At 65.7% G+C, this 115,343-nt stretch carries 97 protein-coding genes (1 of these 97 running past the window's edge); 50 read left to right on the top strand and 47 right to left on the bottom strand.

All coding sequences use genetic code 11. The annotated features are described in order from the left end of the window. Window positions 1-159 precede the first annotated feature (159 nt). The 3 genes from XH93_RS41215 (at window position 160) to XH93_RS41205 (ending at window position 3,316) form a co-directional block, all read left to right on the top strand. A complete protein-coding gene (locus tag XH93_RS41215; protein ID WP_194471830.1) occupies window positions 160-1,338 on the top strand; it encodes an acetyl-CoA C-acetyltransferase in 1,179 nt (392 codons plus the stop codon). Window positions 1,339-1,633: 295 nt separating this feature from the next. Further along, window positions 1,634-2,359, top strand: coding sequence for an acetoacetyl-CoA reductase (gene phbB, locus XH93_RS41210; RefSeq protein WP_194471829.1), 726 nt, complete (start codon window positions 1,634-1,636; stop codon window positions 2,357-2,359). 84 nt (window positions 2,360-2,443) lie between these two features. Further along, on the top strand, window positions 2,444-3,316 hold the full coding sequence (locus XH93_RS41205; protein ID WP_194471828.1) for a DMT family transporter: 873 nt from the start codon (window positions 2,444-2,446) through the stop codon (window positions 3,314-3,316). Window positions 3,317-3,342: 26 nt separating this feature from the next. Here XH93_RS41205 and XH93_RS41200 read toward each other — a convergent pair whose 3' ends face one another. After that, on the bottom strand, window positions 3,343-3,777 hold the full coding sequence (locus XH93_RS41200) for a cupin domain-containing protein (protein WP_194471827.1): 435 nt from the start codon (window positions 3,775-3,777) through the stop codon (window positions 3,343-3,345). Further along, window positions 3,777-4,544 (bottom strand): hydroxyacylglutathione hydrolase, encoded by a 768-nt coding sequence (gene gloB / locus XH93_RS41195; RefSeq protein WP_194471826.1) that lies wholly within the window; start codon window positions 4,542-4,544, stop codon window positions 3,777-3,779. Before gloB ends, XH93_RS41200 begins: the two co-directional genes overlap by 1 nt. A 130-nt stretch (window positions 4,545-4,674) precedes the next feature. On the opposite strand from gloB, the gene XH93_RS41190 reads away from it, so the two are divergent. Beyond that, a complete protein-coding gene (locus XH93_RS41190; RefSeq protein WP_139481710.1) occupies window positions 4,675-5,427 on the top strand; it encodes a class I SAM-dependent methyltransferase in 753 nt (250 codons plus the stop codon). A gap of 97 nt (window positions 5,428-5,524) precedes the next feature. Here XH93_RS41190 and XH93_RS41185 read toward each other — a convergent pair whose 3' ends face one another. Beyond that, window positions 5,525-6,271 (bottom strand): DUF4167 domain-containing protein, encoded by a 747-nt coding sequence (locus tag XH93_RS41185; protein WP_139481711.1) that lies wholly within the window; start codon window positions 6,269-6,271, stop codon window positions 5,525-5,527. A 457-nt stretch (window positions 6,272-6,728) separates the two neighbouring features. After that, window positions 6,729-7,613, bottom strand: a complete 885-nt coding sequence (gene prmC, locus XH93_RS41180; protein ID WP_194471825.1) for a peptide chain release factor N(5)-glutamine methyltransferase — start codon at window positions 7,611-7,613, stop codon at window positions 6,729-6,731. Between the two features lie 103 nt (window positions 7,614-7,716). Here prmC and XH93_RS41175 point away from each other — a divergent pair, with 103 nt between their 5' ends. Together XH93_RS41175 and XH93_RS41170 are read left to right on the top strand one after the other, a co-directional pair. Next, on the top strand, window positions 7,717-8,142 hold the full coding sequence (locus tag XH93_RS41175) for an HIT family protein (RefSeq protein ID WP_194471824.1): 426 nt from the start codon (window positions 7,717-7,719) through the stop codon (window positions 8,140-8,142). Window positions 8,143-8,400: 258 nt separating this feature from the next. Next, a complete protein-coding gene (locus tag XH93_RS41170) occupies window positions 8,401-8,871 on the top strand; it encodes a MarR family winged helix-turn-helix transcriptional regulator (RefSeq protein ID WP_194471823.1) in 471 nt (156 codons plus the stop codon). 3 nt (window positions 8,872-8,874) lie between these two features. Here the strand turns inward: XH93_RS41170 and prfA are convergent, their stop codons facing one another. From prfA to XH93_RS41155, 3 genes are all read right to left on the bottom strand, one after another. Then, window positions 8,875-9,960, bottom strand: coding sequence for a peptide chain release factor 1 (gene prfA / locus XH93_RS41165; protein ID WP_194475537.1), 1,086 nt, complete (start codon window positions 9,958-9,960; stop codon window positions 8,875-8,877). Between the two features lie 46 nt (window positions 9,961-10,006). Further along, window positions 10,007-12,274 carry a phosphoenolpyruvate--protein phosphotransferase gene (gene ptsP, locus XH93_RS41160; RefSeq protein ID WP_194471822.1) on the bottom strand — a complete coding sequence of 756 codons (2,268 nt, stop codon included), beginning with the start codon at window positions 12,272-12,274 and terminating at the stop codon, window positions 10,007-10,009. A 458-nt stretch (window positions 12,275-12,732) separates the two neighbouring features. Further along, window positions 12,733-13,989, bottom strand: coding sequence for an aspartate kinase (locus tag XH93_RS41155; RefSeq protein WP_194471821.1), 1,257 nt, complete (start codon window positions 13,987-13,989; stop codon window positions 12,733-12,735). A gap of 198 nt (window positions 13,990-14,187) precedes the next feature. Between XH93_RS41155 and XH93_RS41150 the strand changes: the two genes are divergently transcribed. From XH93_RS41150 to XH93_RS41140, 3 genes are all read left to right on the top strand, one after another. Further along, window positions 14,188-14,655 carry a PH domain-containing protein gene (locus XH93_RS41150; protein ID WP_194471820.1) on the top strand — a complete coding sequence of 156 codons (468 nt, stop codon included), beginning with the start codon at window positions 14,188-14,190 and terminating at the stop codon, window positions 14,653-14,655. 15 nt (window positions 14,656-14,670) lie between these two features. Next, on the top strand, window positions 14,671-15,429 hold the full coding sequence (ubiG, locus tag XH93_RS41145; protein WP_194471819.1) for a bifunctional 2-polyprenyl-6-hydroxyphenol methylase/3-demethylubiquinol 3-O-methyltransferase UbiG: 759 nt from the start codon (window positions 14,671-14,673) through the stop codon (window positions 15,427-15,429). 564 nt (window positions 15,430-15,993) lie between these two features. After that, the gene (locus tag XH93_RS41140; RefSeq protein ID WP_194471818.1) at window positions 15,994-16,893 is read left to right on the top strand and encodes a DMT family transporter; all 900 of its coding nucleotides are present in this window, start codon (window positions 15,994-15,996) and stop codon (window positions 16,891-16,893) included. Window positions 16,894-17,003: 110 nt separating this feature from the next. Here XH93_RS41140 and XH93_RS41135 read toward each other — a convergent pair whose 3' ends face one another. Genes XH93_RS41135 through XH93_RS41120 form a run of 4 tightly spaced genes read right to left on the bottom strand, consistent with a single transcriptional unit; the run spans window position 17,004 to window position 19,464 of the window. Continuing rightward, window positions 17,004-17,477, bottom strand: coding sequence for a DUF1178 family protein (locus tag XH93_RS41135; protein ID WP_194471817.1), 474 nt, complete (start codon window positions 17,475-17,477; stop codon window positions 17,004-17,006). Then, on the bottom strand, window positions 17,474-18,352 hold the full coding sequence (locus XH93_RS41130; RefSeq protein WP_139864892.1) for a carbon-nitrogen hydrolase family protein: 879 nt from the start codon (window positions 18,350-18,352) through the stop codon (window positions 17,474-17,476). The genes XH93_RS41135 and XH93_RS41130 overlap by 4 nt, the downstream gene beginning before the upstream one ends. Then, window positions 18,352-18,624, bottom strand: coding sequence for a glutaredoxin 3 (gene grxC, locus XH93_RS41125; RefSeq protein WP_139864893.1), 273 nt, complete (start codon window positions 18,622-18,624; stop codon window positions 18,352-18,354). Before grxC ends, XH93_RS41130 begins: the two co-directional genes overlap by 1 nt. 30 nt (window positions 18,625-18,654) lie before the next feature. Then, entirely contained in the window at window positions 18,655-19,464 is an 810-nt protein-coding gene (locus XH93_RS41120; protein ID WP_194471816.1) for a ComF family protein, read from the bottom strand. Between the two features lie 76 nt (window positions 19,465-19,540). Here XH93_RS41120 and XH93_RS41115 point away from each other — a divergent pair, with 76 nt between their 5' ends. Beyond that, complete coding sequence (locus XH93_RS41115; RefSeq protein WP_194471815.1) at window positions 19,541-20,383, top strand: methyltransferase domain-containing protein; 843 nt, start codon at window positions 19,541-19,543, stop codon at window positions 20,381-20,383. 562 nt (window positions 20,384-20,945) lie between these two features. On the opposite strand, the gene XH93_RS41110 is transcribed toward XH93_RS41115, so the two are convergent. After that, entirely contained in the window at window positions 20,946-21,356 is a 411-nt protein-coding gene (locus XH93_RS41110; RefSeq protein WP_139864895.1) for a (deoxy)nucleoside triphosphate pyrophosphohydrolase, read from the bottom strand. Window positions 21,357-21,523: 167 nt separating this feature from the next. On the opposite strand from XH93_RS41110, the gene XH93_RS41105 reads away from it, so the two are divergent. Next, entirely contained in the window at window positions 21,524-22,852 is a 1,329-nt protein-coding gene (locus XH93_RS41105; protein WP_194471814.1) for a TadE/TadG family type IV pilus assembly protein, read from the top strand. Window positions 22,853-22,918: 66 nt separating this feature from the next. On the opposite strand, the gene argJ is transcribed toward XH93_RS41105, so the two are convergent. After that, a complete protein-coding gene (gene argJ / locus XH93_RS41100) occupies window positions 22,919-24,160 on the bottom strand; it encodes a bifunctional glutamate N-acetyltransferase/amino-acid acetyltransferase ArgJ (protein ID WP_194471813.1) in 1,242 nt (413 codons plus the stop codon). A 349-nt stretch (window positions 24,161-24,509) separates the two neighbouring features. Beyond that, window positions 24,510-25,424: a peptidylprolyl isomerase gene (locus XH93_RS41095; protein WP_194471812.1), complete on the bottom strand. Its 915-nt coding sequence runs from the start codon at window positions 25,422-25,424 to the stop codon at window positions 24,510-24,512. A gap of 369 nt (window positions 25,425-25,793) precedes the next feature. Here XH93_RS41095 and secA point away from each other — a divergent pair, with 369 nt between their 5' ends. Beyond that, window positions 25,794-28,673, top strand: coding sequence for a preprotein translocase subunit SecA (gene secA, locus XH93_RS41090; protein ID WP_194471811.1), 2,880 nt, complete (start codon window positions 25,794-25,796; stop codon window positions 28,671-28,673). 104 nt (window positions 28,674-28,777) lie between these two features. Here the strand turns inward: secA and XH93_RS41085 are convergent, their stop codons facing one another. Next, window positions 28,778-29,215, bottom strand: a complete 438-nt coding sequence (locus XH93_RS41085) for a VOC family protein (protein ID WP_194471810.1) — start codon at window positions 29,213-29,215, stop codon at window positions 28,778-28,780. A 169-nt stretch (window positions 29,216-29,384) separates the two neighbouring features. Further along, a complete protein-coding gene (locus XH93_RS41080; protein WP_139481729.1) occupies window positions 29,385-29,828 on the bottom strand; it encodes a MarR family winged helix-turn-helix transcriptional regulator in 444 nt (147 codons plus the stop codon). Window positions 29,829-30,011: 183 nt separating this feature from the next. Between XH93_RS41080 and XH93_RS41075 the strand changes: the two genes are divergently transcribed. From XH93_RS41075 to XH93_RS41045, 7 genes are all read left to right on the top strand, one after another. Continuing rightward, window positions 30,012-31,196, top strand: coding sequence for a substrate-binding domain-containing protein (locus XH93_RS41075; RefSeq protein WP_139864901.1), 1,185 nt, complete (start codon window positions 30,012-30,014; stop codon window positions 31,194-31,196). Window positions 31,197-31,522: 326 nt separating this feature from the next. Beyond that, window positions 31,523-33,037 (top strand): amidase, encoded by a 1,515-nt coding sequence (locus tag XH93_RS41070; protein WP_139864902.1) that lies wholly within the window; start codon window positions 31,523-31,525, stop codon window positions 33,035-33,037. Window positions 33,038-33,079: 42 nt separating this feature from the next. Then, window positions 33,080-33,937, top strand: a complete 858-nt coding sequence (locus XH93_RS41065) for a branched-chain amino acid ABC transporter permease (protein ID WP_194471809.1) — start codon at window positions 33,080-33,082, stop codon at window positions 33,935-33,937. A gap of 4 nt (window positions 33,938-33,941) precedes the next feature. Beyond that, window positions 33,942-35,162 carry a substrate-binding protein gene (locus tag XH93_RS41060; RefSeq protein WP_194471808.1) on the top strand — a complete coding sequence of 407 codons (1,221 nt, stop codon included), beginning with the start codon at window positions 33,942-33,944 and terminating at the stop codon, window positions 35,160-35,162. Between the two features lie 32 nt (window positions 35,163-35,194). Next, window positions 35,195-36,274, top strand: coding sequence for a branched-chain amino acid ABC transporter permease (locus tag XH93_RS41055; protein ID WP_246799445.1), 1,080 nt, complete (start codon window positions 35,195-35,197; stop codon window positions 36,272-36,274). Next, window positions 36,274-37,008 carry an ABC transporter ATP-binding protein gene (locus XH93_RS41050; protein ID WP_194471806.1) on the top strand — a complete coding sequence of 245 codons (735 nt, stop codon included), beginning with the start codon at window positions 36,274-36,276 and terminating at the stop codon, window positions 37,006-37,008. The genes XH93_RS41055 and XH93_RS41050 overlap by 1 nt, the downstream gene beginning before the upstream one ends. Continuing rightward, the gene (locus tag XH93_RS41045; protein WP_194471805.1) at window positions 37,001-37,702 is read left to right on the top strand and encodes an ABC transporter ATP-binding protein; all 702 of its coding nucleotides are present in this window, start codon (window positions 37,001-37,003) and stop codon (window positions 37,700-37,702) included. The genes XH93_RS41050 and XH93_RS41045 overlap by 8 nt, the downstream gene beginning before the upstream one ends. 6 nt (window positions 37,703-37,708) lie before the next feature. Here the strand turns inward: XH93_RS41045 and XH93_RS41040 are convergent, their stop codons facing one another. From XH93_RS41040 to XH93_RS41030, 3 genes are read right to left on the bottom strand one after another with little or no spacing between them, the layout of a single operon-like run. After that, on the bottom strand, window positions 37,709-38,137 hold the full coding sequence (locus XH93_RS41040) for a hypothetical protein (protein ID WP_194471804.1): 429 nt from the start codon (window positions 38,135-38,137) through the stop codon (window positions 37,709-37,711). Then, complete coding sequence (locus XH93_RS41035; protein WP_139481738.1) at window positions 38,134-38,481, bottom strand: DUF3147 family protein; 348 nt, start codon at window positions 38,479-38,481, stop codon at window positions 38,134-38,136. The genes XH93_RS41040 and XH93_RS41035 overlap by 4 nt, the downstream gene beginning before the upstream one ends. After that, complete coding sequence (locus tag XH93_RS41030; protein ID WP_194475536.1) at window positions 38,478-39,098, bottom strand: phosphatase PAP2 family protein; 621 nt, start codon at window positions 39,096-39,098, stop codon at window positions 38,478-38,480. Before XH93_RS41030 ends, XH93_RS41035 begins: the two co-directional genes overlap by 4 nt. 191 nt (window positions 39,099-39,289) lie before the next feature. Between XH93_RS41030 and XH93_RS41025 the strand changes: the two genes are divergently transcribed. Further along, window positions 39,290-40,366: a flavodoxin family protein gene (locus XH93_RS41025; RefSeq protein ID WP_194471803.1), complete on the top strand. Its 1,077-nt coding sequence runs from the start codon at window positions 39,290-39,292 to the stop codon at window positions 40,364-40,366. 176 nt (window positions 40,367-40,542) lie between these two features. Here XH93_RS41025 and XH93_RS41020 read toward each other — a convergent pair whose 3' ends face one another. From XH93_RS41020 to XH93_RS41005, 4 genes are all read right to left on the bottom strand, one after another. Beyond that, window positions 40,543-42,012 carry a murein L,D-transpeptidase family protein gene (locus tag XH93_RS41020; protein WP_194471802.1) on the bottom strand — a complete coding sequence of 490 codons (1,470 nt, stop codon included), beginning with the start codon at window positions 42,010-42,012 and terminating at the stop codon, window positions 40,543-40,545. 230 nt (window positions 42,013-42,242) lie between these two features. Further along, a complete protein-coding gene (locus XH93_RS41015) occupies window positions 42,243-43,205 on the bottom strand; it encodes an acetyl-CoA carboxylase carboxyltransferase subunit alpha (RefSeq protein WP_139481741.1) in 963 nt (320 codons plus the stop codon). Between the two features lie 235 nt (window positions 43,206-43,440). Beyond that, window positions 43,441-44,439 carry a site-specific tyrosine recombinase XerD gene (xerD, locus tag XH93_RS41010; protein WP_194471801.1) on the bottom strand — a complete coding sequence of 333 codons (999 nt, stop codon included), beginning with the start codon at window positions 44,437-44,439 and terminating at the stop codon, window positions 43,441-43,443. Between the two features lie 16 nt (window positions 44,440-44,455). After that, on the bottom strand, window positions 44,456-44,602 hold the full coding sequence (locus tag XH93_RS41005) for a histidine kinase (RefSeq protein WP_139481818.1): 147 nt from the start codon (window positions 44,600-44,602) through the stop codon (window positions 44,456-44,458). Between the two features lie 144 nt (window positions 44,603-44,746). Between XH93_RS41005 and XH93_RS41000 the strand changes: the two genes are divergently transcribed. Genes XH93_RS41000 through XH93_RS40990 form a run of 3 tightly spaced genes read left to right on the top strand, consistent with a single transcriptional unit; the run spans window position 44,747 to window position 47,845 of the window. Continuing rightward, on the top strand, window positions 44,747-45,379 hold the full coding sequence (locus tag XH93_RS41000) for a shikimate kinase (protein WP_194471800.1): 633 nt from the start codon (window positions 44,747-44,749) through the stop codon (window positions 45,377-45,379). Beyond that, window positions 45,376-46,518: a 3-dehydroquinate synthase gene (aroB, locus tag XH93_RS40995; protein WP_194471799.1), complete on the top strand. Its 1,143-nt coding sequence runs from the start codon at window positions 45,376-45,378 to the stop codon at window positions 46,516-46,518. Before XH93_RS41000 ends, aroB begins: the two co-directional genes overlap by 4 nt. A gap of 16 nt (window positions 46,519-46,534) precedes the next feature. Next, window positions 46,535-47,845 (top strand): HlyC/CorC family transporter, encoded by a 1,311-nt coding sequence (locus XH93_RS40990; protein WP_139481745.1) that lies wholly within the window; start codon window positions 46,535-46,537, stop codon window positions 47,843-47,845. Between the two features lie 329 nt (window positions 47,846-48,174). Here XH93_RS40990 and XH93_RS40985 read toward each other — a convergent pair whose 3' ends face one another. Then, the gene (locus tag XH93_RS40985) at window positions 48,175-48,624 is read right to left on the bottom strand and encodes a hypothetical protein (RefSeq protein WP_139481746.1); all 450 of its coding nucleotides are present in this window, start codon (window positions 48,622-48,624) and stop codon (window positions 48,175-48,177) included. Between the two features lie 132 nt (window positions 48,625-48,756). Beyond that, window positions 48,757-49,032: a BolA family transcriptional regulator gene (locus tag XH93_RS40980; protein ID WP_139481819.1), complete on the bottom strand. Its 276-nt coding sequence runs from the start codon at window positions 49,030-49,032 to the stop codon at window positions 48,757-48,759. Between the two features lie 109 nt (window positions 49,033-49,141). On the opposite strand from XH93_RS40980, the gene XH93_RS40975 reads away from it, so the two are divergent. Then, window positions 49,142-49,783 carry a J domain-containing protein gene (locus XH93_RS40975; protein ID WP_194471798.1) on the top strand — a complete coding sequence of 214 codons (642 nt, stop codon included), beginning with the start codon at window positions 49,142-49,144 and terminating at the stop codon, window positions 49,781-49,783. A 269-nt stretch (window positions 49,784-50,052) separates the two neighbouring features. On the opposite strand, the gene XH93_RS40970 is transcribed toward XH93_RS40975, so the two are convergent. Further along, window positions 50,053-51,147 (bottom strand): citrate synthase/methylcitrate synthase, encoded by a 1,095-nt coding sequence (locus XH93_RS40970; RefSeq protein WP_194471797.1) that lies wholly within the window; start codon window positions 51,145-51,147, stop codon window positions 50,053-50,055. Window positions 51,148-51,223: 76 nt separating this feature from the next. Between XH93_RS40970 and XH93_RS40965 the strand changes: the two genes are divergently transcribed. After that, window positions 51,224-52,447, top strand: a complete 1,224-nt coding sequence (locus tag XH93_RS40965) for a citrate synthase family protein (protein ID WP_194471796.1) — start codon at window positions 51,224-51,226, stop codon at window positions 52,445-52,447. 8 nt (window positions 52,448-52,455) lie between these two features. Here XH93_RS40965 and XH93_RS40960 read toward each other — a convergent pair whose 3' ends face one another. Beyond that, complete coding sequence (locus XH93_RS40960) at window positions 52,456-53,118, bottom strand: DedA family protein (protein ID WP_194471795.1); 663 nt, start codon at window positions 53,116-53,118, stop codon at window positions 52,456-52,458. Window positions 53,119-53,407: 289 nt separating this feature from the next. Between XH93_RS40960 and cobS the strand changes: the two genes are divergently transcribed. The 6 genes from cobS (at window position 53,408) to XH93_RS40930 (ending at window position 60,743) form a co-directional block, all read left to right on the top strand. After that, window positions 53,408-54,406: a cobaltochelatase subunit CobS gene (gene cobS / locus XH93_RS40955; RefSeq protein WP_371814880.1), complete on the top strand. Its 999-nt coding sequence runs from the start codon at window positions 53,408-53,410 to the stop codon at window positions 54,404-54,406. Window positions 54,407-54,541: 135 nt separating this feature from the next. Continuing rightward, window positions 54,542-56,440 (top strand): cobaltochelatase subunit CobT, encoded by a 1,899-nt coding sequence (gene cobT, locus XH93_RS40950; RefSeq protein WP_139864915.1) that lies wholly within the window; start codon window positions 54,542-54,544, stop codon window positions 56,438-56,440. 3 nt (window positions 56,441-56,443) lie between these two features. Then, window positions 56,444-57,535 (top strand): esterase-like activity of phytase family protein, encoded by a 1,092-nt coding sequence (locus XH93_RS40945; RefSeq protein ID WP_194471794.1) that lies wholly within the window; start codon window positions 56,444-56,446, stop codon window positions 57,533-57,535. A 56-nt stretch (window positions 57,536-57,591) separates the two neighbouring features. Beyond that, window positions 57,592-58,290 (top strand): hypothetical protein, encoded by a 699-nt coding sequence (locus XH93_RS40940; protein ID WP_194471793.1) that lies wholly within the window; start codon window positions 57,592-57,594, stop codon window positions 58,288-58,290. A 59-nt stretch (window positions 58,291-58,349) separates the two neighbouring features. After that, the gene (locus tag XH93_RS40935) at window positions 58,350-59,459 is read left to right on the top strand and encodes an NADH:flavin oxidoreductase/NADH oxidase (protein WP_194471792.1); all 1,110 of its coding nucleotides are present in this window, start codon (window positions 58,350-58,352) and stop codon (window positions 59,457-59,459) included. A 183-nt stretch (window positions 59,460-59,642) separates the two neighbouring features. Further along, window positions 59,643-60,743: an LLM class flavin-dependent oxidoreductase gene (locus XH93_RS40930; RefSeq protein ID WP_194471791.1), complete on the top strand. Its 1,101-nt coding sequence runs from the start codon at window positions 59,643-59,645 to the stop codon at window positions 60,741-60,743. 50 nt (window positions 60,744-60,793) lie between these two features. On the opposite strand, the gene XH93_RS40925 is transcribed toward XH93_RS40930, so the two are convergent. Next, window positions 60,794-63,061, bottom strand: a complete 2,268-nt coding sequence (locus tag XH93_RS40925) for a DUF2235 domain-containing protein (protein ID WP_194471790.1) — start codon at window positions 63,059-63,061, stop codon at window positions 60,794-60,796. 214 nt (window positions 63,062-63,275) lie between these two features. Here XH93_RS40925 and XH93_RS40920 point away from each other — a divergent pair, with 214 nt between their 5' ends. Beyond that, a complete protein-coding gene (locus XH93_RS40920) occupies window positions 63,276-63,695 on the top strand; it encodes a hypothetical protein (protein ID WP_139481756.1) in 420 nt (139 codons plus the stop codon). 3 nt (window positions 63,696-63,698) lie between these two features. Here the strand turns inward: XH93_RS40920 and XH93_RS40915 are convergent, their stop codons facing one another. After that, complete coding sequence (locus tag XH93_RS40915) at window positions 63,699-64,316, bottom strand: TetR/AcrR family transcriptional regulator (RefSeq protein WP_194471789.1); 618 nt, start codon at window positions 64,314-64,316, stop codon at window positions 63,699-63,701. Window positions 64,317-64,367: 51 nt separating this feature from the next. Between XH93_RS40915 and XH93_RS40910 the strand changes: the two genes are divergently transcribed. The 3 genes from XH93_RS40910 to XH93_RS40900 all read left to right on the top strand — a co-directional run bounded on the left by XH93_RS40910 (window position 64,368) and on the right by XH93_RS40900 (window position 69,405). Continuing rightward, on the top strand, window positions 64,368-64,622 hold the full coding sequence (locus XH93_RS40910; protein WP_194471788.1) for a hypothetical protein: 255 nt from the start codon (window positions 64,368-64,370) through the stop codon (window positions 64,620-64,622). Window positions 64,623-64,902: 280 nt separating this feature from the next. Next, complete coding sequence (locus XH93_RS40905; RefSeq protein ID WP_194471787.1) at window positions 64,903-68,370, top strand: acyl-[ACP]--phospholipid O-acyltransferase; 3,468 nt, start codon at window positions 64,903-64,905, stop codon at window positions 68,368-68,370. Between the two features lie 72 nt (window positions 68,371-68,442). Further along, a complete protein-coding gene (locus XH93_RS40900) occupies window positions 68,443-69,405 on the top strand; it encodes an alpha/beta hydrolase (RefSeq protein WP_194471786.1) in 963 nt (320 codons plus the stop codon). A 205-nt stretch (window positions 69,406-69,610) separates the two neighbouring features. Here the strand turns inward: XH93_RS40900 and XH93_RS40895 are convergent, their stop codons facing one another. Together XH93_RS40895 and XH93_RS40890 are read right to left on the bottom strand one after the other, a co-directional pair. Next, entirely contained in the window at window positions 69,611-70,816 is a 1,206-nt protein-coding gene (locus tag XH93_RS40895) for an ABC transporter substrate-binding protein (protein ID WP_194471785.1), read from the bottom strand. Between the two features lie 380 nt (window positions 70,817-71,196). Next, window positions 71,197-71,421: a hypothetical protein gene (locus XH93_RS40890; RefSeq protein WP_194471784.1), complete on the bottom strand. Its 225-nt coding sequence runs from the start codon at window positions 71,419-71,421 to the stop codon at window positions 71,197-71,199. Between the two features lie 1,198 nt (window positions 71,422-72,619). Between XH93_RS40890 and XH93_RS40885 the strand changes: the two genes are divergently transcribed. After that, window positions 72,620-72,817, top strand: a complete 198-nt coding sequence (locus tag XH93_RS40885; RefSeq protein ID WP_194471783.1) for a hypothetical protein — start codon at window positions 72,620-72,622, stop codon at window positions 72,815-72,817. Window positions 72,818-72,819: 2 nt separating this feature from the next. On the opposite strand, the gene XH93_RS40880 is transcribed toward XH93_RS40885, so the two are convergent. Next, the gene (locus XH93_RS40880; RefSeq protein WP_194471782.1) at window positions 72,820-73,464 is read right to left on the bottom strand and encodes an SOS response-associated peptidase; all 645 of its coding nucleotides are present in this window, start codon (window positions 73,462-73,464) and stop codon (window positions 72,820-72,822) included. 301 nt (window positions 73,465-73,765) lie between these two features. On the opposite strand from XH93_RS40880, the gene XH93_RS40875 reads away from it, so the two are divergent. Beyond that, complete coding sequence (locus XH93_RS40875) at window positions 73,766-75,304, top strand: tetratricopeptide repeat protein (RefSeq protein ID WP_194471781.1); 1,539 nt, start codon at window positions 73,766-73,768, stop codon at window positions 75,302-75,304. 210 nt (window positions 75,305-75,514) lie between these two features. Here the strand turns inward: XH93_RS40875 and rpmB are convergent, their stop codons facing one another. After that, entirely contained in the window at window positions 75,515-75,823 is a 309-nt protein-coding gene (rpmB, locus tag XH93_RS40870; RefSeq protein WP_139481766.1) for a 50S ribosomal protein L28, read from the bottom strand. Window positions 75,824-76,202: 379 nt separating this feature from the next. On the opposite strand from rpmB, the gene XH93_RS40865 reads away from it, so the two are divergent. The 5 genes from XH93_RS40865 to XH93_RS40845 all read left to right on the top strand — a co-directional run bounded on the left by XH93_RS40865 (window position 76,203) and on the right by XH93_RS40845 (window position 83,327). Continuing rightward, a complete protein-coding gene (locus XH93_RS40865; protein ID WP_246799769.1) occupies window positions 76,203-77,003 on the top strand; it encodes a DUF3108 domain-containing protein in 801 nt (266 codons plus the stop codon). Between the two features lie 771 nt (window positions 77,004-77,774). Continuing rightward, window positions 77,775-81,281 carry a helicase-related protein gene (locus XH93_RS40860; RefSeq protein WP_194471780.1) on the top strand — a complete coding sequence of 1,169 codons (3,507 nt, stop codon included), beginning with the start codon at window positions 77,775-77,777 and terminating at the stop codon, window positions 81,279-81,281. 26 nt (window positions 81,282-81,307) lie between these two features. Beyond that, the gene (locus XH93_RS40855; protein WP_139858503.1) at window positions 81,308-81,577 is read left to right on the top strand and encodes an RNA-binding S4 domain-containing protein; all 270 of its coding nucleotides are present in this window, start codon (window positions 81,308-81,310) and stop codon (window positions 81,575-81,577) included. A gap of 175 nt (window positions 81,578-81,752) precedes the next feature. Then, the gene (gene fdxA, locus XH93_RS40850) at window positions 81,753-82,091 is read left to right on the top strand and encodes a ferredoxin FdxA (RefSeq protein WP_139481769.1); all 339 of its coding nucleotides are present in this window, start codon (window positions 81,753-81,755) and stop codon (window positions 82,089-82,091) included. Window positions 82,092-82,520: 429 nt separating this feature from the next. Next, window positions 82,521-83,327, top strand: a complete 807-nt coding sequence (locus XH93_RS40845) for a CarD family transcriptional regulator (RefSeq protein ID WP_172626779.1) — start codon at window positions 82,521-82,523, stop codon at window positions 83,325-83,327. A gap of 202 nt (window positions 83,328-83,529) precedes the next feature. Here XH93_RS40845 and XH93_RS40840 read toward each other — a convergent pair whose 3' ends face one another. Continuing rightward, window positions 83,530-83,772, bottom strand: coding sequence for a hypothetical protein (locus XH93_RS40840; protein WP_194471779.1), 243 nt, complete (start codon window positions 83,770-83,772; stop codon window positions 83,530-83,532). Between the two features lie 164 nt (window positions 83,773-83,936). Here XH93_RS40840 and XH93_RS40835 point away from each other — a divergent pair, with 164 nt between their 5' ends. Further along, complete coding sequence (locus XH93_RS40835) at window positions 83,937-84,293, top strand: response regulator (RefSeq protein WP_194471778.1); 357 nt, start codon at window positions 83,937-83,939, stop codon at window positions 84,291-84,293. Between the two features lie 444 nt (window positions 84,294-84,737). On the opposite strand, the gene XH93_RS40830 is transcribed toward XH93_RS40835, so the two are convergent. Genes XH93_RS40830 through cyoA form a run of 7 tightly spaced genes read right to left on the bottom strand, consistent with a single transcriptional unit; the run spans window position 84,738 to window position 91,654 of the window. Then, the gene (locus XH93_RS40830; protein WP_194471777.1) at window positions 84,738-85,271 is read right to left on the bottom strand and encodes a response regulator transcription factor; all 534 of its coding nucleotides are present in this window, start codon (window positions 85,269-85,271) and stop codon (window positions 84,738-84,740) included. After that, entirely contained in the window at window positions 85,264-86,592 is a 1,329-nt protein-coding gene (locus XH93_RS40825; RefSeq protein WP_246799768.1) for an ATP-binding protein, read from the bottom strand. The genes XH93_RS40830 and XH93_RS40825 overlap by 8 nt, the downstream gene beginning before the upstream one ends. 28 nt (window positions 86,593-86,620) lie before the next feature. Beyond that, on the bottom strand, window positions 86,621-87,439 hold the full coding sequence (locus XH93_RS40820) for an SURF1 family protein (protein WP_194475534.1): 819 nt from the start codon (window positions 87,437-87,439) through the stop codon (window positions 86,621-86,623). 2 nt (window positions 87,440-87,441) lie between these two features. Then, window positions 87,442-87,834, bottom strand: a complete 393-nt coding sequence (gene cyoD / locus XH93_RS40815) for a cytochrome o ubiquinol oxidase subunit IV (protein ID WP_194471775.1) — start codon at window positions 87,832-87,834, stop codon at window positions 87,442-87,444. Next, entirely contained in the window at window positions 87,831-88,460 is a 630-nt protein-coding gene (gene cyoC / locus XH93_RS40810; RefSeq protein WP_194471774.1) for a cytochrome o ubiquinol oxidase subunit III, read from the bottom strand. Before cyoC ends, cyoD begins: the two co-directional genes overlap by 4 nt. Continuing rightward, window positions 88,457-90,466 carry a cytochrome o ubiquinol oxidase subunit I gene (cyoB, locus tag XH93_RS40805; protein WP_194471773.1) on the bottom strand — a complete coding sequence of 670 codons (2,010 nt, stop codon included), beginning with the start codon at window positions 90,464-90,466 and terminating at the stop codon, window positions 88,457-88,459. Before cyoB ends, cyoC begins: the two co-directional genes overlap by 4 nt. A 9-nt stretch (window positions 90,467-90,475) precedes the next feature. Beyond that, window positions 90,476-91,654 (bottom strand): ubiquinol oxidase subunit II, encoded by a 1,179-nt coding sequence (gene cyoA, locus XH93_RS40800; protein ID WP_194471772.1) that lies wholly within the window; start codon window positions 91,652-91,654, stop codon window positions 90,476-90,478. A gap of 185 nt (window positions 91,655-91,839) precedes the next feature. Here cyoA and XH93_RS40795 point away from each other — a divergent pair, with 185 nt between their 5' ends. Next, window positions 91,840-93,147 carry an MFS transporter gene (locus XH93_RS40795; protein WP_371814879.1) on the top strand — a complete coding sequence of 436 codons (1,308 nt, stop codon included), beginning with the start codon at window positions 91,840-91,842 and terminating at the stop codon, window positions 93,145-93,147. A gap of 297 nt (window positions 93,148-93,444) precedes the next feature. Here the strand turns inward: XH93_RS40795 and XH93_RS40790 are convergent, their stop codons facing one another. Continuing rightward, the gene (locus XH93_RS40790; RefSeq protein ID WP_246799444.1) at window positions 93,445-94,911 is read right to left on the bottom strand and encodes a M48 family metalloprotease; all 1,467 of its coding nucleotides are present in this window, start codon (window positions 94,909-94,911) and stop codon (window positions 93,445-93,447) included. 87 nt (window positions 94,912-94,998) lie between these two features. Further along, window positions 94,999-95,742, bottom strand: coding sequence for a thermonuclease family protein (locus XH93_RS40785; RefSeq protein ID WP_194475532.1), 744 nt, complete (start codon window positions 95,740-95,742; stop codon window positions 94,999-95,001). Window positions 95,743-96,195: 453 nt separating this feature from the next. On the opposite strand from XH93_RS40785, the gene XH93_RS42855 reads away from it, so the two are divergent. The 5 genes from XH93_RS42855 to XH93_RS40760 all read left to right on the top strand — a co-directional run bounded on the left by XH93_RS42855 (window position 96,196) and on the right by XH93_RS40760 (window position 109,837). Then, entirely contained in the window at window positions 96,196-104,313 is an 8,118-nt protein-coding gene (locus XH93_RS42855; RefSeq protein WP_194471770.1) for an Ig-like domain-containing protein, read from the top strand. Window positions 104,314-104,456: 143 nt separating this feature from the next. Next, window positions 104,457-105,662 (top strand): ABC transporter substrate-binding protein, encoded by a 1,206-nt coding sequence (locus XH93_RS40775; protein ID WP_139481778.1) that lies wholly within the window; start codon window positions 104,457-104,459, stop codon window positions 105,660-105,662. A gap of 148 nt (window positions 105,663-105,810) precedes the next feature. After that, on the top strand, window positions 105,811-106,605 hold the full coding sequence (locus XH93_RS40770) for an enoyl-CoA hydratase (protein ID WP_194471769.1): 795 nt from the start codon (window positions 105,811-105,813) through the stop codon (window positions 106,603-106,605). Window positions 106,606-106,620: 15 nt separating this feature from the next. After that, window positions 106,621-107,376, top strand: a complete 756-nt coding sequence (locus XH93_RS40765; protein WP_194475531.1) for a hypothetical protein — start codon at window positions 106,621-106,623, stop codon at window positions 107,374-107,376. A 346-nt stretch (window positions 107,377-107,722) separates the two neighbouring features. Continuing rightward, the gene (locus XH93_RS40760) at window positions 107,723-109,837 is read left to right on the top strand and encodes an acetate--CoA ligase family protein (RefSeq protein WP_194471768.1); all 2,115 of its coding nucleotides are present in this window, start codon (window positions 107,723-107,725) and stop codon (window positions 109,835-109,837) included. Between the two features lie 338 nt (window positions 109,838-110,175). Here XH93_RS40760 and XH93_RS40755 read toward each other — a convergent pair whose 3' ends face one another. From XH93_RS40755 to XH93_RS40745, 3 genes are all read right to left on the bottom strand, one after another. Continuing rightward, complete coding sequence (locus tag XH93_RS40755) at window positions 110,176-110,976, bottom strand: enoyl-CoA hydratase/isomerase family protein (protein WP_194471767.1); 801 nt, start codon at window positions 110,974-110,976, stop codon at window positions 110,176-110,178. 196 nt (window positions 110,977-111,172) lie between these two features. Continuing rightward, window positions 111,173-112,333: an acyl-CoA dehydrogenase family protein gene (locus XH93_RS40750; RefSeq protein ID WP_194471766.1), complete on the bottom strand. Its 1,161-nt coding sequence runs from the start codon at window positions 112,331-112,333 to the stop codon at window positions 111,173-111,175. A gap of 30 nt (window positions 112,334-112,363) precedes the next feature. After that, window positions 112,364-113,431: an acyl-CoA dehydrogenase family protein gene (locus XH93_RS40745; protein WP_194471765.1), complete on the bottom strand. Its 1,068-nt coding sequence runs from the start codon at window positions 113,429-113,431 to the stop codon at window positions 112,364-112,366. Between the two features lie 268 nt (window positions 113,432-113,699). On the opposite strand from XH93_RS40745, the gene XH93_RS40740 reads away from it, so the two are divergent. Continuing rightward, on the top strand, window positions 113,700-114,482 hold the full coding sequence (locus XH93_RS40740; protein ID WP_194471764.1) for an SDR family NAD(P)-dependent oxidoreductase: 783 nt from the start codon (window positions 113,700-113,702) through the stop codon (window positions 114,480-114,482). Between the two features lie 691 nt (window positions 114,483-115,173). Here XH93_RS40740 and XH93_RS40735 read toward each other — a convergent pair. Continuing rightward, window positions 115,174-115,343 carry the 3' portion of a GlsB/YeaQ/YmgE family stress response membrane protein gene (locus tag XH93_RS40735; RefSeq protein WP_139858489.1) on the bottom strand. Its footprint extends 109 nt past the window's final position, so only the last 170 of its 279 coding nucleotides appear in the window; its start codon lies beyond the right edge, outside the window — the gene reads right to left on this strand; it ends in the stop codon at window positions 115,174-115,176.

The raw sequence follows: 115,343 nt of genomic DNA, 5'->3' as shown, positions 1-115,343 counted from the left end.
CTGCCAAGGGCGCTATTTCGCGTGCGGCGCGGCGCGAAATCGGCCACTGGCCAATTGACACACGCTGCCTAGGTTAACAGGATGGAATCAAGAGACAGGCCCGCCAACCGGCCGCCCGCCGTCGAGAAAACCTAAGCCCGATAACCAAAGGAGATGTCCATGTCAGACGATGTCGTCATCGTCAGCGCCGCCCGCACCCCGGTCGGCAGCTTCAACGGCGCGTTCGCCACCACCCCGGCCCATGACCTCGGCGCCATCGCCATCAAGGCGGCGCTGGAGCGCGCCGGCGTCGAACCCGGCCAGGTCTCCGAAGTCATCATGGGGCAGATCCTCACCGCGGCGCAGGGCCAGAATCCGGCCCGCCAGGCCTCGATCGGGGCCGGCATCCCGGTGGAAAGCCCGGCCTGGGGCGTCAACCAGCTCTGCGGCTCCGGCCTGCGCACGGTGGCGCTGGGCTACCAGGCGCTGCTCAACGGCGATTCCTCGATCGTGGTCGCCGGCGGCCAGGAATCGATGAGCATGGCCCCGCACGCGCAGTACCTGCGCGGCGGCGTCAAGATGGGCGGCCTCGAGCTGGTCGACACCATGATCAAGGACGGCCTGTGGGACGCCTTCAACGGCTACCACATGGGCAACACCGCGGAGAACGTCGCCAAGCAGTACCAGATCACGCGCTCGCAGCAGGACGAGTTCGCGGTCGCCTCGCAGAACAAGGCCGAGGCGGCGCAGAAGGCGGGCCGGTTCAAGGACGAGATCGTCCCGGTCACCATCAAGACCCGCAAGGGCGACATCGTGGTCGACGCCGACGAGTATCCGCGCCATGGCGCCACGCTCGATGCCATGGGCAAGCTGAAGCCCGCCTTCGAGAAGGACGGCACGGTCACCGCCGGCAACGCCTCGGGCATCAATGACGGCGCCGCCGCCGTGGTGCTGATGACCGCCAAGGAAGCCGCCCGGCAGGGCAAGACGCCGATCGCCCGCATCGTCTCGTGGGGCCAGGCCGGCGTCGACCCCAAGATCATGGGCACCGGTCCGATCCCCGCCTCGCGCACCGCGCTGAAGAAGGCCGGCTGGAACATCGGCGACCTCGATCTGATCGAGGCCAACGAGGCGTTCGCGGCGCAGGCCTGCGCGGTCAACAAGGACCTCGGCTGGGATCCGGCCAAGGTCAACGTCAATGGCGGCGCGATCGCGATCGGCCATCCGGTTGGTGCGTCGGGCGCGCGCGTGCTGGTGACGCTGCTGCACGAAATGCAGAAGCGCGATGCCAAGAAGGGCCTCGCGACGCTGTGCATCGGCGGCGGCATGGGCATCGCCATGTGCGTTGCACGCGACTGAACAAAAGGCAGCCAGGCGGGTTAGGCTGATGAAAAGATCATCTGTCAACCAAGGCGCGAGCTGATAAATAAGATGCCCGGCCTCGCGCCGGGCATTTTTGTTTCGAGCGAGCATGATCCGGACCCGAAGGGCCGCGCTAGCGCAAAGTGTGGAGCGGTTTTCCGAAAAAGATCATGCTCAAAAAAGGGAGCCAAAGCGCGATGACGCTTCAACCTAAATCATCGCGCTTTGAGTGAGTGAGTGCGACGGCCGGGGGCAATTCCGGTCATAAAAGACGGCCAAGGAGGAGACGGACATGGCACGTGTTGCATTGGTGACGGGCGGTACGCGGGGCATCGGAGCGGCGATCAGCAAGGAATTGAAGGCGGCCGGCTACAAGGTCGCGGCGAGCTACGCCGGCAATGATGCGGCTGCGGAGAAGTTCAAGGCGGACACCGGCATCCCCGTCTACAAATGGGATGTCGCCTCGTTCGACGCCTGCGCGGAGGGCGTCAAGAAGGTCGAGGCCGAGCTCGGCCCCGTCGACATTCTGGTCAACAACGCCGGCATCACCCGCGACACCGCCTTCCACAAGATGACGCTGCAGCAGTGGAACGAGGTGATCAACACCAACCTCGGCTCGCTGTTCAACATGACGCGCCAGGTGATCGAAGGCATGCGCGCCCGCAAGTTCGGCCGCATCATCTCGATCTCCTCGATCAACGGCCAGAAGGGGCAGTTCGGCCAGGTCAACTATTCGGCGGCGAAGGCCGGCGACATCGGCTTCACCAAGGCTCTGGCGCTGGAGAACGCCAAGGGCGGCATCACCGTCAACGTGATCGCGCCCGGCTACATCAACACCGAGATGGTGCAGGCGGTGCCGAAGGACGTGCTGGAGAAGAACGTGATCCCGCAGATTCCGGTCAACCGCCTTGGCGAGCCCGAGGAGATCGCGCGCGCGGTCGTGTTTCTCGCCGCCGATGATGCCGGCTTCATCACCGGCTCGACGCTGACCATCAACGGCGGCCAGTATCACGCCTGAGCGGCGTCGCGCCGCACGCGATATCGATCGAGACGAGATGCCCGGCCTTGTGCCGGGCATTTTCGTCTGTACAAGGGGGCCGTGATGACGACCCGTACTGCCACCCTTGTTGGATTGACCGCCATCCTGATGTGGTCGCTGCTGTCGGTGATGACGGTTGCGACCGGCAAGATTCCGGCCTTCCAGCTCGCCGCGATGACGTTTGCGATCGGCGCTGTGGTTGCGTTCATCACCTTCCTGTTTCGCCCCGCCGCGTTCGGCGCCTTGAAGCAGCCGCTGGTGGCCTGGGTGGTCGGCGTCGGCGGATTGTTCGGCTATCACGCGCTGTATTTCCTGGCGCTGCGCTTCGCGCCGCCGGCGGAAGCCGGCCTGCTCAATTATCTCTGGCCGCTGTTGATCGTGCTGTTCTCGTCGCTGCTGCCGGGCGAGCGGCTCGCCGTCCATCACGTCGTCGGCGCCGTGCTTGGTCTTGTTGGCACGGTGCTGCTGTTCGCCGGCAACACGGGCAATTTCTCGAAGGAGCAGATCCCGGGCTTCGCGGCCGCCTTCGTCGCGGCCTTTGTCTGGGCGTCCTACTCCGTGATGTCGCGCCGGCTCAAGGCGGTGCCGACCGATGCGGTGGCGGGCTTTTGCCTTGCCACCGCCGTGCTCGCCGCCCTCGTGCACGGCATGGTCGAGACCACGGTCTGGCCCGCGAGCCCGCTGCAATGGCTCGCCGTGATCGGGCTCGGTATCGGCCCGGTCGGCGCCGCGTTCTTCGCCTGGGACATCGGCATGAAGCGCGGCGACATCCGCGTGCTCGGCGCCGCCTCTTACGCCACGCCGCTGCTCTCGACTGCGTTCCTGATCCTCGCCGGCTTCGCGCAAGCCAGCGCCAACATCGCCATCGCCGCGATCCTGATCGCCGGCGGCGGGCTCATCGCGGCCAAGGACATGGTGCTGCGAAAGAGAGCCTAGGATGGGTTCGCTACGCTCTACCCATCCTACGAAGCCGGCTCCCAGCCCTTCGGCGCCAGCTCGAATTTTGCGAACTCGAATGCCGGCGCCACGGTGCAGCCGACCAGCGTCCAGTCGCCGGCACTTTCCGCGGCCTGCCAGGCATGTGCCGGCACGATCGCCTGCGGCTGTTCGCCGCCTGCGACATCCGGCCCGAGCGTCACCGTTTGCGGGCTTCCGCCCTCCTGCGCGATCTGCAAGCGCAGCGGCGCGCCGGCGTAGTAGTGCCACATCTCGACCGCGTCGATGCGGTGCCAGTGCGAACGCTCGCTGCGCGCCAGCAAAAAATAGATCGCGGTGGAGCGGCTGCGTCCGCTGGCGTCGCAGCTCGCGTCGCGAAACGTCTCGCGAAAATGCCCGCCTTCGGGATGTGGCTGCAGGTCGAGCCGGGCGATGATCTCGGCAGCTGACAGTGCGGACATCAGGACTTGTTCTTGCGCTCGCGCAGCTCGCCGAACACCTGGGCCGGATCGGCGCCCTTCATGTGCAGCTTGGCCGCGACCGCAGGCTCGTCGGCGCGCAGGAACACGTTGGCCTTCTTCTCGTCGCCGAGCAGCACCGGGATCGTCGGCTTGTTCTCGGCGCGGAGCTTTGTCACCTCCGCGGCGCGCGCCTGCAAGTCGGGATTGTCGGCCTCGATGGTGAGGGCGAATTTGACGTTGGCGGCGGTGTATTCGTGGCCGCAGTAGAGCCGAAAATCATCCGGCAGCGAGCGCAGCTTCAAAAGCGAGTCCCACATCATCGGATAATTGCCCTCGAACACCCGGCCGCATCCGATCGAGAACAGCGTGTCGGCGGCGAACACCGCCTTCTCGCTGTCGAACACGTAGGAGATATGGTCCAGCGTATGGCCGGGCGTCTCGACGACGCGCGCGAGCAGGCTGCCGACCTTGATGACGTCGGCATTGACGGCGCGCAGATCGACATTGGCGATCTTGGCCGACTTGTCGTGCGGGGCGACGACGCGGCAGCCGTATTTCTGCTTCAGCTCCGCGACGCCGCCGACATGGTCGCCGTGGTGATGCGTGATCAGGATGTCGGTCAGCGTCCAGCCTTCGCGCTCCAGCGCCTTGATGATCGGGGCGGCCTCCGGCGCATCGATCGACGCCGTCGCTTTGGTCGCGGGGTCGTGGATCAGGTAGCCGAAATTGTCGGTGAGGCAGGTGAAGGTGCGAATCTCGGCGGCCATGTTATCTCCACGAATTGCTGGTGCGAGGGCGCTAACACGCCAAATATAGGGGTGAAATATGGCGTTAACGCTCCGGCGGCAACGCAATTTTGCGCGCCCCCGGGCCGCGAGCGGCATGTTAGGCTGAACCATGGACGTCATTGATCTCCGGGATTTCTACTCGCAGCGCCTCGGCATCGTGGCGCGGCAGCTGATCAACCGCGGTATCCGTGAGCGATGGCCCAATGCGGAGGGCCAGCGGGTGCTCGGCCTCGGCTACCCGACGCCCTATCTCGGCCTGTTCCGCGAGAGCTGCGAGCGCTGCATCGCCTTCATGCCGGCGGCCCAGGGCGTGCTGAAATGGCCGACCGGGCGCCCGGCGCTGGCCACCCTGATCGACGAGTTCTCGATGCCGTTGCCGGACGCCGCGGTCGACCGCGTGCTGCTGGTGCATGCGCTGGAGATGTCGGACGATCCGGAGCGGTTGCTGCGCGAGGTCTGGCGCGTGCTGGCGCCCTCGGGGCGGCTGATCGCGGTGATCCCGAACCGCCGCGGCGTATGGACGCGCACCGACACCACGCCGTTCGGCCATGGCCGGCCCTATTCGCGCGCGCAAATCACGCAGCTGTTGCGGCAGACCTGGTTCACGCCGACCGCATGGGGCGAGGCGCTGTTCATGCCGCCGGTGCAGGGCTCCTGGTTCCTGCGCTCGGCGGTGGCGTGGGAGCGCGTCGGCGCCGCGCTGTCGATGCCGTTCGCCGGCGTGCATATCGTCGAGGCGAGCAAGCAGGTCTACCGCGCCATCCCCGCGAACCGCGAGCGCGCCCGGCTGATTCCATCGCTGCAGCCGGTGCTGGTGCCGTCGTCGACGGCAACGCGCAAGGCGGCGCATACCGAGCGCTGATGCTGTTTGCATGCCTCCAATACGCAAATGCCCGGGCTAGGCCCGGGCATTTCGAATTGCAGGATTTGCAGCGCTAACCGATCAATGATCGGCAGCCTTACTCGTTACCCGGATTGAAGTCCTCGCTCGGCGCGGGCTGCGCGGCGGCGTCGGGACGCGGGCCGTGCGGACGGCGGCGCCGGCGCGGAAAGCGCTCGCCGCGCTCGCTGCGTTCACCGCCGCCATTGCCCTCATAGCTGCCGTTGACCTGCGGCTGCGGGCCGCCGGTGATGAAGGAGGGCAGGCGATCCACGCCGCTATCGGCCAGCACGGGCTGCGGCTGGTTCGCCGGCTGCGGCTGCGGCTGATATTGCGGCTGCTGACGATGCTCGCGCTCACGCTCGCGGTGCTCGCGCGGCTGCTGCTGATCGCGCTGGTAGGGCTGCTGGCCGTTCTCGCGCACATAGGGCTGCTGCTGTGGCACGAAGCCGGGCTCCTGGCCGAAGCTCGAATAGCCGTCGTTGTCGTCGTCGTTGTCGTCGGACGACGGCATCGCCTCGGCATCGGGCCGTGGCTGCTGCTGGTTCTGCCGGAATTGCTCCTGCGCGGCCGCGATGATCCGGTAATAGTGCTCGGCGTGCTGGTAGTAGTTCTCGGCCGCGACCGGATCGCCGGAGGAGCGCGCATCGCGCGCCAGCTGCACGTATTTCTCGGCCACGTGGGACGCCGTGCCGCGGATCTTGATATCGGGTCCGTTCGATTCGTACACCCGCGTCAGAGGATTCTGGCCGCGCCGGTTATTGTTGTTATTATTATTGTTGTTATTCCGGTTGCGCATCCGCTTGTTGTTCTGACCGTTTCTCATTTGTCGCCTTTATTCCAGCCCTGAAGTTATTGCAGTTCATTGCCTCTCCGATTCGGCGCGCATTCAAGCGCGCGGAATCGCACTACCGTCGAAAGTGGCTTCGATGTTGCCGACCATCTCGTTTCAGCAAAGTCGCGTTCAGCAAAGACGCGTTCCCCAACCGCCAGCGGATCGCGCCGGCGACCAAATCATTCCGCCTGTCGAGACAGGCCCAGTTCTCTCGCGTAAGTCTTCAAGCGCAATAACAGGCTTTCGTTCGCTTGGCGGTCGAGAGCAGCACAGCTCCAGCTATTGCGCTCAATGTGACCTGCGTTCTTGGAACCTTTGGATCGGCGGGCTCTGCTGAACCCTGGTCATCACCCCGTATCGGCTACGGGGGCCAGTACCGACGTTGTGGCCGGAACGTAGTCGTTCCCGGGGGTAATTCCAAGAGGTTTTTTTGCGTTCCAATAGGACTTTATCGGGGCAGCCGGCGGGCGGAAACCGCCCTCGGGATGCCCCCCAGATCGGCCCTGGGCGGCCCGGTTGGGGATAAGCCCGCAGCCGTCATCAGGGCTTCAACGTCGGCCTCCTGACCGCGGCCGATTTCGACAACCAGAAATCCGCCTGGCGCCAGAAGACCCGCAGAATGCGAGATCAGCGCGCGGTAGGCGTCGAGCCCGTCGGCGCCGCCGTCGAGCGCAGCGCGCGGATCGTGGTCGCGCACCTCGGTGGCGAGATCGGGGATCTCGGTTGTCCGGATATAGGGCGGGTTCGACACGATCAGGTCGAACGGGCCCACGAGCCCGCTACCAAAATCACAGTTAATCATCGTCGCGCGATCCGCAAGCCCGAGCGCCGCTGCGTTCTGGCGCGCGGTCTCGAGCGCCTCCGCCGAGATGTCGGTGCCGAAGCCAAGCGCGTGGGGCAGTTCCGACAGCAGCGCCAGCAGGATCGCGCCGCTGCCGGTGCCGAGATCGGCGACCCGCAGCGGACGTTTGGGCGCGCCATCGGCGCGCAGCAGCTCGAGCGCGCGCTCGACCACCGTCTCGGTGTCGGGGCGCGGCACCAGCGTCGCGGCGGAAAGCTCTAGCTGCAGCCCCCAAAACTCCTTGCTGCCGAGGATGCGCGCGACCGGCTCGCCGGCAAGCCGGCGCTGCGCGAGCGCTTCGATGCGATCCGCTTCGGTTGCGGTAAGGGTTCGATTGGCCGCGGAGATCATGCCGGTCAGATCGAGCCCGAGCGCGGCGCCGGCCAAAAGCCGCGCATCCAGCTCGGCCGACTCGTTGCCGGCGGCCTTGAGGCGCGCGGCCAGCGCGCGCCTGACGGTCTCGACGGTCTGGTGGTCAGCTGCTGCGCTCATCGCGCGTTGTTAGCCGATGGTCGGTGCGGCGTCGATATGGCTTGCGCCGCGCGCGGCCGGCGCGCACGGTTCGGGCATGAGCGCCCCGACCGGAAACAGCAACATGACGGCCTATGACGACCAGAACGTCTTCGCAAAGATCCTGCGCGGCGAGATCCCGAGCTTCAAGGTCTACGAGACCGACCGGACCTTCGCCTTTCTCGACATCATGCCGCGATCGCCGGGACATACGCTGGTGATCCCGAAGGCGCCGGCGCGCGGCATCCTCGATATCGCCGAGGACGACCTTGCCGAGGTCGCGCGGTCGGCCAAGCGCATCGCCATCGCCGCGATGCAAGCGTTTGATGCCGACGGCATCATCATCCAGCAGTTCAGCGAGCCCGCCAGCGGGCAGGTGGTGCTTCACCTTCATATGCATGTGATGCCGGTCAAGGCCGGCGTCGCGCTGCTGCCGGCACAGACCCACAAGCAGGACATGGACGTGCTCGCGGAACACGCGAAGCGGATGATTGCGGCGTTGGGAAATTGAGCGGGCGGCCTGGTCCGACGCGGGAATGCCGTAATCCGTATCCCGAGAGGCCATGCGCAATATCGGCTTCGTCATTGCGAGGCGCGTAGCGACGAAGCAATCCATTGCTCCGCGTATGATCGCTGCCGGCCGGAGCTGCGACACTCAGGCCGTTGAAAACATCGCCGGCCGCGGTATCCGGAGATGGTTTGCGTCATGGTAGCTTGGTAGCGTCGTCCGGTCTCCGCCATCGCGCGGACCACCTCCAGGGACGAGCGAATGCCGCAACCCAAGCAGCGCCGGACGACGGCCGGAACCACGACGCGCGGCGGCGCGGCGGGCGCGGTCGATTACGAGGCGCTGGCCCGCTTTCGCTACCAGCTGCGGACGTTTCTGGCGTTCAGCGAGCAGGCGGCCAAGCAGGCCGGATTGACCCCGCAGCAGCACCAGGCGCTGCTCGGCATCAAGGGCTTCGTCCGCCCGGGCCCCGCCACGATCGGCGACATCGCGCGGTTTCTGCTGGTCCGGCATCACTCCGCCGTCGAGCTGGTGGATCGCATGGTGAAGCTCGGGCTGATCAGCCGGCTCGCCGATCCCGAGGACGGCCGCCGCGTTCTGCTCAAGCTGACACAGAAGGGCGAGCAGAAGCTGCAGTCGCTGTCGCGGAAGAACGTCGAGGAACTGCGGCGCGCCGCGAGCCCGGCGCTGCGCCGGCTGTTGAAGTCATCGTCGCAGCCCGGCGAATCCTGAGCCTTACGCCGCGGCGCCCTGCGCCGCGAGCTGCGCGGCCTGGTGCTCGGTCGTCAGCGCATCGATCAGTTCGCCGAGCGCTTCGCCGGCGATCACCTGCGGCAATTTATAGAGCGTCAGATTGATGCGGTGGTCGGTGACGCGCCCTTGCGGAAAGTTGTAGGTGCGGATGCGCTCGGAGCGATCGCCGGAGCCGACCTTCTCCTTGCGGTCGGCGGAGCGCGCGGCCTCGACGCGCTGGCGCTCGGCGTCGTAGATGCGCGAGCGCAGGATGTTCATCGCCGAGGCGCGGTTCTTGTGCTGCGAGCGGCTGTCCTGCATCATCACCACGATGCCGGTCGGGATGTGGGTGATGCGGATCGCCGATTCGGTCTTGTTGACGTGCTGGCCGCCGGCGCCGCCGGCGCGCATGGTCTCGATCCGCAGGTCAGTGTCCTTGATGTCGACGTCGACATCCTCGACCTCCGGCAGCACCGCAACCGTCGCGGCCGAGGTGTGGATGCGCCCCTGCGTTTCGGTGTCGGGCACGCGCTGCACGCGGTGCACGCCGGATTCGAATTTCAGTTTTGCAAAGGCGCCGCGGCCCTGCACCTCGGCGATGATCTCCTTGTAGCCGCCGACGGTGCCTTCGCTGGCCGAGATCACCTCGACCTTCCAGCCCTGCAGGCCGGCAAACCGCTCATACATCCGGAACAGATCGCCGGCGAACAGCGAGGCCTCGTCGCCGCCGGTGCCGGCGCGGATTTCCAGCACGACGTTGCGGTCGTCCATCGCGTCCTTCGGCAGCAGCGCGACGCGGATCTTCTGCTCGAGCTCGCCGATGCGCGCCTGCAGCGTCTCGAGCTCGGCCTCCGCCATGCTGCGCATCTCGGGATCTTCAGCCGCGTCGGCCAGCAGCGCCTCGGCGCCGGCAAGCTCAGTTCGCGCCGAACGATAGTCCTTCACCGCATCGATCAGCGGATTGAGCTCGGCGAGCTCGCGGGTGATCGCAACATAGCGGTCGGAATTGACCTGGCCGAGCAGCTCGGCCTCGAGCGAGGCGTGATGGGCGAGCAGGATGTCGAGTTTGGCTTCGGGTAGCATGGCGATGTCTCGAATTGCGAAAGCGGGACGGCGAACGGCGACGGCAGCGTCGCTACAAGGCCAGCCCCTCGGTTTCCGCAAACTTGGTCAGCGCCGCGCGGATCGACACGCTGCCGGACGGCTTGTCGAGCAGCGGATTGATCATGGCCTCGGCCTTCTTGGCGTCGAGGTCGAGAATCATCGCCTTCACCGGGCCGTGCGCGGTTGCAGACAATGAAAGAGAACGGTAGCCGAGCGCGATCAGCGCCAGTGCGCCGATCGGCTTCGAGGCCATCTCGCCGCACAGCGAGGCCGCCTTCTTCGCGGTCTTGGCCTTGCGCACGATGTCGCGCAGCGCGCGCAGGATCGGCGCCGACAGGATGTCGAACCGCTCGGACACCTTGGCGTTGCCGCGATCGACCGCGAACAGGAACTGGAACAGATCGTTGGAGCCGACCGAGACGAAGTCGACCCGCTTCAACAGCTCGTCGAGCTGGTAGAGCAGGGCCGGGACCTCGACCATGGTGCCGACATCGATGCGCTCGGGCAGCGAATGGCCGTGCTGGCGCAGATAGGTCAATTCGCGCTCGACGATCGCCTTGGCCTGGTCGAATTCGGCGACATCCGAGATCATCGGGAACATGATCTTCAGCGCGCGGCCGCCGCCGGCGCGCAGCAGCGCGCGGATCTGGCCGCGCAGCAGGCCGGGGCGGTCGAGGCCGAGCCGGATCGCGCGCCAGCCGAGCGCCGGGTTCTCCTCGACCACGGTCTCCATATAGGGCAGCGCCTTGTCGCCGCCGATGTCGAGCGTACGGAAGGTGACGGGCTTTGTGCCCGCGGCATCCAGCACGGTGCGATACAGCGCGAGCTGATCGGTCGAGCGCGGCAGGCTCGGGCTCACCATGAACTGCAGCTCGGTGCGGAACAGGCCGATGCCGGCGCTGCCGGTGTCGTCGATATGCGGCAGGTCGATGGTCAGGCCGGCATTGATCAGAAGCTCGATCGGCTGGCCGTCCTTGGTGACGCAGGGCTTGTCGCGCAGCGCCGAATATTGCGCCTGCCGCCGCGCGCGGAACCGGACCCGTTCGGCATAGGCGGATTCGATCTCGGTGGAGGGCCGGACATAGATCTCGCCGGAAATGCCGTCGACGATGATGGCATCGCCGGGATCGGCGATGCCGGGGGCGTTCGGCACCTCGCCGACCGCGGGAATGCCGAGCGCGCGCGCCACGATCGAGACGTGCGAATTCGCGGTGCCTTCCTCCAGCACCAGGCCGCGCAGCCGCTTGCGGTCGTAGTCGAGCAGCGCCGCCGGGCCCATCGCGCGGGCGATCAAAATGGCGTTGTCGGGCAGCTGCTCGCGCGAGGGCGCGTGATCCTGGCCGACCAGCTGCCGCATCAGGCGGTGGCCGAGATCCTCGAGATCGTGCAGGCGGTCGCGCAGATAAGGATCGGTCGAGCGCAGCATGCGGGCGCGGGTGTCGGACTGCACGCGTTCGACGGCGGCCTCCGCGGTCAGGCCGGTGGCGACCGCCTCATGCAGCTTGTGCGACCAGCCCTGGTCGTTGGCGAACATGCGGTAGGCTTCCAGCACCTCGCGGTGCTCGCCGCCTTCGGCGACGTCGCCGCGCTCCAGGAGGCGGTCGAGGTCGGCGCGCAGGCTGGCCAGCGCCGTGTCGAGCCGCTTGACCTCCTTCGGCAGGTCCTCGGCGATGTAATTGGTGATGACGACGCGCGGCTCGTGCAGCACGACATGGCCGAGCGCGATACCGTCGGACAGCACCGCGCCGGTCTTGTGCAGCGAGTGCCGTGCCGCCGGCTCGGCGCCGGGCTGCGCCAGCGCGGCGAGCTCGCCGGAGGCGATCATCTCCGCCAGCACCATGGCGGTGGTCTGCAGCGCCTCGACCTCTTCCTCGACATAGGTGCGCTTGGCGCGGTTCTGCACCACCAGCACGCCGAGCGTGTTGCCGGCGCGCAGGATCGGCACGCCGAGGAACGAGTGGTAGGCCTCTTCGCCGGTCTCCGGGCGGTAGGAGAAGGCCGGATGGCTCTGCGCGTCGGACAGGTTCAGCGGCGTCGCCTCGCTGGCGACAAGGCCGACCAGGCCCTCATGCGCGCTCAGCACGGTGTGGTGCACGGCGTCGCGGTTGAGGCCTTCGGTGGCGTAGAGCTCCAGCGTGTTGTCGACGCGCAGCACATAGGTCGAGCACACCTCGGCCACCATGTTGGCCGCGATCAGCACCACGATCTTGTCGAGGCGCTCCTGCGCGGAGACTTGCTCCGCCATGGTTTCGCGGAGCCGTCTCAACAGGATGCGCGGGCCTCCCGAGGCGCTCCGCATGTGCTTTCAGTCCCTCCCGCCAAACCAGCGCGCCGGGGGTGCCGGCCGCTGGCGCAAAACTCGTCAAATCCAGCAATTTTAGTGATTCGGCGTCGCCGCGAACACCGGTCCCCGCCGAATCGGGATCGCCAAAACTGTGGCACAGTTTGCGGCAGCCCACCTGACTGGCCGTATAGCCAATCGAGGCTTGCTTTGCCAAGCAAAACGCCTGCCAGTAGCAAATAACGTCTGCGTCAGCCCAATGCTGCGCCCGCTAAGAGAAATTCTAACTCCGGGCGACGGGGACGAACCGCTTCTCTTCCCTTCTCCCCTTGTGGGAGAAGGTGGCGCGGACGCGGTCCGCGACGGATGAGGGGTTCTCCCCCGCTTGCGAGACTGCCCGAGTGGAGAGAACCCCTCACCCCGGCTTTGCTTCGCGAAACCACCCTCTCCCACAAGGGGAGAGGGTTTACAGCGCCCTACGCCTGATCCAGCCCGTACAGCGTGTGCAGCGTGCGCACCGCGAGCTCGGTGTAGGCTGCGTCGATCAAGACCGAGAACTTGATCTCGGACGTGGTGATGGCGCGGATGTTGATGTTGCGCTCGGCCAGCGCGCGGAACGCCTTCGAGGCGACGCCGGCATGGCTGCGCATGCCGCTGCCGATCACCGAGACCTTGGCGACGTCGGTCGCGGTGTCCAGCCGAGCATAGCCGATCTTGGCCTTGGCGGCGGTAATGGTGTCCTTGGCGCGGTTATAGTCGGCGGCCGGAACGGTGAAGGTGAGGTCGGTGGTCTTGCCGTCCTCCGACACGTTCTGCACGATCATGTCGACATTGATGTTGGCATCCGCGAGCGGCCCGAAGATCGAGGCGGCAACGCCCGGCTTGTCTTCGATCTGGCGCACGGAAATCTGGGCCTCGTCCTTGGAGAAGGCGATGCCGGTGACGACGTGCATTTCCATGATTTCCTCCTCGCTGCAGATCAGCGTGCCCGGCGGCTGGTTGGCGTGCGGGTCGATATCCTCAGGCTTGTCGAAGCTGGAGCGCACGAAGATCGGCATGTTGTGCACCATGCCGAGTTCCACCGAGCGGACCTGCAGCACCTTGGCGCCCTGCGAGGCCAGCTCCAGCATGTCCTCGAAGGCGATCTTGTCGAGCCGGCGCGCCTTCGGCACCACGCGGGGATCGGTGGTGTAGACGCCGTCGACGTCGGTGTAGATGTCGCAGCGGTCGGCGCGCAGCGCGGCCGCGATCGCCACCGCCGAGGTGTCGGAGCCGCCGCGGCCGAGCGTCGTGATGCGGCCGGTCTGCGGGTTGATGCCCTGGAAGCCGGCGATCACGGCAACCTCCTTGCGCTCCTTGAAGCGGGTCATGATCTCGCTGCCGTCGATCTCGAGGATGCGCGCCGAGGCATGCGCATCCGAGGTCTTGATCGGGATCTGCCAGCCCTGCCAGGAGCGCGCCTGGATGCCGAGGCCCTGCAGCACGATCGCGAGCAGGCCGGAGGTGACCTGTTCGCCGGAGGCGACCACCGCGTCATATTCCCGTGCATCGTGCAGCGGCGACGCCTCGGTGCACCAGCCGACCAGCTCGTTGGTCTTGCCGGACATCGCGGAGACCACGACGGCGACCTCATGGCCCGCCTCGACCTCGCGCTTCACGTGCTGGGCGACGTTGCGGATGCGATCGATATTGGCGACGGACGTACCGCCGAATTTCATCACGAGGCGGCCCATGACGACGCGTCTATTCCTTTAAGAGGATAAGTAGGTTAACCCACGCCGAAAACCGCAAGCGCGGGCACCGAAAGGCGCGTATACATAGCGGCGCGCCCGGGGGCAAGGTGGTTCCTGCGGGACTTTTGGGGGTGTTTTGCGGTGTTTCACCCGTCGCGGGCGGGGCTGTGGCGCCGTGGTTACTCGAAGGCGGAGCGGATGGGCCGTTACATCGACGAAATCCTGCAGCCGGGCGAGAAGGTGCTGTATTCCACCAACGCGCACTGGATGTTCTATCTGCCGGCGATCGGGGCATGGACCGTGGTGGTGGTGCTGCTGATCCTGTCGCGGCTCGTGACCGTCGACGGCCTCGTCCTGGTCTGCCTTGCGGCCGCCGCGGTGGTGGCGGTCGCGGCGGTCTACTGGACCATCAGGGCCTGGTTCCACCGGCTCACCACCGAGACCGACGTCACCAACCTGCGCGTTGTCCACAAGACCGGCTTCATCACCCGCAAGACGTTCGAGATGAGTCTCGACAAGGTCGAGAGCGTCGATGTCTATCAGAGCATCATGGGACGCATTCTCAACTACGGCGATGTCACCATTCAAGGTGTCGGCGAGGGCAGGCAAAAGATCGAGACTATCGCCTCGCCGCTGGCGTTCCGCAGTGCGATCACCGCGCGATAGAGGCGCGCGCTAACCATGGCCATGCAAACAAGTCACTCCAATGCCTCCGCCAGCTCGGTCGATCCGGCCGAGATCGCGAAATTTTCAAAGCTGTCGGACGAATGGTGGGATCCGCACGGCAAGATGGCGCCGCTGCACAAGATCAATCCGCTGCGCCTGACCTACATCCGCGACGCCGCCTGCCGCAAGTTCGAGCGTAACGCCAAGAGTCTCGGCTGCCTGTCCGGCCTGCGCGTGCTCGACATCGGCTGCGGGGCCGGGCTGTTGTGCGAGCCGTTGACGCGGCTGGGCGCCCAGGTGATCGGCATCGATCCCTCCGCCACCAACATATCGGCCGCCAAGCTCCACGCCGACAAGGGCCATCTGTCGATCGACTACCGCTGCACCACGGTCGAGGACATGGACGTGCGCGAGCGCTTCGACATCGTGCTGGCGATGGAGGTGGTCGAACACGTCACCGACGTCGGTGCCTTCCTCAAGCGCTGCGCGGCGATGCTCAAGCCCGGCGGGCTAATGGTGGTCTCGACGTTGAACCGCAACTGGAAGAGCTTTGCGCTCGCCATCGTCGGCGCCGAATACGTGCTGCGCTGGCTGCCGCGCGGCACCCACGAGTGGAGTAAGTTCGTCACCCCCGCCGAGCTCGAACGCTACCTCGGCGACCTCAACCTCACCGTCACCGAACAGGCCGGCGTGGTCTACAACCCGCTCGCCGACAAATGGAGCGTCTCGTCCGACATGGACGTGAACTACATGGTGATCGCGGAGGAGGTGTGAGGCGACTGGCACGGCCATAGCCACACAACAGGTGCCGTCCCTGCGAAAGCGCTGATCTATCGTCACGAATGCGAAGCTGCGTCCCCACCCAATACTGTCATCGCCCGGCTTGACCGGGCGATCCAGTACGCCGCGGCCTGCCGGCTCAACCACTACGGCCTCTGGAATACTGGATCACCCGGTCGAGCCGGGTGATGACACCGGTTATTTGGCACGCGATGCGAGACTGCACTCACTGTCGTCCCTGCTTGCAGGGACGACAGGAATTTGCGTCTCCACCCACTACCGTCATCGCCCGGCTTGACCGGGCGATCCAGTACGCCGCGGCCTATCGGCTCAATCACCACGGCCTCTGGAATACTGGATCACCCGCCTTCGCGGGTGATGACACGGTCTGCTTGGCGCGCGATGCGAGACCGCACTCACTGTCGTCCCTGCTCGCAGGGACGACAGGAATTTGTGGCGCCATCGCAATCCTGTCATGCGCTGACTTGGTTTGACCGCATCGGCGGCAATCGGCACGGTGCTGATATACTCCCGCCCGGCACGCTTTCCGCAACGCATATGTTCACGCTCGCTTCGCTCTGGATTCCCTTCACCATCGTTGCCGCGTTCGGGCAGGTGGCGCGCAATGCGATGCAGCGGCATCTGACCGGGCCGCTCGGGACCTGGGGCGCGACCAATATCCGCTTTCTGTTCGGGCTGCCGTTCTCGGTGCTGTTCTTCGCGCTCGCGGTGATCGCGACCGGCGACCGCGTGCCGTGGCCGTCGAGCGCGTTCTGGCCGTGGCTCGTCACCGGCGCGCTGAGCCAGATCGTCGGCACCGGATTCATGCTGCTGGCGATGAACGACCGCTCCTTCGTGGTGACCACGGCCTACATGAAGACCGAGGCGATCCAGACCGCGATCTTCGGCTTCATCTTCCTCGGTGATCATCTCACGGCGGCCAAGGTGATCGCGATCGTGATCGCCACGGTCGGCGTCGTCATCACCGCGCTGCGGCCCGGCGGCTCGAGGAGCTTTGCCGATCTGCGCCCGACCGTGCTCGGCCTCGGCGCCGCCGCGGTGTTCGCGATCTCGGCGGTGAGCTTTCGCGGCGCCATCATCGCGGTGCCCGGCGTCTCGTTCGTGACGGCAGCCTCCTACACGCTGATATGGAGCCTGTTCGTGCAGACGCTGATCCTGTCGGTGTATCTCTTGCTGCGCGCGCCCGACGTGCTGCGGAAAATCCTCGGCCTCTGGCGCCCGTCGATGTTCGCCGGCTTCATGGGCGCGTTCTCCTCGCAGTTCTGGTTCCTGGCGTTCGCGCTGACGGCGGCGGCCAATGTGCGCACGCTGGCGCTGATCGAGGTGCTGTTCGCACAGGGCGTGGCGTATTTCTCGCTCAAGCAGCCGTTCTCGCTGCGCGAGCTGATCGGCATCGTCCTGATCGTGATCGGGGTGGCGTTGCTGGTGGCGAGCTGACGCTAAAGCGCGATGAGATTGGGTTGAATCGTCATCGCGCTTTCGCTCTTTATTTGAGCATGATCTTTTCGGAAAACCGCTTCACACTTTTCCGGATCATGCTCTAAGCGTCAGTTCCGGTCTTCCGGCAGCGTCGGCAGCGGCGAGACCTCGACGCCTTCGTCGATCAGCGAGCGCGCTTCTTCGGGGGACGCCTCGCCATAGATCGGGCGGTGCTCGATATCGCCGTAATGCATCTTGCGGGCTTCGTTGGGGAAGCGGTCGCCGACATTGTCGGCGTTCTTGACGATGTGGTCGCGCAGCTCCTTCAGCTTGGCGCGCAGCTCGCGCTCCTGTGCCATCATCAGCGAGGTCGGCTCGCTGGCGGCAGCTTCCGCGGGCGCGGCGCCAGGTGCGGGCTGTGCCGGCTCGCGGCCCTTCTTGCCGATCACCTGCGGCGCCATGATCGCGCGCTCGACCTCGCTCGAGCCGCAGGTCGGGCAATCGATCAGGTGCCGCCGCTCCTGCGATTCATAGGCCGAGGAACTCTGGAACCAGCTCTCGAACTGGTGACCGCGCGCGCACCGTAGGGTGTAGCGGATCATGCCGAGCCCCGGACGAGGTGCAGATGCTCCGGACCGGCCTTCGGGTCGGCGATGCCGAAGCGTCGGCCGTGCTGCAGCGAGGGAATGGTCTTGCGTGCGGTCTCGACCTTGGCGGTATCGATCTCGGCCAGGAACACGCCGGGCTCGACGCCGCCCTCGGCGATGATCTCGCCCCAGGGATCGACGATCAGCGAATGCCCAAAGGTTTCGCGCTTGTTCTCATGCAGGCCGGCCTGCGCTGCCGCGAACACGAAACAGCCGGTCTCGATGGCGCGGGCGCGCAGCAGCGTGTGCCAATGCGCTTCGCCGGTCTTGCGGGTGAAGGCGGACGGCACCGTGAGGAACCAGGCGCCGGCCTCCGCGAGCGCGCGATAGAGCGCCGGGAAGCGCACGTCGTAGCAGATCGTCAGCCCGATCCGGCCCCACGGCAGGTCCGAGATCACCGCGGTCTCGCCGGGCTGGTAATTGGCGGATTCGCGATAGCTCTCGCCGCCCGGCAGATCGATGTCGAACATGTGGATCTTGTCGTAGCTCGCGAGCAGGTTGCCCTCGGGCCCGATCAGGAACGAGCGGTTCACCGCCTTCTCGGGCGAATAGCGCAGCGCCAGCGAGCCGATATGCAGATGGATCTTCAATTCGGCGGCGAGCGCGCGATAGGCCTGCAGCGACTTGTCGTCCTCCTCGCTCGCCAGGTGCTCGAACAGCGCCTTGCGGTTCAGCTGCATCATGTTGCTGACTTCGGGCGTCTGCACATAGTTGGCGCCCTGCGCCGCCGCCTCGCGGATCAGCCGCATGCCCTGCTCGAGGCTCGGCTCCGGCAGCAGCGAGGTGCGCATCTGCACCATGGCGGCAGTGAAGGTGGTGTGCTCGGCCATCAGGCGCCGCCTCCGTTCGCGAGCAGGCCGTCGAGCTTGCCCTCGCGGTCGAGCGCGTAGAGCTCGTCGCAGCCGCCGACATGCATTTTGTCGATGAAGATCTGCGGAAAGGTCGAGCCGGCACCGGCGCGGTCGTACATCTCGTCGCGATAGGACGGGTTGCTGGCGACGCTGAGCTCGGTGAACGCGGCGTTCTTGCGCGTCAGCAGCGATTTGGCCGCGGTGCAATAACCGCAGCCCGGGCGGGTGTAGATTTCAATGGCAGCGGTCATGATGCGCTCGGTTGAACCAGAAGTCCCGGATTATATGGGAGCGCGGTGGGTATCGACAACCCGGGCAAACACCAGCACGTCGACCTGCGCCGCTTTGGCGCGCAGCAGCGCCCGCGCGCAGGCATCCGCCGTGGCGCCGGACGTCAGGACGTCGTCGACCAGGATGACGCGGCGGCCCTGGATCTCAGCCTTGCGCTCATCGGCGACCCCGAATGCGCCCTGGACATTGCTGGCGCGGTCCTTGCGCGACAGTCCGATCTGCTGCTCGGTGGCGCGGATGCGCCGCAGCGCCTCGGAGGCCATTTTGACGCCGCTCTGGCGCGAGATCACCTTGGCGAGCGCGCCGGACTGGTTGTAGCGCCGGCTCCAGCCGCGCCGCCAGTGCAGGGGAACCGGGATCAGCAGGTCGGCACCGTCGAGCAATTCCTTCCCCGCGCGTGCCATCCAGCGACCCATGGTCGGCGCCAGATCGGTACGATCCTGGTATTTTAATGCATGCACCAGCGTCCGCGCGACGTCGTCATAGCGCACCGCGGCGCGGGCGCGCTGGTAGGCCGGGGGACTGGCGATCGCCTCCATCGACAGCAGGTCCGGCCCGGGATCGTAGACAAAGGGAATGCCGAGCCGCGGGCAGAACGGCGGCGCGATGAACGACAATTTCGCCCAGCACGCCGCGCACACCCCCTCGCCATGCACCGGCTCCCGGCAGGACACGCACAGCGTCGGCAGCGCGATGTCGAGCGCCATTCGCGTCGCGCGCAGCCACACCCCGCTGACCGCAGCGGCGGCACGGTGCAGATGGCTTGCTATGCTGGGGCGCGGTGATGCTTCGGCGTCCATAGGGAGAGGCTAGCGCCTGAGCTGCGAAGGCTCAAGGCGCATTGCCTGTGGCTGCGGTCCGTCGTAACCAGCCGCCATGGCATCGAACTCGGCCACCGCTCCCGTCCTGTTCGACCGCGCGCTGCTCGGCGTGCGGCTTGCCCGCGCACAACACGAAGGCGCCGTGACTTTCCTGCTCGATCGCGCGGCCGAAGACATGGTCGATCGGCTGCAGGCGGTGTCACGCAGCTTTGCCGCGGCGGCCGATGTCTGGACGCCGGGCGACGGACTTGCCGAGGCGTTGCGTGGGCGCGCCGGGTCGGTCGATGCGATCGCGTTCAGCGCATCTGAAGCGCTTGGCCTGGTGCCTGAATCGCTCGATCTGGCGGTCTCCGCGCTGGCGTTTCAGTTCGTCAACGATCTGCCCGGCGTGCTGGCGCAGCTCCGTCGCGCGCTGAGGCCGGATGGGCTTCTGCTCGCGGCGATGCTCGGCGGCGACACGCTGACCGAGCTCAGGCAGAGCTTTGCCGCCGCCGAGGCGGAATGCGAGGGCGGCGTGTCGCCGCGCGTCGCGCCGTTCGCCGACCTGCGCGACATCGGCGCGCTGCTGCAGCGCGCCGGGTTTGCCTTGCCGGTCACCGACGTCGACCGCGTCGTGGTGCGCTACGCCAGCGCCTTCGCGCTGATGGCCGATCTCAGGCGGATGGGCGCCACCAACGTGCTGCGCGAGCGCCGCCACGCCCCGACCCGTCGCGCCACCATGCTGCGCATGGCGCAGCTCTACGCCGAGCGCTTCGCCGACGCAGACGGCCGCATCCGCGCCACCTTCGACATCGTCTGGCTCTCCGGCTGGGCCCCGCACGAAAGCCAGCCCAAGCCGCTGAAGCCGGGCTCGGCCAAGGCGAGCCTGGAGGCCGCAGTGAAGCAGGTGAAGCGCTGAAGCGTGAGGTGAGCACGCTCTTCAGGCTCCCTCCCCCCTTGCGGGGGAGGGTTGGGGAGAGGGGTGGCCCCGGGGCGAGATGCGTAAACAAGTCGATGCTAAATAAATCAAGCGTCGCGCTCACCGCTGAGTGTCCTTCGCACTCGACAAATAGCGGAGCAAGCGGCACCCCTCTCCCTAACCCTCTCCCGCAAGGGGAGAGGGAACCCTCCCAGCGGAGCGTCCCTCACATCGCTGATGACTGGCGCATCCCGATAATTGCTTCGACTTGCATTGAAGCCACAAAGACAGTGAGGTGAGCACGTTAGTCAGGCTCCCTCCCCCCTTGCGGGGGAGGGTCGGGGAGAGGGGTGGCCGCATCGGGACTGCCGACGTGGTCTTAGCCTCTCGCACAATTTCGGAATATTGGAAGAATAATGCTGACTTGCCCGACGTGTCAAGCGGCTTGTCGAACGCCGGGAACCGGCGGCTACTTTGCATGGGGTTGTTTTTCGGGTTTTGACGCGCGCCCCCCTGCGACGGCCCCACAAGGGGGGCAGAGCGTGCGCATCACCAGTTCAGCTCACAGCAGCAGATCGATCAGATGCGGCAGCAGCGGGATATCCGCCGGCGGCATCGGGTAGTCGCGCAGCTTGCTCGCGCGCACCCAGGCCAGCTGCTGGCCCTCACGGGCCACTACCATGCCCTCCCAGCGGCGGCAGATGTAGAGCGGCATCAGCAGATGAAAGGTCTCGTAGGCGTGGCTCGCAAAGGTCAGCGGCGCGAGGCATGGCTCGCTCACGGTGATGCCGATCTCCTCGTGCAGCTCGCGGATCAGCGTCTGTTCCGGCCGCTCGCCGGGTTCGATCTTGCCGCCGGGGAATTCCCACAGCCCCGCCAGCGCCTTGCCTTCGGGGCGCTGCGCCAGCAGCACGCGCTTGTCGGCGTCGACCAGCGCGCAGGCGGCGACCAGGGTCAGCTTGATGTCGGCCATGCAGCGTGGATGCCCCTATGCTTGAAATCCGCAAGCTTCCATTAACCAGCTACGCGCTCAGCGCCAAACGTTTTGTCGCAATGCGGCTTTCAGCGGCCGCAATAAGCTTGCCTTAATTCGCCGGAGGCAGGGTGAGGCTCCCGCGTCCTTTCCTGCCGACAGAACCCATGCGCACCTTGACCCGGACCATCAGCCGTTTCCGCCGCGATCGCTCGGGCAACATCGCGATCATCTTCGGCCTCGTCGCGCTGCCGGCCCTCGTCGCTGTCGGATGCGCGGTCGACTATACCCGCGCCAACCAGATCCGCACCAAGCTGATCTCCGCTGCCGACGCCGCCAGCGTCGGTTCGATCGCCAAGGCCTCGCCGGGCTTCATCGCCGCCGGCGCCATGACCTCGGACGGCCCGGTCGCGGCGGGCAACGACGACGCGACCAAGATCTTCAACGGCAACATCTTCAACCAGACCGGCTTCACGCTCAACAGCGTGACGCCGGCCGTGACCAAGAGCGGCGGCACCCTGACCGCCAAGGTGCAGTTCTCCGCCGACGTTCCCACCATGTTTCTCGGCGTGATCGGCAGCAGCAAGATCACCGTGACGGGCACCTCGACGTCGACGGCGACGATGCCGCTCTACATCGATTTCTATCTGCTGCTCGACAATTCGCCGTCGATGGGCGTCGCGGCGACGCCGGCCGACGTGACCACCATGGTCAACAACACGTCGGACAAATGCGCCTTCGCCTGTCACGACTACAACGATGCCAACAACTACTACAATCTGGCCAAGAAGCTCGGCGTCACGACGCGGATCGACGTGCTGCGCAGCGCGACCCAGCAGCTGATGGATACCGCCGCGAGCACCGCGACCTATTCCAACCAGTACCGGATGGCGATCTATGATTTCGGCGCCTCGTCGGCGACGATCGGCTTGCGCGCGCTGTTCACGCTGTCGACCAGCCTGTCGAGCGCCAAGACCGCGGCCGGCAACATCGACCTGATGGGCGTCTACGGCAACAACGATTCCTATACCGCCGACAAGGACACCCAGTTCTCGACGGTGCTGCCCGCGATCAGCAATGCGATCAGCGCGCCGGGCCCCGGCACCTCGTCGTCGCCGCAAAAATACCTGTTCTTCGTCTCCGACGGCGTGGCTGACGAACCCAATGCGGCCTGCCTGAAGCCGATCACCGGCAGCAATCGTTGCCAGTCGCCGATCGATCCTGCACTGTGCACGGCGATCAAGAACCGCGGCATCAAGATCGCGGTGCTCTACACCACCTACCTGCAGCTGCCGACCAACGCCTGGTACATGAGCTGGATCGACCCGTTCAATCAGGGTCCGTTCGGTCCGTCGCCGAACAGCCAGATCGCGCAGAACATGCAGGCCTGCGCCTCGCCAGGATTCTATTTCGAGGTCAGCCCGACCCAGGGCATCGCGGATGCGATGACCGCGCTGTTCAAGAAGGCCGTCGCCGACGCCCGGATCAGCAGTTAAAGGGCTGAAGCTCCCGCACCGTCACCTGAGGAGGCCGCTACGCGGCCCCCGCCATGACAGCAAATCCTACGACCGGTAGTCGCCGTTGATCGCGACGTATTCCTTGGTGAGGTCGCAGGTCAGCACGCGGTCGCGGCCCTTGCCGAGGCCGAGCGCGACCTTGATCTGGATCTTCGGCGCCTTCATCGCCTCCGACACTTCCTTCTCGTCGTAGGAGGGATCGCGCGCGCCGCTCTTGGCGACGCGGATGCCGTTGAAGGAGATCGACAGCTTGTCGCGGTTGGCGGGCTCGCCGGCCTTGCCGACCGCCATCACCACGCGGCCCCAATTGGCGTCCTCGCCGGCAATCGCGGTCTTCACCAGCGGCGAATTGGCGATCGACATCGCGATTCTGCGCGCCGACGGCTTTGTCGTGGCGCCCTCGACCACGACCTCGACCAGCTTGCGGGCGCCTTCGCCGTCGCGCGCCACCTGCTCGGAGAGGTCGGCGAGGATCTGCTGGAACGCTTTTGCAAATGCCTTCAGGCGCGGGTCGCTGGCGCGGCCGATCTTCGGCGCGCCCTGCGCGGCCGCAGCGCCGGTGGCGAACGCCAGCAGCGTGTCGGAGGTCGAGGTGTCGCCGTCGATGGTCAGCGCATTGAAGGTGTCCTCGACGCCGGCCTTGAGCAGCGCTTGCAGCACCGAGGCCGAGACCGGCGCGTCGGTGAAGATGAACGACAGCATGGTCGCCATGTCGGGCATGATCATGCCGGCGCCCTTGGCCATGCCGTTGATCGTCACCTTGGCCTTGCCGAGCTTCACGGTCGCGGTCGCGACCTTCGGGAAGGTGTCGGTGGTCATGATCGCCTTGGCCGCATCCATCCAGTGGTCGGGCGCGGCGGCATCGGTGAGCTGCGCCAGCACGCCGTCGAATTTGGTGGCGTCGAGCGGCTCGCCGATCACGCCGGTGGAGGCGAGGAACACCTCATTGGTCGAGCAGCCGGCCGCCTTCGAGGCGATCTGTGCAGTCAGCGCGGTCGACGCCTTGCCGGTCTTGCCGGTGAAGGCGTTGGCGTTGCCGGAATTGACCACCAGCGCACGGGCGTTGCCGCCCTTCAGCTTAGCGCGGCACCATTCGACTGGCGCCGACGGGCATTTCGACTTGGTGAACACGCCGGCCACCGCGGTGCCCTTGTCCATCAGCGCCAGCAGCACGTCGGTGCGGTTCTTGTAGCGGATGCCGGCGGCCGCGGTCGCAAGCCGCACACCCGCGATCGCGGGCATCTCGGGGACGTCGGTCGGGGCGAGGGGGGAGACGGCGGTGGACATCGGGAGGTTTCCGGCTACGAGGAGGGAAGCGCTCCATATCATCTCGCTTGGTTAAGTGGGAGAGGGTGCGCACGCGAATGCGGCGTCATGAATTGGTCAAGGAGCCCGCAGCCCTTCGCCTCTCCCCGCTTGCGGGGAGAGGCCGGATCGCATGCAGCGAAGCGAAATGCGATCCAGGTGAGGGGGAGTCTCCGCGAGTCCGTCTTTCACCGCTGCCGCGGAGATAGCCCCTCACCCCAACCCTCTCCCCGCAAGAGCGGGCGAGGGAGCTGCATCCGGGCTACGCATCCCCCAAAAAGCAAATGGCCGGGACATGCCCGGCCATCGCAACGTCTGATAACGGCGGCGCTTACTTCTTCGCCGGCGCCATCTTGCTGTCGGCCGGCTTCGGCGCGTCCTTGGCGGCGTCGGCCGCGGCGGGCTTGTCCATGCGCTCGACCTTGGCGGCCTCGCGCAGCTTGGCGACGTAGTCGGCCTGCGCCTTGCGGGTGACGTAGGTCTCGATCTGGGCCTTCACCTGCTCGAAGTCCGGCGCCTTGCGGCTGCGCTTCTCCTCGACCTTGATGATGTGCCAGCCGAACTGCGACTTGACCGGATCGGAGATCTTGCCCGGCTCGAGCGCGAAGGCGACCGCGGAGAATTCCGGCACCATCTGCTCCTTGGTGAAGAAGCCGAGGTCGCCGCCGTCGGCGGCACCGGGATCCTTCGACTTCTTCTTGGCGAGCTCGGCGAAGTCGGCGCCCTTGTCGAGCTCGGCCTTGACCGCCTTGGCCTCGTCCTCGGTCTCGACCAGGATGTGGCGGGCGCGCACCTCCTGCTCGCCGGTGATCTGCTTGGCGGCCTCGTCATAGACCTTCTTCATCGCCTCGTCGGTGGTCGCGGCCTTGCCCTCGCTGGCGAGCAGGCTGTCCATCAACAGGCGGTTGCGGGTGAAGGCGAGGCGCTTCTTGAACTCGTCGGAGTTCTCGACCTTCTTGTCCTCGGCGGCCTTGGAGACGATCTTCATGTCGATCAGGAACGACAGCACGTTGTCCTTCTTGGTCGAGGGGTCCATCTGCGCCAGACTCGGGCCCAGCTCTTCCTCGGCCAGCGCGACGTCGCTGGCGTGAATCTCGGAACCATTCACCTTCGCGAGCACCGGATCGGATTCCGCGGCGCGAACCGGCAGGCCGGCGGCCAGCACTGCGACAAGACAGCCCGTCGCGGCCAGGGTGGCGAGGCCGAGGCGCAGGCCGGTTTTGGTATCCGAAGGCGAGGTGGTCATGGAAAATCCTTAGGTCCAAGAGGGGGAAGCTTGAGCGGGGCGGACACTCGCCCAATCACGCGGCCATGACAACGCGAAAGTGTTGTCAAAATGATGAATTCCTTGACATCTTGGCCAAGTTGACAACCCCCCGACCGGGCCATATCTCTGCGCAATCGTGTCAACGGCGAGAGCGCTTATTTTGCTGCGTTTTTGGCCTTTGAACCCAGGATGGCCTGTCTCCCACTCAATTGGCGGAAGAGCCCCGGGCCGGGGGCTTGAAACGCAGTGCGTCACGGTGAGTTGATAGGCGACCCGGTGGACCATTCCAGGCTGTAACCGAACACTGAACCAAGACCGAAACTCGAGACCGAAGAACAGGAATTCCGCATGATCGGCGCGCTCGCCCGCAAGTTTTTCGGCTCCGCCAATGACCGCCGGGTCAAGGGGTATCAGTCCCGCGTCAACGCCATCAACGCGCTGGAGCCCGAACTGGTCAAACTGACCGACGAGCAGCTCAGGGCCCGCACCGCGGAATTCAGGGAGCAGCTCGCCAACGGCAAGACGCTGGACGACATCCTGGTCCCGGCCTTCGCCACGGTGCGCGAGGCCGCCAAGCGCACGCTCGGCCAGCGCCATTTCGACGTCCAGCTGATCGGCGGCATGGTGCTGCACGAGGGCGACATCGCCGAGATGAAGACCGGCGAAGGCAAGACGCTGGTCGCGACCCTTGCGGTCTATCTCAACGCGCTCGCCGGCCGCGGCGTCCACGTCGTCACCGTCAACGACTACCTCGCCCGCCGCGACTCCGGCTGGATGGGTCAGATCTACTCGTTCCTCGGCCTCTCCACCGGCGTCATCGTGCACGGCCTCGACGACGCCGAGCGCAAAGCGGCCTATGGCTGCGACATCACCTACGGCACCAACAACGAATACGGCTTCGACTATCTGCGCGACAACATGAAGTACCGCCTGGAGGACATGGTCCAGCGCGGGCACTACTACGCGATCGTCGACGAAGTGGACTCCATTCTCATCGATGAAGCGCGCACGCCGCTGATCATCTCCGGCCCGCTCGACGACCGCTCGGACTTCTACAACACCATCGACACCTTCATGCCGAAGCTGACCAAGAAGGACGACTTCGAGGTCGACGAGAAGCAGCGCACGGTGACGCTGACCGAAGGCGGCATGGAGAAGCTGGAGACGCTGCTGCGCGATGCCGGCCAGCTCAAGGGCGACTCGCTGTACGACGTCGAGAACGTCTCGGTGGTGCATCACGTCAACCAGGCGCTGCGCGCGCACACGCTGTTCACCCGCGACAAGGATTACATCGTCCGCGACGGCGAGGTTGTGATCATCGACGAGTTCACCGGCCGCATGATGCCCGGCCGCCGCTACTCGGAAGGCCTGCACCAGGCGCTGGAGGCCAAGGAGCACCAGCCGGTGCAGCCGGAGAACCAGACGCTGGCCTCGATCACCTTCCAGAACTATTTCCGGATGTACGAGAAGCTCGCGGGCATGACCGGCACCGCCGCGACCGAAGCCGACGAACTGTTCGACATCTACAAGCTCGAGGTGGTGGAGATCCCGACCAACCTGCCGGTGGCGCGCCTCGACGAGGATGACGAGGTCTACCGCACGCAAGGCGAGAAATACGCCGCGATCCTTGCCGAGATCGAGCGCGCCAACAAGCGGCTGCAGCCGGTCCTGGTCGGCACCGCCTCGATCGAGAAGTCGGAAGTGCTGGCCGAGTACCTGAAGAAGCACGGCTACAAGCAGATCGATTTCGGCTCAGAGTCCGGCATGGAGAAGCTCTATGCGGCAGCGCGCGCGGGCAAGCCGGCAAAGCTGTTCGCGGTGCTGAACGCGCGCTTCCACGAGCAGGAAGCCTATATCGTCGCGGAAGCCGGCGTGCCCGGCGCGATCACGATCGCGACCAACATGGCCGGCCGCGGTACCGACATCAAGCTCGGCGGCTCGCTCGACATGCGGATCCAGCAGGAGACCGCCGGCATTACTGACGAGGCCGAGAAGGCCAAGAAGATCGAGCAGATCAAGGCCGACATCGAGCGCTTCCGCGAGCTGGTGCTGAAGGCCGAGGAAGATCTCGAGGTCGAGCCCGCCAAGGGTTCGAAGCCGGCCAAGACCGTGAAGAAGCCCGGCGGCCTCTACATCATCGGCTCCGAGCGCCACGAATCCCGCCGCATCGACAACCAGCTGCGCGGCCGCTCCGGCCGTCAGGGCGACCCCGGCCGCTCAAAATTCTTCCTGTCGCTGGAAGACGACCTGATGCGCATCTTCGGCTCCGACCGGCTCGACAGCATGCTGCAGCGGCTCGGCCTGCAGGAAGGCGAGGCCATCATCCATCCCTGGATCAACAAGGCGCTCGAGAAGGCGCAGCAGAAGGTCGAGGCGCGCAACTTCGACATCCGCAAGAACCTGCTCAAGTTCGACAACGTCCAGAACGACCAGCGCAAGGTGATCTTCGACCAGCGCGTCGACCTGATGAAGGACGACAGCGTCGCCGAGACCGTCACCGACATGCGCCACGCCTTCGTCGAGGACGTGATCGCAAAATACATCCCCGAGCACGCCTATGCCGAGCAGTGGGACACCGCCGGGCTGAAGGACGAACTGAAGCGCGTGCTCGATGTCGAGCTGCCGGTCGACGAATGGGCCAAGGAAGAGGGCATCGCCGACGAGGAGCTGCTGGCGCGGGTCGAGAAGCATGTCGACGAGCGCATGGCGGCCAAGGTCGCGCAATGGGGCCCCGACGTGATGCGCTACGTCGAGAAGACCATTCTGCTGCAGACGCTGGACCATCTGTGGCGCGAGCATCTGATCATGCTCGACCACCTGCGCCAGGTGATCGGCCTGCGCGGCTACGGCCAGCGCGATCCGTTGCAGGAGTACAAGACCGAGGCCTTCAACCTGTTCCAGGAGATGAGCGCGCATCTGCGCGAGGCCGTCACCGCGCAGCTGATGCGGGTCGAGATCGTGCCGCCGGACGAGCCGCCGCAGCCGCTGCCGCCGATGGAGGTGCACAAGCTCGATCCCCACACCGGCGAGGACGAGATGGCGTTCGCCAGCGCGAATTTCGCCCAGGCCAATTACGCCGAGGCCTCGCTGGCGCCGAAATCCCCCGCGGCGGCCGCCGCCGACCGCGATCCGAACAACCCGGCAAGCTGGGGCAAGGTCGGCCGCAACGAGGACTGCCCGTGCGGCTCGGGCAAGAAGTACAAGCACTGCCACGGCAAGTATGCGTAAGCCGTAGCGATCGTAGGGTGGGTTAGCGAAGCGTAACCCACCAACTTGTTGTGCAAGACCTCGGCGGGTTACGCCTTTGGCTAACCCACCCGGCGGGCCGCATCTCACCCCGCATACGCCTTGTCGAGATCGGCGATGATGAGCTTCTGCATCTTCAGCATCGCCTGCATCACGCGGTCGGCTTTGGCGCGATCGGGGTCGCTCAGATAGCGGCCGAGCGCGGTCGGGATCACCTGCCAGGACAGGCCGAATTTGTCCTTGAGCCAGCCGCAGCGCGATTCCTGGCCGCCGTCGGCGGTCAGCTTATCCCAGAAGTAGTCCACCTGCTGCTGGGTCTCGACGCTGAGGAAGAACGACACCGCCTCGTTGAACTTGTATTGCGGGCCGCCATTGAGCGCGTGGAAGCGCTGGCCCGCGAGCTCGAAGGTCGCCATGAAGTCGCTGACGGTCTCGATCTCAGCGTCGGGAAACACCGACTTGTAGAAGGCAACGGCCTCGCGGACGTTGTTGTCGAGCCAGAGGAACGGGGTGATCGAAGTCATGGCGGGATGGCCTCCTCGGAGATGGGGCGGATGAACCTTCGCGCGGTGGAACACGAAGGCTGCGCCGCAGGCGCACCCTGAGGACGGATGGAACAGCCCTGGCCCGACATATCCCTGCCGCGGTTTTTTCCGCTGGTGCGATGCCGGGCGCGCCCGGGCAGGCCGGGCGTCAGTTGGCGCTGCCGATCAGGCTTTCCAAGAGGCGCTTCAGCTCATTGGTCGATTTGTCGCCATAGCTCTCGACGATGTGCTCCTCCTGGCTCACCGCCAGCGAGTTCAGCCGCCGCGACAGCGCCTTGCCGCGGTCGGAGACGTACATCAGGACCTTGCGGCGGTCCTTCGGGTCCTGCACGCGATAGACCAGCGTGTCCGAGACCATGCGGTCGATCATCTTGGTCAAGGTCGGATGGTTGAGCAGCACGGCATCGGCGAGCTCGCCCATCGAGTGGCCGTTGCCGTCGGACAGCACCTTTAGGATGCGCCACTGCTCGACCGGCACGCCCTCCTTGCTGAGGCGCATTTCCAACTGCCGGTTGATCTCCCGGTTGGCTTGCGCGAGCAGGTAGGCGAGGTGTTCGGTGATCGGGGAGTTTTCTTTCGGCGGTTTGGCCACGGTGTGCGCTTCGTATTGGTCCAAATGAGCGAATGACTGGCAATCTCTGCTGCATCTATATGCACGCCAATCCTTGAATATTCAATATTCTCAAAATAGGATCATTGCCCAACAAAAGGGCGGATGCCGCGGCCGCCCGCCGAATGTGCCTCTTTTGGGCCTGGTGCCAGACAGGGAGTTGGCGTGCGCTCGACGGTAAGTTTTCCGGCCCGCGGCGAGCCTGTGCTGCCGCCGTCACTGTTGCGCAATCTGTCGTGGCCGGCAGCCGACCGCACATGGTCACCCGACGATCACGCCTTCGCCAGGCGGCGTGGCGCCAATAGCAAGCTCCGGATCGGCGGCTTCATCTGCTGCAGCGGATCGCCGGGCGTCTGGGGCCCCTGCGCCACCAACAGCGCCGAGCTTGCGGTTGCTGAGATCAACCGGCGCGGCGGCATCCTCGGACGCGAGATCGAGCTGTCGATCTACGACGCCGGCGGGCCACCCGAGGAGGTGGTGCAGCGCGCCGAGCAGGCGATGGCCTGCGACGACCTCGACCTCGTCATCGGATTGCACACCAGCGCGGTCCGGCTGGCGCTGCGCAAGGTGATCACCCGCAATCGCATCCCCTACATCTATACCTCGGTCTATGAGGGCGGCGAGCAGACCCCGGGCGTGGTCGCGATCGGCGAGACGCCGCGCTGGCAGAGCCGGCCCTCGATCCACTGGCTGGCCGACGTCAGGAAGGCGTCGCGCTGGTACCTGATCGGCAGCGACTATGTCTGGCCGTGGCAGTCGCATCGCGCAGTGAAGCGCTACATCGCGGAGACCGGCGGGCAGGTGGTCGGTGAGGAATTCGTCCCGCTCGGCGAGGACGAGCACGAGCCGCATCTGGCGCGCATCCGTGCGGCCAAGCCCGATGTGGTGCTGATCTCGCTGATCGGTACCGACAGCATTACCTTCAACCGGGCGTTCGGCGAGTGCGGGCTCGCCGCGACCACGCTGCGGCTCGGCGGTGCGATGGACGAGACCGTGCTGCTCGGCATCGGCGCCGACAATTCCGAGAACCTGTTCTGTGCTTCCGGCTATTTCCCCGGCATCGGCTCGCAGGCCAACGACGATTTTCAGATCCGCTATCGCGCGATGTTCGGCCCGAACGCGCCACCGGTCGGCTCGCTCGGCCAGTCGAGCTACGAGGGGCTGCGGCTGCTCGAGGCCGCGGCCAACAAGGCCGGCACGCTGGCGATGGAGCCCTTGATCGCGGCCGCGCGCAACGTGGTCTACACCGGGGCGCGCGGCCCGGTCACCGTGCGCGACGGCCGCGCCCGGATGTCGATGTATCTCGCCGAAGCCGACGGTCTCGATTTCCGGCTGATCAAGCCGATCTGACGTTTCTTACCTCTCCCGCTTGCGGGGGAGGTCGCATTGCATCGAAGATGCAATGTGGCGGGGGCTCTCTCCACAGTGAGGTTCTCGCTTGCGGAGCCACCCCACCCCGACCCTCCCCCGCAAGCGGGAGAGGGAGCGCAGCTTCGGCTCGGTGAGACGGGCTGACCTGATCTCGCCGTGTCGAAGCCGCGCATACGCTGTCGTTCGAAATAATACTTGAAAAGGAAAATATTTCCGTTTTCAATACCGCATCACGCCGACGGCCCGCGATGCAAGAACGGGCGGCGGCGCTGCGCCCAGGGACAACAAAAATCCAGGAGAGCCCCGTGACCGTCTCCCTTCCCACCCCATCGCAATTGCGTGCCGTCGCCGAACAGTGCGGCCTGTCGCTGACCGAAGAGGATGTCGCCTCGTTCCGCGGCCTGATGCAGGGCTCGATCGAGGCCTACAACCTCGTCGCCCAGATGCCGGATGAACTGCCCGAGGTGAAATATCCGCGCACGCCGGGCACCCGGCCGGCGCCGGAGGAGAACAAGCACAACGCCTGGTACCGCAAGGCGACGGTGAAGGGCGCAAGTTCCGGCAAGCTCAAGGGCAAGACGGTGGCGCTGAAGGACAACATCATGCTGGCCGGCGTGCCCATGACCAACGGCTCCTCGACGCTGGAAGGCTACATTCCCGACTTCGACGCCACCATCGTCACCCGCATGCTCGACGCCGGCGCCGAAATCGTCGGCAAGACTCACTGCGAGCACTTCTGCCTGTCCGGCGGCAGCCACACCGGCTCCTACGGCCCGGTGCACAATCCGCACAAGATGGGCTATTCGGCCGGCGGCTCGTCGTCGGGCTCCGGCGTCGTGGTCGCGCTCGGTGAGGTCGATATGGCGATCGGCGGCGACCAGGGCGGCTCGATCCGCATGCCGTCCTCGTTCTGCGGCACCTACGGCATGAAGCCGACTTGGGGCCTCGTGCCCTACACCGGCATCATGCCGATCGAGATCTATGTCGATCACACCGGCCCGATGACGGCGACGGTGGAAGACAACGCGCTGCTCTTGGAAGTGCTCGCCGGCGATGACGGCTACGATCCGCGCATCAAGGCGCCCAAGGTCGAGGACTACACCAAGGCGCTGGGCGCCGGCGTCAAGGGCATGAAGATCGGCATCGTCAAGGAGGGCTTTGAGCAGCCGACCGCCGAGGCCGCGGTGAACGAGAGCGTGCGCGAGGCCGCAAAGCGCTTCAAGGATCTCGGCGCCTCGATCGATACGGTGTCGATCCCGATGCATCTGGCCGGCGGCGCGATCTGGACCCCGATCGGCACCGAAGGCCTGACCCAGACCATGATGTTCGGGGACGGCTACGGCCTCAGCCGCGGCGACCTCTACTCGACCTCGCTGATGGATTTCCATCGCGGCTGGCGCCGCCAGGCGGACTCGCTGTCCGAGACCACAAAACTGTTCATGATGCTCGGCACCTACATCAACAACAACTTTGGTCCGCGCTTCTACGGCAAGGCGCTCAACATCTCCCGCCGCCTGACCGCGGCCTATGACAAGGCCTTCAAGGATTACGATCTCTTGCTGATGCCGACCACGCCGATGAAGGCGACAAAGCTGCCGGAGCCCAATGCCAGCCGCGAAGAGTATGTCGCCCGGGCGCTGGAGATGATCGGCAACACCGCGCCGTTCGACATCACCCATCACCCGGCGATGTCGCTGCCCTGCGGCATGGTCGACGGCCTGCCGGTCGGGCTGATGCTGGTCGGCCGGATGTTCGAGGAAAAGACCATCTACCGCGCCGCGCATGCCTTCGAGCAGGCCGGCGACTGGAAGAAGATGTGAGGCGCTCCTTGCCGTTGTTGTCAGCCGCAGGAATCGAACGCCATGGCCACTAGCTTCGCCGCGGCGTTCGAGATCGTGAGCTTTGGCGCGATCATCGTCTTGGTCGTGCTCGGGCTCGGCATCATCGCCAGCATGATGGGCATCTTCAACTTCGCGCAGGGTGAGTTCGTCCTGCTCGGTGCCTACGTCACCTATCTGGCGTCCGCCCACGGCGCGCCGATCTGGGCCGGCATGGTCGCCGCGCCGTTCGTGGTCGGCGCGCTCGGCTTCGTGCTGGAGGCGCTGATCATCCGCCGCTTCTACGCCGCGCCGATCGTCGCCATGCTCGGCACCTATGCGCTCGGCCTGATCATCCGCGAGAGCGTGCGCGGGCTGATCGGCGGCTTCTATCTCACGGTGCCGGAGCCGATCGGCGGCTCGATCGACCTCGGCTCGATTCACATCTCGGCCTGGCGCTTCACCATCATCGTGATCACGCTATTGGTGATGGCCGCCTGCTATCTCCTGCTGTCGCGCACCAGCTTTGGCTTGCGCGTGCGCGCCACGCTGGAGAACCCGGCGCTGGCGCGCGCCTCCGGGATCTCGACGCCGTTGATCTACGGCGCCACCTTTGCGTTCGGCGCGGCGCTGGCCGGGCTTGCCGGCGCGCTGATCGTGCCGGTGTTCAGCCTGTTCGCCGATCTCGGCATCCGCTTCCTGATCCAGGGCTTTGTCGCCGTGATGGTCGGCGGGGTCGGCTCCTTCATCGGGCCGGTCGCCGGCGCCGCTGTGATCGGCACGCTCAGCGCCGCGCTGCCATGGATCATGTCGCCGGTCGTCGCCGACGTGCTGGTGTTCGTACTCGCCATTGCCTTCATCAAATTCCGGCCGCAGGGCCTCATCGCTGGAAAAGGGGTTTAGTCACATGTCATTTGAACGCAACAATCTCACCCGCCGCCGCTTCATGAGCAATTTTGCCTTCGCCACCGGTGCGCTCGCCACCGGCGTCGGCAGCTGGGTGGTCCGGCCCGATTGGGCCAACGCCGCCGAGGGCCCGATCAAGGTCGGCATCGCCACCGACCTGACGGGCCCGATCGCCTATGCCGGCAACGCCGACGCCAATGTCGCAAAAATGGTGATCAAGGAGATCAACGCCGGCGGCGGCCTGCTCGGCCGGCCGCTCGAGCTTTATGTCGAGGACACTGCGTCGAACGAATCGGTCGCGGTCGGCAACGTCCGCAAGCTGATCCAGCGCGACAAGGTCGACATGGTGCTGGGCGGCATCACCTCGTCGATGCGCAACGCGATCAAGGATCCGATCGTGGCGCGCGGCAAGACGCTCTACATCTATCCGCAGCTCTACGAGGGCAAGGAGTGCACGCCCTATCTGTTCTGCACTGGCCCGACGCCGGCGCAGCAATGCGACGAGTTCATTCCCTGGCTGATCAAGAACGGCGGCAAGAAGTTCGCGCTGCCGAGCGCCAACTATGTTTGGCCGCACACCCTCAACGTCTACGCCCGCAAGGTGATCGAATCCAACGGCGGCGAGGTGGTGTTCGAGGAATACTACCCCCTCGACCAGGTCGATTTCTCCGCCACCGTCAACCGCATCGTCTCCAACAAGGTCGACGTGGTCTTCAACACCGTGATCCCGCCCGGCGTCGGTCCGTTCTTCAAGCAGCTCTATGAAGCCGGGTTCCTGAAGAGCGGCGGGCGGCTCGCCTGCGTCTACTATGACGAGAACACCCTCAACATCAATCAGGCCAACGAGATCGAGGGCCTGGCAAGCTGCCTCGACTATTTCAAGGTGCTGACCAAGGACGATCCGGTCAGCGCCAAAATCCAGGCGGCCTATGAGAAGGATTTTCCCGGCAACTTCCTGTTCGCCGCCGGCAGTGCCGCGACCGGCACCTATCGTGGCCTCAAGCTGTGGGAAGCGGCGGTCAAGGAGGCCGGCAAGGTCGATCGCGATGCGGTGGCGGCCGCGCTCGATCATGCCAAGATCGCGGAAGGTCCGGGTGGACCGGCCGAGATGGTGCCGGGCAAGCGGCACTGCAAGATGAACATGTACACCGCCGTCGCCAAGGCCGGGACCTATGAGGTCGTGGCGCGCAGCAACGGCCTGGTCGATCCCAAGGAATGCTAAAACGGAAGGCTAACAGGAATGCTGAGCGCGTGATGGGTGGAGCAAGGGAGGCCCTCGCCGAGGTCAGCGAGGGACCGGATGTGGTGACTGGTGAAACGGCGCCAGCCGCGGTTCCTGCGCGACGGCCCGTGCCGGGATGGAACGTGCTGCCGATCGTGGAAGGGCTGGTGCTGTTGATCGCACTGGTCCTGCCATTCGTGCTGCAGGATTACCTTACCGTGTTCGCCACCCGCGTGGTGATCCTCGCGCTGTTCGCGATCTCGTTCGATCTGGTGTGGGGCTATGCCGGCATCATGAGCTTTGGCCAGGCGCTGTTCTTCGGCGCCGCCGGCTACGGCGTCGCGCTCCTGGCGCGCGACCTCAACGTCACCTCGATCTTCCTGATCCTCCCCGCCGGCACGCTGATCGGGCTCACCGCGGCGCTGCTGCTCGGCGGCTTCCTGCTGCTCGGGCGCTACCCGTCGAGCGTGATCTTCGTCTCGCTCGGCACACTCACCGGCTCCTATGCGGCCGATCGCCTGGCGCGCGGCTGGTACTATCTCGGCGGCCAGAACGGCATCCCGTCGATCCCGCCGCTGTCGCTCGGCTCGATCGATATCTCGGAGGGGCCGGTCTACTACTACATGGCGCTCGGCATCCTCGTTGTCGTCTATCTGCTGTGCCGCTTCCTGGTGCGCTCGCAATTCGGCCTCGCACTGGCGGGCTTGCGCGAGAACGAGCAGCGCATCGCCTTCTTCGGCTACAAGGCGCAACACCTGAAGGCGATCGTGTTCGCGATCGGCGGCACCATCGCCGGCCTTGCCGGCAGCCTCTACGCGTTCCACGAGGGCTTCGTCTGGCCCAACATGCTGGGCGTCGTGTTCTCGACCCAGGTCGTGCTCTATGTGTTGTTCGGCGGCTCCGGCACGCTGATCGGCGCCGTGATCGGCACCGTTATCATCGAGGGCGTCAGCTTCTGGCTGTCGGACAATTATCGCGATATCTGGCCGATCATCCTCGGCGTGCTGCTGTTGCTCGTCATCATGTTCCGCCCGCTCGGGCTGATCTCCTTCGTGCTCGGCGAGCGCGAGCGGGTCGGCACGTTCGGCAAAGCGCCGAAGGAGGGCCGCTAATGCCGCTCCTCGAGGCCACCGGTGTCAGCAAGGTGTTCGGCAAGCTCACCGCGCTCGACGGCGCCGCGCTCACCGTCGGCGAGAACGAGTTTCACGGCCTGATCGGCCCCAACGGCTCCGGCAAGAGCACGCTGATGAAATGCGTCGCCGGCGCCGAGGTGCCGACCACGGGCAAGGTCTCCTTCATCAACACCGACATCACCGCGTTCACGCCGACCGAGCGCGCCCGCGCCGGCATGAGCCTGAAATTCCAGATCACCTCGGTGCTGCCGACGCTGACGCTGTACGACAACATTTTGCTGGCGCTGCAGGCGCAGTGCTCGCTGATCGACCTGGTGTTCTCGCGCACCCGCCGTGCCCTGCACGAGCAGGTGATGACGATGCTGACCCAGTTCCGCCTCGCCGATCGCGCCCACGATGCCGCCGCGACCCTGTCGCACGGCCAGCAGCAATGGCTGGAGATCGCGATGGCGCTGGCCGGCAAGCCGCGGCTGCTGCTGCTGGACGAGCCGACCGGCGGCATGAGCCTGGAGGAGCGCCGCGTCACCGGCGAATTGCTGCAGCCGATCAAGCAGCATTGCTCGCTGGTCATCGTCGAGCACGATCTCGATTTCATCCGCGACATCTGCGACCGCCTCACCGTGCTCGACCAGGGCAAGGTGCTGGCGTCGGGCACGGTGGCGGAGATCCAGAGCAACAAGAGCGTCCAGGAGATCTATCTGCGCCGTGCCTGACCAGTCCTTCCTCGACATCAAACATCTCGCGGCCGGCTATGGCCGCAGCCAGGTGCTGTTCGACGTCAATATCGGCATTCCCTGGCGCGGCGGCGTCGCGGTGCTCGGCCGCAACGGCGCCGGCAAGACCACGCTGATGAAGACCATCGTCGGCGAGCTCGCCAGCACCGAGGGCGAATTGACCTTCGACGGCCGCGACATCACCCGTAGCCGCACCGAGCAGCGCGTCCGCTCCGGCATCGGCTATGTGCCCCAGGAGCATTCGGTGTTCGCCCGCCTCTCGGTGCGCGACAACCTCGCGGTCGGCTCGCTGTTCAACAGGGATGCCAGTGCCGTCGACCGCGTGCTGGCGATCTTCCCAAAGCTCGGCCAACGCCTCGATCAGCCGGCCGGCACGCTGTCCGGCGGCGAACGCAAGATGCTAGCGATCGGCCGCGCCATGCTCGGCAATCCGAAACTGTTGTTGCTGGATGAGCCGACCGAGGGCGTCTGGATCGGCGTCATCGAGGAGATCACCGAGCGCTTGATTGAGCTCGCGAAGCAAATCGCCGTCGTCATCGTCGAGCAGCACCTCGACCTCGCACTCCGCGTCGCCGACTACGCCTACGTCCTCGACCGCGGCCGCGTCGCGCTGCAGGGCGAGGCGGGCAAGGTGCGGAGCGATCCGGAGCTGCTGCGGTATCTCGCGCCGTAGGTGGCGCTAGGCCAAACGCATCCTGCGTCGCAGATACCAGGCGGTTACCGAGCAGGTGATCCAGGCCAGCGACGCGGCGACGAACGCCGCCGAGACGCTGCGGTCCACCGTCAGCGCGAAGGCAAGCGCAAAAGCCAGCATCCCGAACGCTCCGAGCGCTGCGCCTGCGGCATCGAGCGCGGCCGCTTGCTGCCCGCGCCGCTCGCCATCCATGCCTGCGTCGCGCTTGCGGCGGATTTCATGCTTCTCGATCAGGGTCGCGCTGGCGCAGAAGATGGCTGGAAGCGCGAGAAAGGCACCTCCGATATACGCGCCGCAGTAGCTGCTGATCACGCCGGTGAAGACTGTTGCACCGCCGCCAAGCGCGAAGCGGATCAGATACTCGTACCAGCGGCCTTTCCTGAGCGAGGAGGTCGAGAAGCGGATCGGCGTCATGCCTGCGCTCCAGTGATGGTCAACAGACCGAAGACGGTCACCAGCCAGACGACAAGCGACAGCAATGTTGCAGGGATCGCGCGCAACCGTGCGCGAATGAGCAGTTGGCAGACGACGAAGCTGTAGACGGCGAGTGCAAGCGCGCCCGCGATCATCGCGCGGCTTTGCAGGCCGGCATAGTCGGCTCCGTGCTGGTACACTGCGATGCCGAGCGTCGCGAGCGCAACGGAGGGCGCAGCCCCGAGAAGGCCGGCGAAGCTCTTGGGACGCAGAACGTCGCCCAGCACCGCGAACAATGATACGACGACCCCGCCGAGCAGGAAGCGGACGACGTATTCGGTCATGGAGCTTTGCTCCGTGGCGTATCCCTGGCCGGATAGCCGGTCCACACGCGCAGGAGCCGCTCGAGGACCACTCCAAGCGCGAATCCCGCCACGACGTCGCTTGCCCAATGCGCGAGGATCGCAACGCGCGTCAGCGAGAGGCCGACGGCAAGCGCCTGGATAGCGCGGCGGGCGTTCCCCGGCAGCGTCGCAGCCGCTGATGCCAGCGCCCCCATGTGCAGTGCATGGCCGGATGGGAACGCATCGTCACGCTTGCCCGAAATCGAGATTCCGTGGACGTGTCCCACGACGGTCAGGCGGTCTGGGCGGGTCTGGTTGAACAGTATTTTCAGGCCGTGTGGCAGGAGCGTCGCCGCGACCGTCACGAGCAGCGCGTGGTTGCCGGCGCACTGCAGCGAGGCGCTGCGTCCGCGTGAGGCGAGCCAGCCGGCTGCGGCGAGAACAAGCAGCACCTTCTCGTCGGCGCCCCATGTCACTCCGCGAGCAATTTCTTCCGGGACCGGCGCGGTGTGGCGGGCGATCGCGCGCGCGATCGTGGCATCCGTCGTGGTCGGGCGAACGGTGATTGGGAAGGTCGACGCGTGTCTGCGTGCTCGAATTCCGGCTGGATTGCGCATGATCTTCAGAACCAAGGTCCATTCCAACGCGCAGAAAGCGGCGTGGGTCCAATTGGCTGGCCACCGGTGGAACAAAATGCAGCTCGACCCTCTTTAATTTTTCGCCCAGGTCGATCCCACGCGCGTTGCGGATGCAGCGCGTCAATCCTGGCGCGCGCGGGCAATTGGTGGCATTTCAAGGAGAGTTCTCAATGACGGAGCCGGACGTTCGCAAAGGGATGCCGCCCGTCAAGCTTTCGCGCGACGAGTTTGAGAAGCGTTACCGCAACCGGTTTGCCGATCCGGTCTTTCAATCCATGCAGAAGGAACTTGCGACGATCATCGCTGGAGCGTGGGACGCCTATAGTCATTCGCGCAAGGCGCCGGTTACGCGCAAGGCCGGGCCGGGTTTTGCGGATCCCGACTACGACGTTGCGGTCGATTGGCTTTCCGCACGCGATGCCATCCACGAGGCGCAGCGCCGCCACGACGCCCGAAACGAACAGCGGCATATCCTGCTGATCAACGGCTCCTCGCGCAGCGAGCATACCTGTCCAGGCGAGATGTCGAAGAGCTGGCGCATGGTCGAGATCGCCGAGTCCCGCTTTCGCGAGATCGGCCTTGCGGTCGACATTCTCGATCTGTCGCGGCTGACGTCCGAGTTCGGCAAAGTGATCCATCCTTGCAAGTCATGCGTATCCACATCGATGGCGCTCTGCCACTGGCCCTGCAGCTGCTACCCAAACTATGCGCTCGGGCAAACCGATGACTGGATGAACGAGATCTATCCGCTCTGGGTGCGTGCGCACGGCGTCATGATCATCACGCCTGTCAACTGGTATCAAGCGCCGACCGGACTCAAGGCGATGATCGATCGGCTGGTCTGCGCGGATGGTGGAAATCCCGATCCAACTTCAACGCACGGCAAGTCTGCGACGCAGGCCAAGGAGCTCGAGCTCAAGGGCTGGCCGTATCCCAAGCATTTGGGAGGCCGGCATTTTGGGATCGTGGTCCACGGTGACAGCATTGGCGCAGAGACGTGCCGCCGCCTTCTTGCGGACTGGCTGACCGATATGGAGCTGATATCGGCCGGCGGCATGGCGGAGGCGGATGGCTACATCGGCTACATGAAGCCCTACGCGACATCGCATCGGGACTTCGACGCAGACGAAGCCTTCCGGCACCAGGTGTTGAATGTCGCTCAGGCCCTTGGTGCCGCCGTCAAGCTTGCGTGCGCGGGGTCTCTAGAAGACCCTGGAAAAGGGCTCAAGGACCCGCAGCCGAAGTAGTCGGGTCCCTCCCAAGGAACGAAGCGCAGCTTGAGCTCACGTTGCAGGAAAGTATTCGAAAGCCACGGAATGTAGCCGTCCCCCGTCCAACTTCCTCGCAGGGCGCTCGAGCAGATTGGACAACGGGTATATTGGCCCGCCGCCACGGTTGCGCGGAAAGGCGCGGCCGTCGCGCCCTACTTCATCGCCGAGAAGCGATTGTCGAACGAGTTCGACTGCACCACCGGGGCGGCGCCGGCGAGCTGGCTGTTCGCGGCGGCCGGGGCCGGCGCAGCTGAGGCGGTGTCGGTGAGGGAGGGCTTCAGCGCCGGCTTGGCGGCCTGCTTCGGCTCGACCTTCGGGGCGACGCGAACCACCGATTGCGGCTTGGCTTCGGCGACCTTGGGCTTGGCCGGTGCCGCGGCGGCGGCCTTCGGGGCGGGGGCAGCGGCCGGGGTTGCGTCGGCAGCGGCGCTGCCGCCGAGGCCGACCTTGCGGGCGAAGCTCGAGAAGAAGCCTTCGGACTTCTCGGCCGGCGCCGCCGAGGCGACGCGGGTCGAGGAGGTCGTCGCCACCGCCGGCGGCTCCTCAGGCTGCGGGACCGCCGCCAAGACCGGCTTCGGCGGATTGACCGTGCCGGGGATGGTGCCGGGGGCGCGGGCCAGCGCCAGCGACTGCAAGTTCTGGCTGTCGCCGCCCTCGGAGAGGCCGGTATTTCCTTCCGGAATCTTGGAGGCGAAGATCGCGTTCATGCCGCCGTCGACGCCGGTATTCATCCGCGCCATCGGCGTGCCCTTGGAGATCAGCTTGGCCACCTCGGCGGCGTCCTTCTGCTCCTTCTCGCGCACGGCGCTCGCGATCTCCTCGGGGACCACATAGGCCGGGCACTTCGCGGACGCCTCGAACACCGGATCGCGGGTCGCGTTCGGCGGCTTGGCCGCGTCGAACACGTACTTCTTCTCGCAGAAGTCGACCTTCGGCTCCTGCCTCGTCACCTCGAAATGATCATAGCCTTCCTTGATCATCTTCCAGAAAGGCATGTTCGGATTGTTGCGGTGCTTGGCCATGTTCACCGGGGTCATCCGGAACGGATAGGCCTGCAGCTGGAACGCCTTCTGGCCGCCGAAGAAGGACTCGCGGCCGAGCGAATAGATTTCCGCGATCTGCTCGTCGGTCATCGCGTAGCAGCCGCGGGACGAGCAGTCGCCATGCACCATCAGCTGCGAACCGGTGCGGCCGAGCGCCTTGTCGAAGGCGTTGGGATAGCCGGTGTTGAACGACAGGTAATAGGCCGACTGCGGGTTCATCTGGCTCGGGTTGATCGAATAGAACCCCTCGGGTGCCTGGCGGTCGCCTTCCCGGATCTTCGGGCCGAGATCGCCCGACCAGCGGCAGATCGGATAGGTCTTCAGCAGCGCCATGCGGCCGGAGCGGTCCTGCTTCCAGACCTCAAGCTCGGCCTCCTGCTTGAACAGCCGCACCAGCATCGGCGACTGCAGGTCCATGTCCTTTTCGGCCATGGCGGCGATCAGCTTCGGCGGCACCGGCTGGTTGGCCTTGGCGTTCTGTGCGAGCGAGATCTGGTCGCTGTCACAACCGGCGAGCAGCACGCTCGCGGCCAGAGCCGCGGAAGCGAGAAGCGCGCGTACGAGCGTGCGATGAATCAAGTCCGAGCTCCACACCCACCGGGCGATTGTTCGCGACCCCAACACGGCGAACATGCCCTGAAGCCATTGTCTAAAATATTAGCCTTCGACACCCCCGGCCCGCAACTCGAACAGGGCCGACGCGCCCTCACGGTAGCAGGCATGGTTCAAGGAACGTTAAAGACCGGTCTCGGGGCCCAATTGAGGCCAAATTGCCCGATTTGGACGAAAAATCGGGCGTTTTGGCCAGATCAGCCGAGCTTGCGGCCGATGTCGAGGAATTTCTGGCGGCGCTGTTTGCGAATCGCGTCCGGATCAAGATTTCGTAGGTCGTTGAAGGCCTGGGCGATCGCATCGCCGGTGGTCGCGATCATCGCCGCCGCGTCGCGGTGGGCGCCCCCGGCGGGCTCCTTGATGATCTGGTCGATGACGCCGAAGCGCAGCATGTCCTGGGCGGTGATCTTCATGCTGTTGGCGGCTTCCTGCGCCTTGGTGCCGTCGCGCCACAGGATCGAGGACGCCGCCTCCGGCGAGATCACGCTGTAGATTGCATGCTCCAGCATCAGCACCCGGTTGGCGGTGGTGATGGCGATGGCGCCGCCGGACATGCCCTCGCCGGTGACGATCGCGACATTGGGTACGCCGAGCGACAGGCAGGCGTCGGTCGAGCGCGCGATCGCCTCGGCCTGGCCGCGCTCCTCGGCGCCGATGCCGGGATAGGCGCCGGCCGAATCGACGATCGACAGCACCGGGATGCCGAAGCGGTCGGCCATTTCCATCAGCCGCACCGCCTTGCGGTACCCTTCCGGCCGCGCCATGCCAAAATTGTGCTTGATACGGCTGTCGGTGGTGGCGCCCTTCTCCTGGCCGACCACGCAGATGCTCTCGCCGCGGAAGCGGCCAAAGCCGCCGATCAGGGCCTCGTCGTCGGCGAATTTGCGGTCGCCGGCCATCGGGGTGAATTCGGTCATCAGCCCGGTGATGAAGTCAGTGAAATGCGGCCGCTGCGGATGTCGCGCCACCAGCGTCTTCTGCCACGGCGTCAGATTGGCATAGAGCTCGGTCAGCGCCTGCGCCGCCTTGTCCTCGATCCGCGCGACCTCGTCGCCGATGTCGCTGCCCGAAGCGGCAAGCGCCCGCAACTCGTCGATCTTGGATTCAAGCTCGGCGACGGGTTTTTCGAAGTCGAGATAGCTGCGCATCGGTTCGGGCATCACGTCAATATAGGGAGGAAGGGAGCGCGGGGCGAAGCGGTTTTGGCGTCGGGTAGAGAAGTTTTGATACTTCAATTGGTTAACGCGCGTTCGGCGCGAACGCACGCTTCATCGCGAGCAGGCCACGCTCTTTCTGCGGAGACGGCGCGGAAGTCAAGGCGGCTCGTCGCCGTAGCCGGCGGCCGTGTAGCCCGGATTGCACTGCGCTTCATCCGGGCTGCGAAACGTGGATACCCTACGCCTTCTCGGCCAGCGGATGCAGGTCGCGGACCAGGCTCTTCAGCCGCTCCTCGACCACATGGGTGTAGATCTGGGTGGTCGAGATGTCGGTATGGCCGAGCAGGGTCTGCACGATGCGCAGGTCGGCGCCGTTGTGCAGCAGGTGACTGGCGAAGGCGTGGCGCAGCACGTGCGGGGAGACGAGGCGCGGCGCGAGGCCGGAGGCGCTCGCAAGCTCCTTGAGGTCGCGGGCAAAGTGCTGCCGGGTCAGATGGCCGCTCTCGCCGAACGAGGGAAACAGCCATTTCGACGGCGCGGCTTTCTTCTTGGCATCCGACTGCATCACGGCCATCGCCGCGAGGTAATCCGCCATCGCCTGGCGCGAAGCGTCGTTGAGCGGCACCAGCCGCTCCTTGTTGCCCTTGCCGCGCACCACGATCATCCGCGCGTCGCGCCGTGCCGCTGAGAGCGGCAGCGACACCAGTTCGGAGACGCGCAGGCCGGTGGCGTAGAGCACCTCGAGCAGGCAGTACAGCCGCAGCGCGCGCAAGCGCTGCGCCGGCGAGGCGTCGGTCTGGGTCAGCTCCTTGGCCCGCGCCAGCATGCGGTCGACGTCGGCGATCGACAGCACTTTCGGCAGGCCGCGGCCGCGCTTCGGGCCGGACAGGATCGCGGCCGGATCGTCGTCGCGGATCCGCTCGTTGAGCAGGAAGCGGTAGAGATGGCGCATCGCCGACAGCCGCCGCGCCACGCTGGAGGACTTGAAACCGCGCGTGTCGAGGTCGGCGAGATAGCCGCGCAGCGCCTCGGTGTCGGCGCCGGTAAAACTGGCGCCGGACCGGGCGAGGTAGTCGGAGAAGTCGGTGAGGTCGCGCCGGTAGGCGTCGAGCGTGTTGGCGCCGGCGCCCTGTTCCGCGGCGAGCATGTCGAGGAACAGCGCGGTCAGTTTGGCGTCGGAGGTCTTCGCGGACGTCTTGGCGGAGGTCTTGGCGGAGGTTTTGGCGGCAGCGGGCATGCCGGAACCATAGCGGCTATTTCTTGAGGAACTTATCCGGTGGGATGGTCACCGACATTTCCCGCGGCTTTGGGGTCACGAAATTGGCCAGCGCGAACAGAATGCCGTAGCCGATCCCGAAAATCACGGCGACGACCGTCAGGAAGCGGAACAGGCTGGGCATGGACGCGGCTCGGAGGGCAAAATAACCAATGGAATCATCCAACATGTTCCCCGCGCCGTTGCAAGAGTCGCTGGTAACGGTATCGCCGGGGGTAGTATAGGTGGCTCGAATTCCGGCAAATCGTCCCGTAACCTGAGCTTTTTGATGTCCGACGCAGCCGTCCCGGCACCGACCCATCCGACCCTCGAGGCCGACATCGCGGCCGCGCTGGGGTCGCGGTCGATCGTGCTGGTCGGGATGATGGGCGCCGGCAAATCGACCATCGGCCGGAGGGTCGCGGCGCGCTTAAAACTGCCCTTCACCGATGCCGACACCGAGATCGAGGCGGCGGCGGGGATGTCGATCCCGGAGATTTTCGAGACCCATGGCGAGCCGTATTTTCGCGACGGCGAGGCGCGGGTGATCGCCCGCATCCTCGACAGCGGCCCGATCGTGCTGGCGACCGGCGGCGGCGCCTTCATGCGCGAGGAGACCCGCAACCGGATCCGGGCGCACGCGGTCTCGATCTGGCTCAAGGCCGATACCGATATCATCATGCGGCGGGTGCGCCGCCGCGCCGATCGCCCGCTGCTGCAGACCGCCGATCCCGAGGCGACCGTCAACCGCCTGCTCAGCGAGCGCGAACCGGTCTACCAGAATGCCGACCTGACGATTGCCTCGCGCGACGTGCCGCACGATCGCATCGTCGACGAGTGTCTCGAGGCCCTGCACGCGCATCTGTGCGGCGCGCAGACGGCCGCCGAGCCTCCAACTGATGGAATCAACACGACCTCATGACCGCGCCCCTGAAGCACTCCGCATCCGTGACCGTCGATGTCGCGCTCGGCGACCGCGCCTATGACATCGTCATCGGCCGCGATGTGCTGGCCTCGCTGGGCGAACGTGTCGCGGCGCTGCGGCCCGGCGTGCGCACCGCCATCATCACCGATCGCACCGTCGCAAAACACTGGCTGGAGCCGGCCGAGGCCTCGCTCGCCGCCGCCGGCGTTCCGACCGCGCGCATCGTCGTCGAGGAAGGCGAAGGCTCGAAGAGCTACGCGACGTTGACTGAGGTCAGCGAGGCGCTGATCGCGGCGAAGATCGAGCGCAACGATCTGGTGATCGCGCTCGGCGGCGGCGTGGTCGGCGATCTCGCCGGGTTTGCGGCCGCGATCCTGCGCCGCGGCGTCGATTTCGTGCAGGTGCCGACCTCGCTGCTGGCGCAGGTCGACTCCTCCGTCGGCGGCAAGACTGGTATCAACTCGCCGCAGGGCAAAAATTTGATCGGTGCGTTCCACCAGCCGGTGCTGGTCATCGCCGACACCTCGGTGCTCGACACGCTGTCGCAGCGCCAGTTCCGCGCCGGTTACGCCGAGGTCGCGAAATACGGCATCCTCGGCGATGAAGCATTCTTCGCCTGGCTGGAAAAAAATCACGCCGATATCTTCTCGGGCGGCAGTGGGCGCGAGCACGCGATCGCCACCTCCTGCCGCGCCAAGGCGGGCGTGGTCTCCCGCGACGAGCGCGAGACCGGCGAGCGGGCACTGCTCAATCTCGGCCACACCTTCGGCCACGCGCTGGAGGCCGCCACCGGCTTCTCCGACCGCCTGTTCCATGGTGAGGGCGTCTCGGTCGGCATGGTGCTCGCGGCGGAATTCTCCGCGCAGCTCGGCATGATCTCGCCTGACGATGCGGCGCGCATCGCGCGGCATCTATCCGCGGTCGGATTGCCGACGCGGCTGCAGGACATCGCGGGCTTCACCCAGGAGGGGCTTGCGGACGCCGATGCGCTGCTGGCGCTGATGGCGCAGGACAAGAAGGTCAAGCGCGGCAAGCTCACCTTCATCCTGCTCGAAGCCGTCGGCCGCGCCGTGATATCAAACAATGTCGAGCCACAGCTGGTGCGCGACTTTCTGCAAGCCAAGTTGAAGGCCTAAACCACGGATCAAGTCAGTGGGCTGGTTCACCTTCTCGATCGTGCTGGTCTGTTTGTTCATCTCGGCGTTTTTCGCGGCGAGCGAGACCGCGCTGACCGGCGCCTCGCGCGCCAGCATGCTGCGGCTGTCGAAGCAGGGTAACGGCGATGCCAGCGTCGTCTCGAAGCTGATCAACATGCGCGAGCGTATGATCGGCGCGCTGCTGCTCGGCAACAACATCGCCAACATCGGTGCCTCGGCGCTGGCGACCGGCGTGTTCACCGCCTGGTTCGGCGATGTCGGCGTGCTCTACGCCACCGCCGTGATGACCGTGATGGTCGTGGTGTTCGCGGAGGTGCTGCCCAAGACCATCGCGATCAACGCGCCCGACCGCATCTCGCTCCTGGTCGCGCGGCCGATGCGGCTGACGATCTTCGTGCTGGGGCCGCTGCTCGCCATCATCGAGACCATCGTGCTGGCGCTGATGAAGCTGCTCGGCATCAAGGTCGGCGCGCACCAGGCGGTGCTGTCGCCGACCGAGCGTCTGCGCGGCGCGGTCGATCTGTTGCATCACGAAGGCAAGGTCGAGAAGCAGGACCGCGACATGCTCGGCGGCTTGCTCGACCTGCGCGAGCTGCAGGTTTCCGACGTGATGGTCCACCGCACCGAGATGACCATGGTCAACGCCGACCTGCCGCCCGAGGAGCTGGTGCGCGAGGTGCTGGCGAGCGAGTACACCCGCATTCCGCTGTGGCGGGAGAAGCCGGAGAACATCGTCGGCGTGCTGCACGCCAAGGACCTGCTGCGCGCAATGCGCGCCAATGAAGGCGACATGTCGTCGATCGACGCCTCGGCGATCGCGCTGCCGCCGTGGTTCGTGCCGGAGATGCGCCCGGTGTCCGAGCAGCTCAAGGCGTTCCGCCGCCGCAAGACCCACTTCGCGCTCGTGGTCGACGAGTATGGCGAGGTCGAAGGCATGGTGACGCTGGAGGACATTCTGGAGGAGATCGTCGGCGACATTTCCGACGAGCACGACGTCGTCGTCGCCGGCGTGCGCGCGCAGCCTGATGGTTCGGTGGTGGTCGACGGCTCGGTGCCGATCCGCGATCTCAACCGCGCGATGGACTGGCACCTGCCGGACGAGGAAGCCACCACGGTCGCCGGCCTCGTGATCCACGAGGCGCGCTCGATCCCCGAGCGCGGCCAGAGCTTCACCTTCCACGGCTTCCGCTTCCGTGTGCTCCGCCGCGAGCGCAACCGCATCACCGCACTGCGCATCGTCGCCGTCCCGCGCGACGCCGCCGAGTCCGAAGAGAAGAAGCCGAGGCGGGCGGGGACGGCGTTCTAGTCGCCTTGGCCGGCGCCAACCCATCACCGTCACCCTGAGAGGGTGTGAAGCTTTGTCCTCACCCACCGCTGTCATCGCCCGGCTCGACCGGGCGATCCAGTACGCCGTGGCCTCTCGCTTCTATCACCGGCGTCTCTGGAATACTGGATCACCCGGTCAAGCCGGGTGATGACACCGAGCAAGCTGAGCAAACCAACACTGTCACCCTGAGGTGGCCGCTTCTTCAGCGGCCCTCGAAGGGTCGACGGCCCGGCTGGTGGCCGATTCATCCTTCGAGGCTCGCAAGAGCTCGCGCCTCAGGATGACGGGTCTGAGAGTCGTTGGAGGGACTACTCGATATCGATCGAGATGCCCGACAGCTTCCAGGCGCCGTCGGAGGGGAAGAAGCCGAGCTGATACTTCACCTGCTTGGGCGTGGTGTCGAAATGGCCCTTCAGCCGCAGCACGCCCTTGTCGTCGATCTTGGCATCCTCGTCGAGGATGATCGGCTTGGCGACGATGGCATCGAACACCGCGTGCTTGTCGACCAGGTCCTTGAAAATCGTCTTCAGCTTGTCCGGCGTAAACTGGTCGCGGAACGGCTTTGAGATCTTGGCGTGGAACACGGTGAAATTATTGGACGCCACCGCGTCGTTGAGCGAGACCAGAATGCTCTTGATCAAGACTTCCTGAACGAACGGGCTCGGCATGTCGAGCGCCGGGGCTGGCCGTGTCGCGCAGAGCAGGAGCAGGCCGGCGGCGGCTGCGATCGCCCGGAAGCGTGGCCAGCAAGGGATCATCAACGGCCCCTCATCAATCGGCGGCGATGCGATCGTCAAGCTTGCCTGCGCGCAGATCGGGCAGGGCCATCGCCCGGAAGTATCTATCCTCAATAGATGAAATCCGCCCCGGCGTCTTGGGGCAAGCCCGCGCTAGCGCGGCTTTTCCCCCGGGGCGTAGCTATGGATCGCCAGCGCGTGCACGGAGCCCGCGAGTTCCTGCGCCAGCGTCGCATTTATCATGCGATGGCGTTCGATCCGGCTCTTCCCTTCGAAGGCCGGAGACACAATATATACTCGAAAATGTGTCTCGCCGCCTGGCCTGTGGCCGGCGTGGCCCTCATGCAGATGCGATTCATCGACCACGTCGAGGCTTTCCGGCAAGAAAGCTTCACGCAACTTGTTTATGATAGCGTCTTTGGTGCTCATGGCGGCGGCATTACGTTCGCGGTAGCTTTTCGTCAATGGTACAAGCGGGAAACGAGGTCTGCGCAATGTCAAGACTTGAAGATTTGTGCATTGCGTAGTCAAAGACAGCATGCCGATCGATTCATCCAAATTCTTCGACTCCATTCGCATCAAGCCGACCAAGGTGAGTGCGAAGCGCCAGGCGCAGGCCGGCGAGCAGGCGTTTGCCTGTGAGTGGGCGGGTTGCCAGAACAAGGGCGCGCACCGCGCCCCGAAGGGCCGTGAGAATTCGCGCGAGTACTGGCACTTCTGCCTCGACCACGTGCGTGAGTACAACCAGTCCTACAATTTCTTCCAGGGCATGAATCCGGACGACGTCGCGCGCTACCAGAAGGACGCGCTGACCGGCCATCGCCCGACCTGGAAGATGGGCGCCAACAGCGGCAAGAAGGACGAGGCCGGTTTCGACGCCGCGCACGATCCGTTCCACATGTTCTCCGAGCTCAACGGCCGCGGGCGCTGGCGCCCCGGTCCGGGTGGCGCGGAGCAGGCCAAGCCGGAAGCGCGCAAGGTCATGAACGCCGAGCGCAAGGCGCTGCAGGTGATGGGGCTCGGCGCCGGCGCGACGCTGGAAGACGTCAAGTCGAAGTACAAGGCGCTGGTCAAGCAGCACCACCCCGACGCCAATGGCGGCGACCGCTCCACCGAGGATCGCCTGATCGAGATCATCAAGGCGTATAATTATCTCAAGACCGTGGTGCGCGAGGCCTAACTCGCCGTCGTCCCTGCACGAAGCTGTGTAGTTTCGCACCTTCCCTTGAAAAGGGGAGGTCGCTTTGCTCGCCAGAGCAAAGCGGGTGGGGATCTGGTCTCTCCACCGACGCTATCGCCTGTGGCTGACCCCCATCCCGACCTTCCCCCTTTCAGGGGGAAGGAGAAGAGCTCTTGTAGCCCGGATGGAGCGCAGCGTAATCCGGGGCCTCTGTATCCGCGGCAAGGCCGTTCCCGGATTTCGCTGCGCTTCATCCGGGCTACGGTTTTTCAGCCCTTCGGCATGGCCCCGACATAGGACGAGCTCGGTCGGATCAGCCGTCCGGTGCGCCGGTGCTCCAGGGCGTGCGCAGTCCAGCCGGCGGCGCGAGCGACGGCGAAGATCGGCGTGAACGCCTGGCGCGGGATTTCCAGCGCGTCGAGCAGGATCGCGGTGAAGAACTCGACATTGGTCTCGAGCGGCCGCTCCGGATTCTTCTTTCGCAGCGCTGCGCGGATATAGGCCTCGACTTCGCCGGCAAACGGCAGGTCGGCGCCGTCGGCCGCCAGCCGCTCGATCGCGGCCTTCAGCACGTCGGCGCGCGGGTCGCGCACGCGATAGACCCGGTGGCCGAAGCCCATCAGGCGCTCGCCGCGCGCCAGCGCGTCGTCGACCCAGGGCTTGATGCGCTCGCGGGTGCCGATCGCATCCAGCATCTCCAGCACCGGCTCCGGCGCGCCGCCATGCAGCGGGCCGGTCAGCGCGCAATAGCCGCCGGTGATGGCCGCGAACAGGTCGGCCTGCGTCGAGGCGATCACCCGCGTGGTGAAGGTCGAGGCATTCATGCCGTGATCGCAGACGGTGACGAGGTAGGTATCGAGCGCGGTGGCTTCGCGCGGCTCGATCTTGCGCCCCAGCAGCATGCGCAGCGCGTCGGTGGCGTGGCCGACGTTCGGGTCGGGCGCGATCGGATCGTTGCCCCTCGCGCGCTGCACCAGGGCGCCCGCGATCACAGGAAATGCGCCGACAATCACCGCCTCATGCTCCAGCCCGCTCTCGCCGCGCAGCCCCGCGATCGCGGCGCGAAAGCCGTCCACGATCGACATGCCGCGGGTGGCCGGCAGCAGGTCGGGCAGGCGGGCGAAGGCGCGTTCGCGGGCGGCGCCCAGGCTGGCGCGGACATTGGCCTCGGTCAGCGCCTTGCCGCTGGCGCTGTTCCACAACCGCGCGGTGACGCCCTCAAAGCTCGACTTGCCCGCGAGGTTGGCGACGTGCTCGCCGGCGATGATCAGTTCGCCGCGCTCGCCGTCGACATGGCTCAACACGGTCTCGGCGGCGGGGACGCCGTCCAGGCCGATCTGGCTTTTGGTGAGATGCATGGTCATGGCCGATCTCCTTGTTTCATGCCCGACAAGGTCAGGCCTCTCGACGTCTTGATCAATCTTGATTATATAAATCAATATGAAAAAATCCGCCGAGCTCTACCTCTCCGCCCGGGAAGCCGCCGCCGAGCTCGCGATCTCGCCGGCGACGCTCTATGCCTATGTCAGCCGCGGGCTGATCCGCTCCGAGCCGTCGCCGGACTCGCGCAGCCACCGCTACCGCGCCGAGGACATCAGGGGCCTGAAGGAGCGCCGCGTGCCGTCGCCCGAGCCGCGCGGCTTCCGCAATTTCGACGCCGACCTGCCGGTGATGGATTCGGCGATCGCGACCATCACCGAGCAGGGCCCGATCTACCGCGGCGTCAACTGCGTCGATCTCGCCGAGCGCGACACGCTGGAGCACACCGCGACGCTGCTGTGGGACGTCACCGACGTCGACCCGTTCGCGGCAGATAATTGTCCGCATGTCTCCGACGAGATGCGCGCGATCGCCGACGCGGCGCGACGCGCGCCGCCGATCGACCGGACGGTTGCGGTGCTGGCGCTGGCGTCAAGCGCCGATCCCGGCGCCTTTACCCGCGCGCCCGACGGCCGCGCGATGGTCGGCGGGCGGATCCTGCGCCTCCTGGTCGCGACGATGCTGAATGCATCGCCGTCGGCCGAGCCGCTGCACCAGCAGGTGGCGCGGATCTGGACCCCCGACAACAAGCATGCGCCCGACCTGATCCGCCGCGCGCTGGTGCTGCTCGCCGATCACGAACTGAATGCCTCGACCTGGACCGCGCGCTGCGCGGCATCGACCGGGCTTAATCTCTATGATGCGGTGATCGCAGGCCTCGTCGCGCTGAAGGGGCCGATGCATGGCGGCGCCGGCGTGCTGGCTTCGCGCCTGGTCAAAACCATGGTCGACAACGATGTCGCGCCGGTCATTCGCGAGCGCGTCGCGCTCGGCGAGCGTTTTGCGGGCTTTGGCCACGGCGTCTACAAGAAGGGCGATCCGCGCGCGATGTCGCTGCTGGAAGCGCTGACCCGCGCCGGCGCGCCGCGGAAATTCACGAAGGAGGTGCCGGAGCGGATCGCGGAAGCGACCGGCGAGTTCGTCAACATCGATTATGCGCTGGCGGTGCTGGTGCACGCGCTGCGGATGCCGCCCGGCAGCGAGCTTGCGCTGTTTGCGATGTCGCGCAGCGTCGGCTGGATCGCCCATGCCAGCGAACAGCTGCAATACGGCAAGCTGATCCGGCCGCGGGCGCGTTATGTCGGCCCGGCGCCCGGCCGCAGCGGCACCACGAATAGTCTTTAAGCTCTGCTCTACTTCCGGACCTTGGCCGGCTCGATCACGCCGCCACCGTGGCGGCGGCGGATGGTCCAGACCGCGAGCGCCAGGATCACGACGCCGCCGGCGACGGCAAACATCCACAGATGCTTGCCGACATGCTGGTGATGCGGCAGGCCGGCATAGTCGTGCAGCGCGGTGACGGCGAGCACGCCGGGCAGCACATGCGCCGGCGCCCAGAGCAGGATCGCGGGAATGTTGACGGCGTAGAACCGTGACGGCGGCATGTCGAGCGCGCCGGCCGTGATCGGCACGAAGGCGCGGATCGGCGGCACGAAGCGGGCGAAGAACACCGCGAGCACGCCCCACCGGTTGAAGAACGCCTCGCTCTGGGCGACGACCCCCGGATAGTTGGACAGCGGCCAGGAGGAGAGGATCTCGCGCTGGCTGCGGTAGCCGATCAGATAGGCGGTGCCGTCGCCGAGCAGCGCGCCGGCGGCGGCCGCCGCCAGCACCGGCCACAGCTTCAACTCGCCGCCGGGCACCAGCGCGCTGAGCGCCAGGATGATGGTCGAGCCGGGCACCAGCGAGCCGACCACCGGAACCGCCTCCAGCAAGGCGGCGAGAAACAGCGTCAGATAGGCAAGCCAGGCATGGGCCGAAACGAACGCGATGAATGGGTCAAGGAATGAAGTCACAAAATTTCCGCGGCTGCTTTGGCGTCGTTCCAGAGCTAACAACTCCCCGCCGGGGTGAAAAGTGCCCAGCCGGGCCACGCCTTGCACTGCGGTAAAAGTACGGCGTGATTCGCAGGGCAGCCTTCCAAAAACCGCTTCCCGCCACTATCTTTCTGATAGAACAACGGAACTTTGATTTCCCCGCGGGCTTCTGCCGGCCGTTGCTCTCTGCTAGGCTTGTGCGAAGCACCCCATCCGCAGCCAAACGATTTAATCTGGTTTCGGGAATGCCCGCGACCTCGGAGGATGAATGACGACCGCCGTCCAGACCAAAGAGCAAGAACCCGTCGGCATGCCCGACATGAAGGTGTCGGTTCGGCAGGTCTTCGGGATCGATAGCGACCTGGAAGTTCCGGCCTATTCCGAAGTCGATCCGCACGTGCCGGAGGTCGACAGCGACTACCGCTTCGACCGCGCCACCACGCTCGCGATCCTCGCCGGCTTCGCCAAGAACCGCCGCGTGATGGTCACCGGCTATCACGGCACCGGCAAGTCGACCCACATCGAGCAGGTTGCAGCCCGCCTCAACTGGCCCTGCGTGCGCGTCAACCTCGACAGCCACATCAGCCGTATCGATCTGGTCGGCAAGGATGCGATCGTGGTCAAGGAAGGCAAGCAGGTCACCGAATTCCGCGACGGCATCCTGCCCTGGGCGCTGCAGCACAACATCGCGCTGGTGTTCGACGAGTATGATGCCGGCCGCCCGGACGTGATGTTCGTGATCCAGCGCGTGCTGGAAGTCTCCGGCCGCCTGACGCTGCTCGACCAGAACAAGGTGATCAAGCCGCACCCGGCGTTCCGCCTGTTCTCGACCGCCAACACGGTCGGCCTCGGCGATACCTCGGGCCTCTATCACGGCACCCAGCAGATCAACCAGGGCCAGATGGACCGCTGGTCGATCGTCACCACGCTGAACTACCTCGCCCATGACGAGGAAGTCGAGATCGTGCTGGCCAAGGCGCGCCACTACCGCACCCAGGAAGGCCGCGACATCGTCAACAAGATGGTGCGGCTTGCGGACCTCACGCGCAACGCCTTCGCCAATGGCGACCTGTCGACGGTGATGAGCCCGCGCACGGTGATCACCTGGGCGGAGAATTCCGACATCTTCAACGACATCGGCTTCGCCTTCCGCGTCACCTTCCTCAACAAGTGTGACGAGCTGGAGCGGCCGCTGGTCGCCGAGTTCTATCAGCGCTGCTTCAACGTCGAGTTGCCGGAATCCTCGGTCAACGTGGCGCTGTCATAAATGCTGGTGGTCCCGGTGAAAGCCGGGGCTCGCATGCTGCGGCGTCGCTGGAATTGTTGGTGCATGAGTTCGGGAAAATAACGACCGCCGGTTATCGGTCCCTGCTTTCGCAGGGACGACGGCGGTGAGGGTGCGATGACAACCTCCAACATCAAATTCCGTCCCGGTTCCAAGGAAGCGCCGACCGAGCCGTTCAAGCGCTCGGTCTCGGCCTGCCTGAAGGCGATCGCCAAGAAGCCCGAGCTCGAGGTCAGCTTTGCGGCCGAGCGGCCCGGGCTTGCGCCCGGCAAGGCGCGGCTGCCGGAGCCGGCGCGCAAGATGACCAAGCGCGATGCCGCGATCGTGCGCGGCCACGCCGATTCGATTGCGCTGAAGATCGCCTGTCACGATCCCAAGGTGCATCGCAAGCTGATGCCGGGCAATCCGCAGGCGCGCGGCGTGTTCGAGGCGGTCGAGCAGGCGCGCGTCGAGGCGATCGGCTCGCGCCGCATGGCGGGTGTCGCGAAGAATCTCTCAGCGATGCTCGACGATCATTTCCACCGCGGCAAGTATGACGAGATCACCGACCGTGCCGATGCGCCGCTGTCGGATGCGCTGGCGATGCTGGTGCGCGAGCGCCTGACCGGTCTCGCGCCGCCTGCGGCCGCCAAGAAGATGGTCGATCTCTGGCGTCCGGCGCTGGAGGACAAGATCGGCTCGCGGCTCGACAAGCTGAGCCGCTTCGCCGAGGACCAGGCCAAGTTCGGCGACCTCGTCCATGATCTGTTGTCGGCGCTCGATCTCGGCGACGAGCGTGACATGGATTCCGACGACGACGAGGATCAGGACGAGAACCAGGACGGCGACAACGATCAGTCCGGCGCCGAGGGCTCGCCGGATTCCGACGCCGCGCAGGAGATGAGCGCCGACCAGGCGCAGCAGACCGCGGACGAGATGAGCGAAAGCGCGATGGAGAGCGCGCAGGCCTCCACCAGCGATACGTTCGACGACGGCGAGCTCGGCGACGACGAGACGCCGGGCGAGGCGACGCGGCCCAACGCGCGCGGCCAGAACGAGCCGCGCGGGCCGGAATACCACGCCTTCGCGCCGAAATTCGACGAGGTGATCGCGGCCGAAGATCTCTGCGACCATGACGAGCTGGAGCGGCTGCGCTCCTACCTCGACAAGCAACTTGCGCATCTGCAGGGCATCGTGGCGCGGCTCGCCAACCGCCTGCAGCGCCGCCTGATGGCGCAGCAGAACCGCGCTTGGGAGTTCGACCTCGAAGAGGGCATCCTCGATCCGGCGCGGCTGTCGCGCGTGGTCACCGATCCCTATCACCCGCTGTCCTTCATGCATGAGAAGGAAGCGACCTTCCGCGATACCGTGGTGACGCTGCTGCTGGACAATTCCGGCTCGATGCGCGGACGTCCGATCACGGTCGCCGCCACCTGCGCCGACATCCTGGCGCGCACGCTGGAGCGTTGCGGCGTCAAGGTCGAGATTCTGGGCTTCACCACCCGCGCCTGGAAGGGCGGACAGTCGCGCGAGGCGTGGCTTGCCGCCGGCAAGCCGGCCAACCCGGGCCGCCTCAACGATCTGCGCCACATCATCTACAAGTCCGCGGACGCCCCGTGGCGTCGTGCGCGAAAGAATCTCGGCCTGATGATGCGCGAGGGTCTGCTCAAGGAGAACATCGACGGCGAGGCGCTGGACTGGGCGCACAAGCGCCTGCTGGCGCGTCCCGAGCAGCGCCGCATCCTGATGATGATCTCCGACGGCGCGCCGGTCGACGACTCCACGCTGTCGGTCAATCCCGGCAATTATCTCGAGCGGCATTTGCGCCACATCATCGATGAGATCGAGACCCGCTCGCCGGTCGAGCTGATCGCGATCGGCATCGGCCATGACGTCACGCGCTACTATCGCCGCGCCGTCACCATCGTGGACGCCGAAGAACTCGGCGGCGCCATCACCGAAAAACTCGCCGAGCTGTTCAGCGAAACTCACGGCTCCGCGCCTGCACAGGGCACCCGGCGCCGCCTCCACTCGTGAGACATGCGCTCCGCCGCTAGCCGCCGCCGCTTCCTTCAAGGTGTGGCGGCGGGGCTTTCGGCCGCCGTGCTGCCGGATCTTGTGCGCGGCAGTCTCGCGCAGGCGCAGAGCGCCACCCACCCGCCGCCGAAACCGGCGGCCAGGCCCAACCCCCATGCCGTCGACGAGCCGGTCGCGATCGAGGTCAATGCGCGGCCGCTGCCGTCATTCGACATCCGCGATCGCGGGCATCGGCGGTTCGGCGCGCTGGAATATCGCAGCGGGCTGATCCTGACCTCGCCGTTCCCGGGGTTCGGCGGCCTCTCCGCGCTGCGGCTCGATCCCAAGGGCGAGCGCTTCATCGCGGTCAGCGACCAGGGCAACTGGTTCACCGGCCGCATCGCCTATCGTGGCCGCGAGATGGTCGGGCTCGAGGATGTCGAGGCGGCGCCGCTGCTCGCCGCCGACGGCAGGCCGATCACCGCCACCCGCCGCTGGTACGATTCGGAGTCGCTCGCGCTCGACGGCTCCTTCGTCTATGTCGGGCTCGAGCGCGTCAACCAGGTGCTGCGCTACGATTTTGCCGAGGGGTTCACCCGCTCGCGCGGCGAGGTGGTGCCGCTGCCGCCGGCGGCGCACAAGCTTCCGCTCAACAAAGGGCTCGAGGGGCTGGTCTTCGTGCCCAAGGGCCTGCCGCTCGCCGGCACGCTGATCGCGTTCTCGGAACGCGGGCTCGATGCCGGCGGCAACCTGATCGCCTTTCTGGTCGGCGGCAAGACGCCGGGCCAGTTCAGCGTCCGCCGCACCGAGAATTTCGACATCAGCGATGCCGTGCTGCTGCGGTCCGGCGACCTGTTGATCCTGGAGCGCAAGTTCTCGCTGTTCGGCGGCGTCGGCATCCGCATCCGCCGCATTCCGCTTGGCCAGGTCGCGCCGGGCGCGGTGATCGATGGCCCGGCAATCTTCCATGCCGATCTCGGCAACGAGATCGACAACATGGAGGGCATCGACGCCCACGTCTCCGCGGAGGGCGAGACCGTGGTGACCATGATCTCCGACGACAATTTTTCGCTGATCCAGCGCAACCTGCTGCTGCAGTTCACGCTGGTGGAGTGAGACGCCGGGCAACGCGTGCGTTCGAACCGATTGTTCGGCTGGCTCGACCAACGGCCATGCATCTTCGTCACGCCATCACCATTCTCGTTGCGGCCCTGGTCGCCTGCGCCGCCACCCCGGCCGGCGCGACGGCCGAATACGACTATGGCGCGGATGAATACGTCATCATCGACGGCGGGCTTTCGCGTGACACCAGGACGTCGCTCGCGGCGCATGCCGAACCCGGCGGCGGCAATTTCCATGTCTGGCTGATGGCGGAGCCCGCGCATCGCAGGATCGCGATGCTCGACGCGATTGGCGACGACAACAATCTCGATACCAAGGCCAACGCCTATCATGCGGAGTGGTCGGCGGATTCACGCCACGTCGCGGTCTCATGGCGCCGCGAGCGGCATGCGCTGCAGCTCAACCTCTACGGCGTCGAAGGCCGCCGCCCGCACCTGATCACCGGGCCGAGCCTGTTCCACGATGTGGCCGGCCGCGACATCGGCAAGGATGACGATATCCGCCGCGGCAGCCCCTCGATCGAATGGCGGACGGCGAACCGCTTCGTGCTGCGCGAGCGCATGATGCTGATGACGACGGATGCCGGCTTCGCCGGCCGGCTCGGCCGCTTTGCCCGCATCGCCGAGCGGCACGAAGGCGGCTGGTTCCTGGTCGAATTCTCGGCCGAGGCCGATTGCGTGCTGGCGGGGCGCCGCTACCGCATTGCTGCTCTGCGCCCGGGCCCGTTCGGCGACGCGGACGGTTGGTGATCGCGGGCGCCGGCTCTATCTTATGCGGGCCCCTTTCCTCCGATCCGGATACTCCCCGCATGAGCACACTTTTTTCCCCGATCGAACTGCGCGGCCTAAAACTCTCCAACCGCATCATGGTGTCGCCGATGTGCCAGTATTCGGCCGACGACGGCTCCGCCAACGACTGGCATTTCACCCACATCAACATGCTGGCGCTGTCGGGTGCCGCAATGTTCTGCATCGAGGCGACCCATGTCGAGGATATCGGGCGGATCACGCCGGGCTGCCTCGGCCTCTACAGCGATGCCAATGAGGCGGCGCTGAAGCCGATCCTGGCGTCGGTGCGCAAGCATTCCAAGGCGGCGGTCGCGATGCAGCTCGCCCATGCCGGCCGCAAAGCGTCGAGCCAGCGGCCCTGGGAGGGTGGTCAGTTGATCCCGATTTCGGCAGGCGGCTGGCAGCCGGTGGCGCCATCCGCCGTCCCGCACAAGGAGAGCGAGGCGGCGCCGACCGCGCTGGATGAGGCCGGCTTGACGCGGATTCGCAATGCCTTCGTCGCCGCGGCGAGGCGCGCCGACCGGCTCGGCATCGACGCGCTCGAGCTGCACGGTGCGCACGGTTATCTGCTGCACCAGTTCCTGTCGCCGATCGCCAACAAGCGCACCGACCAATATGGCGGCTCGCTCGAAAACCGCATGCGCTTTCCGCTGGAAGTGTTCGACGCGGTGCGCGCCGTATTTCCGGACCGCAAGCCGATCGGCATGCGAGTGTCGGCGACCGATTGGGTGGAGGGCGCCTGGGACCTCGCGCAGACCATCGAGTTTGCCAAGGAATTGAAGAAGCGCGGCATCGACTGGATCGACGTTTCCTCCGGCGGCGTTTCGCCACTGCAGAAGATCCCGCTCGGCCCAGGGTATCAGGTGCCGGCGGCAGAGGCGGTGAGGGCGACCGGCGTTACCACGATGGCGGTCGGGCTGATCACCGAAGCGAGGCAAGCGGAAGAGATCGTCTCGTCCGGCAAGGCCGACATGGTCGCGCTCGCCCGCGGCATGCTCTACGACCCGCGCTGGGGCTGGCACGCCGCCGCCGAGCTCGGCGGCGAGGTGAGCGCGCCGCCGCAATATTGGCGCTCGCAGCCCTCGACGCAGAAGACGCTGTTCGGCGCGACGACGTTCGGGACGAGGTAGTCACGACGACAATTCGTAGCCCGGATGGAGCGAAGCGAAATCCGGGACGGTTGTACCGGTTGCGAGATCCCCGGATTGCGCTTCGCTCCATCCGGGCTACGCGCCACTATTCCGCCGCTGAAGCGGCCGCTACTCTCCCATCGCGTGCGCAAGACACGCTTCAAACAAGATGAGAGGAGACCGATGGAACTCGGATACTTCGCGATGCCGTCGCATCCGCCGGAGTGCGGATTAAAGGAGGGCCACGATTGGGACCTGCAGGTGCTGCGCTGGCTCGATGAGCTCGGCTATCAGGAAGCCTGGATCGGTGAGCATCACACCGCGCCGTGGGAGCCGCATTCGTCGCCCGATCTGTTGATCGCGCAATCGTTGCTGCAGACGAAAAACATCCGCATCGGGCCCGGCGGTTTCCTCTTGCCCTATCACCATCCGGCTGAGCTCGCCAACCGCGTCGCGATGCTCGATCATCTCTCGAACGGTCGGCTGAATTTCGGCGTCGCGGCCTCGGGCCTGCCGAGTGATTGGGCGATGTTCAATGTCGACGGCATGTCCGGCCAGAACCGCGACATGACCCGTGAGGCGCTGGAGATCATCCTGAAGATGTGGACCGAGCCGGCGCCGTGGACCCACAAGGGCAAGTTCTGGACCGTCACAAAACCGGACACGATGTTCGACTTCCTCAAGCCGCACATCAAGCCGCAGCAAACGCCGCATCCGCCGATCGGCGTCGCGGGCCTGTCGAAGAACTCCGACACGCTGAAGCTGGCCGGCGAGCGCGGCTTCATCCCGATGAGCCTCAACCTCAATCCGGCCTATGTCGGCAGCCACTGGGATTCGGTGGAAGCCGGCGCCGCCAAGACCGGCCGCACGCCGAGCCGCAAGGATTGGCGGATGGTACGCGAGGTGTTCGTCGCGGATACCGATGAAGAGGCGTGGAAGCTCTCGACCGGCGACATGATGGGCCGGATGATGGGTGAATACTTCCTGCCGCTGCTCGGCCATTTCGGCTTCAAGGATTATCTTAAAGCCTCGCCTGACGTGCCCGACAGCGACGTCACCGTCGAATATTGCGCGCGCCACAACTGGATCGTCGGTTCGCCCGCGACCGTCACCGAGAAGATCGAGCAGATCTACCGGGAAGTCGGCGGCTTCGGCGTGCTCCTGGTGTTCGGCTTCGACTACAAGCACAAGCCCGAGGCCTGGCACCATTCGCTCCGGTTGTTGAAGCAGGAAGTGCTGCCGAAGCTGAAGCATCTCGACGCCTCGATCGGACGCGCGGCGTAAGCCTTGCGAGATGTGGAAGGTGGGGCGCGCAGTCATGCGGCCCCGCGCTTCTACAGCAAACGCACGGTTACCTTCGCCTTGCCTTTGTTGGCGGCATAGAACCAATCGGTGACCCACGGCAAGCCGACGACCGCCTCGTTGACATACAGGAAAATCTCGCCGCTGCGGTCGGCCGTGAACCTTGCTTTGTAAACCTGTGGGGCGCTGTTTGGCGCAGGCACCGGATCGAGAAAATACTCGTCGACCCCGGTCTCTCCGACGCGTGCGATCAGCCTGAACCACGGCCGGAACAGGACGCGGCGAAGCAGGATCGTCGCATATCCGCGCCAGCGCGTTGCGGGCTCGATGGTCGACGTCCTGTATCCGATCGGCGTGACCGCACGCCCGGAGTCCTCCCAGGGTTCGGTCATGGTGATTGCGATTTCATACTTGAAGCCAGTACGGACCTTCAGCCCGGTCGGAGCGCATATCGCGGTCGTGTCGAAATCGGTCGCATCCTGCGGGATACCCTTGTCGACGGCGACGAGCTTCTCGGCTGCCGTGCCCTTGCAGAAAGCGCCTGTCGAATCGAAGGCGTTGAACAGGAAATGGCTGAGCAGTGTCGCGCTGAACCATACCAGGAGGGCGGTAAAGAAGGCCGGAACGACATGCCGTTTCCCCGCATTGAGGATCGATTGATAGATGGTGCCGGTCCGGAAGTTATACAGCGTGTTGTGCAGAAAGCCTGACAGTGCAACCGGCTTGGCGCGGTCGCGCCAGATGATCCGCATCCTGTCGCTGATCGTGGCGCTGAGCGAACTACCGATGGTCATCAGCACGACAACGGCGGCGATCCCGCCGGCGAACCATTCCGGGTTGCCGGCGTACCAATCGGTCCACCAGTGAAACGACTTGGGCAGGAACGATTCGACGAAGCGCACAAGCTCCGAAACCATCCTGACATGGGAATCGAATTCGTGTTCCTTGTGCTGGTTGTGGAACAGCCAGAACGCCGCCAGATGCAGCGATGCCGCCAGCGTGGCAAAGTAAGCGATCCGCCGCATCCAGACGTAATTCCACAGCTTCTCCTGCGCGGCATAGCGCGCCGGCGCGCCGGCTGGCGTCTCGAATGTGTCAGGGCCCAGCGGGCTCACCCGACCGCTTCGCGAGACCACCACATAATTGGGCGGAAGTCCGATCGGCGCATAGGCGTTGCAGCCGCTGTCGATCCGCTCGAACACGCTTTCGTGGATCTTCGGCACCGGCACGCTGACGCCGGCGTAAGAATCGTTGCAGAGCTCGGCGACTTTGCGAGGACCGTAACGGTAATAGGCGCCCAGACCCGCCCGCGAATCGTAAAGACGGCCGTCCTTGTCCTCGGCCGACTTGATCGATTTGACCGCGTCGGGCTCGGCGGCGGGCGCGCTCTTGAAGACCAGACCGCGCTTGGCCGCTTGCTCGACCAGCCACGCCAGCGGCACGAATGCGACGGCATCGTCCGGATAGCCGCCGCCGACATTGGCGTGCATTCCGACGAACCACACCTGGACGACGCGCTCATCGTCGATGGTCGCCGGAACGACCGGCGGCGGCTGTCCGGGTTCCTGCTCGGTCCACAGCACCGGATGGAAGGTGGTGCGCTCGTCGTCGAGGGCCAGCGCATGTCGTGCGCAATTCACGCGTTGGCTGAGGACCCGGTTCGGCAGTTCGAGTGGCCACACCCAGTTGCTGATGCCGCGGGTCATCTCGTCGATCGGCAGGCCATAGGCGGCGACGGTGTCCCAGATGCCGATGAACTCGATCGTCGGGACCGCCTTCCGCTCGATCTTCGCATAGGACTTGTTGCTCTGAAGGTGATCCAGCACCGGCACGAGGATATGGTCGCGAATGGCGCGGAACAGCACTTCGATGCGCCATACGGAGTGGTAGCCGTCCGCGCGATACGCCCGGTAGGCCTTCACCGCGCCGTCATGCAACTCGGCTTCGGTATCCGCGACGACCAAGCCCTGATTGAGAATGAGCGCAGCAAGCACGCGCGCGGTGAATGCGCCGCGGCTGAATCCGAACAGGTAGATCTTCGAATGGTTCTGGTGGTCGTAGTTCCGGCAGATGAACTTGTAGGCATCAAGGATATTGCGCTTGAGACCGTAGCCGAAGGCGCCGCCGAGAAGCGCAAGCGGAACGAACGACGAGGTGCCGACGCCGTCATCATACTTGGCGGCCTGGCTATAGTTGTTCAGATCGAGCGCCTGAAATATCCGCCAGACATTGGTTCGCCAAATGCTGGAGGCTGCGTTGCCGGTGCCGTCCGACAGGATGATGATCTTGGGACTGGGCATCGCAAGGCGCTCGCTGAAGGATCAAACCAAGAGTGCAGCGTAGTAGGCGCAAATGCGCGCGCTACTTTGGATCGTTCTTAATCATTCGATACCGCGTTAGGTGTGAACTGGCGCACAAAGCGTCGCCCGGTCGCAGTCATGTGAGAGCGCGGCGACTATCGCGATGCAGCGAAAAGGCTTAACCTCGCTGCAAGGGGCAATTGAGGGCACAGCGATGCAAGCCCGCGTTCGAAAATTTGCCCATGTGCTGGAGCGCTTCGGCCTTGCCATGGCAGGGGCGGCGAGCGGCCTGTTCGTAGCCATCCATGTCGGTTCGAGCGTATCGGCACTGACCTCGCAGGCATTCCTGCTCATCATGATGCTCGGCGGCGCCATCGGTTTCTATCTCGGCATCGATACGCCGCCAAAGCTGTTCCACCCGAAGGGCTCGACCTCGATGCGCAAGATCGATGCGGCCGAGCTGCTCAGCGCGGTGGGCACCTTCCTTGCGACGCTTGTCGCATTCTTCTCGGTCGGCGTTGTCGTATTACGCAGCGAGCCGGACATCAGCTGGACCGCTGCGATCATGCTGGGCTGGGTCCTCGGCGTCGCCATGCAGGTCGTCGCCGGAACGATCGCGCGGATGCGTGCCTGATCGTCAGCGGCGCAGTATGCCGAGTCCTGCGAGATGCGTGTCGATGAACTGCGCCAGCCGCTCGCGCAGCCGCTCCGGCGGCACCGCGACCATGCGCTCTTCCAGGCCGAGCGAGATGATGCCGTGCACCGCGGAGAACATCATCCGCGACAGCAATGCGACGTCGCCCGGATCGCGATCGGGCAGCAGCCGCACCAGCGGTGCGTGCATCACCGCGAACGCATCCATCACCATCGCGAGGATATCTTCCGGGAACGGCCGGTCGTCCTCCATCCGGTGCTCGAACAGCGAGCGCAACAGATTGGCGTGCTCGGTCGCAAAGCCGAGATAGGCATCGGCGAGCCCGTGCAGCTGCCGCAGGGGATCGTCGGACGGAACCGCCGTCAGCCGGGCGGTCAGCGCTGAAACTGTCTCCCGGTTGACGGTCAGGATCAGGCCGTCGAAGTCGCCGAACTCGTTATAGACGCTTCCGATGGAGCACTCGGCAGCCTCGGCGACGTCGCGAACCTTCAATGATCTCAAGCTCTTAGCTGCGATTAAACGACGCGCGATCTCGATCAGCAAAAGCCGCCGCTGCAGTTTTTTTCGATCCCGTCGCGGTTCTTCTTGAACATTGTTCATTTTCAGGCTACTAACTTGAGCGTTGCTCAAAACGGCTTGGAGGCCACCCAGATGCAGACCCTAGCACTTCAACAGACCACCACCTTCGACTACGTGATCGACCTCGTGAAGGGCTTCGGCCGCTCGATCGTTGATCTGGCGACCGCGCCGATCGAGCGGATTGCCCGCGCCTGCGACGTCGCAGGCGTGCTGGAGCAGCGGCGCGCCGAGGCGCGCGCGCCGCGCCCGGCGGCCTCACGCGGCCGTCGCTGCAACCCGCGCAACTGCCCGCTGTCGCCGTTCGCCGGCCTGGGCGAGCTGACCTGAACCGATCGGGCAATTGTCCGCGAAACCGCAACAAAGCACTCACCATGTCCGCCGTCAGCCCGTTCCGCGATCGCTCGACCACAGGCCCGGCTAAGGTCTCGTACATCTCTGTCGGGCAGGGTCGCAGCGCCTCGCTGCCGGCACGCTGCGCCGGTTCGAACCGATCCGTTACGAAAAAGACTAAAGGCTGCGGCATCCCGTTCATTTCACACCGCCGGTCCCCTAACCCGCGACATTGCACCACATTCGGCGCTGCAGGCCCGAACTCAAGGAAACGGTCATGATCAAGGAATTGATGTCGTCCCGCCGCTTCGCGCCGTTGTTCTGGGCCCAGTTCTGCTCGGCATTGAACGACAACGTGCTGAAGAACGCGCTGGTCATCATGCTGCTGTACAGCGCCGCCACCGAGCAGGGCCCGATGCTGGTCACGGTCGCCGGCGCCGTCTTCATCTTCCCGTTCTTCGTGCTGTCGGCGCTCGGCGGCGAGCTCGCCGATAAATACGTCAAGTCGGTCGTCGCGCGGCGCCTGAAGTTCTTCGAGATCTTTGCCGCCGCCTTCGCCGCGGCCGGCTTCTTCCTGCATTCGATCCCGCTGCTGTTCATAGCATTGGCGCTGTTCGGCACGGTCGCCGCGCTGTTCGGCCCGGTGAAATACGCCGTGCTGCCCGACCAGCTCGCGGTATCCGAGCTCGCAACCGGCAACGCGCTGGTCGAGGGCGCGACCTTCATGGCGATCCTGATCGGCACCATCGCGGGCGGCCTGTTCGTTGCCGGCGCCAGCCACATGGGCTGGATCTGCACCGCCGTGGTCGGCCTGTCGGTGCTGTCCTGGGGCTTTGCGTCGCGGATTCCGGTGACGCAGCCGTCGGCGCCGGACCTGCCGATCACCAAGAACCCCTGGACCTCGACCGTGCGCCTGCTGAAGTCGCTCTATGCCGAGCCGCGGCTGTGGGACGGCATGGTGATCGTGTCCTGGTTCTGGATGGTCGGCGCCATCGTGCTGTCGTTGTTGCCGGCGCTGATCAAGGACGGCGTCGGCGGCACCGAAAGCGTCGTGACGCTGTGCCTCGCCATCTTTGCGATCGGCATCGCCGCCGGCTCGCTGTTCGCCGCCCAGCTCAGCCATGTCCGCCCCAATCTCGCTTTGGTGCCGATCGGCGCCATCGTGATGGGCGTGGTCGGGCTCGACCTCGCCTGGGCGATCGGCCACACCTCGCTCGGCAAGGACGTCAGCGCGGCCGCGTTCGCGGCCTCGTTCGGTGGCTTCCGCATGCTGGTTGATTTCTTCCTGTTCGCCTTCGGTGGTGGCCTGTTCGTGGTGCCGTCGTTCGCCGCGGTGCAGGCCTGGACCGCGCCGTCCGAGCGCGCCCGCATCATCGCCGCCGGCAACATCTTGCAGGCCGGCTTCATGGTCGGCGGCGCGCTGCTCGTCGCGGCGCTGCAGGCTGCGGGCCTTGCGATCGCCTGGATCTTCTTCGGCCTTGCGATTGCGAGCTTTGGCACGGTGTGGTTCGTGCTGAGCAAGTGGGGCAAGGAGGGCGTGCGCGACTTCGGCGCGCTGCTGTTCCGCGCCCTGTTCCGCGTCGAGGTCCGCGGCATGGAGAACCTGCCGGCTCCGGGCACGCGGATGCTGATCGCGCCGAACCATGTCAGCCTGGTCGACGGCCCGCTGCTGCACGCCACGCTGCCGATCGACGCCAGCTTTGCGGTCGATACCGGCATCTCCAAGGCGTGGTGGGCAAAGCCGTTCCTGAAGATGATCAAGCACTACACGATGGACCCGTCCAAGCCGCTGGCCGCGCGCGACCTGATCAAGCTGGTCGCCGCCGGCGAGCCGGTGGTGATCTTCCCCGAGGGTCGCATCACGCTGTCGGGCTCGCTGATGAAGGTCTATGACGGCACCGCGATGATCGCCGACAAGGCCGACGCCGTGGTCGTGCCGGTCCGCATCGAGGGCGCGCAGCGCTCGCATCTCAGCTATCTCACCAATGGCGAGATCAAGCGTTCCTGGTTCCCCAAGGTCACGATCACGATCCTGCCGCCGGTCAAACTGCCGGTCGACCAGTCGCTGCGCGGCAAGGCGCGCCGCAACGCCGCCGGCGCCGCGCTGCAGGACGTCATGATCGACGCCATGGTCAAGAACGGCATGCTCGACCAGACGCTGTTCGAGGGTCTCGGCCACGCCTATCGCGACCGCGACACCGGCAAGCCGATCATCGAGGACGCGCTTGGCACCAAGCTGACCTACCGCAAGCTGATCCTCGGCGCCCAGGTCCTGAGCCGCAAGCTCGAGCAGGGGACGTCGGTGGGCGAATATGTCGGCGTGCTGCTGCCGAACTCGGCCGGCGTCGCCGTGGTGTTCATGGCGCTGCAGACCATCGGCCGGGTGCCGGCGATGCTCAACTTCTCCGCCGGTCCGGTCAACGTGCTGGCGGCGATGAAGGCGGCGCAGGTGAAGACCGTGCTGACCTCGAAGGCGTTCATCGAGAAGGGCAAGCTCGACAAGCTGGTCGCCGCGATCTCCGGCCAGGCCCGCGTGGTCTATCTCGAGGACGTGCGCGCAAGCATCGGCCTCGCCGACAAGATCTTCGGCTTCCGTGCCGGCATCGCGCCGCGCGTCGCCCGCAAGGCCAACGATCCCGCGGTGGTGCTGTTCACCTCGGGCTCGGAAGGCACGCCGAAGGGTGTCGTGCTGTCCCACCGCAACATTCTCGCCAATGCCGCGCAGGCGCTGGCGCGGGTCGACGCCAACGCGCGCGACAAGGTGTTCAACGTGCTGCCGGTGTTCCACTCGTTTGGTCTGACCGGCGGCATGATGATGCCGATCCTCGGCGGCATCCCGATCTTCATGTATCCGTCGCCGCTGCACTACCGGATCGTGCCCGAGCTGATCTACCAGACCGGCGCCACCATCCTGTTCGGCACCGACACCTTCCTCACCGGCTACGCCCGCTCGGCGCACGCCTACGACTTCCGCACGCTGCGCCTCGTGATCGCCGGTGCGGAAGCGGTGAAGGAGCGCACCCGCCAGATCTACATGGAGCGCTACGGCATCCGCATCCTCGAAGGCTACGGCGTCACCGAGACCGCGCCGGTGCTGGCGATGAACACGCCGATGGCTAACCGCCAGGGCACCGTCGGCCGCATCTCGCCGCTGATGGAGTACCGCCTCGATCCGGTCCCCGGCATCGAGGAGGGCGGCCGGCTCTCGGTGAAGGGTCCGAACGTGATGCTCGGCTACCTCCGCGCGGAAAATCCCGGCGTGCTCGAGCCGCTTGCCGAGGGCTGGCACGACACCGGCGACATCGTCACGGTCGACGCCCAGGGCTTTATCGCCATCAAGGGCCGCGCCAAGCGGTTCGCCAAGATCGCCGGCGAGATGGTCTCGCTGTCGGCGGTCGAGGCGATTGCATCCGCGCTGTGGCCGCAGGCGATGTCGGTCGCGGTGACGCTGCCCGACCAGCGCAAGGGCGAGCGCATCGTGCTGCTCACCACCCAGAAGGACGCCGACCGCGCCGCCATGCAGCGCCAGGCCAAGAGCGCCGGCGCCTCCGAGCTCGCGGTGCCCGCCGACATTCGTGTGGTCGACAAGGTGCCGCTGCTCGGCACCGGCAAGACCGACTATGTCGGCGCCACCGCGCTGGCCAGGGAGATCGCCGAGCAGCTCGCCGCCGCGCCCGCGCCGCAGGCCGAGCCGGCCGACGAGGAGGGCGAGACCGAGCCGGCGCCGCAGCAGCACGTCGCATGACGGACGGGTTGTGCTTTCCGGGAGCATGTTGTCAGATGGTCGGCAACTGCTCCCGCAAGAAAGCACATCCTCATGCCGCTTCCGCTCGATCCCGTCGTTGAAAAAATCATCCCGCTGCTGCCGCTGCGCGATCCCACTGTGATGACGCCGCAGAGCGCGCGCGATTCGCTGCGCGCGCTGGCCGATGCCCGCGCCGCGGTGCCGCCGCCGCCGGTCGAGCATGTCAGCGACATCGAGGTTCAGGGCGGCGCCGGCAAACGCCCGGCGCGGCTCTATCGCAATGGCAGCGGCAGGGCGCCGACGGTGATCTTCTTCCACGGCGGCGGCTGGGTCGCCGGCGATCTCGAGACTCATGACCGCCAGGCCCGCAACCTCGTGATCGAGACCGGCGCGGTCGTGATCTCGGTCGATTACCGCCGCCCGCCGGAGACGCGCTTTCCCGGCGCGTTCGAGGATGCGTTCGCCGCCGTCCGCGATGTGGTCGCGCGCATCGGCGACTTCGGCGGCGATCTTGCCCGCGTCGGCGTCGCCGGCGATTCCGCGGGCGGCAATCTCGCGGCCACCACGGCGCTGGCCTGCCGCGACGCCGGCATCAAGCTCGCCGGGCAGCTGCTGGTCTATCCCGTCACCGATGTGGTCGGCAATTTTGCCGATCCGACCGAGAACGCAAGATTCCCGTCGCGCGCCGAGAATGCCGAGGGCTATTTCCTGACCCGCGCGACCATGGAGTGGTTCTGCGGCCATTACCTCGCCGAGATGGCCGACGGCGCCGACTGGCGCGTCTCGCCGCTGCGCGCGAAGAGCCTCGCCGGTGTCGCGCCGGCGGTCGTCACCACCGCCTGGTTCGATCCGCTGCGCGACGAGGGCCATGCCTATGCGAGGGCATTGAAGGCGGCAGGCGTGCCGGTGAGGTATCACGAAGGCGAGGGCCTGATTCACGGCTATTTCGGCCTCGGCGATGCTTCGGAGACCGCGCGGACCGAAGCGCAGCGTGCGCGGGCCGATTTCAAGGCGCTGCTGGTGAAGGGGGTGTGATCTCTCTTCACCTCTCCCCGCTCTTGTCCGCCGAAGCCCGCCTTCGCCCGAAGGCGGATGCGGGGAGAGGTCGCCGCGCACTTGCGCGGCGGGTGAGGGGGTACAGGTCTCACTGCGAGCACCACTCGCGGAGAGAGGCCCCTCACCCCAACCCTCTCCCCGTGAAGAACGGGGAGAGGGAGGAGATAAAGCGTACCACGCTCCCTCAATCATTCCCAATCGTGTCGCCGAACAGCTCCCATGTCTCCCCGTTGAACTTCTGCAGCCGCATCGCCTCGACCGGGAAGTAGTCGGTCGGCGACGTCTTCAGCTTGATGCCGGGCAGGAACATCGGCAGCGCGATGTCGAGGTTCGCCGCCTGCTTCATGATGTTCTCATGGGTAAGGTCGTCGCCGCACTGCTTGATCACCTGCACCGTCGCCTCCGCCACGACGTAGCCGTAGACGATCAGCTGGTCCTGCAGATTGCCGTCCGGAAAATATTTCTTCATGAAGTCCTGCCAGGCGATAACGTCCTTATCGTCCTTCCACTGCGGATCGTTGGGATCCTTCAGCGAGTAGGACGAGATGATGCCCTTGGAATGCTCGAAGCCGGCGGGCTTCAGCACCGAGGACACCGAGGTCGAGGTCGCGGCGAGGAAGAACAGGTCCGGCTTCCAGCCGATCTCGCCGATCTTCTTGATCGCCTGCGCCGCCTGTTTCGGGATCGCGTGCATGAACAGCACGTTGGCGCCACTTGATTTCAGCTTGACGATCTGGCTGTCGACCGTCGGATCGGTCGATTCATAGGTCGCCTCCGCCACCACCATCTTGGCGGTGTTCTCCGCACCCAGGCCCTTCTTGAAGCCGTTGCCGTAATCCTTGCCGGCGTCGTCGTTCTGGTAGAACAGCGCGATTTTCGCGTCCGGCTTCTGCGTCAGCACATACTTGGCGTAGACCGCGGTCTCGGCCTGGTAGGACGGCTGGAAGCCGATCGACCACGGATAATGCGCATAGTCGCCCCACAGCGTGGCGCCGGCGCCGACGAACAACTGCGGCACTTTCTTGTCGTTGAGATATTTGCGCACGGCAAGGCCGGTCGGCGTGCCCAGCGGATTGAGGATCGCGGCGACTTCCTCCTGCTCGACCAGCTTGCGGGTCTGCTCCACCGTCTTCGGCGGCGAGTAGCCGTCGTCGAGCGTGATCAGATTGATCTTGCGCCCGTTCACGCCGCCCTGGTCGTTGATCATCTTGAAGTAGGCGGCCTGCGTCTTCGCGATCACGCTGTAGGCCGACGCCGCGCCCGAGAATGGCGAGGTCTGGCCGAGCTTGATCTCGGTGTCGCTGGCACCCGCGCCGTATTTCTTCTCCGCCGCATGCGCCTGCGTCGCGATCGCGAGCACGGCGGCGAGCGTGATGGCCTTCCATGTCATCTGAGAGCCTCCCTGTGGCGTTCTTGTTGTTGGCCGGGAGAGCTTAACGACGCCGTAGGGGAGAGGCTTGCGGCGAGACGCCGGGGCAGGGATGCAGAAATGTGGCGAGGTTTGCCGCGATGTGGAATGTCGCGTTTTCTTCCTTCACCTCTCCCCGCCTACTTCACCTCTCCCCGCCTGCGGGGAGTCGAGACGAGCGAAGCTCGCTCTGAGGTCGGATCGCATGAGCGTAGCGACATGCGATCCAGGTGAGGGGGTACAGGTCTTTCCGCACATAGAACTCGCGGAGAGATGCCCCTCACCCCAACCTTCTCCGCATCCGCCTTCGCCCGAAGGCGGGCTTCGTCGGACAAGAGCGCGGGGCGAGGGAGCCAACGTTCTTACCGCACCGTCACGCTGCCGGTGGTGACCGGATCGGTCGGCAGCACGGTGGCGCCGGCGCGGCTCGCGGCGGCGTTGGTGATCATGCCGGTCTGGCCCACGGTGACATTGCGGGGCGGGTGGAATTCGAGGAGAAACAGCGCAGTCGTCGCCAGCACCGCAATCGCGGCTGCGGCAATCGCAGGCACCAGTCTTCCGCGCGGATCGATTGCGCGAACTTGCATTGACCAATTCCTTCGTTGAGGTCGTTCTTGAGACACGATCTATGTGCGGTGCGGCATCTTCCCAAGAGTGCGGCGCGTGCGCCTCACGATGAGTTGTGCTGACCGTGATCTTCCTGCAACGCTGGAACGGCTCCAAAACAATCGCGCCGAATCGCGAGCGTCGCGGGCGGCCTCGTTCGCACAGAACGCGTAGTGAGAGGTAGCGGTCTTTTGCATGCGCCTCATGTGCTCGCAATGTCGTGAGCAAGTCGCGCGCGTTAAGCATTCTTTCACCGCGCTCCGCATCGCGCGCGCCGTGTGATGGTGTGCGTGACATCTGCCGCCATCATCCCGCCGCCGTCATTGCGAGGCGCGAAGCGACGAAGCAATCCATCTCTCCGCGGATCACATTGTAGATTGCCTTTTCCCGCTCGTGTGAACGCAGAGAACAATCTCCCTCGCGCCATGCGCCGCCGCGCGCAGCGCACGACGCCGTCAACGCCACTCGATTCACCTGTCAGACAGCAGAGGGTGAGCGCACGCATCCTCGCGGCCGGATCGGCCCGAGCTTTGCGGCAGGTGACCCTCGCGTCGGAAAGCAGAGGGCGCAGGGAACGCCGGGTGCCGACACGCACCCATGGGCCCCGTGCAACAAAAAGCACGGGGGTAGGACCACAGGTACGGCCGGGTAACCCGGCGTTCCCCGCGCGGATGGTTTACGGCTTATACGTGCTCTCCCCGGCGAGACCTGGCTTGCTTGTCACCGCTGCCGCGGATTCGTCATCCACGGCGCAACGCCTGCCACTGGGGCGTCAGGACCACACGACTTCACCGTCCGCGATGAAAAGCCCGGATCGTCGGCCGAGCCTTCTCGCGTCCACCGCATCCCGCTTCCAACGTCCGTGACGACCGCGATACGCCCCTCCTGGAGGAGGCGGGACGCGCTGTTTCTAATGCTGAGTTGGGGTGCGCGGGAAGAGGAATATTTTCTTGTCCGGGACTGGACAGAGGTGTTCGCTTTGAAATTGCTGGTGAAATTAGATCTTTGGCGCACGCGCGGCACGGAGCCCAAATTTTTCGCCGCTGTGTTCACTAGTGGACGGTCTTGCCCCCGCGGCAGGCGTAGCGTTCTTCCATCATCGCACAGACATCCTGGCAGCTATCGGTGACCGAGAACGCCCGTTGCGCTCCCGCCTCACTCTTGGAATGGAGCCGCGTGATGCAGATCAAGCTTCCCGACACCCGCAGGTCCCCGCAGCAGCGCCTCGCGGAAGAATCGATCCGCCTGCGCAATGAAGCGAGCGCGATGCCTTCAGGCGTCGCCCGCGACCGCCTCATGCGCATGGCCCGCCAGGCCGAGACCGCCGCGAATATCGACGCATGGGTGGCCTCGCGCGGATTGAAGACGCCGACGTAGAATTAAGCGGCGGGCTTGTCTTCCTTGTCCTCGCCGCGCATCACGATCTTCAGCGCGTCATCGGCCAGCGGCCGCTGCAACGCCTTGGCCTCGCTCCACGGCGCGCGCAGCCAGACATCGTGCTCCTCATCCGTGGTCAGGATCACCGGCATTGCCTTGTCGTGGATCGGCTCGACGATCGCGTTCGGCGCCGTGGTGAGGAAGCCATAGACCAGATGCGGCCCGGGGATCGGCTTAGACTTGGTGCCGCGATCGCTCTTGGTTTCGGTCCAGATGCCGGCAAACGCGCAGAGCGGACGATCGTCCGACAGCGCGAACCAGACCACGTCCTTCTTCTTCGTCGCCGGATTCGGCCTAGGTGCATATTCGGCAAAGCTGTTGAGCGGCACCAGGCAGCGGTGCGCTTCCGTCAGCCAGCCGCGCCAGTGCGGCGAAGAGGTGTTGCGGATGTTGGTCACCGGCGGCGGCGGCATGCCCCAGCGCATCATCACCATCTCCCGCGCGCCCCTGGCATTGCGCACCACCGGCGCCGGATAATCCGGAAACACCCCCGGCATCGGCGGCAGATTGCCGACATAGCGATTGACCACGCGAAACAGCCGGAGGATCGCCTCCTGGTTCGTTGTGATGGAATAGAGGTTGCACATGGAGCGGGTTCTGCTGTGCTGTGCGTCGTCGCTGCCATCAAGACTAGTGGTGTTACGCGCGTCGGCAAGGGCGACCGTTAGGTAGCCAAAGCAGATGTTGGAGCAGCGCCGACCTATGTCGCCTTTTGGCCCATTGCGGAAGTCGGGCTCCGCTGGATCTCGCGGTTCCCAATTCTGGCCGCCCGTCGACGCAAGATTAGACTGGCAGCTTACATTTACTCACCGTCAGCCTATTCTTGCGATTTCAAGCGAGCCTAAGCGCACCCGGTGAGCGGGCCCCGTCACCCGAGGATTTCGTACCTTGCGGTACTTCTTTGAAGATTACGTACTCAACACTGACCGGCGTGAGCTGCATCGTGGGGCGGACGTCGTCCCCATCGCACCGCAAGTGTTCGACCTGCTCGATTACCTGATCCGCAGCAGGGAGCGCGTCGTCAGTAAAGACGACCTCATCAATGCGATTTGGAATGGACGCAGCGTTTCGGATGCAGCACTGACGACGCGGCTGAACGCCGCGCGAACGGCAATCGGCGATTCCGGGAACGAACAGCGCCTGATCAAGACCTTGCCGCGCAAGGGATTCCGTTTCGTCGGACAGGTAAGAGAGGTTGCGGGCTCGGATTCCGGCCAAGCCACGGCCGAGAGCGCTCTTTCGGTTCTCGACAAGCCCTCCATCGCCGTGCTGCCATTCGAGAACATGAGCGGCGATCCCGAGCAGGAATATTTTGCGGATGGCATGGTGGACGAAATCACGACAGCGTTGTCGCGCTTCAGATCTCTATTCGTGATCGCGCGCAATTCCAGTTTTTCTTACAAGGGCAAAGCAGTCGATATCAAACAGGTCGGACGCGAACTCGGCGTCCGCTACGTGCTTGAGGGCAGTGTGCGCAAGGCGGCCGGAAAAGTTCGCATTATCGGCCAATTGATTGATGTCGCGACGGGAGTACATCTTTGGGCCGATCGATTTGAAGGCGACTTAAGCGATGTGTTCACCCTGCAGGACCGGATGACCGAGAGCGTCATCGCTGCCATTGAACCAAGAGTGTTTCGGGCGGAAGTCGATTTGGCCGCGCGTCGGCCGAACAGTCTCAGCGCCTACGACCTTTGCCTCAGAGCAATACCGCACCTCTATTCATTTACTCGAGATGGATCTGCTGAGGCCCTTCGGCTTGTTTCTCGCGCATTGGAAATTGACCCTAGGTATGGATTTGCTGCAACGCTTGCGGGGAGTTGCCACATCCAAAAGGTAACTCAAGGATGGGCCACTGATCCGAAGTCGGAATTTGCGGAAGGATTGCGACTTCTCCGGCTGGTACTCAGTATCGACGGAAACGACCACTTAGCCTTGAGCATGCTTAGCTATGCCGCGGCTTGGTCTGGCGATTTCGGCACAGCTAGGGAGATGGTGGATCGCGCGATCATCTCTAATCCCAATGCAGCCTTTGCATGGAGCACGCGAGGTTGGACTTGCCGCATGGCAGGGGACCTCGAGGAGGCCATCCGGAGCTTTGAGCGCGCTGTCCTGCTAAGCCCGTTTGACCCGTTGCTGTTCGTAACGTTGACCGAAATGGGAGTTGCATTCATCGATCTTGGCCGTTTCGATGAGGCGGTTGTCGCAGCGAAGAAGGCTCTTAGCCAGACCCAGAGTTTTCTACCCTCCTATTGCTGCCTTATAACGGCCTTGGCGCATCTGGGACGCGAAGCGGAAGCGAAAGAGTCGGCAACTCGCCTGCTCGAACTCAAATCGGATTTTCGAATTTCTGAATGGGTGAGCCGGAGCGGCCTACGGATCAACCAAATGTTCGTCGATGGTCTTCGCAAAGCTGGGATTCCGGAGTGATGCCGTTGCGCGGGGCGACTGCGACTCCTGCTGTTGGCCCGAAGCCAACATGCAGTCATATCGACTCCAAGGTTGCCTTCAGAGCGCAAAGCCGACGCGACGAATTGATCAGTACGGGCCCGAGTTTCGACCAAACAAAAACGGCCGGGTCATCGACCCGGCCGCTCAAAACTCTCTCAGCTCTTCCCGCTCTCGCGGTTCGCTCGCGCCTCAGCTCGCCTGCTTCACCGGCGCCGGCTTGCCGACCTTCTTCTCGATCGCGCGCTTCAGTTCGAGGGCGCGCGGCGAGAGCACGTCGGCCTTGGCCTTGATCAGGAAGGCATCGAGGCCGCCATTGTGGTCGACGCTCTTGATCGCGTTGGAGGAGACGCGCAGGCGGACGTTGCGGCCGAGTGCATCGGAGATGAAGGTCACGTTGCACAGGTTCGGCAGGAAGCGCCGCTTGGTCTTGATGTTGGAGTGGCTCACCTTGTGGCCCGTCTGGGGGCCCTTGGCGGTCAGTTCGCAGCGCCGGGACATTTGCAAAAATCCTTTTCCATCCCCGCCTCTTGCGGGCGGAGCGTGCGGTCACGCGGCCCGTGCAGGGGTTTTGAATTCGCGTCCATTTTCCAGGAACCGCGGGTGTATAGGGGCAGAATGCGGGAGCGTCAAGGTTTTATAGCGGCTTCGCCCTCGTCCGAATTGCTGGGTTCATCAGCCGTTCCAGCCACTTAACGCCGCATAAGGCAACCATATAAAGGGCGTATTCCGTTGCAACGCTTAGTTCCATACAGGACGCTCGCGTTGTCCGGCCACCTTGTTCGCCTGGATGACAAGACAGAGCGCCGATAGCAGGACCGTCAGGTAAGTGACCACCCCGATTGCCATTTTGCCCCCCTATGGGTGGCTTGTCGGCCTCCTGGCCGGCGCTTTTCTGCTGTTCGGCCCCGAGGCCTCGCGCGCCCAGGGCCGGCTCGAGGCGCAGTATGAGGCGACGCTCGCCGGTATCCCGGTCGGCAAGGGCTCCTGGACCGTCGACATCGGCGAGGAGGCGTTCTCGGCCTCGGCCCAGGGCGGCACCGCGGGGCTGTTGAAGGCGTTTTCCGGCGGCAGCGGCTCGGGCGCCTCGCAGGGCCGGATCGTCAACGGCATCCCGGTCGCCACCTCCTACAGCGCGACCACCACCACCGCGAAGAAATCCGAGACCATCCGCATGGTGCTGGCGGGCGGCACCATCAAGGATTCCGCGATCGAGCCGGAGCCGCCGGTCGATGCCGACCGCATCCCGGTCACCGACGCGCACAAGAAGGGCGTGTTCGACCCGATGACCGGCTCGCTCTTGCGCGTGCCCGGCAATGCCGAGCTGATGAGCCCGGATGTCTGCCGCACCTCGGCCGGCGTGTTCGACGGCCGCATGCGCTACGACCTCAAGCTCGATTTCAAGCGGGTGGAGATGGTGAAGGCCGAGCGCGGCTATCACGGCCCGGCGCTGGTCTGCGCGGTCTATTTCGTGCCGATCGCGGGCTACATCCCGGATCGCCCGGTGATCAAATATCTCGCCGCCCAGCGCAACATCGAGATCGCCTTCGCGCCGATCGCCGGCACGCGCCTGCTGGTGCCGTTCCGCATGACGATCCCGACCCCGCTCGGCCAGGCCATGCTGGAGGCGACTTCGTTCGTGACCACGGCAGCGCCGCCGCGGGTGGCGAAGACGCAGTAGGATTTGATTTCGCGAGGCCACGCCGCACTGTTCGACCCGTCATCCTGAGGTGCGAGCTCCTGCAGCGCAATTGCGCTGCGGGGCGAGCCTCGAAGGATGCACGGCCCCGCTGCGACCAACGCGGAGAGAGCCGGGCCGTCGATCCTTCGAGGCTCGCCGAAGAGGCTCGCACCTCAGGATGACGGGTTGTAGTGCGCTAGTTGCCCGGATGCAGCGAAGCGAAATCCGGGGCCGGAATACCCGCGGGTCGACTGGTCCCGCATTCCGCTTCGCTGCATGCGGGCTACGCTTGGCCGACGCAACAAACGTCACCGGAATCCAGTTGACTCTTGCCCGGTTCTGATTCGACTCGGTGACCCCTGGAACTTAAGGAATTCAGTCCGCATATCCTGTGCTTGTGGAGCCCTCTCAAACTTGATCTAGTGCCGCGGCCTCAGACCAGACCGAGATGTTGCGGTGAACGTTTCGGGCATGGAATGGAGTCAGCGATTCGGCCGCGATTCGTTCTAGACTCGTTCCGAAGCTTAAGCTGACAGCGGAAAGCGTCGCATTGTGAGACAGATTTTGCGCGAAAGGACGCGTGATCCGGGATGCCGTGTTGCTGGATCGCGCCGGAGTGACGATATTGACGGAGCGCGTTGCATGGTCTCCCTCGCGCGGAGAGTCCCCCTCACGCGGCGCGATGCGCCGACCTCTCCCCACAGGCGGGGCGAGGTAACTTTCTAGGCGCGCATCCGCGCGGCACGCGGCAACAAGAAACATCTGCAAGATATGGCTTTCTCATCTTCGTTCGGAACTGACCGCGCTCCCGGCGCCGGCGTCACCGCCGTGCTGGGCCCGACCAACACCGGCAAGACGCATCTGGCGATCGAGCGGATGCTGGCGCATTCGTCCGGCCTGATCGGGCTGCCGCTGCGGCTGCTCGCGCGCGAAGTCTACAACAAGATCGCGGCGCGGGCCGGCGAGGACAATGTCGCGCTCGTCACAGGCGAGGAGAAGATCAAGCCGAAGGCGCCGCGCTTCTGGGTCTCCACCGTCGAGGCGATGCCGCGCGATCTCGATGTGTCGTTTCTCGCCGTCGACGAGATCCAGATCGCGGCCGATCTCGAGCGCGGCCATGTGTTTACCGATCGCATCCTCAACCGCAGGGGCCGCGACGAAACGCTGTTGCTGGGTGCTGCGACGATGCGCCCGATCATCGAGCGGCTGTTGCCCGGCGCCTCGATGGTAACGCGGCCGCGTCTGTCGCAGCTCGAATATGCCGGCGACCGCAAGATCACGCGGCAGCCGAGAAGAACGGCAATCGTCGCGTTCTCCGCCGACGAAGTCTATGCGATCGCCGAGCTGATCCGCCGCCAGCATGGCGGCGCGGCCGTGGTGCTCGGCTCGCTGTCGCCGCGCACAAGGAATGCGCAGGTCGCGATGTTCCAGAACGGCGACGTCGATTACCTCGTCGCCACCGACGCGGTCGGCATGGGGCTCAATCTCGACGTCGATCACGTCGCCTTCGCCTCCGACCGCAAATATGACGGCTACCAGTTCCGCCGGCTGACGCCGGCCGAATTCGCGCAGATCGCAGGCCGCGCCGGCCGCGCCACCCGCAACGGCACGTTCGGCACCACCGGGCGCTGCGCGCCGTTCGAGCCGGAACTGGTCAACGCGCTGCAGAACCACACCTTCGACAGCGTGAAGATGCTGCAATGGCGCAACGCCAAGCTCGATTTCGCCTCGCTCGGCGCGCTGCAGGTGTCGCTGGCGCTGCCGCCCAATCATGAGGCACTGACACGGGCGCCGATCGCCGAGGACATGCGCGTGCTCGACCATGTCGCGCGCGACGCCGAGGTGCGCGACATGGCGCATGGCGCCGCCGCCGTGGAGCGGTTATGGGAGGCCTGTCAGGTTCCTGATTACCGAAAGCTGTCGCCGGCGGCCCATGCCGAACTCGTGAGCACGCTGTACGGCTTTCTGATGCAAAAGGGGCGTATCCCTGACGCATGGTTCGCCGCCCAGGTCGACCAGGCCAACCGCACCGACGGCGATATCGACACGCTGTCGGGCCGGATCGCGCAGATCAGGACCTGGACCTTCGTGGCCAACCGGCCGGACTGGCTGTATGACCCGGAGCACTGGCAGGGGATCACGCGCGACCTCGAAAATAAATTATCCGATGCGCTGCATGAACGGCTCACGGAGCGTTTCGTTGACAGGCGGACCAGTGTATTGATGCGCCGCCTGCGGGAGAACTCAGTTTTGAATACGGAAATTGGCAAGACCGGCGAAGTGATCGTGGAAGGTCACGTGATCGGCCGGCTCGATGGTTTCACCTTTGCGCCCGATGCGGCGGAAGCCGGCAGCGACGCCAAGGCGCTGCAGGCCGCCGCCCAGCAGGTGCTGGCGCGCGAGATCGACGCGCGGGCTGAGAAACTGGGAGCTGCCCCCGACGAGCAGTTCGTACTGACCTCCGACGGCACCATCCGCTGGACCGGCGATGCGGTGGCAAAACTGGTCGCGGCCGACGACGCGCTGCATCCGCGGCTGCGCATCATCTCCGACGAGCGGCTGACCGGCGCCTCGCGCGAGGCGGTGCAGACCCGGCTCGACCTCTGGCTCAAGACGCATATCGAAAAGCTGCTCGGGCCGCTGTTCGAGCTCTCCAAGGCCGAGGATCTGCAGGGCATCGCCCGCGGCATCGCCTTCCAGCTTGTGGAAGCGCTCGGCGTGCTCGAGCGCACGAAAATTTCCGCCGAGATGAAGGATCTCGACCAGCCGTCGCGCGCCACCTTGCGCAAATACGGCGTGCGGTTCGGCGCCTACCACATCTATTTCCCGCAGCTCTTGAAGCCCGCGGCGCGCTCGCTGGCCTCGCTGCTGTGGGCCGAGAAGCAGAGCAATGTCGACATGGCTGCGCTGTCGAATGTGCAGCATCTGGCGAGCAGCGGCCGCACGTCATTCCCGGTCGACAAGCAGCTCGCGCGCGATGCCTATCGCGTGCTCGGCTATCGCCAGTGCGGCGAGCGCGCGGTGCGCGTCGACATTCTGGAGCGGCTCGCCGACCTGATCCGCCCGGCGCTGGCCTGGCGCGAGACCTCGCCCGGCGAAAAGCCCGCCGGTGCGTTCGACGGCCGCGGCTTTGTCGTGACGCAAGCGATGACCTCGCTGACCGGATCGGCCGGCGAGGATTTCGCCTCGATCCTGCGCGCGCTCGGTTACCGCATGGACCGCCGTCCGCCGCTGCCGCCGAAGCCGGTTGAGGCTGCGCCGGCGGCCGTCGAGACCACCGAGACCGTTGCGGCGGAAACGCCGCCGGCCGAGGGCACCACGGAAGCCGCCGCGGACGCGCCGGTCGATGCCGCCACCGCGGCGACCGGCATCGCCGCCGAGGTACCCGAGGCCGCCGTCGAGACCACGGCGGAGGCGCCGGTGGCGGAGGCCGTCGCGGAACAGCCGGTATCCGGCGACCCGGCACCATCAGCCGCGTTGCTGCCCGATGTCGGCTTCGCGCCCGCGCCCGTGAGCGAGGAGACGTCGGCCGTCGTCGAAATGCAGCCCGAGGCAGTAGTCGCGCCGGCCGAGGCCCCTGTCACTGAGGCTGCCGTCGAACCCGCCCTTGCGGAGGCTGCCGCGGAGACGCCGGTAGAGGCCGCGAGCGCCGAGGCCGCGCCTGCCGAGGCGGCCCCGGCTGAAGCCGCTGCCGCGCCCGCGGAAACCCCGGCCGAGCCGCAGCTGGTCGAAGTCTGGCGTCCCGGCGGCCGCTCCGACGAGCGCCGTCCGCATCATCGCGGACACGACCGCAACCGCGGCCGTCATCAGGGCCAGCAGGCCGAGGGCGGCGCACCGGCGACGGAGGGGGCCGAGGGCGAGAAGCGCGAGCATCACCGCCGTCCGCGCCGCCACCAGGATTTCCGCCACAAGCCGCGCGAGGGCGCGCCCGCCGAGGCCACGGCTGCTGCCGCATCCGCCGACGGCGCGCCGGGGCGCGACAACCGCGATCAGCGCCGCGAGCGCTTCGAGGGCAAGGGGCGCGACCGCGACAACAATGAGCGGCGCCGCGACAACAAGTTCGGCGGCGGCGAGCGCAAGGAGCGCGGCGACCGTGACCGCGGCGGCCGTGATTTCGGCCGTGACAAGGGCGGCCGCGACAAGCGCGAGAGCGGGCCGTCGCACCGGCCCTACGCCTCCAGCGCGCCGCGCGAGCGCGACCGGCCGATCGATCCGAACTCGCCCTTCGCCAAGCTCGCTGCGCTGAAGGAGCAGCTCGCGGGCAATCGCAAGGAATAGGGCATAGCGTTTTCGAGCGAAGTGGATTGGACAGACAGCGGCTCGACAAATGGTTGTGGCACGCGCGGGTGGTGAAGGCCCGCACCAGCGCGGCCGAGCTTGTCGCGTCCGGTCACGTCCGCATCAACGGCACGCGCGAGAAATCGCCGGGCCATGCCATCAAGCTCGGCGACGTCGTCACGGTCGCGCTCGACAACAGCGTCCGCGTGCTCAAGGTGGTGGGCTTTGCCGAGCGGCGCGGCGATGCCGCCTCGGCGCGCGTGCTCTATGATGATTTGCAAGGCGGCCGGGAATAGCTATCTATCAAAAGTGCTTTCGAGCGAAGCGGGGACCGGTTCGCGTGAAGAAAGCGCGTCAAACGAGAATATAGTCGGCAATTCCTTGCCTTTTTGGGCCGCCGCTTCCCTTGCGGCTGGGGTATTCCTGCGCTAGGCAACCCCAGAAAAACGCTGACCGTTTCCGGAGTTTTGGATGACCTACGTCGTCACTGAAGCCTGCATCAAGTGCAAATATACCGACTGCGTCGAGGTCTGCCCCGTGGACTGCTTCTACGAGGGCGAGAACATGCTGGTCATCCATCCCGACGAATGCATCGATTGCGGCGTGTGCGAGCCGGAATGCCCGGCGGATGCCATCAAGCCGGACACCGAGCCGGGGCTGGAGAAGTGGCTCGAGGTCAACACCGAATACGCCAAGAGCTGGCCGAATATCACCCAGAAGAAGGACGCGCCCGAGGACGCCAAGGAGTGGGAAGGCAAGGAAGGCAAGTTCGAGAAATATTTTTCTCCAAATCCTGGAACCGGCGACTGATTTGCTGGTTGCGACCTGATTCGCGCAGCCAACCCTGATGCGACGGGCGTTCCGCCCGTTCGGAGCCCGGCCAGCTCCGGTGATTTAACCCTAATGACGGACATATGACCGGGGGACTCCCGCATATGCCCGGAATCGGGCGTAAATCATTGATTTTTGCGGAAAATGTGCTATATTCTTGGGATTACAAGCCAAGAACCCCTGCCATGCGTATCTTGTGGCTTCGAGGTTCCCGCAAACATCGAACAGGGGCGTGGCAGTTTCCACGCGCAGGCTGTGTCACAGAAAACGCGTAAAAAGAGTGCTTCTAAGACGACCAAGAAAGCCGCTGTTGTTGCTCGCAGCGCAACCAAGGGCCGTGCCAAGGCGTCCGTGAAGGATACCAAAAAAGCGGCGGCCGCAAAGTCCTCCAAGAACAAAAGAAGCGTGATGCCAGAAAAGACTGCCAAGACTGCTGCGAAAGCGGCAGCTGCGAAGACCACTGCCGCGAAGGTCGCCCCCAAGGCTCCCGTTACCAAGACTGTTGCTGCGCCGAAGCCGGCCGCCCCGAAGGCCGCCGCCCCCGCCGCTGCTCCGAAGGCTGCCGTGAAGCCGGCCGCCGCGCCGCGTCCGGAAGAGAAGAAGGTCGTGACCCAGCGCCAGGGCTTCAAGGCCAATGAATTCGTCGTCTATCCCGCTCACGGCGTCGGCCAGATTCTGGCGATCGAGGAGCAGGAGATCGCGGGCGCCAAGCTCGAGCTGTTCGTGATCTCGTTCATGAAGGACAAGATGACGCTGCGCGTCCCGACCGCGAAGGTCGCCAATGTCGGCATGCGCAAGCTGTCGGAGCCGGCGCTGGTCAAGAAGGCGCTGGAGACGCTGAAGGGCCGCGCCCGCGTCAAGCGCACCATGTGGTCGCGCCGCGCCCAAGAATACGAAGCGAAGATCAACTCGGGCGACATCGTCGCGATCGCCGAGGTGGTCCGCGACCTCTACCGCTCGGAATCGCAGCCGGAGCAGTCCTACAGCGAACGCCAGCTCTATGAAGCGGCGCTCGACCGCCTGTCGCGCGAAATCGCGGTCGTGCAGCACTCGACCGAGACCGAAGCGGTCAAGGAAATCGAGAGCCAGCTCGCCAAGAGCCCGCGCCGCGGCGCCAAGGCCGAATCGGCTGAAGGTGAAGCCGAGGGCGATGCCGACGGTGAGGATCTCGACACCGACGGCGACGACGCCGCCGTCGAGGACGAAGCTGCCTGAGCAGCCCTGCCAGAATTTTGCGGAAAGCCCGGTCGCAAGACCGGGCTTTTTGTTTTGGGGCGGGAGCTTCGTAGCCCGGATGCAGCGAAGCGAAATCCGGGGAGGTGTCACCGCGGATGAAGCCGTCCCGGATTACGCCCATCCGGCTACGCGGAGATGTTGAAGTCGGTTTCGATGCAGCGCTCCGTGCTGCGGTCGCTCTCTAGTTGCGCGTTGCGACCAGTTTGTCGACCTGCTCCTTCAGCTCTGCTTCCATATTGGACATGATGTCCCGCAGCCGGCGAGCGCTGGAGAGTTGCTCCGGCGTGAGAGGGCGATCGCTGCGCTCTCGCTGTCTTCCGACCTGGTCTTCAGCGACTGAAGTCAGATGGTCGGACGGGCTCGAATGGTTTTCAGCTTGATCCGCATGGTCAGGATCTTGAGCGGGGCGAAGCGAGTTCCGCATGAGCTTTGGTTCCTTCGGTCATGATACCCGATCGGCATTCATGACGCGTAACCCTCAAATCTGGTTCCGGCGGAACAGGCAGGAACCCGCAGAAACGCGTGGCTTCGAGCAGAACCCGAAGCGGCTCTCGGCGCTTGTCCTATGTTATTTGCAGGAGTTTTCTCATGGGCTACGCCAAGATGTTGCGCCAAGTCGCAATTGTCGTCGAAGACGACCCCATCCAGCGCGACATGATCGCGCTCTTGCTGGAAGAGAGTCATTTCGACGTGATCCAGTGTGAGGATGCCGAGACTGCCGCGCTCGCGGTCAAGATGCGTCACCCTGCGTTGGTGATCACCGATATCGGGCTGACCGGCAAAATGAACGGCATCGAGCTTGCGCAATACGCGCTCGACTGCGACCGAAAGGTTCGGGTTATGGTGATTTCGGGCCAGCGCCCGTCCGGCGCCTTGCCCGACGGCGTCAAGTTCTTCGAGAAGCCGATCTACCCGGTGACCCTGCTGCGGGAGGCGGTGCAATAGCTTTCGCCGATAGATCCGAAATCGAATGGCTTCGAATACAGATCTCGAAGAACCGCGAACTGATCGCAGAATTGCAAGCGGGTAATGCGCGAGCGCCGATTTGTTTCCGGAGACGCAAGCCGAGACTGATCGTCTCGCGGCCCTGTGTCGTAGCCCGGATGCAGCGAAGCGAAATCCGGGGCCGCTGTCACCGCGGATAACCTGTCCCGGATTGCGCTGCGCTTCATCCGGGCTACAAGATTGTCGAAGCAGCCGTCTAGATTAGTCCCGTCATCCTGAGGTGCGAGCCTAGCGGCGCAATGGCGCCGCTAGGCGAGCCTCGAAGGATGCACGGCCCGGGCGTTTCGAAATGCGCGTGGAGGTAGCGGGGCCGTCGACCCTTCGAGACGCGCTGCGCGCTCCTCAGGGTGACGGTGAGGCATGATGCGCGCGCGGCCAGGGCGCCTACTTCACCCTTTGCTTCTCCAGCTTCCGTGCCAGGGTCCTTCGGTGCATGCCGAGGCGGCGGGCGGCTTCGGAGATGTTGAAGTCGGTCTCGATCAGGGTCTGGTGGATGCGCTCCCATTCCAGCGTCTTGATCGAGGTCGGGCGGGCGCCGAGCTCGATGGCGGCGTTGCCGGCGGCCTTCTGGAACGCGGCCTCGATGTCGTCGGTGTTCGACGGCTTTGCCAGGTAGTGGCAGGCGCCGAGCTTGATCGCCTCCACCGCGGTCGCGATGCTGGCAAATCCGGTCAGCACCACGATCAGCATGTCGGGATCATGCGCGTGCAGCGCCTCGACGCAGGCGAGGCCCGAGGCGCCGCCGGCGAGTTTCAGGTCGACGACGGCATAGCCGGGCGATTGCTGCTCCAGCAGCGGGCGCACCTCATCGAGCGACGCTGCCACCGCGACGTCGTAGCCGCGGCGCTCGAACGAGCGCTTCAGCGTGCGGGCGAAGCCGGCATCGTCCTCGACGATCAGGAGCTGACGTTCAACCATCCAGATGGTCTCCGATCGCAAGCGTCGAGAGCGGCAGTTCGAGCCTGACCGCGGCGCCGATGTCCGGCCGGTTGCGCGCCGTCACCACGCCGCCGAGCTTGCGCACGACGTTGACCACCAGGAACAGGCCAAGGCCGCTGCCGGGCCTCCCCTTGGTCGACTGATAGGGTTTTCCGACCTGCGGCAACATCTCGCGCGCGAAGCCGGGGCCGCGATCGGTGACCGACAGCACCAGCGTGTCGCCCTCGCGCTCGGCCGTCAGCTCGATCCAGTCGCGGGAGACCTCGGCGGCGTTGTCGAGCACGTTGAAGATCGCCTGCTTCAGCGCGATATCGGACACGATCGCAAGGTCGGCGCCGAACGCATTGCGGAAATACAGCGTGGCCGACGGCCGCGACGTTCGCCATTCCTCCACCAGCGCGGTCAGGAACGCCGCAACCGTGGTCGGCGCCGAGCCTTCGCCGCGCGCCTCGCCGGCCGACAGCAGGATGCCGGTCACGATCGTCTTGCAGCGCTGCAGCGAGGTTTCCATCTCGGACAGGTCATGCGACAGCTCGGCGTCGGAGGCGAGCGCCGGCATGCGCCGCCAGTCGCTCAGGATCACCGACAGCGAAGCGAGCGGCGTGCCGAGCTCATGCGCGGCGCCCGAGGCGAGCAGGCCCATCCGGACGATATGGTCCTGCTCGGCGGCGTGCTGGCGCAGCGCGGCGAGCCGCGCGTCGCGGTCGCGCAGATTACGGTTGATCCGGGTCACGAACACCACCAGCAGCACGGCGTCGAGCACCAGGCCGATGAACGTGCCGGTGATGTAGCGGCTGAAGGCATCGCCAAAGCCGTGCTGCGGCGGCGCCAGCGGCTCGTAATAGCCGGTCAGCCAGGCGTAGCTCATGCAGACCAGCGCCACCAGCGACCAGGTCGAGGGCGCATCGAGCAGCACCGCGCCGAGCGTCACCTGCAGCAGATAGAGCGAGGTGAACGGATTTGTGGCGCCGCCGCTCAGATACAGCAGCGTCGTCAGCGCCGCGACGTCGAGCGCCAGCGCGACCAGGAGCTCGCGGTTGTTGATGTCGGCGCGGTAGCGCAGCCAGAGCAGGCTGATCAAATTGAGCGCCAGCAGGCCGCAGATCACGGCCGCCATCGGCATCAGCGGCAGCGCCACGTCCATCCAGAAATGCACGAAGGCGATGGTGACGATCTGGCCGATCACGGCGATCCAGCGCAGCTGGACCAAGAGGGCCATGTTCTTGCGATTGGTCGCGAGGTCGGCCGGCGCGGCAAGATCGAACGGCATGCCGGCAGCCGCGCTCACGTCGGACGGCATTACCGCCGTGCCGGTGGCTGTCTTTGCGTCATGCAGATCCGATGTGCGCTCGAGCATCTGGGCCTGGGTTGCGAGACAGATTGCGGGCTGCGCCGATCAGGCGGCGCACGGCGGCGCGTCGGGAAGCGGAAACGCCGGCGCGGCCCCTGCCGCTGATGGTGCGGAGGAGCGCGGCCGCCAGCATAATGGCCAGCGCGAACCATGTCAGCGCGTAAATCAGGTGGTTGTTGGGAAACCGCACGATCGTGAGGCCGCCGACCGGATAGCCGCCGGGGTTTTTCGTCGCATCCGCATCGATGAAGAATGGCGCGACATCGGACAGGCCGTGGCTGGCCGCGATCGCGGCGACGTCGCGCGAATACCAGCGGCCCGCCGCCGGATCGTTGCTGCGCAGGAAGGCGCCCTCCGGCTCGGATATCCGCAGCAGGCCGGTGACGCTGACGGGGCCGTGCGGATCGCCGGCGCGGCGCGTTGCGGGATCGCGGCGCTCCGGCGGCACGAAGCCGCGGTTGACCAGCACCGTGGTTCCATCGGCCTGTCGCAGCGGAGTCAGCACCCAGAAGCCGGGGCCTTCATTGGTCACCGCCTGCACCAGCGTCTCGTCGCCATTCAGGAAGGTGCCGCTTGTGGTGACGCGGCGATACTCGTCGTTCGCCGATGTCACCGCCGGCCAGGATGACGGGGCGGGTGGCGCGGCAGCGGCCGCATTCATGCGCTGCTCGACGCGCGCGATCAGCGCCAGCTTCCAGGTCCTGCGCTCGATCTGCCAGACCCCGAGCGCCGTCAGCAGCACTACGCCCAGCATGCCGAGCGTGAGCAGCAAATACGGCGGTCTGGCAGCCCGCATCGTCACGGCATCTGGCTCATGTCGTGCACGGGCATCATGTTGACGTTGAGATGATGCATGACCCACAGCGAGCCGGTCAGCGCGATCACCACCATGACCACGGTGAAGATCATCGCCATCATGGTCCAGCCGTTCTCGGACCGCGTGTTCATGTGCAGGAAGTAGACCATGTGCACGACGATCTGGATCGCCGCGAGCACCAGCACGATCAGCGCGGTGATCGCCTTGTCGGTGATGGCGCCGGTCATCACCAGCCAGAACGGCACTGCGGTCAGGATCACCGAGAGGCCGAAGCCGATCAGGTAGCTCTTCAGCGAACCGTGGGCGGCGCCGCCATGGACGTCATGGCCGTGGCCGCCGGCATCAGTGTGCACAGCGTGAGAGTCGGTTGTCATCGCAGCACTCCCAGGAGATAGACGAAGGTGAAGACGCCGATCCAGACCACGTCGAGGAAGTGCCAGAACATCGACAGGCACATCAGCCGGCGCCGGTTGGCCATGGTCAGGCCGTAGCGCGCGGACTGCACCATCAGCGTCACCAGCCAGACCAGGCCGAAGGTGACGTGCAGGCCGTGGGTGCCGACCAGCGTGAAGAACGACGACAGGAAGGCGCTGCGCTGCGGCGTCGCGCCCTCGTGGATCATGTGGTGGAACTCGGTGAGCTCGATGCCGAGAAAGGCGAGGCCGAACAGCCCGGTGACCGCAAGCCAGAATTGGGTCGCGCCGAGCTTCGACTTCTCCATCGTCAGCATGGCGAAGCCGTAGGTGATCGAGGACAGCAGCAGCATCGTGGTGTTGAGCGCGACCAGTTTCAGGTCGAACAAGTCCTTCGGCGCCGGGCCGGCGGCGTAGTTGCCGCCGAGCACGCCATAGGTCGCGAACAGCATCGCAAAGATGAGGCAGTCGCTCATCAGATAGATCCAGAAGCCCAGCATGGTGCTGGCGCCTTCCGGATGCGCATGCTCGTCGATCACGTGGAAGATCGGCTCGGCGTTTTGCGCAGGTGCGGCTGCGACGGTCATGACTGGGCTCCCGCGGTGAGAACGCGCGTCCTTGCGGCTTCGACCTTGCCGACCTGGTCAGCCGGGATGTCGTAGTCGCGGTGATAGTTGAAGGTGTGGCCGATCGCGACCGCCAGCAGCGCGATGAAGCAGACCGCTGCGAGCCACCAGATGTACCAGATCAGGCCGAACCCCATCGCCGTCGCGAGGCCGGCGAGGATGATGCCGGTCGCGGTGTTGGAGGGCATGTGGATCGGCTTGAAGCCGGTCAGCGGACGCGAGTAGCCGCGGCGCTTCATGTCCCACCAGGCGTCGTTGTCGTAGACCACGGGCGTGAAGGCAAAATTGTAATCCGGCGGCGGCGACGAGGTCGCCCATTCCAGCGTCCGTGCGTTCCAGGGATCGCCGGTGGTGTCCTTCAGCTGCTCGCGCCTGAGAATGCTGACCGCGAACTGCACCAGCATCGCGATGATGCCGAGCAGGATCAGGAAGGCGCCGAAGCCCGCGATGATGAACCAGATCTGCAAGCTGGGATCGTCGAACACGCGCAGCCGGCGGGTGACGCCCATCAGGCCGAGCACATAGAGCGGCATGAAGGCGAAGTAGAAGCCGGAAACCCAGAACCAGAACGACAGCTTGCCCCAGAACGGATCGAGCTTGAAGCCGAACGCCTTCGGGAACCAGTAGTTGATGCCGGCGAACAGGCCGAACAGCACGCCGCCGATGATCACGTTGTGGAAGTGCGCGACCAGGAACAGGCTGTTGTGCAGCACGAAGTCGGCCGGCGGCACCGCGAGCAGCACGCCGGTCATGCCGCCGAGCACGAAGGTCAGCATGAACGCCACGGTCCACATCATCGGCAGCTCGAAGCGGATGCGGCCGCGATACATCGTGAACAGCCAGTTGAACATCTTGGCCCCGGTCGGGATCGAGATGATCATCGTGGTGATGCCGAAGAACGAGTTCACGCTGGCGCCGGAGCCCATCGTGAAGAAGTGATGCAGCCACACGAGGTAAGACAGGATGGTGATGACGACGGTGGCGTAGACCATCGAGGTGTAGCCGAACAGCCGCTTGCCGGAGAAGGTCGCGGTCACCTCGGAGAAGATGCCGAACGCCGGCAGCACCAGGATGTAGACCTCGGGATGGCCCCAGATCCAGATCAGGTTCACGTACATCATCGGGTTGCCGCCGAAGTCGTTCGTGAAGAAGTTGGTGCCGACGTAGCGGTCGAGTGAGAGCAGCACGAGCACCGCCGTCAGCACCGGGAAGGAGGCGACGATCAGCACGTTGGTGCAGAGCGAGGTCCAGGTGAACACCGGCATCTTCATCATCGTCATGCCCGGCGCGCGCAGCTTGACGATGGTGCAGATCAGATTGATGCCCGACAGCGTGGTGCCAACGCCGGCGACCTGCAGACCCCATATGTAATAGTCGACGCCGACGTCAGGACTGTAGCCGATGTTCGACAGCGGTGGATAAGCCAGCCAGCCGGTGCGGGCGAACTCGCCGACGAACAGCGACATCATCACCAGCACGGCGCCGCCGACCGTCATCCAGAAGCTGAAATTGTTGAGGAACGGGAACGAGACGTCACGAGCGCCGATCTGCAGCGGCATCACGTAGTTCATCAGGCCGGTCACCAGCGGCATCGCCACGAAGAAGATCATGATGACGCCGTGGGCGGTGAAGACCTGGTCGTAGTGATGGGCGGGCAGGTAACCGTCGGAGCCGCCGAACGCGATCGCCTGCTGCAGCCGCATCATGATGGCGTCGGCGAAGCCGCGCAGCAGCATCACGATGCCGAGGATCATGTACATGATGCCGATGCGCTTGTGGTCGACGGTGGTGAACCACTCGCGCCACAGATAGCCCCAGAGCCGGAAGTAGGTGACGATGGCGAGCAGCGCGAGACCGCCGGTCGCGACCACGGCGAAGGTGCCGACCAGGATCGGCTCGTGAATCGGCAGCGCTTCGAGGTTGAGGCGGCCGAAGATCAGCTTCATGAGTTCGGGGTTGTTGAACATGCGGCCTCCTCAGGACGCTGATTTCGGACGCTGCACGGACAACAGCGACGTCGACGACGGATGGGCAGGGGAGAACGCGGGAGAGAACGGCGGCGGCTTCAGCCCGACGCCGCGCAGCGGCGTCAGGTCGAGCGGCGCGGTGACCTCGCGCAGCGGCGTGTCCTTCAATTCGTCGATCGAGCAGATCCCGGCGACGAAGGTCGGCGAGGCGCCGAGCGGCGCGCCGCGGCGGGCGTATTTGTCGTAGGTCAGCGGCAGCGTGTTGTTGAGGCCTTCATGGCCGAGACCGCCCTTGGCATCGATCGCCATCATCTCGCTCATGCACATCTTGCCGGGCTCGACGCACATGTTGAGGATCAACTTGTAGAGGTCGCGATCGACCGTGCCGTAGAGCCGGACCGGATCGTTCTGGCTCGGGCGCTCGAGCTGCAAATAGTCGCTGCGACCGAGCATGTTGCCGCTGGCCTTGGCGCTCGCGACCCACTTGTCGAACTCGGCGGGTGACACGCTCTTGAAGTCGAAATGCATGCCGGAGAATCCGGCGCCGCTGTAATTGGCGGAGAAGCCGCGGAAGCTGCCTTCCTTGTTGGAGACCGCATGCAGCTTGGTCTCCATGCCGGGCATGGCGTAGATCTGGCCGGCGAGGGCGGGGATGTAGAACGAGTTCATCACGGAGGAGGCCGTGATGCGGAAGCGGATCGGGCGGTCGACCGGCGCAGCCAGCTCGTTGACGGCGGCGACGCCGTATTGCGGATAGAGGAACAGCCACTTCCAGTCGAGCGCGACCACCTGGACGTCGAGCGGGGCGTCCTTGCGCTCGATCGGCTTGTCGGCGGCGATGCGGCCGAGCGAGCGGTAGGGATCGAGCAGATGCGTGCCCATCCAGGTCAGCGCGCCCAGGCAGATGATGATAAGCAGCGGCGCCGACCAGATCACCAGCTCGAGCTGGGTGGAGTGATCCCACTCCGGCTCATAGGCCGCCTCGGTGTTGGACTGGCGGTAGCGCCAGGCGAACAGCACGGTCAGCGCCATCACCGGCAGCACGATGATCAGCATCAGCACTGTGGAGATCACGACGAGATCGCGCTGCTGGGCGGCGATGTCGCCGGCGGGCGCCAGGACGACGAAATCGCACCCGCCCAGCAGGGCCGCAAACGGCAATAAGGCCAGTAATTTCAAGGCGCGCACGGCGGACCTCACAGGATTCTTCGACTGGAATTTTATGAGTTTCGTCAAGGGGTAGCTGCGATGCAGCAAAGTTGACATTGGACAATTTGTCCAATGTTGCAGTGCGGGATACAAGCTCAGAAAGTCAACCGGACCGCGTGGCAAAGGTTGCCTCGCGACCTCATCTCAAGGACGGTTTCGGCGCGATGGCACAGGTTCCTGCAATGGCTCACGGCACCTCGACGGCATCAGTTTACGAGCAGGCGAAACCCGGCGAGATCGCGATCGGCGTCATCATCGGACGCACGTCGGAGTTCTTCGACTTCTTCGTCTACGCGATCGCCTCGGTGATCGTGTTCCCGAAGCTGGTGTTTCCGTTCGTCAACGAGCTGACCGGCACGATCTATTCGTTCGTCATCTTCACGCTGGCGTTTGCCGCGCGGCCGCTCGGCACCGTGATCTTCATGGCGGTCGACCGCCGCCACGGCAAGGGCGCCAAGCTCGTCATCGCGCTGTTCCTGCTCGGCACCTCGACGGTGGCGATCGCATTCCTGCCCGGCTACGACACCATCGGCTATGCCGCGATCTGGCTGCTAGCGGCAGCGCGGATCTTGCAGGGCATCGCCTGGGGCGGCGCCTGGGACGGCCTCGCCTCGCTGCTGGCGATGAATGCGCCGTCGCATCACCGCGGCTGGTACGCAATGGTGCCGCAGCTCGGCGCGCCGCTCGGGCTGATCGTGGCGAGCGCGCTGTTCGCCTTCTTCGCCGGCAACCTCTCGGCGGACGACTTCTTCGACTGGGGCTGGCGCTACCCGTTCTTCGTCGCCTTCGCCATCAACGTGGTGGCGCTGTTCGCGCGGCTGCGCATGGTGGCGACCGACGAGTATTCCGAGTTGTTCGAGAGCCGCGACCTCGAGCCGGCGAAAATCGGCGCGACCGTCAAGGAAGAGGGCCGCTACATCCTGCTCGGCGCCTTCGCGCCGCTGGCGAGCTTTGCGCTGTTCCACATGGTCACGGTGTTTCCGCTGTCCTGGGTGTTCTTGTTCACCAAGGAAAGCCCGGTGCGCTTCCTGATCATCGAGATGATCGGCGCGATGGTCGGCGTGTTCGCCATCATTGCCTCCGGCATGATCGCCGATCGGGTCGGCCGCAAGCCGCTGCTATTGGGATCTGCGATCGCGATCGCGGTGTATAGCGGTTTTGCCCCGCAGCTGCTCGATGCCGGCGCGGTCGGCGAGACCGTGTACATGGTCGGCGGCTTCATCCTGCTCGGGCTGTCGTTCGGCCAGTCGTCGGGCGCGATCGCCTCGAGCTTCGCGCCGGCCTATCGCTACACCGCCTCGGCGCTGACCTCGGATTTCGCCTGGCTGTTCGGCGCCGGCTTTGCCCCGCTCGCCGCGCTGTTGCTCGCCACGCATTTCGGCCTGATCTCGGCCGGCGCGTATCTCTTGTCGGGCGCGGTGTGGACCTTGCTCGCCCTGTGGCTCAGCGGCCTGCGCGAAGCCGAGGGCTGAGCTCTTGTAGCCCGGATGAGCGAAGCGACATCCGGGAAAGCTCTCACCGCGGATGCACCTGCCCCGCATTACGCTGCGCTGCATCCGGGCTACGGTTCTTCTTCTCCTTCCCCCTGAAAGGGGGAAGGTCGGGATGGGGGTCAGCCACGAGCGACGGTGTACGCGGAGAGACATGATCCCCACCCGCTTTGCTCTGCGAGCAAAGCGACCTCCCCTTTTCAAGGGGAGGTGGAAATTCCGCGACGTATCGGTCCGGGACGACGGCGGTGAATGGGCGCGGGCTCAACCCACGTCGGCTCAATCCACCACGATCTTGACGCGGTCGCGCGGCTTGACTTGGGCGTGGGCGTCGAGGCCGTTGAGCACGCGGAAACGCTCGGCGGGGTGATCGACGCCGGCCATGCGGTGCGAGAGCGATTCCACGGTGTCGCCGGGCTGCACGTTGATCACCTTGATGCGCAGCGGGCGCGCGGCCTGGATCTCCTCGAGCGTCAGGCGGCGGAACGAGTTGACGGTCTCGCGCGCGTTGCGCTCGCTCTCGGTGGTCTTCTGCTTGGCGGCGAAGATGAAGCGGTAGACGTCGCTGCCGAAGCGCAGCGCGTAGACCTTGAACTGCCACTGCTCGCCATGCGCGGTGGCGGACGCGGCCGGGAAACCGTTGATGCTGAGATCCTCGGTCGAGGATTTCTCGACGCCTTCCATCCAGCCCGAATTGAGATAGTCGCCGAGCGACTGTTCGGCCGGCACCCGCACGACGTCGAAACGCATCGCCTGGCTGCCGCCCTCGCGCACGCCGATCACGGCCTGCGCGGTATTGTCGAGCGTAAAGTTGTCAGGCGCGGTGAAGGTGAAGCCGAGCTTGGGATGCAGGAAGCGGCGGCCGCGCACAAAACCTTCGCTGGGGTCCTCGCCATAGACGATGTTGTCGATCGCGGCGAGATAAGTCTCGCGGTCGCGCTCGCTGTTTTCCGGCGAGGTATATTGCCGCGCGGTGGTCTGCGCGTTGTTGATGCGCTCCGGCGTCGCCGGATGCGACGAGGTAAAGTCCTGCGCGCGCGGATCGAGCGCGGTGCGGCCGACCTTGAGCGCCGCATTGCGCTCCATCGCGGTCAGGAAGCGCGAGGCGCCGAACGGGTCGAAATGCGCGCGGGCGGCGATGCCAACGCCGATGCCGTCGGCCTCGAACTCCTGCTGCCGCGAGAAGCTCGCCATCGTCAGCTTGGTCTTGGCGAGCGCCAGCGCGGTGAGATCGGGGTCGGTGCTCATGTCGGTGACGACGCGCGTCACCACCGCGGCCTGCCGCGCCTGGTCCTCGCGCATCGCGGCGTGCTTGGCCAGCACATGCGCCATCTCGTGGCTCAGCACCGAGGACAGTTCCGAGGTGTCGCTGGCGAGCGCGATCAGGCCGCGCGTGACATAGAGCTGGCCGGTCGGCAGCGCGAAGGCGTTGACCGCGCCGGAATTGAGGATGGTGACCTTGTAGGTCTGGTCGGGCCGGTCGGAGGCCGCGACCAGCCGCTCGACGGTCTTGCTGATCAGGGCCTCGAGCTTGGGGTCGTCATAGGCGCCGCCATAGGTCGACAGGATGCGCTCATGCTCGCGCTCGGTGGCCGGAGTCTGCTGCACCACGCGACTAGGCTTCACCGGGGCCGCCGCCGCGGGCGGCGCGCCGACCTGCTCGAAGCGGCCGACATTGCCGCAGGCCGCAAGCGTCAGCGCGGCGCAGACCAGCGCCGGCGCAGCCGAAAGGCGGCGACCTGTCACTCCCTCGCGCCGTCCTTCGCGCTCAATCACGTCAAAAACTCACAAATTGTCGAGCAAACCGCCCGCGGGGGTCCGTGCGGATCTCCCCTAGTTCCCGCCGAGCACTTCAATCTGCCCCACCCGGAGCAGTTCGATTCGCGGTCCACGTCGAGCTTCCACCCAGCCTCGGACACGAATCCTTCGATTTTCGAGGGACTTGGGCGCAAGCCCGGCCGCCTCAAACACAGGGACTATGCGCTTTGAAATCGTCGCCGCAAAGTCCTGAGTCCAGTTTCGACCGAAATTCAGGTAGGTCATTGACCCAGCTTGACGCACCGACAAAACCCTGCCCTCGACCACCGCAAAGCGCCCGATCCCGGCCAAAATATCGCCCGGACTTTCGGCGTTTTTTATGACGGTGGACGTCGCCCAGGTTCCCGATCGGGCGGTCCTCGCCTCGGCCTCCGCCGCCATCAGCGCCGCGGCACAGTCCCTGTCGGCGATGGCGGGCGACACCAGCGCGAATCCCTGCCGCAACAACTCGCTCTGGACGGGTGTCTCGCTACCAGCGAGGTAGGCGTAAGCCGGCTGCCGGCCGTAGCGGTCCGGCGTGTCGTCATTGCCGCGCAAGCTCACGTCGCGCCCGACCAGCAGTGCCGACAATGTCGCCGCAGCTTTCACGCGATCCGCCACCTCGATACCGGCGAGCTTGACCTCGCGGTCGTCGTCGAGCCGAAAGCTGCGCGCATCGATCACAGCGGCGACGCGACCCTCGCCCTGCATCTCGAAATTGCATCCGGCCGCCGTAGCCCGGTCGTTGCACACGCCGATCAGCGCGGCGCACGTTGTCATCGCCAGTCCGATCGGGCTGCGAAGCGGTGCTCTGTCGCGCATGCGCGTCATGTGTTCGTCACGGCCAGCGTTGTGTGTCGCCATCATGAGCACGGAGCGGCCTTCGAGATCAACGGATACGACCTCGCCGTGTGATGTGTCGCAAGCCGTAGCCCGGATGCAGCGAAGCGAAATCCAGGGCCGCTGCATCCGCGGATGGATCTCCCCGGATTACGCTTCGCTGCATCCGGGCTACGCGCACCGTCGTGAACTTTCTCATCGCGCGCACGATCGGCGCGCGCAGCGGTCGCCTGAGCGGCTGCGTTCTTCCGCGCATTCACCATTCTGAAATCCGTGCGCGGATTGAGAATTCGTTGTCCTTGCAAGCGTTTAGACGCGCAGCGTAACTAGCTCCTAATTTTTCGTAAAGGCGACGGACTTTCGTTGCCTCTCGCATATTGCCGAGGAATGTTCGTGGCGAATCCCGTTGTCCTGACGCTGACGACCAGCGACCCGCTCCACGATTATCTCCAACTCTACATCGCGATCGAGGCGATCAGCGTCGGTGGCGGCATGGCGGCCGCGAACACCGACTACGTCATCAACTTCTCGACCTCCGGCAGCGCGCGCACGTTGCAGCTGCTGGACGATCTGCCGGCCATCAATCTGATGAGCGGCTCGACGCTCACCTTCGACGGCAACTCCGACTACAACAATCAGCTCGGCGGCCAGGACTACAGCGACGTCATCGATGCCCGCGGCTATCAGGGCTTCGTCGTCACATCGGGCAAGGTGACGTTCAAGAACCTCACCATCATCAACGCCGTTGCCAGCGGCGGCAATGGCGGCGTTGGTGGCGGTGGCGGCGGTGCGGGGCTCGGTGGCGGCCTGTTCGTCGGGCAGAACGCTGACGTCACGCTGAACAACGTCAATTTCGGCAGCAACAGCGCCATCGGCGGCAATGGCGGCGTGGTCGATCCGGCCGGCGGCGGCGGTGGCGGCGGCGGCATCGGCGCCGACGGCGGCAGCGGTAATGGCGGCGGCGGTGGTGGTGGCGGCTTCGGCGGTCACGACTATTTCGGCGACCATGGCAATGGTGGCAACGGCTACAGCGAGGCCGGCTCCGACTCGCAGCATCCGTCCACCGGCGCGCAGACCTCGGGTGGCACGCCGGCAACCGTCGTCGGCCCAGGCGGCGGACAGAGCGCCGACAATTACGGCGGCACCGGATTCGGCGCGCACGCTGCTGGCGGTGCGAATGGCGGCGGCGGCGCCGGTGGTGTCGGCGGCGGCGGTGGTGGCATCGGCGGTGGCAACTCGGTCGGCGGCGGCCCGTCGGGCACGCTGATCGGCTTCGGTGGTGCCGGCGGCGTTGGCGGCGGTGGTGGCGGCGGCATTTATGGCGGCGGCAATGGCGGGTTCGCCGGCGGTGGCGGCGGCTCCGGCACCGGCAGCGGATACGCGCATACCGGCGGCAATGGCGGCTTCGGCGGTGGCGGCGGCGGTTCGAACGGCACGCCCGGCACCGGTGGCTTTGGCGCCGGCAGCGGCTCGCTCGCCGGCGGCGGTGGCGGCGGGTTAGGCGCCGGCGGCAACATCTTCGTCCAGCAGGGCGGCAAGCTCACCGTGATCGGCGGCAGCCTGATGGGTGCCACCGAGACCGGCGGCACCGGCGCCAACGGCGCCGGCAACGGCTCGGGCTATGGCGACATCTTCATTCAGGGCACGATAGTCGTCACGCCGACACACACCGTTTCCACCCTCTTTGAAGGGCTGCAGACGGTCACGACACTCACGATCGGCGACAAAATCGCCGACGAGCGCGGCATCAGCGGCAGCGGCACGACGGGAAAGCTGGCCGTCTCCGGCGGCGGCACGCTGACGCTGACCGGTGCGAGCAGCTATGTCGGCGGCACCCAGATCGACGGCGGCAATACCGTCTCGATCACGGCCGACAACAATATCGGCGGCTCGGCCGGCGCGTTGATCCTCAACGGCGGCGGCACGCTGACCACGACCGGCGGCTATGGCTTCACACACGCCATTCAGCTCACCAATGGCGGCGGCACCTTCAACGTATCGTCCGGCACGATCGCGGCCACCAGCTCGATCAGCGGCTCCGGCACCTTCACGCTGTCGGGTGCCGGCACGCTGCAACTCGGGTTGGGGCAGCTCGCCGGGCTGACCGGGACGTTCGGCCTCAGCAGCGCGCATCTGTCGCTGACATCGGGCGGCACGTTCGACGATGTGCTTTCGGTCAGCGGCAATTCGGTCCTGTCGATCGTAAACGGCGCGACCGTCACCGACACTGCTCTCGTCACCGGCGGCGGCAATCTCGGCATCGACGGCGGCGGTACGCTGGCGCTTGGCCATGCCGCCAACAGCTACGGCAACACCACGATTTCGTCGGGCACGGTGTGGGTCACCGCGGCCGGCGCCGCCGGCACCGGCACCATCTCGTTCACCTCGGGCATCGCCGGCACGCTGAAGATCGACAACGCCGCGCTGAGCGGCAATGCGTTCACCAACACGATTGCGAACTTCAACCCCGGCCAGTCCATCGACCTTACCGGGCTGCAGTACAACACCCAGACTCCATCGCTCAACACGGTCAGCCTGTCCGGCAACACGCTGTCGGTCTCCAACGGCACCACGACCGATACGCTGACCCTTGCCGGGGTCGGCGCCGGGACCAGCTTCCAGCTTTCGCAGGATGCAAACGGCGGAACCATCGTGCAGGTGGTCTCGACCCGCGTGTTCAATGTCGCCAACGTCGCCCAGCTCAATGCCGCCATCCTGCAGATGGATTCCGGCGGTCAGAACGCCGCGCCGAATGCCAACTACACGATCAACATCACTGCCAACTTCAGCCTGACGTCGGAGCTCTACGCGCTCAATCTGTTGAGCGGGTCGAGCGTCACGATCAATGGCAGCGACGGTCACGGCGGCAGCTATACGATCGACGGCCTCAACGCGCAGCGCGGCTTCTTCGTCTATGCGGGCAATGTCAATCTCGAGAACCTGACCATCCAGAACACGGTGGCGGCCGGTGGCGGCGTCGTCCGCGGCGGGGGTGGCGGTGGCGCCGGGTTCGGCGGCGCGCTGTTCGTCGCGTCGAACGGCAGCGCCACCATCGACAACGTCACCTTCCACAACAGCGCCGCGATCGGCGGCAACGGTGGTGCCGGCGGCACTGGCAATATCAACTCCGGCTACGGCTTCGGCGGCGGCGGCGGGATGGGCGGACGCGGCGGAAGCACCGGCGGTGGCGGCATCGGCCTTGACGCTCAAGGCGCGGACTCGGATCTCTTTAGAAGCGGTGCGCCCGGCATCGTCCCCAACACCGCGGGGGGCGGCAAAGGGAGCCCCGGTTACCTGATCACGATCGGTGGCGGGCAAGAGCTTTACTGGTACGGCGGATCAGGCGGCGCCAATGGCGGTGGCGGTGGCGCAACCGGGTGGGTTGCCAGCGGCGTCCGCGCGGCGTACGCGCCGGGCGGCGGTATCGGCGGCGCCAACGGGGCTGATGGCGGCAAGGGCGGCTTCGGCGGTGGCGGCGGCGACGGCGCGGATGGCGGCTTCGGCGGGGGCGGCGGCTACAACGGTGATGGCGGCTTCGGCGGCGGCGGTGGCATCGCCGGTGTCGGCGGCTTCGGTGGCGGTAATGGCACGTCGGGCGGCGGTGGCGGCCTTGGCGCCGGTGGTGCGGTCTTCGTTCAGCAAGGCGGCTCGCTGACCGTCAAGAGCGGCTCGCTCTCGAACGACGCAGGCTTCAACGCCGTCAAGGGCGGCACCAACGGCATCGGCCAGGCCAGCGGCTCGGCCTACGGCTCCGGCATCTTCATCCAGGGCAACAACACGCTCAGCTTCGCGCCCGACGGCGGCGAGACGCTGACGATCGCGAGCGACATCGCGGACCAGACCGGCAGCGGCGGCACCGCGGCCAATGCCGGCACCGGCGGCGTTGCGACCAGCGGCGGCGGCACTGTCGTGCTCGGCGGCAACAACAGCTACACCGGCAACACCACTGTCAGCGGCACCGGGACGTTCGTCTCGATCTCCGCCAACGTCAATCTCGGCGCCGTCAGCAGCATCCTGAAGCTCGGCGACGGCACCGGTATCTCGTTCACCGGCGGCTTTACGCAGACGCACAACATCACCGTCGCCGGCGACCCGATCTTCAACGTCGCGGCCGGCGAGGTGGTGACCCAGAGCGGCGTCATCTCCGACGGCGCGAGTGCCGGCGACGTCGAGGTCACCGGCGGTGGCCGGCTGGTGCTGGCGGCGCACAACACCTATTCGGGCGGCACCGTCGTCAAGGGCTCGATCCTCGAACTGGCAGCGAATGGCGCCGCCGGAACCGGGGCGATTGCCTTTACCGACGGCAGCGCCGAGAAGCTCGTGATCGATGCCGCGGCGTTCTCGGGCAGCTCGTTCACGACCTCGATCACCGGATTCGCCGGCGGCGACACTATCGACTTCACCAACATCGCCTACAGCGCCACCGCGACGCTGTCCTATTTCAACGGCGTGCTGCTGGTGAAGAGCAGCGGCGGCACCACGCTCGCCTCGCTGAACCTGAGCTTTGGATCGGGCGGCTCGGCGGCCTCGCTCGTGCTTGCTTCCGACGGGGCGGCCACGCCGCATCTCGAGCTCAGGTCCGAGATCAACATCACCTCGGTCACGGCCGACACCGCCGGCCACCTCACGCTGCTCAACACCGGCAAGGTCGTCACCATTACGGTCAATTTCAGCACCGCGGTGAACGTCACCGGCGCGCCGGAACTGGTGCTCAACGACGGCCGGGCCGCGACCTATGTCGGCGGCAGCGGCTCGCAGGCACTGGTGTTCAGCTACACGGTGCAGGCTGGAGACCAGACACCCGATCTCAAGGTGCAGAGTCTTTCGCTCAATGGCGGCACGATCCGGGATCCGGCCGGGCAGGACGCGACGCTGGACCATGCGGCCGCCGACCTGCATCTGGTGATCGACGGCGTGGCGCCGACGGTGTCCGTGACCGCGAGCCAGACCTCGCTGCTGGTCGGACAGGCCGCGACCGTCACCTTCACCTTCTCGGAGGCGGTCACCGGCTTTGCCCTCACCGATACCACGGTCAGCGGCGGCGGGCTGAGCAACCTCGTCCATGTCGGCGTCAACGGCCTTGGCCAGGACGTCTACACCGCGACCTTCACGCCCGACGTCACCAACACCGAGGCCGGTTCGGTGCAGGTCAACGCGTCGAGCTATGCCGACAGCGCGGGCAATACGGGCGCGGCCAGCAACACCGTCAGCTTTACCGGCGATACGCTGGCGCCGACGGTCGTGGTGACGGCCGATCACGCCACGCTGCATGCCGGCGACGCCGCGGTGGTGACATTCACCTTCTCCGAAGCAGTCACCGGCTTTGCCCTGAGCGATGCCACGGTGAGCGGCGGCGGGCTGAGCAATCTCGTCCATGTCGGCGTCAACGCCGACGGCAACGACATCTACACCGCGGTCTTCACGCCCGACGCTGCCAACGCCGAAATGGGCTCGGTGAAGGTCAACGCGTCGAGCTATGCCGACAACGCCGGCAATGCCGGCGCCGCCAGCAACAGCATCAGCTTCTCCGGCGACACGCTGGCGCCGACGCTGGCCGTGACGGCGGATCGCACCGCGCTGCTGGCTGGCCAGACCGCCACCGTGACTTTCACCTTCTCCGAAGCGGTCGCGAGCTTCGTGCTTGGCGATGTCGCCGTCCAGGGCGGCATCCTCGGCAATTTGTCCCACGTCGGCATCAACGGCGCGGGTCAGGATGTCTACACTGCGACCTTCACGCCCGACGCGAGCAACGCTTCGGCAGGCTCGGTGCAAGTCGGCGCATCGGCTTATGCCGACGTTGCCGGCAACAGCGGCGCGCCCAGCAACAGCGTCACCTTCACCGGCGACACGCTGGCACCAAGCGTCCTGGTGACGATGAACCCGGACACGGTGCTGGCCGGGCAGAACGCGACCGTGACCTTCACCTTCTCGGAGGCGGTCGCCGGCTTCGGCCTCGGCGGCACCACCGTTCACGGCGGCACGCTGAATAATCTCGTCCATGCCGGCCTGAATGGCGCGGGCGAGGACATCTACACCGCCACCTTCATCCCCGATGTGGCCAATGCCGAGACTGGCTCGGTGCAGGTCGACGCGGCGAGCTATGCCGATGCGGCCGGCAATGCCGGGACGGTGAGCAACGTCGCGACGGTTGACGGCGACACGCTGGCGCCGACCGTGTCGGTGACCGCCGATCACACCGTGCTGACGGCCGGCGATACCGCACTGGTGACCTTCACCTTCTCCGAGGCGGTCGCGGATTTTGCGCTTGATGATGTTACCGTGCATGGCGGCGCGCTCGATCATCTCATTCATGTCGGCATCAACGGCGCGGGTGAGGACGTCTACACCGCGATCTTCACGCCGGACGCCGACAACGCCGAGACGGGCTCGGTGCAGGTCATCGCGTCCAGCTATACCGACGCCGCCGGCAACAGCGGCACAGCGAGCAATGCCGTCGGCTTCACCGGCGATACGCGGGCGCCGACGGTCGCGGTCGCCGCCGGCCCGGGCACGGTGCTGGCCGGCCAGAGCTCGGTGGTGACCTTCACCTTCTCCGAAGCCGTCACCGGCTTTGCGCTGAGTGACACCACCGTCAGCGGCGGCGTGCTGGATAATCTCGTTCATGTCGGCGTCAACGGCGCAGGTCGGGACGTCTACACCGCGACCTTCACGCCCGACATCAACGACGTGGTGGCGGGCTCGGTGCGGGTCAACGCGGCGAGCTATGGCGACAGTGCCGGCAATGCCGGCAGCGCCAGCAACACCGTCACCATCGGCGGCGACACGCTGGCGCCGACGGTGTCCGTCGCGGCGGATCACACCGCACTGATGGCGGACGATACGGCGCTGCTGACCTTCACCTTCTCCGAGGTGATCTCAGGCTTCACGCTCGGCGATCTCAGCGTCACCGGCGGCCAACTCGATCATCTCGTCCATGTCGGCTTCAGCCTGTCGGGCGAGGACATCTACACCGCGACCTTCACCCCTGACGCCAGCAACAACGAAGTCGGCTCGGTGCAGGTCGATCCATCAGGCTATACCGACGTCGCCGGCAATTCCGGCGCCGCCAGCAACACGGTCAATTTCAGCGGCGACACGCTGGCGCCGATCGCCTCGGTGGTTGCAACGCCGAGCACGCTGCTCGCCGGCCAGACCTCGCTCGTGACCTTCACCTTCTCGGAGGCGGTCAGCGGCTTTACCCGCGACGACATCACCGTTCACGGCGGAACGCTCAGTGGCCTGACCCATGTCGGCCTCAGCGGCGCGCAGGACGTCTACAGCGCCGTGTTCACGCCTGATGCCAGCAACAGCGAAGCCGGCTCGGTACAGGTCGATGCGGCCAGCTACACCGACGCCGCCGGCAATGCAGGTAGCGCCAGCAACACCGCTCACATCGGCGGCGACACGCGGGCGCCGGCGGTGCTGGTGACGGCGGATCACACCTCGCTGCTGGCGGGTCAGACCGCGCAGCTGACCTTCACCTTCTCCGACCGCAATCCCGCTTTCGCGCTTCGTGACGTCACCGTGCATGGCGGCGCGCTCGGCCAGCTGGCCCATGTCGGCCTCAACGGGGCAGGCGAGGACATCTACACCGCGACATTCACGCCCGATGTGTCCGATGCGCTGTCGGCGTCGGTGCAGGTGAAGGGGTCGTCGTTTACCGACGCCGCCGGCAACAGCAATGCGGCCAGCAACACGGTCAGCTTCGACGGCGATACCAAGGCGCCGGCGGCGCCGACGCTGGCGCTGCACCACGACAGCGGCATCTCCGGCACCGACCACGTCACCAGCAATCCGCTGATCGACTACGTCAAGTCCGATGCGGCCGACAGTCTGCAATACCGGGTCGACGGCGCAGCGAGCTTCTCGAACGATGTGCCGACGGGCCTCGCCGACGGTGTGCACACGGTGTCGGTCCAGGAGGTCGATCCTGCCGGCAATGTCAGCGCGGTCTCGAGCCTGACCTTCACGCTCGACACCACGGCGCCGCATCTTTCCGGGATCACCGCCACGCCTTCCGGCGGCTTCGCGAAGACCGGATCGACGGTGCAGTTGACGCTCGGCTTCGACGAGGCGGTCAATGTCAGCGGCGGCACGCCGACGCTGACGCTGAACGACGGCGGCAGCGCGATCTACGACGCGGCGGCGACGGCGCTGCTCAGCGATTCCTCGAAACTCGTGTTCGATCACGTCGTGTCGGCGACCAATCACGTCTCCGCGCTTTCCGTCACCGGCTTTGCCGCCAACGGCGCCGTGGTCAACGACATCGCCGGCAATGCCGCCGATCTCTCCACTGTCTCGGCGGCGTTCGACGCGCTGCACATCAACGAGACCACGGCGCCGGCCTTCACCATCGGCGGCATCACGCGGCCGGAGCTGCATTTCAACGAGAGCGGCCAGATCATGCTCGACGCAGCCGCGTCGGCATTCATGGGCCAGTACGGCATCGAATATCTCTATCTCGGCCTGCCGCCGGGAACACCTTATCCGCCGGTCGATATGCACGTCTGATCCCGGGCCGCCGCAACGCTCATTCCGCAGAACGAAAAACCGATGGCGGTCACTGCGCTTGCTGCGGTGCGGGCCATGCGGCATGATCCGGCCCGCGAAACGGACCTGAAGGAATGAGGTCCGTGCTTCACGGGAGGCTTTGGATGAGACGAGTTGTGGCCGGTGCACTGGCCTGCATGTTTGCGATCTCGGCGCACGCGGCGCTGGCGCAGGACAAGCCCCCGCTGAAGCTCGGCGGCATCCTCGACATGTCGAGCCTTTACGCCGACATCACCGGTTCCGGCAGTGAAACCGCCGCCAAGATGGCGGTGGAGGATTTCGGCGGCGAGGTGCTGGGCCGCAAGATCGAGGTCGTGGTCGGCGACCACCTCAACAAGGCCGATCTCGCCGCCAACATCGCCCGCGACATGCTCGACAACCAGGGCGTCGAGATGATCTTCGACGTCGCGGCCTCCGCCACCGCGCTTGCCGCCGGCGAGATCGCCAAGGCGCGCGGCAAGATCGTCATGTTCAACGGCCCGGGCTCGATCCGTCTCAGCAACGAGGCCTGCGGCCCCTTCACCGTGCACTACGTGTTCGACACTTTCGCGCAGGCCAACGTCACCGGCCTTGCCGCGGTGAAATCCGGCCTCGACACCTGGTTCTTCCTGACCGCGGACTACGCCTTCGGCCAGGACCTGGAAAAGGACACCTCCAATGTGGTGGTGAAGTCGGGCGGCAAGGTGCTCGGCAATGTGCGGCACCCGATCAACACCTCGGATTTTTCGTCGTTCCTGCTGCAGGCGCAGGCTTCGAAGGCCAAGGTGATCGGGCTCGCCAATGCCGGCGGCGACACCATCAACGCGATCAAGCAGGCGGCCGAATTCGGCCTCACCAAGGGCGGCCAAAAGCTGTCGCCGCTGCTCGCCTTCGTCACCGACATCGACAGCGTCGGGCTCGAGACCGCGCAGGGCCTGCTGCTGGCGGAAGCGTTCTACTGGGATCTCAACGACGACTCCCGCGCGTTCTCGAAGCGCTTCATGGAACGGGTCAAGCGGGTGCCGACCTCGGCGCAGGCCGGCGTCTATTCTTCCGTCACGCATTACCTGAAGGCGGTAAAGGCCGCCGGCACCACGGATTCTGCCGCGGTCATGAAGGTGATGAAGGAGACCCCGATCAACGACATGTTCGCCAAGAACGGCAGGATCCGCGAGGACGGCCGCATGGTGCACGACATGTACCTGTTCGAGGTCAAGAAGCCGTCGGAGTCGAAAGGCCGCTGGGACGACTACAAGCTGCTCGCGACCGTGCCGGGCGACCAGGCGTTCCAGTCGCTGGAAGCCTCGCGCTGCCCGCTGGTGAAGAAATGACGCAGTTCCCGCGTCGTCATTGCGAGGAGCGAAGCGACGAAGCAATCCATGCTTCCGCGAGTGGAGAGATGGATTGCTTCGCTTCGCTCGCAATGACGGTGCGGAGGCAGTCTTTGTGCGAACCAACAACAACGAAAGGCAAAACGCCATGAGCGATAACCAGATGGTTCTCCAATCCCTCGAGCAGGGCCTGCTCACCATCACGATGAACCGCCCCGACCGGCGCAACGCGCTCAATCCGGACATGACGCGCGGCCTCGTCGAGGCGGCGCGGCGCGCCGAGAGCGATCCCGATGTGCGCGCGGTGCTGATCCGCGGCGCCGGCGGCACCTTCTGTGTCGGCGGCGACGTCAAGTCGATGGCGGAAGGCCGCGCGCCGCTGCCGTTCGAGACCAAGATGGCGAACCTGCGCCGCGGCATGGAGGTCTCGCGCACCCTGCACCAGATGCCGAAGCCGGTGGTGGCGCAGCTCGACGGCGCCGCGGCCGGCGCGGGCTTGTCGATCGCGCTGTCCTGCGACCTGCGCGTCGCCAGCGCGTCCTGCAAGATCACCACTGCCTTTGCAAAGGTCGGCTTCTCCGGCGACTACGGCGGCACCTATTTTCTGACCAAGATGCTGGGCAGCGCCAAGGCGCGCGAGCTCTATCTGATGTCGCCTGTGCTGTCGGCGCAGGAGGCCTACAATCTCGGCATGGTCTCCAAGGTGGTGCCTGATGCCGATATCGAAGCCGAGGCGCTGGAGCTGGCGCGCTCGCTGGCGCAGGGGCCGTCGGTGGCGCTCGGCTACATCAAGCGCAACATCAACAATGCCGAGACTATGACGCTGGAAGCTTGCTTCGACGGCGAGTCGATCCACCACACCCGCGCCGGCGAGACCGCCGACCACAAGGAAGCGGCGAAGGCGTTCGTCGAGAAGCGCAAGCCGACCTTCCAGGGGCAGTGAGCCATGGCCGATCGTTTGGCCGATTACATCCGGCTGCGGCAGATCTGCCTGGTGGCGCCGCAGCTCGCGCCCGTGATCGCTGACATCTCCGCGATCATGGGCCTCGACGTCTGCTACCGCGACGGCAACGTTGCCAAATACGGGCTCGAGAACGCGCTGCTGCCGGTCGATACTATTCTGCTCGAAGTGGTCGCGCCGTTCGAGCCGGGGCCGGGCACCGCGGCGGGCCGCTTCATCGAGAAGACCGGCGGCCGCGGCGGCTACATGGCGATCTTCTGCTGTGAGGATCCCGACGCGCGCGGCGCGAAAGCCAATGCGATCGGCGTGCGTACCGCCAACGTGATCACGCACGCGCCGTATCACGGCGTGCAGCTGCACCCGCGCGACTGCCGCGCCGCCTTCATCGAGTTCAACCACACCGACGGCAGCGACGACGTGCTCGGTCCCTATCCGCCGGCCGGCCCCGACTGGCAGAAATCGATCCGCAAGGACACGACCGTGGCGCTGACCGAGGTCGAGATGCAGAGCCCGGCGCCCGAGGGGTTGGCGGAACACTGGGGCCGGATTCTTGGCGTGCCAGCAGATGGCGCCACCGTGAAGCTGCCGAACAGCACCTTCCGCTTCGTCAAGGGCGAGGCCGAGATCATGAGCGGCTTGACGTTCAGGGTCGTCGACAAAGCCAAGGTGCTGGATGCAGCGAAAGCGCGCGGTTGCGCGGTGTCGGGCGACGAATTCTTCCTCTGCGGCGTCACGTTCCGCCTGACGGCGTGAGTTCGTAGCCCGGATGCAGCCAACGGGTCGCGCGAACGCGCGCCCGATGACAGGCTCCGCGAAATCCGGGGCCGCGCTTTCCGCGGATGGACCGCCCCGGATTACGCTGCGCTCCATCCGAGCTACGGATCTTGCGCTTCTATCACCGTCATCCTGAGGAGCGCGCTCTTGCGCGCGTCTCGAAGGATGAATCGGCCCGGCTGGTGGCCGTGCATCCTTCGAGGCTCGCAAGAGCTCGCACCTCAGGATGACGGGAAACGTTCAGCAGGGATGACGGGTCGAGACATTGAGCGCGCGGCCGCGATCCAATATCGTCGTACCCAATAACAACAATGGAACATCCCCCATGCCGCATCCGCTCGATTCCTTCTTCGCACCCGCAAGCATTGCGCTGATCGGCGCCTCGCGCGATCACGAGAAGATTCCCGGGCGGCTGCTCGCGATGCTGCGCAAGAACGGCTATCCCGGAAAACTTTATCCGATCAATCCGAACTATGCCGAGATCGACGGCCTGCCATGCTTCAGACAGGTCGCCGAGGTCGACGCGCCGATCGATCTCGCGATCATCGTGATTCCCGCCCGCGCGGTGCTGCCGGCGCTGCAGCAGTGCGCTGCGGCCGGCGTCAGGAACGCCGTCATCATCTCGTCCGGCTTTGCCGAGGAGGGCGGCGACAGCGCGGCGATGCAGGATGCGATCGTGGCGCTGGCGAAGCGCACCGGGATGCGGATCAGTGGCCCGAATGCCGAAGGCTTCTACAGCGAGGTGCAGAAGGTCGCGGCGACCTTCAGCCCGACCGTCGACGTCAAGCCGGACCATGTCCCGCTGGTCGCGACCACGCGGCGGGTCGGCATCGTCGCGCAATCCGGCGGCATCGGCTTTGCCATCAAGCATCGCGCCAAGGCGCTCGGCGTCGCCATCAGCTACGTCGTCAGCGCCGGCAATGAGAGCGATCTCGGCGCCGGCGAGTTCCTCGACTACATGGTGCAGGATGCCTCGACCGACGTGATCATGCTGTTCATCGAAGGCATCCGCGACATCGACAAGTTTCTCGTCGCGGCGAAGCGCGCTGCCGAGCTGCGAAAGCCCGTGATCGTGACCAAGGTCGGCCGCTCCGGCGCCGGCGAGCGTGCCGCCGCCTCGCACACGGCGAGCATGGCGGGCTGGTCGGCGGCCTATGACGCGGTGTTCGCGAAATACGGTTTCATCGTTTCCAACGATCTCGACGAGGCGGTGACGATCGCCGCGGTGCTGGCCAGCAATCCGCTGCCCAAGGGCGACCGCGTCGCCGTGCTCACGGTGTCCGGCGGCGCCGGCATCTGGGGCGCCGACACTGTGTCGCTGCAGGGCCTGCGCGTGCCGGAGCTGTCGGCCGCGGCACAGGAGCAGATCAAGCAGTGGATGCCGTCCTACGGCGCCGCCGGCAATCCGGTCGACGTCACCGCACAAGGCGTCGCCTCGGGCGGCCTGCAGAAGAGCATCGAGCTGTTCGATGCATCGGACGAAGTCGACGCCACGCTGGTGGTGCTGTCGCTGTCGAGCGAAGTGCGGATGCCGTTCAAGGAGGCCGAGCTCAAGCCGGTGATCGCGGCGCAGAACAAGCCCGTGGTGTTTTATTCCTACACGCTACCGTCGCAATTCGCACGGCAGGAGCTCGCCAAGTCGGGCGTCGTCGTGCTCTCGGGGCTCACCCATGTCGGCGTCGCGATGCGGCGGCTGGCGGATTATGCCAGGTTCAAACCGGCGCCCGATGTGATGACGCCGGCCGGCGGTGGGCGCGACCTCTCCGCGCATCTGACGTCGAAGACGCTGTCCGAAGCCGACAGCAAGGCGCTGCTGCGCGCCGCCGGCATCGCGCTGCCGGACGAGGTGCTGGTCACCGAACGCGACGGCCTCGACGCCGCGATCGCGCGCGTCGGCTTCCCGCTGGTGATGAAGATCCAGTCGCGCGACATCCCGCACAAGAGCGAGGTCGGCGGCGTCCGCGTCAACATCACGGCCAAGGGCGAGGCGTTCACCGCCTATCGCGACATGCTGGAGAGCGTGCAGCAGCACCGGCCGCAGGCTGCGATCCAGGGCGTGCTGGTCGGGCCGATGGCGAAGAAGGGCGTCGAGATCATCGTCGGCACGATGACCGACAGAACCTTCGGACCGATGGTGATGGTCGGCCTCGGCGGCATCACCACCGAGCTGTTCAAGGACGTGGTCTATCGCCCGGCGCCGGTCAGCGCGGCGGAAGCGACCACGATGCTGCAGACGTTGAAGGCCGCGCCATTGCTGCAGGGCTTTCGCGGCGCGCCGAAAGCCGACGTCGCGGCGCTGGCGCGGCTGATCTCGGAGATATCAGTGTTGGCGTCGGCTCACGCGCGCGAAATCGCGGAGATCGAGGTCAACCCAGTGCTGGTGCACCCGGAGGGGCAGGGCGTCACCATCGTCGACGCGCTGGTGGTGCCGAAGAGTTAGCGCGCTCCCTCCCCACCGTCGTCCCGGCGCAGGCCCTAGGGCATGCATACATCTGGTGCGAGGGCTTACAGGTCAGGAAGGCACCACCGGATGGGTTCCCTCCCCCCTTGCGGGGTCCGAGGCGAGCGGAGCTCGCTCTCGAGGTTAGGGAGAGGGGTAAGCCGCGCGGGCGGTGTTTGTGGCTTACCCCTCTCTCCAACTCTCCCCCGCAAGGGGGGAGAGAGCCCTCCCACCTCCCGTGTAGCCTTAAGCAAAGACCGGCTGGGTGATGAGTGAAATGTGTGCATGCCCTAGGGCCTTCGCAGGGACGACCGTGTTGAGGGGCCGGCGCCTGCGGCTTACCGCCCCTTGAAATTCGCGACGCGGCGTTCGGCGGTGGCTTTGACGCCTTCCTTGAAATCCTCCGTCGCGCGCAGCTTGGTCTGCTCGACCAGCTCGTGGTTGGTGGCGGCGAGCACGCGGTCGGCGAGGCCGGCGCGCATGGTGGCGCGGGTCGAGACCAGGCCGAGCGGCGAGCATTCGGCGATCTCCTGCGCGAGCTTCATCGCCTCTGCGCGCACCTGGTCCTGCGGCACCAGCACGTTGGCGAGGCCCCAGCGATAGGCCTCTTCGCCGGTGACGCGGCGGCTGGTGTAGAACATCAGCTCGGCATTGTTCTTGCCGATCAGTTCGGGCAGCGTCGCCGTGAGGCCGAAGCCCGGATGGAAGCCGAGTTTTGTAAAGTTTGCCGAGAAGCGCGCCTCGGGGCAGGCGACGCGAAAATCCGCCGAGACGGCAAGGCCGAGGCCGCCGCCGATCGCGGCGCCATGGATCGCCGCGACGATCGGCTTCTTGTTGCGGAAGATGCGCACCGCCTGGACGTAGAGATGATTGATCGGCAGGTTGGAAGCCGGATCGGTCTTGGCGCGCTCCTCCTGCTCCTGGCGGGCGGGATCGCCAAAGTTGGCGCCGGCGCAGAACGCCTTGCCTTGCGCGGCGAGCACGGAGGCGCGGATCTCGATATTGTTGTCGAACTCCTCCAGCGCGTCGGCGATCTGGTTGATCAGCGCGACGTCGAAGAAATTCAGCGGCGGCTTGCGAATCTCGATCAGGCCGACATGGCCGTGGGTCTCGACGCCGATATCCGTGTATTTGGTCATCTGTTGTCTCCGTAAGGCTTCAATCTCTCGGCGCTCTTCACCTCTCCCAAAGGGAGAGGTCGATTTGCGCTAGCAAATCGGGTGAGGGGTTGTGCTCTCTCGTGGGACCGTAATCCCTCACCCGGCGCTGCGCGCCGACCTCTCCCTCCGGGAGAGGTGTGAGTGATCGCGGTGAGATCGTCGGTCCCATCGGGTGTCAGCGCAAGCCCAAACCGCGGGCGATGATGCCGCGCAGCACCTCGGTGGTGCCGCCCTGGATCGTCAGCTTGGGCGCGGTCTTGATGGCGAAATCGAGCTGCTTCTCCAGCGTCTCGCGGTTGGTCGCGGTCTCCTCGACGAACGCGGCGAGGTCGCGCACCCGGTGCGGCAGCTGCTGTTCCCACACCGTGCCGATGTCTTTCACGATCGAGGCTTCCACCACCGGCTCCTTGCCGGCCTGCAGCATGCCGGCGACCGACACCGACATGCGGCGCATGGTGTGTACCTGCGCCACCAGCCGGCCGATGCCTTCGGCCGAGCGGGTGTCCGGATTCTTGCCGACCGCGCGCACCAGTTCGGTCAGCACGTAGTAAGTCTCGAGGAAACGCTCGGGTCCGCTGCGCTCATAGGCGAGCTCGCTGGTCGCCTGCTTCCAGGCGCCGTCGACCTCGCCGAGCACGTGATCGTCGGGCACGAAGTAGTCGGTGAACACCACCTCGTTGAACTCGAACTGGCCGGTGATCTGGCCGATCGGATTCACCTTGATGCCCGGCTGCTTCATCTTGACCAGAAACTGAGTCAGGCCGTGGCGGCGGTTTTCCTTGGTCGGTTGCGAGGTGCGGAAGATCGCGATCATGTAGTCGGCGATATGTGCCGACGAGGTCCAGATCTTGGTGCCGTTGATCAGGTAGCCGCCGTCGGTCTTGGTCGCGCGCGTCTTGGCCGCGAACAGGTCGGAGCCGGAGTTCGGCTCGCTCATGCCGATCGCAAAGCAGACTTCGCCGCGGCAGATCCGCGGCAGGATGTCCATCTTGATGTGCTCGGGCGCGTATTTCAAAAGCACCGGCCCGCTCTGGCGGTCGGCGACGAAGAAGCGCCGGGTCGGCGCATTCGCCACCCGCATCTCCTCGGTCACCACGTAGCGCTCCAGGAACGAGCGCTCCTGGCCGCCGTACTTTTTCGGCCAGGTCATGCCGAGCCAGCCCTTGGCGCCGACGCGACGCGAAAACTCCGGCGCGTCATTATCCTCGCGGTTCGGCGCATGGGGATCGAAGGTGCCGGCGGCGATTTCCTCGGCGAGGAAGGCGCGCACCTCTTTACGAAGCTGCTCGCATTTTTCCGGCAGGCGGATCGGATCGAAACGAAGGGCTGCAGTCATGATGTCCAGTCCTGATCTTTCTGCCTGGTCTCAGCGCGAAGCCACCAGCGGCCACAATTCGTCGGCGCCGCGGTTCGCCACCAGTTTGCCGAGCTCGACGGCCCAATAGCTTTCCGAGCCGAAATCGTCGCGCCAGGCCAGCGCGCGCAGCGAATAGCGGTGCAGGATGTGCTCGCTGGTGAAGCCGATCGCGCCGTGCACCTGGTGCGCGATGCCGCCGCCCTTCTCGGCCGCTTCCGAGCAGCGGATCTTTGCCGACGCCGCCTCGAGGAACACCGCGTCATCGTCGAGCGATTTGGCGTTGACGATGGTGTCGGCCGCCGAGGTCGCGGCGGCGAGAGCAGCGGCGGACTCGCCGGCGAGGCGGGCGAGGTTGTGCTGCACCGCCTGGAATTTCGAGATCTTCTTCTCGAAGGCGACGCGCTCGTTGGAATAGCGCACGGAGATGTCGAGCATCGATTCCAGGGAGCCTGCGATCTGCAGGCTGCGCACCACGCCGCCCATCAGCATTAGCGTGGTCTGGTCAAAACCTTTTGGCGCGGGCTTGATCGCGGCCGGCTGCACCTTGTCGAGCGTGACAGTATCGCTGTGATCGCCGCCGAGCCCGATGCCGGATTCGATCCAGCACTTCGCGGCATCGACCAGCGCGATCGAGACGCCGTCCTTGCTATCGGCCAGCACCGCGAAATGCTTTGCCTCCTTGGCGAACGGCACGCCGCGGGTGCGGCCGGAGAGCGAGCCGTCGGCGGCCAGCGTGATGCGGTCCTTCGGGCTCGCCGGCAGCACGGTCATCTCGCCTGCGGGAGAGGCGATTTGCGCTTGCGTCAGCAGCCAGCCGGCCAGCATGGTTTCGGCCAGCGGAACAGCGATGGCGTGGCGGCCGGCGACATTGAGAACGGCAAAACCATCGGCGAGGCTGGCGCCGGAACCGCCAAGTTCGTCGGGCACCCAGGAGAGCGGCAGGCCGGCTTCGGTCAGCGCCTGCCACAGCGGCGCCTTCCATGCGCCCTGCTTGTCGTGATTGATGGTCTGGGCATCCGCGAGATCGGCGAAAATCTTGTCCGCGGTCTCGGCGACGATGTTCTCACTCTCCGCCACAGCGTTCCTCATGTTGATTGGCGCAAGGCGCCGTGCGGCGGGCCCTGCTTGCGCTATTTGTCTTGCGCTCAATGATGCGGAAAAGCCATAGCCGTGACAAGCATTGCCCGCAGGGCCACTTGCGCGGATGGCATGCGATCAGCCATGCAATGAATTAATTCCGCAGTGCGGATTTCGCAGTTTCGCGGGCCAGATTTTTCAGGGATCCGGCTGCGCGATATGGTATGCCACCGCAATTCATCTGGCTCACAACAACAAGGAAACGCAGATGTCGAAGGAAGGTTTGTGCGCGATCGTGACGGGGTCGGCATCGGGGCTTGGTGCCGCCACCGCGCAGATCCTCGCCACCGAGGGCGCGCGCATCATCGTCAACTATTCCAACAGCAAGGCGGACGCCGAGGCGACCGCGGAAGCCTGCCGCAAGCAGGGCGCCGAGGTGCTGGTGGTGCAGGGCGACGTCTCGCGTGATGAGGACTGCAAGAAGATCGCGGCCGCCGCGCAGGGCTGGGGCCGCCTCGACGTGCTCGTCAACAATGCCGGCACCACCAAGCATGTGCCGCATCACGATATGGATGGCCTCACGGCGGAAGATTTTCAGCGCATCTATGCCGTCAACACCATCGGCCCGTTCCAGATGGTCCGCGCCGCAAGGGCGCTACTCGAGGCCGGCGCGAAGGCATCGGGCCGGCCGTCGGCGGTGGTCAACGTCTCCTCGGTCGCCGGCATTTCCGGCGGCGGCTCGTCGGTCGCCTATGCCGCGAGCAAGGGCGCGCTCAACACCATGACGCAGTCGCTGGCGCGCGCGCTGGCGCCGCTGATTCGCGTCAACACCGTCTGCCCGGGCTATATCGACACGCCCTGGTTCACCAAGGGCCGCGGCGAGGCGGGCGCCAAGCAGGTGCGCGATGCCGTGGTGGCGCGGGTGCCGCTGAAGGTGGCGTCGACGGCCGAGGATATCGCCAACCTGGTCTGCTTCCTGGCGAGCCCGGCGTCGAGCAACATGACCGGCGAATTCGTCCGCATGGACGCCGGCATGCATTTGATTCAGTGAGTTGAAAGGAACGTCATTCCGGGGCTCGCGAAGCGAGAACCCGGAATCTCGAGAGAATGTGAGGCTATATCCTCATCCACTGCTGTCATCGCCCGGCTCGACCGGGCGATCCAGTACGCCGCGGCCTCTCGGTTCAAGCACTACGGTCTCTGGAATACTGGATCACCCGCATGCACGGGTGATGACACTGAGCAAGTCACCGCCGCGACCAGCCGGTTGAGGCGCGGCGCTCAACGCCTCGTCCGTCATTGCGAGCGTTAGCGAAGCAATCCATCCATCCGCGCGCGCGGAGAGATGGATTGCTTCGCTTCGCTCGCAATGACGGGACGTGACGGCCTACGCCGTCACTTGTTACCCGGATCCGAAATCACCCGCGCGGCGACCAGCCGGTTGAGGCGCTGCGCTCAATGCCTTCTCCGTCATTGCGAGCGTCAGCGAAGCAATCCATTTGTCCGCGCAGGTGGAGGGATGGATTGCTTCGCTTTGCTCGCAATGACGGGACGTGACGGCCTACGCCGTCGCTTGTTGTCCGGGTCCGAAATCACCGGCGCGGCGACCAGCCGATTGAAGCGCGGCGCTCAACGCCTCCTCCGTCGTTGCGAGCGTTAGCGAAGCAATCCATCTGTCCGCGCAGGCGGTGAGATGGATTGCTTCGCTTCGCTCGCAATGACGGGACGTGACGGCTCCGCCGTCACTTGTTACCCGGATCCGAAATCACCCGCGCGGCGACCAGCCGGTTCCAGATGAACAGCACCACCAGCGCGCCGATCGTGGCGGTGATGAAGCCGGCACCCTGCTCGGGACCGTAATGGCCGATCGCTTGTCCGACCCAGGTCGCGAGGAACGCGCCGGCGATGCCGA

It is taken from the genome of Bradyrhizobium sp. CCBAU 51753, from assembly GCF_015291565.1.
GTDB classification, from domain to species: Bacteria; Pseudomonadota; Alphaproteobacteria; order Rhizobiales; family Xanthobacteraceae; genus Bradyrhizobium; species Bradyrhizobium ivorense.
The sequence above is the reverse complement of the archived record's forward strand: the minus strand, read 5'-3'. Positions and strand labels throughout refer to the sequence as shown.

What these genes read in the sequence shown, in the direction of transcription:
- XH93_RS41215 (WP_194471830.1), top strand. Translation starts at nt 160, where the DNA reads ATGTCAGACGATGTCGTCATCGTCAGCGCCGCCCGCACCCCGGTCGGC.
- phbB (WP_194471829.1), top strand. Translation starts at nt 1,634, where the DNA reads ATGGCACGTGTTGCATTGGTGACGGGCGGTACGCGGGGCATCGGAGCG.
- XH93_RS41205 (WP_194471828.1), top strand. Translation starts at nt 2,444, where the DNA reads ATGACGACCCGTACTGCCACCCTTGTTGGATTGACCGCCATCCTGATG.
- XH93_RS41200 (WP_194471827.1), bottom strand. Translation starts at nt 3,777, where the DNA reads ATGTCCGCACTGTCAGCTGCCGAGATCATCGCCCGGCTCGACCTGCAG.
- gloB (WP_194471826.1), bottom strand. Translation starts at nt 4,544, where the DNA reads ATGGCCGCCGAGATTCGCACCTTCACCTGCCTCACCGACAATTTCGGC.
- XH93_RS41190 (WP_139481710.1), top strand. Translation starts at nt 4,675, where the DNA reads ATGGACGTCATTGATCTCCGGGATTTCTACTCGCAGCGCCTCGGCATC.
- XH93_RS41185 (WP_139481711.1), bottom strand. Translation starts at nt 6,271, where the DNA reads ATGAGAAACGGTCAGAACAACAAGCGGATGCGCAACCGGAATAACAAC.
- prmC (WP_194471825.1), bottom strand. Translation starts at nt 7,613, where the DNA reads ATGAGCGCAGCAGCTGACCACCAGACCGTCGAGACCGTCAGGCGCGCG.
- XH93_RS41175 (WP_194471824.1), top strand. Translation starts at nt 7,717, where the DNA reads ATGACGGCCTATGACGACCAGAACGTCTTCGCAAAGATCCTGCGCGGC.
- XH93_RS41170 (WP_194471823.1), top strand. Translation starts at nt 8,401, where the DNA reads ATGCCGCAACCCAAGCAGCGCCGGACGACGGCCGGAACCACGACGCGC.
- ptsP (WP_194471822.1), bottom strand. Translation starts at nt 12,274, where the DNA reads ATGCGGAGCGCCTCGGGAGGCCCGCGCATCCTGTTGAGACGGCTCCGC.
- XH93_RS41155 (WP_194471821.1), bottom strand. Translation starts at nt 13,989, where the DNA reads ATGGGCCGCCTCGTGATGAAATTCGGCGGTACGTCCGTCGCCAATATC.
- XH93_RS41150 (WP_194471820.1), top strand. Translation starts at nt 14,188, where the DNA reads ATGGGCCGTTACATCGACGAAATCCTGCAGCCGGGCGAGAAGGTGCTG.
- ubiG (WP_194471819.1), top strand. Translation starts at nt 14,671, where the DNA reads ATGGCCATGCAAACAAGTCACTCCAATGCCTCCGCCAGCTCGGTCGAT.
- XH93_RS41140 (WP_194471818.1), top strand. Translation starts at nt 15,994, where the DNA reads ATGTTCACGCTCGCTTCGCTCTGGATTCCCTTCACCATCGTTGCCGCG.
- XH93_RS41135 (WP_194471817.1), bottom strand. Translation starts at nt 17,477, where the DNA reads ATGATCCGCTACACCCTACGGTGCGCGCGCGGTCACCAGTTCGAGAGC.
- XH93_RS41130 (WP_139864892.1), bottom strand. Translation starts at nt 18,352, where the DNA reads ATGGCCGAGCACACCACCTTCACTGCCGCCATGGTGCAGATGCGCACC.
- grxC (WP_139864893.1), bottom strand. Translation starts at nt 18,624, where the DNA reads ATGACCGCTGCCATTGAAATCTACACCCGCCCGGGCTGCGGTTATTGC.
- XH93_RS41120 (WP_194471816.1), bottom strand. Translation starts at nt 19,464, where the DNA reads ATGGACGCCGAAGCATCACCGCGCCCCAGCATAGCAAGCCATCTGCAC.
- XH93_RS41115 (WP_194471815.1), top strand. Translation starts at nt 19,541, where the DNA reads ATGGCATCGAACTCGGCCACCGCTCCCGTCCTGTTCGACCGCGCGCTG.
- XH93_RS41110 (WP_139864895.1), bottom strand. Translation starts at nt 21,356, where the DNA reads ATGGCCGACATCAAGCTGACCCTGGTCGCCGCCTGCGCGCTGGTCGAC.
- XH93_RS41105 (WP_194471814.1), top strand. Translation starts at nt 21,524, where the DNA reads ATGCGCACCTTGACCCGGACCATCAGCCGTTTCCGCCGCGATCGCTCG.
- argJ (WP_194471813.1), bottom strand. Translation starts at nt 24,160, where the DNA reads ATGTCCACCGCCGTCTCCCCCCTCGCCCCGACCGACGTCCCCGAGATG.
- XH93_RS41095 (WP_194471812.1), bottom strand. Translation starts at nt 25,424, where the DNA reads ATGACCACCTCGCCTTCGGATACCAAAACCGGCCTGCGCCTCGGCCTC.
- secA (WP_194471811.1), top strand. Translation starts at nt 25,794, where the DNA reads ATGATCGGCGCGCTCGCCCGCAAGTTTTTCGGCTCCGCCAATGACCGC.
- XH93_RS41085 (WP_194471810.1), bottom strand. Translation starts at nt 29,215, where the DNA reads ATGACTTCGATCACCCCGTTCCTCTGGCTCGACAACAACGTCCGCGAG.
- XH93_RS41065 (WP_194471809.1), top strand. Translation starts at nt 33,080, where the DNA reads ATGGCCACTAGCTTCGCCGCGGCGTTCGAGATCGTGAGCTTTGGCGCG.
- XH93_RS41060 (WP_194471808.1), top strand. Translation starts at nt 33,942, where the DNA reads ATGTCATTTGAACGCAACAATCTCACCCGCCGCCGCTTCATGAGCAAT.
- XH93_RS41055 (WP_246799445.1), top strand. Translation starts at nt 35,195, where the DNA reads ATGGGTGGAGCAAGGGAGGCCCTCGCCGAGGTCAGCGAGGGACCGGAT.
- XH93_RS41050 (WP_194471806.1), top strand. Translation starts at nt 36,274, where the DNA reads ATGCCGCTCCTCGAGGCCACCGGTGTCAGCAAGGTGTTCGGCAAGCTC.
- XH93_RS41040 (WP_194471804.1), bottom strand. Translation starts at nt 38,137, where the DNA reads ATGACGCCGATCCGCTTCTCGACCTCCTCGCTCAGGAAAGGCCGCTGG.
- XH93_RS41035 (WP_139481738.1), bottom strand. Translation starts at nt 38,481, where the DNA reads ATGACCGAATACGTCGTCCGCTTCCTGCTCGGCGGGGTCGTCGTATCA.
- XH93_RS41030 (WP_194475536.1), bottom strand. Translation starts at nt 39,098, where the DNA reads ATGCGCAATCCAGCCGGAATTCGAGCACGCAGACACGCGTCGACCTTC.
- XH93_RS41025 (WP_194471803.1), top strand. Translation starts at nt 39,290, where the DNA reads ATGACGGAGCCGGACGTTCGCAAAGGGATGCCGCCCGTCAAGCTTTCG.
- XH93_RS41015 (WP_139481741.1), bottom strand. Translation starts at nt 43,205, where the DNA reads ATGCCCGAACCGATGCGCAGCTATCTCGACTTCGAAAAACCCGTCGCC.
- xerD (WP_194471801.1), bottom strand. Translation starts at nt 44,439, where the DNA reads ATGCCCGCTGCCGCCAAAACCTCCGCCAAGACCTCCGCCAAGACGTCC.
- XH93_RS41005 (WP_139481818.1), bottom strand. Translation starts at nt 44,602, where the DNA reads ATGCCCAGCCTGTTCCGCTTCCTGACGGTCGTCGCCGTGATTTTCGGG.
- XH93_RS41000 (WP_194471800.1), top strand. Translation starts at nt 44,747, where the DNA reads ATGTCCGACGCAGCCGTCCCGGCACCGACCCATCCGACCCTCGAGGCC.
- aroB (WP_194471799.1), top strand. Translation starts at nt 45,376, where the DNA reads ATGACCGCGCCCCTGAAGCACTCCGCATCCGTGACCGTCGATGTCGCG.
- XH93_RS40985 (WP_139481746.1), bottom strand. Translation starts at nt 48,624, where the DNA reads ATGATCCCTTGCTGGCCACGCTTCCGGGCGATCGCAGCCGCCGCCGGC.
- XH93_RS40980 (WP_139481819.1), bottom strand. Translation starts at nt 49,032, where the DNA reads ATGAGCACCAAAGACGCTATCATAAACAAGTTGCGTGAAGCTTTCTTG.
- XH93_RS40975 (WP_194471798.1), top strand. Translation starts at nt 49,142, where the DNA reads ATGCCGATCGATTCATCCAAATTCTTCGACTCCATTCGCATCAAGCCG.
- XH93_RS40970 (WP_194471797.1), bottom strand. Translation starts at nt 51,147, where the DNA reads ATGACCATGCATCTCACCAAAAGCCAGATCGGCCTGGACGGCGTCCCC.
- XH93_RS40965 (WP_194471796.1), top strand. Translation starts at nt 51,224, where the DNA reads ATGAAAAAATCCGCCGAGCTCTACCTCTCCGCCCGGGAAGCCGCCGCC.
- cobS (WP_371814880.1), top strand. Translation starts at nt 53,408, where the DNA reads ATGACGACCGCCGTCCAGACCAAAGAGCAAGAACCCGTCGGCATGCCC.
- cobT (WP_139864915.1), top strand. Translation starts at nt 54,542, where the DNA reads ATGACAACCTCCAACATCAAATTCCGTCCCGGTTCCAAGGAAGCGCCG.
- XH93_RS40945 (WP_194471794.1), top strand. Translation starts at nt 56,444, where the DNA reads ATGCGCTCCGCCGCTAGCCGCCGCCGCTTCCTTCAAGGTGTGGCGGCG.
- XH93_RS40940 (WP_194471793.1), top strand. Translation starts at nt 57,592, where the DNA reads ATGCATCTTCGTCACGCCATCACCATTCTCGTTGCGGCCCTGGTCGCC.
- XH93_RS40935 (WP_194471792.1), top strand. Translation starts at nt 58,350, where the DNA reads ATGAGCACACTTTTTTCCCCGATCGAACTGCGCGGCCTAAAACTCTCC.
- XH93_RS40930 (WP_194471791.1), top strand. Translation starts at nt 59,643, where the DNA reads ATGGAACTCGGATACTTCGCGATGCCGTCGCATCCGCCGGAGTGCGGA.
- XH93_RS40925 (WP_194471790.1), bottom strand. Translation starts at nt 63,061, where the DNA reads ATGCCCAGTCCCAAGATCATCATCCTGTCGGACGGCACCGGCAACGCA.
- XH93_RS40920 (WP_139481756.1), top strand. Translation starts at nt 63,276, where the DNA reads ATGCAAGCCCGCGTTCGAAAATTTGCCCATGTGCTGGAGCGCTTCGGC.
- XH93_RS40915 (WP_194471789.1), bottom strand. Translation starts at nt 64,316, where the DNA reads ATGAACAATGTTCAAGAAGAACCGCGACGGGATCGAAAAAAACTGCAG.
- XH93_RS40910 (WP_194471788.1), top strand. Translation starts at nt 64,368, where the DNA reads ATGCAGACCCTAGCACTTCAACAGACCACCACCTTCGACTACGTGATC.
- XH93_RS40905 (WP_194471787.1), top strand. Translation starts at nt 64,903, where the DNA reads ATGATCAAGGAATTGATGTCGTCCCGCCGCTTCGCGCCGTTGTTCTGG.
- XH93_RS40900 (WP_194471786.1), top strand. Translation starts at nt 68,443, where the DNA reads ATGCCGCTTCCGCTCGATCCCGTCGTTGAAAAAATCATCCCGCTGCTG.
- XH93_RS40895 (WP_194471785.1), bottom strand. Translation starts at nt 70,816, where the DNA reads ATGACATGGAAGGCCATCACGCTCGCCGCCGTGCTCGCGATCGCGACG.
- XH93_RS40890 (WP_194471784.1), bottom strand. Translation starts at nt 71,421, where the DNA reads ATGCAAGTTCGCGCAATCGATCCGCGCGGAAGACTGGTGCCTGCGATT.
- XH93_RS40885 (WP_194471783.1), top strand. Translation starts at nt 72,620, where the DNA reads ATGCAGATCAAGCTTCCCGACACCCGCAGGTCCCCGCAGCAGCGCCTC.
- XH93_RS40880 (WP_194471782.1), bottom strand. Translation starts at nt 73,464, where the DNA reads ATGTGCAACCTCTATTCCATCACAACGAACCAGGAGGCGATCCTCCGG.
- rpmB (WP_139481766.1), bottom strand. Translation starts at nt 75,823, where the DNA reads ATGTCCCGGCGCTGCGAACTGACCGCCAAGGGCCCCCAGACGGGCCAC.
- XH93_RS40860 (WP_194471780.1), top strand. Translation starts at nt 77,775, where the DNA reads ATGGCTTTCTCATCTTCGTTCGGAACTGACCGCGCTCCCGGCGCCGGC.
- fdxA (WP_139481769.1), top strand. Translation starts at nt 81,753, where the DNA reads ATGACCTACGTCGTCACTGAAGCCTGCATCAAGTGCAAATATACCGAC.
- XH93_RS40845 (WP_172626779.1), top strand. Translation starts at nt 82,521, where the DNA reads ATGCCAGAAAAGACTGCCAAGACTGCTGCGAAAGCGGCAGCTGCGAAG.
- XH93_RS40840 (WP_194471779.1), bottom strand. Translation starts at nt 83,772, where the DNA reads ATGCGGAACTCGCTTCGCCCCGCTCAAGATCCTGACCATGCGGATCAA.
- XH93_RS40835 (WP_194471778.1), top strand. Translation starts at nt 83,937, where the DNA reads ATGGGCTACGCCAAGATGTTGCGCCAAGTCGCAATTGTCGTCGAAGAC.
- XH93_RS40830 (WP_194471777.1), bottom strand. Translation starts at nt 85,271, where the DNA reads ATGGTTGAACGTCAGCTCCTGATCGTCGAGGACGATGCCGGCTTCGCC.
- XH93_RS40825 (WP_246799768.1), bottom strand. Translation starts at nt 86,592, where the DNA reads ATGCCGTCCGACGTGAGCGCGGCTGCCGGCATGCCGTTCGATCTTGCC.
- XH93_RS40820 (WP_194475534.1), bottom strand. Translation starts at nt 87,439, where the DNA reads ATGCGGGCTGCCAGACCGCCGTATTTGCTGCTCACGCTCGGCATGCTG.
- cyoD (WP_194471775.1), bottom strand. Translation starts at nt 87,834, where the DNA reads ATGACAACCGACTCTCACGCTGTGCACACTGATGCCGGCGGCCACGGC.
- cyoC (WP_194471774.1), bottom strand. Translation starts at nt 88,460, where the DNA reads ATGACCGTCGCAGCCGCACCTGCGCAAAACGCCGAGCCGATCTTCCAC.
- cyoB (WP_194471773.1), bottom strand. Translation starts at nt 90,466, where the DNA reads ATGTTCAACAACCCCGAACTCATGAAGCTGATCTTCGGCCGCCTCAAC.
- XH93_RS40795 (WP_371814879.1), top strand. Translation starts at nt 91,840, where the DNA reads ATGGCACAGGTTCCTGCAATGGCTCACGGCACCTCGACGGCATCAGTT.
- XH93_RS40785 (WP_194475532.1), bottom strand. Translation starts at nt 95,742, where the DNA reads ATGACAACGTGCGCCGCGCTGATCGGCGTGTGCAACGACCGGGCTACG.
- XH93_RS40775 (WP_139481778.1), top strand. Translation starts at nt 104,457, where the DNA reads ATGAGACGAGTTGTGGCCGGTGCACTGGCCTGCATGTTTGCGATCTCG.
- XH93_RS40770 (WP_194471769.1), top strand. Translation starts at nt 105,811, where the DNA reads ATGAGCGATAACCAGATGGTTCTCCAATCCCTCGAGCAGGGCCTGCTC.
- XH93_RS40760 (WP_194471768.1), top strand. Translation starts at nt 107,723, where the DNA reads ATGCCGCATCCGCTCGATTCCTTCTTCGCACCCGCAAGCATTGCGCTG.
- XH93_RS40755 (WP_194471767.1), bottom strand. Translation starts at nt 110,976, where the DNA reads ATGACCAAATACACGGATATCGGCGTCGAGACCCACGGCCATGTCGGC.
- XH93_RS40750 (WP_194471766.1), bottom strand. Translation starts at nt 112,333, where the DNA reads ATGACTGCAGCCCTTCGTTTCGATCCGATCCGCCTGCCGGAAAAATGC.
- XH93_RS40740 (WP_194471764.1), top strand. Translation starts at nt 113,700, where the DNA reads ATGTCGAAGGAAGGTTTGTGCGCGATCGTGACGGGGTCGGCATCGGGG.